This is a genomic window from Paenibacillus sp. MDV22-iso6, assembly GCF_058408365.1.
In genome coordinates, this window is sequence record NZ_JBZVDZ010000001.1 from 1,090,644 (window position 1) to 1,205,986 (window position 115,343).

Sequence of the window (115,343 nt, forward strand, 5' to 3'; positions counted from 1 at the left end):
CCTTGCGGCCCTACCGGACCTTGTGCTCCTGCTGGCCCTGGATTTCCTTGCGGTCCCACGTGGCCTTGTGGTCCTGCTGGCCCCGAAGCTCCTTGTGCTCCAACTGGTCCAGTCGCTCCGGTATCGCCTTTATCTCCCTTGGCTACATCGCCTGTAGAATTCTGCGATTCTTCGACAACCGATTGCAAAGTACTAATGATTATGGTTTTAATGGTGGGATTCCATACTACTTTTGCTCCGAATAGTTCCGCAATAAAACGTACTGGTACCATAACCCGGTTCTGAATGATCTTAGCAGGTTGATCGAGTACCACCTTCTCCTCTACATCACCGATTTTAACGCTGGCAGTCGGGTTTCTAATAATTAGAACACCCAATGCATCTCCTTTAAAAACCGTTATGGTTTGTGTAGAACTATTCCAGTTAAGAGACACACCGAGCGATTCTTCAAGGACCCTTAAAGGAATAAGTGTGGTTCCTTTATGGACAACGGGTTTAACGTCACTCTGGACTACACTATCATTAACAATAATAGAGATCTCATCTATTTGGCCAACTGGAGCCGCCTGAGCAGCAGAAACCACAAACAACGTCATTACAAGCACAAATACAATAGATAATTTCAATCTTCTTATCACTTAACTTTCCCCCATATTAATGAATTTTTATCCCTTAATCCCGGTTGCGATCATCTGCAGAATTCGAGCCCTGCGATTTCAACTAAAGCTTCAAACAACGGATAGAACGTTCCTCATTATCTTCGAGCAACAAAAGAATCCTATCATTCCCCACGTAGACATTGTAGACAAAATTATAGAAGTTGTAGTCATACGAAAGTAGTACGCTGCCCTGAAAAAACGATCGTTCGGGTATACGCCGTATATAGGGTTTGAATAAATTCAAAATTATGAGACTCACTACTCAGACTTAGATATACAACTAATAGGCAATCGGATAAAACAAGTGACTCATTCAATCGGGCTTACTGCTACTTCCTATGCAGATCCATTTACCGTTGCCCGACAGATGGCTTCTCTAGATAAAATTAGTAAAGGACGTGCATGATGGAATGCCATCACTTCGAATCCGGGAGGATTAGCAAATTATAGCCGCATCCATCTTTCAAAAGCAGATTTGTATCCTATGAAAAAAGAGTTTTTAGAGATTGTTGAAGGCCTATGGAATTTCTATGAGGATGATTGAAAGGTGGCTTTTATATCGCCACCTAACTTCCATCATAATGCTGTTTAGATAACTACCTAATCCGAAATGACACAATGTTCTTGTCCTTTTCGGCAAAGGAACCAAGAAGCCGCTATGATAGCGACTTTGAATGGAACAATGTTCTTGTCCCGCGACACTGCCTCACGTACTGGTTCAATCTCAAAAGCACGCATCAATAGTAGAGCCATGAGCTGGCGCTTGATGCTTTCATTGGGATGAAAAGAACCGTCTGGATATCCTGTAATCATCCCTTGACTTGCTAATTCCTCAAACATTTCTTTTGCCCAATGTCCTGAAATATCGTCAAAAGTTACAACGGGTAGTTCAGATTGTGGCTTAAGATGACCTCCTATCACTTGACTCCATCTAGACATTATAGTCTCATCACAGGATATTTAAGTCCTACTAAAGTAGTACACCATAAAAGTTTGGTACATAAATTAATCGGACCCATTTTTGTGCATTTCTAAGACTTCTTCCTTTCTACAATATGGAATGACCAAAGAACTCGAGTTGTCGTCTGTTTGAAAACAAACAAAGAAGCGGCCCTTTCAGGCTCGCTTCCTTGTTTGTCACTCTATTAATTTCAACTCTCTAGCACGTACGACAGCTTGTCCCCGCCGTTTTACACCCAACTTGCCGTATATTCTAGAACTATGTGTCTTGACCGTCGTCTCTGCTATACCAAAGAGATTAGCAATCTCCCTGTTCGACAAGCCTTTTGCAATCGCTTTAATAATTTCCGTTTCACGTTCAGTCAGCGGTTCAGTCAGCCCCGGTTGTATGAGACAAGGCACCACGGACAAAGCGTTACTGTCAAAAGCCTTCGGGAATGTTGTATCCGCAGTTTCGTCTTCCAGCATCTTGAGATAAATGATCCGTGTCGCAATAAGCTCCATCATCTGAACATCCCTCTTTGTAAACACACCCGACATCTGTCGATTTTCCAAGTATAGTAGATAGGAAGCTTGTTTTCCCGGAACATCGATTGACATGCACAGAATCGACCTCTGTTTTTTTGCTGCAATATAAGCATCCCTCACCCAAAAACTCTGAAGCGCGTCATGCAGAATTAGCGGTTTCGCCGTCATCGCTGTATGACGTAAGACGCTCTCCGCATACAGGTCGGCTTCTTTTTCCTTATCAGTCCAGTAAGAAGAGTTAGCTTCAATAATGAACTCATTATTTTGACGCTTCAACAACAGACCACGCTCTGCTCCGGTTTGTCTTAGAGCCGTTTTTAAGAGATTTAACCTCCAGTCTGCCTTACTCGTCTGTGCTAACCCATTAATGATTCGTTGTAAAAGCTCGAATTGCTCTTCGCTCTTCGAGCCTTCACCTATCTTGGGGCCGTTCTGCCAAGCTAACTCTGTGATGGTTTGAGTCATATGTGCTCGCTCCTGTAATACTGGACCCTCATAACGTTTGTAAACCGGGTCCAGCAATTCAGCGTGTCTGCTTCTAATTTGAGTTACTTTGGAGGTGATTCCCCATTCGGCGTATGCCGCACAAGCATCCATCATCGTAATTGCCGCTCCGGATCGGCTAAGCAGATCATCTTGATAACATACAGCAAGCCGTTCGCAAGCAATGGCTTCGAGCAATACGTATTTTTCTGTTCTCGCTCGCTTAATTGCAGCCGTATATTGATTCATGGCGCCAAACGAATTCCCTGCAATTCGTTCACTTTCTGCTTTGATTAGCAAATATGCGGAGGACTTACTGTCTAGAAATCCTCGCCAACTCTTCATCAATCGCAATTGCGCGCGTATGGTCTTCCGAATCCGCTTACGATCCTCCCTATTCGTCTCAAAATAAAATCCAGCTAATGCCAAACTCTCGTAAACACGTTGTTTACGAACTCGCATCCAATCCAAATGAAATTCGTTTACCCTTCCTCGTTGCGACCAATACAGCGCTTCCCTGTACCTGCCCGACAGCAACGCCACCTCAAGCCGACAACCGCAACTATAGTTGTCTTCGCCCCGGTGATCCAACTCACTGTCAGTCGACACCAGTGGAATAGAAACAAAACTGTCGATCAAAGAATCGTCTTGCAGCACTGCTGTGTAACTACTCGTCAGCAGCATCATTTCCAGTATCTTGTCGTCGGCAATCTGTCGCATGTTCTCCTCAAAGTATCGGAGCAATTCATTTATGACATATGCATTCCCATGATTACCCATAACACAAAAAATTAAGGCAGAATTAGCAAAGTCATGATCGCCTGCTTCCATCCCTTGACGCATCGCATTGAACAAGACAACAGAAGATTCCAAAGGACTGTCCATTTGCTTGATCATTCCGCTCAGAAAAGTAAAAACATGCTTTTTCCTCAATGTAGAGGTGTTCGCAATTTGCAGAAACACCCCCTCAGCAATCGAAGTCGCTCGAGCAAAGCTCGGAAATGTCCTTTGCACAATCAGCTCATATCCTCCGATCATTGATGCTAACGACTCATTCACCCCTTTATGCAACCCATAACGAATAAATGGGGCATACAATTCCAGTAGCGATCGTGCATCGTGTGTAAGTAATGGAAGAAACAACAGCTCCATTAAATGGCATAATTCCTCATAATCCTCGTCAAGTGGGTTGGACAGCAGAAGGTGCTTCTCCCGTTTTCGATGTAAGAGGACCGCGGTCGAGGCCATTTCCTTGGCGATAGACAACAGGGAACTCTTCTTCCCAAGCTTCCAGCCGTACGAGCCTAGCGCCTCCATTCCAAATTGAACCGCAGTCTCATTGTCCACGAATGCATGAAATTGTATCAAAGGTGCCCAGATTTTGAGTCGCTCCGATCGGCTCAGTCGATCGCTGCTTTGGTTCAAGTCCACCAACAGTTCTTTCGCCCGTGCGCTATTGCCACCCATATACTCCGTCCAAGCTAATACCAACTGCAACTCGACATCGAGTATACCTGGTACTTCCGCCTTGCATATTGCCAGCAGATGAAGCCCATTTTCTGCATAATACTTCCCTTTTGCATAGCGCGCCGCTGCCAACGCCTCTTGTCCCGCTTGAAGATTGTACTCAATCAATTGCTTCGTTTCTTGGTCTGATAATGCCGAAGCTGCCAAGTTCAGATGATCAATCGCTGTTCTTGACAGGTCATCGTGTGACTCCTGAGTGCGATCCAGTAGGAACCGTCCAATTACCCGGTGTCGGTGGATATTGCGTCCTGAATCGAAAGCATATACCATTCGGTGAATGAATTCATGGGCAAACACATAGATCAAATCCTGTTCATCTTCTTGCTCTGCTTCGTCTTCCCGATAAATAAACCCTTCAGCTTCCGCCTCTTGAAGATTAAGGAATACCATATCCACTGATATGCCGCACACTTCGGCCAAGAGTGTTAACTGAAATACCGGACCAATTGCGGCAGCCATAGCCAAGAACTCCTTACGATCTTCCTTGAGCTTGGAGAAGCCTACCTCCAGCAAACTCAGATGTTCTTTCGATCTGCCTAGTTGCCGGGTTATTTCAGAGTCCCATACCCACTGACGTCGTCTTTCGTCAAAACGTAGTCTGTTCTCCTTTATCCATCCCTCCAGCAAGAGACGAACCGAGCCAGGATTACCACCTGTCTGATCGTGGACAGACCGCGCCAGAAGTTGAATGCGACCGGATTTCTCATATAGAGCATCAGAGATCAGCTGCCTCACATCCTCATAAGCCAGCGGTGGCAGAGTCACTTGTTCCTCTGGATTGGCACGGCATCTATAGGTTAACCATGCCAGCAAATCCTCTTGATCAAAATTCGCTACATCCCCCGTGGAAGTGATCAACTCCTCCGTACGATAAGCCCCTATTAGGAATAACCCATGCGCTTTTTGTGATAATGCAAGTTCACGAATTACCTCTTGTGTACCATTGTCGACCCACTGCAGATTGTCCATAAATAAAACAAACGGTGGCTTGCATTCAGCCATACAACAGATCAAGTCTGGCAGAAGTTCTTCAAACCGTTCCCAGACCTTCGCATCGTCCGAGATATGTGCTACCTTCGCATCGTTGTCGAACAACAGCTTGGCCTCAGGCCAGCAGGATACGATTACCTGCATTTCTGGACCGAAACCGGCTTGTAGTTTGGCTTTCAGACGTGTAATGATTTCAATCGGCTCACTCCACAGTTGATAGACCCATTCCCGCATTCCCTGAAGGATCGGCCCACATCGAATATTTTTTTGGGAAAGTTCCACTTTCATAGTGATCATCCGGCCACCATGTCGAACGACGTTTTGTTCGATTCTATGGACAAGCGCCGTTTTACCCGTTCCTTCTTTGCCTATCACCCAACGAAAGGCATTCATTCCTTGAAAAGCCTGCTCCAGCCCAGCCTCCATTTGCACCACTTCGGCACTACGTCCATACCACGATTCGGATAGGGAAAGCGTACGGATTTTATCTAAACGTCCCACTTCCAATGGCTTAAACGCTCCATCGTTATCCATCATCATATTCTGATACAATTTCAGATCTTCAAGCACCCCATATATACTCTGATAACGCTCCACCTGTGATTTGGCAAGTAATTTCATCAGTATAGCTTGCAGTGTTTCGTCTAAACTCGGTCGAATATCGGATAAAGATTGAGGTACCTTGCGGGTATGTACGGTACCCCAGTCTTCATCATTGTCAGCATGAAAAGGCAAATGTCCGGTTAACAACTCATAGAGAATAACCCCTAATGCGTAAAGATCACTGCGTTCATTCGGCACCAGATTGAATCGTGCAAATTGCTCGGGAGAACGATAAGCTGCATGACTTTCCGTATGCCAGGATACTTGAGCTGTTTTCCCCTCCCACTGCACGCTGATATGGTCAGGGCTAAGGTATCCAATTATCCTATTCCGCTCGTGTTCACGATGCACCATTTCTGCAAGTATAATAGACAGTTCAATGAACACCGCCAACTCTAAAGGGGACTGCGTTATGTACTCTCTTAAAATCTTAATAATGATGCACACCTATCTGAGTTATATTTGCGTTTCGTGAAAAGGATATTTTTGAATTTAATAATAATTTCGGCTGGATGAGATCGATTTATAAACCTAAAATAATCTTAATCCATGATGCATTTAGAGTCTAGCCACCGATATATATGCTATATATTTGCGAATGGCAAATGGTGGAATAAATAACCGCAAATATAAGTCGTTTTTTTCCTCTACGCATATATGCAGAAATAGAGATGAGCTGCGGCTTAAGAATAGCTGTCTCTATAAATTAAATCATCTTGTACAGAATGAAAAAAATAAAGAGCACCTGATTAGGTGCTCTCTAGTAACCACTATTGCGTTGCAAGTAAATCCTCTACATTGACGTTGGAAGAGGCTTGAATATCGCCATACGTCCAGAACCATTCGGCAACGTCGTTCCACTTAATGGTACTTCCCTCAATTGGCTCGCGACCTAGAAGCTTATTTAGAATAACAACGGCCTCTGCTCTTGTTAAAGGTGAATTAGGATCTTAAAAATGACTGTGCCGAAACTAGCCAATAACACTCATCTAATTTAGCTATTATCTATGGTAATCTGCTTTTATCACGCGCGTTGATTTCCATCATCTAACTGTTTAAATAGTCATCTAATCCGAAATGACACACTGTTCTTGTCCTGCGACATTTTACTACTTTTCAAGATCCCCATCACAGAGCCCACTAGTAAACTTTTCAACAAAAGTTATATTTAGCATAGTTTTACTAGTGCGTCTCTGATCAAACCATCGCAGTAAAAAAGAAGGATTCTGTCGAAGTGTTAACGTTTTGCACGGTAACGCAATCCATCTACAAGAAGAGAAACAATATTTTTCGCATGCGCTATATCACCGTTGTCTACTCCCGTACAGAGACTTGCTACCGCCCACAACAATTCATCTGGTGTAATCTTGGCACGTACTTCATCTGCAGCTGTTGCTGTTTCAATCAAAGTCTTCAGAGCTGGACTTAATTCCTCTACAAAACAAAGTGGACGCACTGATCGAAGCCGAATAGCAGCAGCTGGACATTCCTTCGGTGGCCAAACGGCGGGCAATCTCTTGGGATTGCGAGTCCTCGACCCAGAAACTAAGAAGGACGTGGACCTGTTTGACTCGCGCATCAAAGCGGGCGTGCTGTTTGCCACCGCTGGACAAGGTGGCGACAGCCTGACGACGTTCGCGGCCGAGAATATGCCGCACTTGAACGTGAGCTTCACGCACATGATCACACCCACACTTGTGATCGTCGGGGACCAGGACTATACCCCGCAAAAGTATCAGTTGACCGTCCGCGGCCCGGAATGGATGTCCGACCCCTACTTCTTAAGCCCAGGGGCCGAGAGCCTGCTCACCCTATTCGGTGCAGAACACTCACTTAGCGGAATCCCGGGTTATGAAGTTACGGAAACAACAGATGAAAATCCAGAACATGTCGCCTTAATTCAGCTGGTCTCATGGGCTTATCTTTGTCATGCGCTCGATATTGAACATGACAGCTGGACGGCAGTTCAAAAGGCTTTATCAGAAGATCCAAATCCAATCGGTCGAATTGAATCCAAGTAAACTTTCATAAGATCTAGATATGCTCCTTTACCCACCTCTCACTGGTAAAGGAGCTTTTACGTATATACTCAAAGGACAATTTACAGTGAGGGAGGTATGAAATCATTTCTTTCTGAATCCCATATGTGCAGCAAAATTTGCTCCATATATGATCGAGTTGGTGTTAGCCGCCATAATCGTTATATTGCGTCCTACAAGACTTACAAAATCAAGATAATCATCTAATAGGTAATCGGAATATGTTCTTGTCCATTTCGGCAATCGGTACAAGTTCATGTCCTCGGCTCGGGACACGAACTTGTACCGATAACATAAAAAAGCCGCTAAAATAGCGACTTCAATGGGACCATGTTTTTGTCCCTCGACAACAAAGACTGAATTTTTTTAAAGTTCCCTACTTTCATGCAATTATGCCCTTTAGTCTTTATTTAACTGAGCAGAGTTAGAACTTGATCTGTTGGTCCCCTTTCTTGCAGTACAATTTTATTTATTATCCTCAAATTTATGTGGCTCTTTAACAAAACTTTTTAAAATAAATCCACACGTTATACAAATTACATGAGTAACATCTGATCCTAATGTTAGCATCTTTTTCATAGGATATACCCTAGCTTCGCCGTGCGACTTGCCCTCCCCTAATTTTGTTCCTCCACATTCAGGACAACATTCTTCGTTTCTCATCTCGAACCTCCTTCAATGAAATTAATCTTATCATTGCTTCTATATAGACCATATGTAACTTTCTATTATCAACGTAAAGCCTATTTTTTTGTAAAAGGCTATTAGATCAACGTGTGAAATCGTATCATCTGAAACTATACCATCAGTAATATGAGTCACACCTTCTTTAATACCGATTTCAATTAGACTGTCACGAAACAAAGGAACTACCTTGAAAAATGTGCTACAACCCAACGGATCGCTACTATTTCTATAGGCGTCAGTTAGTACTCCTGCAAGGTTATCCCCTTCCTTCTTCAAAATAGAAAATTAACTTATAGCAGCTTGCTAAGCGGTAATAAGGCATGATGCATATGTCCTGCCATATGGTATTGGTATTTACGAACTTCTAAACGAAGATACTTCAGTCGTATAAGAGACACCCGTTAATTCCCAGAATTCTTGCCCATCTAGTTGATAACCAATATAACATGGATCTCCAAGTTGTATCTTAGTTACATTTTCTGACGGAATTACTACGTAAGAATTATCTTTTGTTTCTTTCGAAAACGAATCCATTATATGCACACTCCTTGTTTGATTAATGAAACTATCATTTTATTCTTTTATTAATGTGGCTGAAAGGGTTCTCTTGTTTATTGTTTGGTAACTTTGTGTCATTGTACATCTGCATTATATCTATAAATGAATTAACAGGCAAAATAACGATTAGATAAACGCCTATCGCAATGAAAACATGTTCTTGTCCCGCGAAATAAACAGCTCCCTTTCTTTCACTTCTGTGTTTTATTTTGCATTCCTCGGTCCGTCCTGTTGCAAACTTTATGCCGTGTTCTTTATCTGATAAGCCACATACCACGGAAATGTCTGGGCTGGAGGATGAAAAAAGAAGCTGCAACAAAAGGTCCGAGTAACGCCAAACCTCTTGATGCAGCTTCTTTTGTATTTCAACTCGCTTTGCACAGCGAATTCATAATCACTTTAAGCCTTGCGAAGCATTTGTCTCTCGCTTAGCTGTGAAAGCATATCCTTCGTCATGGCCTTCAGGTCGTAGCGGGCATGAAATCCCCATTCTGTTTTCGCTGCCGTCGAATCAATGGAATGCGGCCAGCTATCGGCAATTGCCTGTCTCTTCGGATCAACGTCATAATCGAGGATAAAGCCGGGAAACTCATCCCGAATCGCTGCAGCAATCGCCTCCGGATCCACGCTCATTGCGGTGACATTAAATGAATTTCGGTGTATCAACCGGGAAGAATCCGCTTCCATCAATTCGATGATAGCGTTCAGGGCATCCGGCATATACATCATGTCCATGTTTGAGTCCTTAGCGATATAAGATGTATACCGTCCAGCCGTCACAGCTGCGTAATAAATTTCCACGGCGTAATCCGTCGTTCCTCCGCCGGGAGGCGTCATATAAGATATTAAACCCGGGAATCGCAGCCCCCTAGTATCCAGGCCGTATTTGTGAAAATAATAATCACAAAGCAGTTCGCCGGACACTTTGTTCACGCCGTACATCGTATTGGGCCTCTGGATCGTATCCTGCGGGGTATTGTCTTTCGGAGTCGAAGGACCAAAAGATCCAATAGAGCTTGGAGTGAAAAATTGGCAGCCGAGCTCCCTGGATATTTCAAGTGCATTCATCAATCCGCCCATATTCAAATTCCAGGCAAGCAGCGGTTTCTCCTCTGCGGTAGCCGACAGCAGAGCAGCCAAATGGATGACGGTATCAACTTCGTACCGCTTGGCGATTTCGAACATCGCCTTATCATTCGTCACGTCCAGCAGCTCGAATGGCCCGGATCGGGTAATTTCGTGGGCTGATGACCTGAGATCCGTAGCAACGACGTGATCCGCACCATAGATTTCACGTAATTTAACAACTAACTCAGAACCAATTTGGCCCAGTGCTCCGGTCACCAAAATCTTGTTCATAAGACATTCCTCCCGAAATATACTCCCGCGAATGCAGCTAAATCAGCTTCATTTCCTTGCCAACTTTCTCATAAACGGAGATCACCTGGTCGAGCATCTCCTTGGTATGGGCAGCTGTCGGCATGTTGCGTATTCTTCCGGTTCCTTTCGGGACCGTCGGAAACACGATTGCCTTGGCGTAAACGCCTTCTTCATAGAGCCGTTTGCTGAACTGTTGGGTGGTTACTTCATCGCCAATGATACAAGGTGTGATCGGCGTTTCGCTTTGGCCCACATTATATCCAAGCCGGCTCAAGCCGTTTTTCAAATCATTGCCGTTCTCCCACAGCTTCTCGATCAACTCTTTGTCATTCATCAAAATGTCGACAGAAGCGCTGCAAGAAGCGATTGCAGCCGGAGGTAGCGATGTCGAGAACAGAAACGGACGGCTTCTCAGCTTCAACCATTCAATCAGTTGTTTTTTACCCGCCACATAACCGCCGACAACGCCGATCGCTTTGGAAAGAGTACCAATTTGAAAGTCAATGCGGTCGGACAATCCAAAATGCTTCACGGTTCCCGCACCTGCTCCGAGAACGCCCGAACCGTGGGCATCATCCACATAAGTAATCAGATCGAATTCTTCTGCTATTTTCACGATTTCGGGCAGCTTTGCTATATCACCATCCATGGAGAAAACCCCGTCGGTGATGACCATAATTTTACGGTACTGACCGGATTCCTTGGCATCTTTCGCCTGCTGTCTTAAATCATTCATATCCGAATGCTTAAAGCGAATCACCTTGGCTCTCGACAGGCGGCAGCCATCAATAATCGAAGCGTGGTTCAGCTCATCTGATAAAATCGCATCATGCTGGTCCATTACCGCGGATATAGCAGCCATATTGCAGTTAAATCCCGATTGATACACGATAACGGCTTCCGTTTTTTTGAAACGGGCCAGTTTTTCTTCAAGCTCAATATGAAGATCCATCGTACCATTAATTGTTCTCACAGCCCCTGCGCCTGCCCCGTATGTCTGCGACGCCTTAACTGAAGCATCAATCACGCGGTGATCTGTTGCAAGTCCCAAATAGTTATTGGAAGACAAATTGATTAGGGACTTTCCGTCGATACGAATAACAGGACCATTTGCACCCTGCAGCGTATCGATGACGTTATATAGACCTTTAGTCTTTAGATCTTCGATGTTCGAACTTAAAAATTGGTCCAATGCTTGACTTGACATCCCATTCCCTCCTCGATATACGTATGTCCTCGTACAGGAGACATAAGAATTCTCCAAAAAAACCTGTTATAAAAGGGATTAAACTAATTTCAATGTATCATCTTTTTTATTTATTGTACACATGTGGCGGACAAAAAAATAAAAATATCCGCACAAAAACATAGCGCGTTCTAAAAGGAGCCTCCACTTCTACTTAGACATTCATCTAATCAGAAATCGGATCATGTTCTTGTCCATTACGGTAATCGGTTTAAGTTCTTGTCCCTCGACACGCAATAAACTTTTTGATTATCTTCTTTCATCGTAATTATTAGGCCGAAATGATTTTATACTATTTATACACTAGCCAGCTTTCATGTTAAACTATCCTGCCCGTTAGTTTAACTTCGCCCTCGATTTGCGCATCTACTTTAATTTCTCATTCTAAGTATGGAATGGCAAACTCCGACCTGATGTTATCCTGATGGACCTGTACTTGCCAATAATGGACGGCATTGAAGCCAGTCGCCTCATATCGGAAGCGTATCCGGATACACGAATCATCATTTTGACCAGTTTTTCCGACCGCAGTCATATCGTACCGGCCCTTCAGGCAGGAGTTATAGAGAGGGGAGTCTTAAGAGGCTTTCCAAACGTAGCATGATGATCCTTGTTTGCGACTTTAGTAATAAATAAAACGACCGTTTCCAGGTAGAATCTGAGAAACGGTCGCAGCTTAAATAATTTTGAATAAAAATTTATATATGGGCTACGTAATGTATTTAATCTCAATGACATCCATAATTTCAATTGGAATATCTCAAAATATGGCTTTTTTGCTCAACAAGAAAGATTTCACTATGTAAAGATTTCATGTGGATTTGATTTTAATAACAGCTCATACTTTTTCTGTAATCCCCACAACTTCATTTAACCAAAGGATCTTTTCCATATCGCTCATTATCTTTAATCACTCAAAAGAGATCACCACTCTCACTTAGATATTCATCAAATCGGAAAGACAAATAACCTTGGCACTGTAGTTCTTTTTAGGACTCTTGACAACTTTCTTCCAGCCCCACTCATTTACATACCCTAACTCTTTAATTTTCTGGGCAGTCTCTTTAAATGGTATAATATCCCTTGTGAGGTGATTTGATGAACAAGATTTTAGCGATCTCGATTTTGGGAATGGGTTTAACAGGTGCTGTTTTAATCATCTCAATTGCTCTGTTGTTTAACCCTCCAATAGGAAATGTGTTGAAGATGGTTACTGCTGCTTCAACATTATCTTTTATTATATTTGCTGTCTCGGCTTTGGTATTTCGTCGGCGATTAGATAATGAAAAAAGAGAGTAATATATTTATACTTCCTCGTTTTAGGACGAATGATTCCAGTAGCAATCCTAACAATGTTTCTACTCAAGAAAAAAAGAGCATCTTCTTCAGGAGATGCCTTTTTTTCTGCTTATCTTCAGAAAATAATGAAATATATCTCCTCCAACATGCATTCTCCCCTACAAGCACCCATGCCAGAAAATAGAATCTTCTGTTTTAAGATATATAGAGTTTGTTTCTATTGAGCTGTGTCCGGCTCTAACCTCAAATATCTTACTAATGTCCTTGATCATCTCATCAATCTGATCGATTCGCCTAACATTCTCCGATTCATTTTCTTCAAGCTCTCTGGAACGTTTCCCGTTAGCGTAACGATGGATCAATACTTTTCGAGTTCCTTCTCTAAATCATTTAGTAGCACTTGAATCTCAAGAACTGCAGAATTATCTCTGTTCCAAAAGATCGACAGCTTATGCTGATCCTCCACCATATTGGGTAACCAGTCACTAATGAACTCGTCTAATGAGATACAATGTGCTTTATAATTTAACCATTCTTCATAAGCACAGTACTCTGCAAACTCTTTCCTAGGCCAGAATGAAATAAGCAATCTCTCGTTATCATCTGAAGACATTGCCCAACCGTCATCATACAACCCCCAAATTTCTTCTGAATCAGTAACCTTCTTTATAAAATATTCATATCGAATATTCGCAGGGAGTTTAATAACAGCTTCAAACTCTTTCGAGGTTATCGAATTCATTTGCGACCTCCTTGTTAGAACTTTAAATTAAATATACCACGCTAATCTGCCCGTTAGCTTAATGAATTAGCAGGCAGAGATCGAATAGATATACTTCTAATCGGCAATCGGATCATGTTCTTGTCCATTACGGTAATCGGGACAAAAACTTGTCCAAGTTCCCTACTCTCCTCCTGTTTTGTTGGAAATTTATATTAATATGATGCAAAATATCTGACAGAGCATTGCCTAATCTGTACTGATTAATAGACTCATTCTTTGAAAGAATGAAGATACATGTATCTTCATCAAAATAATACTGAACATAAGTGCTTATCCCAAGGTGATCTCCCCCATGGGAGTACCGATCGAAATTCATCTCCGAAATTATAAATAAACAACCTCATTTATGTTGCTCTTTAAAAAAATCCATCATCAAATAAGAATAACTAAAAGAGTCCGCCTAATAATTAGGTGGACTCTTACTCCTATTTCCCGTATAACTTTTGGGAAGTGATTCTTTTTTGAGTAACTACTGATAAATGCAGACTGGATATTGAGTTTAAAAATGCTGAGATGAAGAGGTTCACGGTATGGCAACAGCCAAGTACCGAGGTCTATTTCGTATGCGAATACAGACATATCTCACAGCATTTGTTGTGAATGTGAAACGAATGGTAAAGCTAGTCGAGCAAAAGCAGTCTTTGGCATTTTAAATAAATCAACAAAGCTTATGACTAAGACAAAATTCCTTTTACAAACAATGAGACACTGTGCTTGTAGAAATCTTCCTCGGTGACGAGTTGGGACTGATATTGCCCGTGAATCAGCTCGCTCATCTGAAATCCGTAGCACATCGAGAGAAAAGACATGGCGGCAAGGGGCTCATCCTGTCTGGCTATAACTTTTTTCTTCTGCAGGCGTTCAAAATATTCAACCAGCAAGGAGTGCAGCTTCACCGGTGGATCGGCCAGCACTCTGTCCAATTCGGGAAACATTCCTTTGTCGCGGATGCCAATCAAAATGATGTCCGCATTTTTATGGAAAAACAATCGGTACTGCTGACTTACATTCAGCAAATCGACTTCCGGATTATCGGTCGCGTCCTCTTTTAACAGCTTCTCAAATTGCGGAATATCCGAATGTCTTTCAATGATGGCTTCCAATATGCCTTGCTTGCTTCCAAATTGCCGGAAAATCGTAGATTCATTGACTTTAGCTTCCGTTGCAATGGCTTTGGTGCTTACTCCACGATAGCCATTCTTTTTGATGAGCCTTGTCGCGGCTTCAATGATTCTGTCTGAAGTTTGCATTGTATTTCTCCTTTTGCATATGTTAAACCTATTCTACTACAAGTTTTGTATATGCAGCAGGGTAGGGGTTCATTATTTTCATAACGTTTATTTAAGGTAAATCGCATCTCTTTTCCCAGCGGCTTGGTTCCGTAATCTTGACACGATCAGGCACCAATTGCGTGAGCGTGCCTAATTTATCAAATGTAATCTGGATTCGGTCAGAGGGCAACAGCCATTCTTCGGTCTCGATTGCGCAGCAATCCGGTATCGTCCCCATTCCTATAATCGTGCCCGGGAGTGGCGTGAAAACTTTGAGAACCTCCTCCATCACATTTGCAGGGTGTGCAGAATACTCGGATGTGCTTCCCTTCCAGTGCAGTCTCGCCCCGATATGTACATCCACATCCAATGCCAGCGGGTTGTCGATTTCATCCGGCGTTACCAGAAATGGTCCTATTCCTTTGCTCCGATCGAAATCTTTGCAGCGCGTCGGTCCGGTCATCGCCTGGAAATCCGGCCACTTCACATCGCGGACAGTACTGTCGTTAAAAATAACATAACCTGCAATGCAGTTCCCCTTCCCTGTAACAAAAGCCAGCTCCGGTTCGATATCCAGGTAGGAAGAGTACGAAGGCCAATGAATTGTATCCCCATCGCCAATTAATGCATTATGGTTACACTTGTAATAACTGAAAGTTACTTTATTCAGATCTTGCTGGAATTTTTCGGAAATTTTACGTGTGAGCTCTTCTCTTTCCGGCCCTCTATATTCTCTTTGCAGCAGATTTACGCCAGCATTTCTCAGATGTCTCGGCGTTAGCCCGAAATCGATAAGCGCAGCCGGATTCGGAACCGGCGGTAGCAGGGTTACCGCTGCAATCGGGCTGATTTCATTTTCATTGAATTGATGCAACTGTTCGATAGCATATTGCATCATTTCCTTAGCGGCATCATCACTTGCCGGCAAATAATGAAGATAGCTGTCCATACTTTCAAGACTGTCAACGAATGTTCCCTGATTTTTCATGATTGCGGCAAAAGACACGACAAATTTCTCGTTTATTACAAGCCCAAACAACGGTTCCTGGGATGTATTGGTTTGAAAGGTTACTAGTTTCATGGTTAAGCGCCTCCATCCATGTAGTGTGATGTTGTTCTGTTACTATCATATTGCATAGAACGAATGCATGCAAGTGCATGCTTGCATTTCTGTTTTCCATTCTCTACAATAAGACATAGTCAGTATGCCTTACCCCAAAACAAATACGCAAAGGAGAATTTTCATGAAGTATGGACGTGTTATTCAAAAACCTCGTGTTAAATTTATTGAAGTCGCAGATGGCGTTTTTGCCGGTATTTCGCCGTATCGCGGCATCAGTTGGGCCAATGCCGGGTTTATCAACAAGGGTGAAGGGCTGGTGTATGACACGTTCTTCGATTTGTTCCATGCGCGGGAAATGAGAGAGGCTTTTATGGAAGTAAGCAACGGCGGCTCTCCCGCATATGTGGTGAACTCGCACTATAACAGCGACCATGCCTGGGGAAACAAAGTGTTTGAAGATGCTTGCATTATTATGCACAAGGAAGCCTCCAGAGAGCGCCTCACCGAAAATATCGCCTGGATGGACAGCGTCATTAGAAGAGGAAAGGATTCTACGGAATCTACTCCGGGCGAGCGGTTTTTTGCAGCGGAATTTGAAGGATTCGACCTGGAAGGCGTAGAATGGTTGCTCCCGAATATTGAGATAAAGGACGATATAAACATCCGTCTTGGCGATACGGAAGTAATGATTTACAATGTTGCTCCGGCCCACTCTGACAGTGACTTGCTGATGTGGATGCCAAAAGAAAAAGTGCTGTTCGCCGGCGATGTGGTGTTTAACGGGTGTACGGCATACAGCGAAGAGGGAACCCTCAATTGGGTTAAAGTGCTTGACCGCATTATTGATGAAATTAAACCCGAAATCGTTATTCCAGGACATGGCGCCATCTGCGGCCTGGACTTCGTGAAGGAGCAGAGAGACTACCTCCTGAACCTGATCAGCGAGTTCAACAAGCATTACAATGACGAAATTGATGCCTTGTCCCTGACCAAGCAAATTGATATTTCCCGCTTCCTTCATTGGATTCAGCCAGAACGCTTGTATGTTACAGTGGACATCCTATTGAAAAGCAAACGAGGGTTACCACCCCTTCCAATTTGGAACGAGGTGCCTGCTAAGCTGGAAGACATGAAAGTTTTTTTGGCCGGAAAATATGGTAATCAAATCAAGCCATGGGACCCTATGAGTGTTTGGCAAGAATGAATAGCAATTGATGCTAGCCTACGAAAAACAAAAAACGGCCCTGTCGCAAACGATGCGAACAGCGGCCGTTTTTTTGAATTGTTCCACGGAATTAAAATGGGTGCTTAAAAACCGATAATGAAGAAAAATGGAGTTGGACTTATGACTTACTAGTAGAACTCTTTTAAAACGATATAACCAAAATTTGATGTTAAGTATATTTCTCTTCTTTATCCGATAATCTAATAACACAAAGATCTATCCATAATTCAAAGCAGTTTTTAAAGATGTTACCATTATATGATAGAGTACCGCATCCAGCAGCTGCAATGCTATTTTACCGTTTTCAGCCGTTTGAACGACGTCGTTTTCTCTTCTCGGTACGAGCTCAATTAAATCTCTGATTGCGACTTCATCGTCAATGACAAGTATCTTCTTCAAGTGCACCCCTTCTAGCCTTGCTCCCCAGCTTGAATCATAATTTACCTTCATCTTAGCACAGACACTTTAGATTCCTTCACCAACTGGAAGTTGAGGTATATTCCATTGAGCCCAACATAACTTGTAATAAACCCGAAGAAAGGAGAACAATCCATGGATCTGCTCTGGGTACTCATTGTTGGTGGACTTATTGGCTGGTTAAGCGGCAACTTGATTGGGCGGGACGTACCAGGCGGTGTACTTGGGAACATTATTGCGGGTTTTATCGGTTCCTGGTTAGGTACGGAATTGCTGGGACCAAGGGGGCCGGTGATTGGCGGATTTCATATTATTCCCGCCATCGTTGGCTCGATTATTGCCCTGCTCATCTTCTTCGCTCTGGCACGCGGCGGAGCCTTCCGAAGACGTTAACAAAGAGAGGCGGAAACCGATACCGTCGTTCATTAGATATTTTTATAAAGATGCTGCCAGGGCATAAAGGTACAGGATAAACAAAAAAGGACCGAAAGCAATCATCGATGGAAGATGAACACTTACGGGTCCTTTTTTTTATTTTTGTACTAATTTCATCCATTCTTTCAGTGCCTGAACAACCTGCTGAAGCTGTTCCTGACCTGTAACCTTAGGCGCGCTGTCTCCCTTTTGCATCCGGTAGGAGCCAAGTTGACCATGGTTGCCACCCTTTATACTCACGAATGTCGTGTTTTTCGGAAGATTGGTTTTGGCTTTTTTCCACGCTTCCCTGTTCAGAACACCATCATTACTTGATGTCACTCCTCAGTCAGGTTGGGAACTTTATGTCTTTCTACATTTTTATTTTTCTATATATTCCCGATTACATGAGCGTTTCTATTCCAAATTCTTTATAATTTTCCCAGGAACACCTGCAGCAATCGTATTGGGTGGAACGTCCTTGGTGACCACTGCACCTGCAGCAACGATAGAATTTTCTCCGATCGTAACCCCAGGCATGATCATCGTGCCTGCACCAAGCCAAGCGTTTTTCTTGATGACTATTGGAGTAGATATCGTGGAGCGTCTTTCAGCTGGTTCCAGCGGGTGGTTAATGGTAATCAGGTTAACTTTTGGACCTATCAATACGTTATCTTCGAGGGTTATCCCACCTCTGTCCATAAAAGTACAAGCATGATTGATAAACACATTTCTTCCCACTCTGATATTCTTGCCAAAATCCGTGTAAAAAGGAGGAAGAAGTCCAAACGATTCATCCACCTCTACTCCCGTTAATTTCGAAAACAATCCTCTGACTTCTTTCGCTTCATGATATGAGTTGTTTAATTGCATTGTAATTTTCTGTGCTTCAACAATAAGATCATGAATTTTATAATACTCCGGGTCATTTAAAGAAATTAACTCGCCATTTTTATCTCGTTCAAGAATGTCTTTGGGTTTCATTTCACTTTACTCCTTTTCCATATAGATAAACTAATCAGTAGTCTTCCTTCTCTAGATAACTTCACCTCTGGAAACATTCCTGCGGTTTATTCTGCAAGCGACCAGGTGACTTGTACATGCCCTGAACCAAGCGTAGCTGCCAAATTAGACGGATCGTCAACACTTCCGAGTAGTACATACCCGCCATAAGAATTGGAGAAAGTCTGATAAAAAAGCACCAAAGTGTTTCCGGACCAGGACATAATTTCACCGGCATGAATGGTTTCAGGGCGTTCGGTAGATGCAGCAGGAAGCTCCTCGGGCAGATCATTATACTTTTCTAGCCCATTCAGTTCTTTCATTTGGATGGTCATCGGAAATTGCGCTATCAGGGCTTGTGTCGTTTCATTGTTATTTAAAGTTGCTGTAAACGTGCTGCCGCCAACAATAATATGGATGGGAATCACGCTGTTTTCCTCCGTCTGATGATCTACTGTTTCAGCCGTTACCTCCAGATTTTACGAATCCTCTCCATTCGAACCGGTTCAGGGTTGTCTCTGCCGCAATGTAGTCGTTTAGTCAAACGCGATTTTGATCGTTTACACGACATGTGTATAATATTATATTGAATCTAGGCACTTACAATCGTTAAATGATCTGTGTTTGTCGATTATTCTACAAAATCCCCTGAATTGACTATTAACTAAGAGAGCTTGGTGTAAATTCGTGCCTAAAATAGATCGAAGAATACTCAAATCACAGGAAGCAATAAAAAAGGCCGTCATTGAATTGATGTCAGAAAAGAATTTCGATTCCATTACGATCCAGGAGATTTCCAACAGGGCAAATGTTCACAGGGCAACCATCTACCTGCATTACACAGATAAATTTGATCTGCTGGATAAACTGATTGAAGAGCATATTAACAACATGAAGGACATCAACCAATATGCATGTGAAATGGAGTGGAGTGAAGCGAATCTGGTCTATTTCGAATACTTTGAGCGCAATTATTTATTCTTTTCAACGATGTTGGCGAGTAAAGGAGCTCCTTCTTTTCGTGCCCGGTTCCTTGAGTTTCTTATTGAAGAATATAAAGGTGAAGTAAATATGAACGAAGAAAGAAACCAGGGATTGGATGAATTGATTGTGGGCTCCTTTATGGGAACAGCTTTTGTAGGAATAGTGGAATGGTGGATCACGAACGGGATGCCGTATCCACCTCATGTCATGGCAAACCAGGTTGGGGTCTTGCTTGAGAGGGTTGTATAAGAGGGATATCAAACGAACGAAACAAAAAAGCTGCTAATTCAGCAGCTCCAGGCTATCGAGACATTCTCGGCAGCTTGAGCCCTGTTTAGCAGAGAGGTTTTATCCGTGCCTATTCAATATGATTATACTCCTCGAAATCGTAATTCGTTCATCATGGCAAGCAAAGTCAATTTGAAACTAGTCGTATTTACAACAAATATCCCAACGGACACCAGACTCTATACCCTTGCGCAGAACCCATGGCATAATCCACGCCCCCATTAAAATGAACCAGGCCCGCTCGAAGTCCATCCGACATTCCCACCAGATCAAGCTTGGTATCCACCTGTAGCCCTGTCGTCATGAGGTAACGTTGAGATAGCGTATTGCCAGCCCGGAAAAAGCCACTTTCCTTGATAGGTCTGAATCCCTTCAGTCGCAAATGTCCCGGCTGTTCAGCGAGAGACCAGTAATCCGCCCATAAAATACCATTGTCCATCTGGTGTATGCCTTCCCCTTTATAACAATTCACATATACTCTGAATACTCCTTCATGATATTGAATGGAAACGCCTGCAAGCGATCATATGCCGGTTTCGTTTTATCCAGCTTGCTCTGATTTCGAATATCATAATCCAGCGATCCACTGGGACGGTTCCTGAAGTCCTCGAACGCACTCGCCCATGGCTCTGCACCAATGGCAACCTTCTCCTGCATTAGCTTCAGCGCATCACCAGTGAAACCCACGGAAGGATGTACGAATCCTGACGGGCTTACCGTCTCCAAGATTGCTGGCTGGGTATGGATAACCGAATCATCGGCGGCCACCCTGCCGGGAACGTAACTTATAACCGCACAGATGCTTACGACCAACACACGAATAACCATCCATTTAACAAGGTTATAGCACTACTTCATTTCTATTGCCTCCTGATTCGCTTAAATGTAGAATTCATCATTATTGCCTCTGGATTTTCTGCTGTCTTCTCCTTTCCTTTGGGATATTTTTCTTCATGAAGCGTAAATAAAATCCGGTCTGAAGTGAACCCAAATTTCAATAAAAAAAGTAGGTGAAAACTATTTTTTTCATAAATAAATCATCGACAGGCACCATACGAATAGATTTTTGCAAATATAAAAGACCGTTTCCCGAAAGAATACGGGAAAACGGTCATAGTTAAAAAGTATCTTTTTCCCTGTCTATTAACAGGCATATGAACATACTAGAAATCAAGGGCATCAGATATTCAGAGAATCGCTCCTCCTAAGTAAGGGAATATAACTTTAGCTTTGTTTTATAATCCTCCCTCGTCACCTTGCTCCTCCTGCACAATTCGAGCAATGTGAATCATCAAATATAATAATTCCTCGTTCGATATGGAGATATCCAGCATGTTTTGTACGTAGGTTTTGATCATCTCCGCGCATTTGTATTCAAGCGGATGCTCCTTCGCCATGTGTTGAAATATAAAATCTTTCGCCGAATTGCCCAGACGCCCTTCTTGTAAACGCTGGATGAAGAATTGCAAATGTGTGACGAGTCTCACATAATGGATGGAATTTTTGTTCAATTGTATATCAAAGGTGTATTGAATCAGGTTAAAAATATCTTTTAACATCTTAACGGATTGCATCGTGCGCTCCATATTCTGCTCATGTGTTTGGGCATTCACGAAATGAAAAGCGATATTACCTGCTTCTTCTTCCGGCAGTTCAATGCCCAGTTCTAGATTCAGCATCTGAACGGATTCAACCCCCAGTTCGAACTCGACAGGATGAAACCTCTGGATCTCCCATAACATGCGATTCTGTAATGCTACCCCTTTTTTCCATCGCTCAATAGCAAACGACAAGTGATCCATAAGCGTAAAGAAGATTTGATCGTCAAGAGACAGCTTTTCTTTGGCATTGGAAATCAGTTTGTTTATGACATTCACATGTTTTTCTGGCATGTTTTCGATGGTTCGTACGTAAGCCTGGGCAGACGGATTATTTTGCAGAATGAATCGTTTCTGGATGTGCTCCTCATCGAGTCGCTCGCCGACTTTGCCTTTGAATGCCAAGCCTTTTCCCATGACAATCATTTCTTGTCCCTGTTCATCTTTGGTCAGAAGCAAGCTGTTATTCAATATTTTGATTACTCTCATGCATTCATCACGATCCTTTATTCTTTCGTGACCGCCTGATCCGAGTTTCCGATACATCTGCCATTCTGTTTAATGACCTCCTGATACCACGAGAAGCTTTTCTTCTTCAAGCGCTTCAAGTCTTTCAGATCCTGTTCACCGCGGTTTACATAGATCATGCCGTAACGTTTCCCATAACCTTGATGAGTGCTTACCACGTCAATCACGGACCAAGGGCAATAACCAATCACATCTACCCCATCCGTTAGAGCCAGTCTGACCTGTTCCAGGTGTTTCTTAATAAAATCAATCCGGTACGTATCGTTAATGGTGTGATCTGCCTCCAGTACATCCGGAGCACCTATACCATTTTCCGTAATTAGAATCGGGAGACCATATCGTTCACATACCTTACGTAATGTTAGCCTCAGGCCAACCGGGTCAATGACCCAGCCATATTTTGTTTTTTCGGTATAAGGATTCTCCGCGGCCCGGTATACTCCCTGCTCGCCAAGCATGATTTGCTGATCACCCGCACGAGCTGTAACATCCGACGCATTGCCCGTACTGGCGGCAATGGTTGCCGTCGAATAATAATTGATTGCTACCAGATCGGGGCGGCCAGACCGGATATCATCCATGTCACCCTGCTCAATAACCGGCTCAATGCCACGTTCATGTAAATAACTCCAGAATAATGGGTTATACCGTCCCCATACTGATAAGTCGAGAAAACCCCATCCGCGAATCGTCTCCCAGTTATGTGCAGCGATTGCATCTGCTGGTCTGGAGGTTGCCTGGTACATGGAAGTCATGTTCAATGCAGGACCGATCTTGCCTTGCGGGAGCATGTCATGAAATAGTCGCATCGTTCTGCCTTGAGCCACAAACATGTGATGATTTTGCTGATACAGTTCCTTACTGGAAGGCAAACGTCCGCCCTTCGGTGTGCCAATGGCTCCCGGATGAAGAATCATCGTATTTTGCTCATTAATGGTCAACCAATATTTCACTTTATGCCCGTAATGCTCAAACAAGATACGCCCGTACTCGACAAAAGCATCGATCGTTTCCCGGTTGTTCCATCCTCCCGTTTTCTCAAGCTCGTAAGGTAAGTCGAAATGGTACATGGTCACAATGGGTTCGATACCATGGAGCAGCAATTCGTCAATCAATTGGTGATAGTAATTGAGTCCTTTTTCATTAACAGCTCCTGTGCCCGAAGGCAAGATTCGAGTCCATGCAATCGAAAAACGATATGCTTTGAGGCCCAGCTCTGCAAAAAGCTTCACGTCTTCTCTGAATCGGTGATAGTGGTCGCTCGCTACTGTGAAATCGGCGGTTCCGGCCGGATGATCACACATATCGATGACGGACAGACCTTTGCCATCTTCGTTCCAGGCTCCCTCCACTTGATAAGCAGAGGTAGAGCCTCCCCACAGAAATTCATTGGGGAACGGTTTGATGTGTTGATATAACATCTCAAGCACTCCTTCATTTTAATGTTTATGACGGACCGTATTAAGCTTGTTATGAAAGGTGGATAATAGTCGCTCCAACCTCCACAGGACTCTGCTGCTCCAGCTTAATATCCGGGAAACGATCCGAATTGGCGATAATGATCGGGGTTATAACTTCATATCCTTCCGCCTTGATGGCATCGATATCGAAGCTGATCAACAAGTCACCCCGTTGTACCCGATCCCCCACTTTAATGGAAGAGTTGAAATGTCTCCCCTTCAGGTTGACGGTATCCACTCCAATATGAATGAGTACCTCTTCTCCATCATAACCATTTAATTTGACCGCATGTTTGGAGTCCATGAAAGCCGTAACTTCACCTGTGATTGGTGCATACAGTTCTCCTTTTGCAGGGATAATTGCAGCGCCTTTACCCAGCAATCCCAAAGAGAAAACATCGTCTGGTACACGGTCCAGATGGACTAATTCCCCTTGCATCGGGCTGGCGATCGTAAGTGGGCGTAATTCATTTTGGCTCGGTACATTTGCATTTGTTGTTGCAACAGACTGCGTGCCGGCCGTGTTGTCTTTAACAGGCTGCCCGGAAAGCATCTTGTCATCGTTAACATTGGAATTGCCTTCTTCTTCATCGTCTACTGGATCTTCAAAACCAATGATCCATGTCAGGGCAAAGGTAACGATAAAAGCAATCAGACAAGTCACAATAGCATGAACGATGTTCATCGGATTGCTGCCAATGAAGGCAGGTAACGCGGCAAGCCCTGGAGAAACGAAGGCATAACGTACTAATCCGGTCAGACCAGCGTATATCCCTGCTACGCCACCACCAATCATTGCGGCAATTAAGGGTTTCTTCAGTTTCAGTGTTACACCGTACAAGGAGGGTTCCGTGATGCCCAGCACAGCGGTGAAACCGGATGAAGCAGCGAGCTGTTTCAGTTTTTTGTTTTTGGTTTTTAATGCTACAGCAAGCGTAGCCCCACCTTGAGCAATATTGGACGCTAGCATTCCCGGACCGTTGATCATTTCATATCCATTTTTGGTCAGTTGGCTAGTTGCAATCGGCGTCATCGCCCATGCAGTGCCTGTCACGATCAGGAACGGTTGCAAAGTTCCCATTAACAAAGGAATCAGCCAACTGGCTCTGGCATTAATCGCTTCTGCACCCAGCGCAACCAGATCATTCAGGTACGTTCCGAAAGGCCCGATCGCCACCAATGCAAGAGGTGCTGTAATCAATAGCACAATCATCGGTTTCGTGAAAAATTTGATCATTGAGGGCGATACTCGATCCGCGAAACGTTCAATATAAGACATGAGCCAAACGACAATAATAATTGGCAGCACGGAACCTGCGTAATCGGTTAGTCGAACTGGAACACCGATGAAAAACACGTCTTTTCCTTCCGCCATCAGGGCGCTCCATCCCGGGTGTAACAAAACACCAGCAACGGTCATCGCCAGAATTGGACTTGTTTCGAACTTAATGGAAGCTCCATAAGCCAGCAGAATAGGCATGAAATAAAACGCCGCATCCGCAATGGTGTTAAGGATGTAATAGTTTTGGCTTTCTGTAGTTACGAGGCCTGTCAGCACAAGTACGGCTAATATCGCTTTGATCATACCCGCGCCAATAATTGCCGGTATTACCGGAGTAAATGTCGTCGAGATTACGCTTATGAATCTGGAAATCCAGCTCTGTTTCTGCTTTGGTCCGTTATTTTTGCCGGAATCTGATTTGGACTCCGCACTTTGGGTTGCTGAACCCATCTGCTGAGTGATAACTCGGTAGACCTGCTGCACCTCATTGCCCACGACAACCTGGTATTGTCCACCATTGTTCACAACGGTAATGACACCTGGAAGAGCTTTGAGTTTTTCTGTCTCCGCTTTGGAGATATCGTACAGTTCGAACCGAAGTCGGGTTGCGCAGTGCGTAAGCCGAGCAATATTATCCTTCTTTCCAACCAATTCCGTAATCTCTTGTCCCAACTTGCGATAATCCATACCTTTGCCTCATTTCTGAAATTGGATATAAAAAAGACCAAAACGATATGCCTCCCCCTACTCACATAAGGAAAATGCAAAATCATTTTGGTCATGCCTGCTTTACCAGTAACAGCCAAACACTGCTAATATTCAATTCATTATTGATGTAAACGTTTACTGGATCATAATATCACACAACAATTTAGTTAGCAATCACTTTATTCGACATTTTTCTTTATACCTATTAACAGGAACGAGAGCCGAATGACCCGAAGCGTGAATATGATGTTAGCTGATGGATACGCCTTCTTTGAACTACTTACTTACACTTTCCCCCTTAATCAACTTCTTAAAAGCAGTGTATTCTTTATTAGATCTTATAAAATTTAATATCTCATTGGCACACTCACTCGATCTCATTATTTCAGTATTAAATTCAAGATCATATTCATTAAAGCAATACACGTTATCGTATTGTGAATTTGCTAAACCAATCTCCCTGTCTCCTCTAAGTTGTTCTCTTCTAGCAAGTTCTTCCTTTGAACATTTAACTTCTACGAATATGACAGAGTGATCTGATAATAATTCAATACAAGTATTGAACCATTTGTCATTACCTATAACAGAATCTACAATTACGTTGTTTCCCATCGCAGAAAATAGTTTTATTGTCGAGTAGTATAATGAAATCAACGGATCTGCAAGAATTTGATTTACTACTTGTCCATCCTCTGCACCATTTGCTTCCATACTCGGATATGTGCTATTAATGAAATCTTTATAACTATGAAATAGTCCATTAATAAAATTATCAAATGATAAATGTTGAAATGGGATATCACTTTGAGTTAATAATTCATTAGATATGCTTGTCTTTCCAGAACTTGAAGTACCATTAAGAAGAACTATAATCCCTGGCTTCAATAGAATCCACCTTTCATCATTTTATTTTTGCGTATCTTTCAGCTAATACTGAACTTCATGAATTATCCATTTTAAAGTATTCGCGAAGTTATTGAACAATCCTGCCCGTTAGTTTAATGAATTGACAGGCAAACTAATGATTAGATATAACCCTAATCAGCAATAGGACCAAGTTCTTGTCCCAAGTCAAGGACAAAAACTTGTACCGATAAAACAAAAAAGCCGCTATAATAGCGACTTTAATGGGAATATATTCTTGTCCTTCGACACTTACCCTTTATGTATACAGCTCCAATTACGTGGAAAGTTGCCAGACTATTCCTCATTCCGCGCTAACGGAGAACGTTAGTCAAAACGACAACAGCGGCAGTCTAAGACTTTATTTATCAAGTCTTGGTCCGCCGCTGCTTCTTTTAATTGATCAGTCCAATTCTTTATTTCAACCGAACATTTAGTGTTATCTATATTGTGCTGCTCTAGACAGTTTTGGACCCTATCCCATACTGAAAGTACTTAGGGGTGCAATGGACATGCAATTCAATTCCCGCACTAGCAGCAATTTGCTCAATCTCTTTATCGCCAAAGAAATTCTTCACTATAGTAGCATGATCACCATTATTAAGCTTCCGAACCATCGTTTGCCCAGATGTCCCCACTACATGAGACTCACGGGTTCCTGCTACTTCTCGATCATCGATAAAGAACATTTTCCCTCCGGGCTTCAAACAGCGTGATACCATGGTGAAGAAGCTCGCCAGTCTCTCTCTGGGTAAATGAGATATCCAAAAAGTAAAAGCAACTGAATCGTATAACTGATCCGGAGACCAACTGAAAAGATCTGCAATGATCGTTCTTACATTGGGTTCAGATACTACCGGATTATGCGAAAGCATTTCTTCGGAACCGTCTACAAGGGTCAATATAAGGGCTTCTTTTAAGAACAGACTACTCCAAGTGCCAGTCCCCGCCGCAAGTTCAAGAAAGTCACCATGAAAATGTTCAGCTTTAAAAGCATTCTTAATCGTACTGATCTCATCGAACCAGATTTGGTTAGCTTCGTCTCCTTGATTAAATGTGCCTCGACGGTACCACCAGTCATCATACTCTGGAGCTCGTTCTTTATAATATTTCAACTGATCTTGAAGCTGCTGATCTGTCACACTTTCGTACGAAGCACCGTTGGTTTCCTTGCTGTTCATGCAAACATCCTTCCCTTCTCCCATCCGGAATTCAGATTCCTACATAGTAAAACCGTTCAATTGGAAGCAAGCACTTCTGGTTCGCGTTTGAGCCGTTCTCAAGTAACGGAAACGAATTATCCAGAACACTCTCTTGCTTCAATTCCCTGCATTAATACTCTGTGTAGCATTGTTAATATTATAATCATAGATACAACAATTATATGATACATCAACTTTAAAACTTGAAACTTTTTATTCTAAAATCATTATGTAATTCGCATTCAATATAGATGATCTAACGTTGTTTCTTTAGGGAAGGATTTCGTGGCTACTTGTCGAAGTAATATAGACAATGATTCAGACAGGCAGGGGAATTTAATGGACTATAAAGCATCCATTCAAGAGATCGAAACCGCACTCCTGTGCTTTTATCTCGCCAGATGATCTACATCATGATACTATTTAGATAATTAACTAAACCGAAATGACACAATGTTCTTGTCCTCACCTTGGGACAAGAACTTGATTCCTTAAAACAAAAAAACTGCTATAATAGCGACTTTGAAAGGAATAATGTTTGTGCGCCGCGACAATAACCCTTAAAGACCGTTCACCCGAGTATCGGATGAGCGGTCTTTTTATTTTACTTCTTGTACTGATTGCCGTGTAAATCCCCACTTCTCGGTTTAAGGATCATCGATTGCATTTCTTATTTAGCATTTTCATGTTGATAAGGACATTTGCATTTATTAAAGAACGGTTCTTTTTATTTAAAAGTTAATACTCAATGCTGCTGGATGAACTGCGCTCATCAAAGTTGTATTTGAATGCAACATGGAAGAAGACTGATCCTTCATCTGCTCAATTGATTTTCATTTGGTAACTGACAACTTGATCAGAGAACTGGCTAGCGATTTTCATTGGTAATATTTACTTATTAAACTGTGTTCTCTTCTTTGTTAAAGTGGATAAGCATTATCAAGACAAAGATGGGAGTTTTAATAGACATGAACGTTCTCACTAAATCCATCATTGGTCTGCTTTGCGCGACGACACTAGCGGGCACGTATTTCAGTTATACGGAGCATCAGGATAATCGACAATGGGAGCAGCAACAACAGCGCAATACGCAATACTCGTCGCATATGCAATCGATCTACTTGGGCAATTTCGACTATGCGCTTGCGGAGTCCCTTGCGGCACCTACGTTTGCAGATCGGCAAGCAGCACTTCAATCTGCGATTGAAAATGCCAATCTTATATTGCAATTAATAAGGAGTGCATCCGCTACAACGAACATTCAATCTTGGCCAGCGTATGAATCTTTTATCACGAACGGCAGTCGCTACTTGGCCTATCCCGCCAGCGAGAAGGAAATTTCGCTCAACCAGAATCAATTAGAACAAATTCAGCGTCTGAGAAAGTTCGCGAGGACCGCCCTACCGTATCTCGATCTGATGAGAGAGAAAGGTGACGGCACCTCTTTATCGGATATAGAACGGATCTCGACCGAAATGGAAGAGGCCTTGTCTCAACTCGACTCGGTGTCCACGTACGGCAATAAAGCCTTTAACGAGTTCCTGTACAATCAGAATCCTTACGCACCTCCGAAGCCAGGAACCGTTTTCGCCGGTGAAACCACTTATAAGGCTACGGAGCTTGCGGCCAAAGCGAAAATCTTTATGGGCGAAGCTTGGAATACAGGAGCAGGTAAGCAAATCGTCAACATGGTCTCAGGCGGGAGCAGCCCCCAATTAGGAGAAGTCATGGATTTCAAGTTATCAGACACCGCTGGAAAACCAACCAGCACCTATATTGCAACACTGAGTAAAAGCGGACACGTGCTCCAAGTGACACGCGACGCCTCGACCTCCGAAGAAGAAGCTGTGGAGCAATCGATGGACTTAAAGCAGGCTATCTCGGTAGCAGACACCTGGATGGCGCGTTGGTCTGACGAACGTCTGACAATAGTAGCAAAAGAAATAAAAAACACCTCAATTCATATCACTTATATTCCGGTTCGGGAGCAAGTTTCCATTCCGCAGATGCAAGTTTTATGGGAGTTTGATCGCCGTACTGGTGCGTTAAAGAGCTTTGATGCGTATAATTATTTTTACAATTACAATAAAACCTTTCCACTTCACCCGAAACTGACAGCGAAGCAAGCCTTTGAGAAGCTCGGACCAAAAGTAAACGTCTCGGGTAAGCCAAAGCTGGAGATCCACAACAGCAAGCTTGTATACGCATTTTCTGTCACTGGAATCGAAGGCGTTTCTCACGTATACATAAACGCCCTCACAGGCGCTTACGAAGACATCGATTACAGCTTATAACCACAACAAAACTAGGCAACCCCACGTACACCTCGCTGAGGGCAGCCTAGATTTTTGCGTGCCGATGTGGGGCCACCACAATTCAACTATTCTATCCGTTAGTTGAATAAAAAGCAGCAGATCACATTGGTCAGCTGCTTTCTTGGTTTTATTAAGCTAACGTTTTCCCGTTGTTTCAGGTGCTAACAAACCTAGTTTATTGAACGGTGTTGATTTTAGGTTGTGTTATGTCTTATTAATTGAAACACTTTTAACAGTTTAGTTAGTACTATCAGTTACTGAGTAAGCCGTTTTAAATGCGAGTATATTTGCACAAATACTATAGCCAACCCTGCCATCAGTAGCCCCAGCACCTCAACAAATGATAAATTACGATGTAAGAAGAGAACATCTAATACAGTGACCTCCAATAGCATCAAATTGTTGATCAGACTATTTTCATAGGCTCTTAAGTGCTTTTGACTCCAAGTCCATAAGGAGAATGCAAATGAACCATTTATGATCCCCAGCCAAAGTAGAATACCGATAAGTGGCCAAGAGAAGCTCGGTAACCCTTCAAATAATAGTCCTATTATTAACATACCAAAGGCACCAATCGACATAGGAATGAGAACAAGATCTCCCGGCTTTGCTCTGCCGTTTTTTAGTAAGTGCCTCGTAAAGGCCAAATGGATAGCATATCCAGCACAAGAAGCAAGTATTAATACAATTCCGCTAAAATGGCTTTTCCCAAAATCCCAAGGGAAATAGAAAACAACAATTCCAGCAAGTGCAGCCATTATACCTATAAATGATGAGCGACCACGTAACTCTCTAAGCCAAAAAACGTCGAGTATAAGTAAAGCTGCAGTATTACCAACGGAGAGTATCATACTCGTTTGTGTTGGTGTTATAAACATTTGGCCAGCGTACTGTAGTCCCTGTGCCATTAGATATCCGGTTACTCCAAGAATAACCAAATAATAGGGTCGTAATTTGATACGTGCATTTCCCTTTTGAGTATCCGGTTTTGGCATGATCATAGTTCGATTCACCAGAATCAACCGAATTAGCAGCAATGTAATTGCAGAAACAGTGTATCGTAATCCAGCTAATGTAAAAGGTCCAATATTATGCTGAAACGCAAACTTATTCAAGATATAAGAAGTCGACCAGAGCAAAGTGACCAATACGGCTGCACCAATGGCGAGAAAATAACGATCTTTGACTGTACCTACACGACTTGAGTCTTCCTTAGTCAATAGAGACACCTCTTGCTTCGTGAGAAATGAGCCATTCTTTGATACACTCCGTTGCCTTTGCTAAAGCCTGCCGATGATGATCATTAATTTCAATAGTGGGTGATCCTTTTTCAGCAATGGTTAAACCGCTAGGCAACTCAAAAATGCGAGAATAACCACTCGCTAGCTCACCACGTGGACTGAACGCAATTCTTCCTTCTAACTTTCCATATGTAACTGAACTACTACCATCCGGGAAACGGATTACGATTACACTCATAAATCGTGCGTCACGAAGTGGAGGGTTATGTACATGTTTTAATTTTTCAAGCAATTTTAAACTTCGATCATCATCTGTACCTGGAGCCCACCGGGCAGTACGAACACCAGGCTCTCCATCCAAAACACTTACACATAACCCTGAGTCTTCCGCAACTACTATCCTATTCGATGCTAGCTGTACTGCACTGGCCTTCAAAAGCGCGTTTTCTTCAAAAGTTACTCCGGTCTCGTCAACTTCGTTCACTTCACCTGAAAATAACGCCCTGGTTTGGATCGGTAATTCCATTAGTCCTTCCTTAAGCCATTTTATTTTCCTCGTGTTCCAAGTGGCTAAGACAATTTCCATAACGTTCTCCTCCTATTTAGCTACACTTATAGTTCGTATGTTATGATTGTAGTTAAAAAAAGGGAAATAAAAAGAGTATACTTTTTAATTGGAAACTTCCCCTTTTTATTGTGGAGGTGAATCTTTTGCAGTTATCGGAACATTTCTTCAATCTCAAGAACTTATTTGGTAAGCTCGAAGCGCAAATTTCACAGAAGACGACATTACAGGAGCTCGGCACAGTATGGAACTGTACACCACGAAATGTAAAGTGGATCATCCGTCGTTTGTGTGCGGCTGGGTGGATCGCATGGTCCCCAGGTCGCGGACGAGGTAATCGCTCAACGTTGACTATATTAACTTCGGAAGCCGAGGTAGCACTTGCACTTGCCCAGGAAGCAACGAATAAAGGAAGATTTCATGATGGAATAAGATTTCTTGAAGAGCATGACGTAGACGATGCAATACGTGGTCGTTTTGTACAATGGCTGGAAGGACAGTATGGTTACCGAGTAGATAAGAATGAGAATTATCAACTTGATACGCTGCGTCTACCCTTTTACCGTAGTATGACTAATTTAGATCCGATTTTCACACTTCGGCGCACGGAGTGGCATATGGCTCGCCAACTCTTTGATACGCTTCTTACCGAGGATGACAACAGCGGAGTCCTCCCTCATTTGGCTTATTACTGGGAGACTGACGAAACTGGATGTATATGGACTTTTTACATACGTAAAGGGGTACTTTTTCACGATAATACTGAACTGCATGCGAAGGATATTGTCTATACAATTAAACGTTTAACGTCTACAGATTTTGGACGAACGGAATGGACTGAGCTTCCATTGGATAATATCCAAGCGCAGGGCCCTTACTGTGTTGAATTTAGACTTAAACGACCTTATCATCTTTTATTACAACTGCTCGCTTCTCCGCGGGCTTCGATCCTCCCCCTTTCTTCCGCAGAACGTATGCTTGGGGATTTTGCACGTCTTCCAATTGGAAGTGGACCGTTCCGAGTGATTGAGAATGATAACTCCCAAATTGTTCTCGAGGCCTTTCCTTCTTATTTCTCGGGACGAGCTCAACTCGACCGGATTGAACTGTGGATCATAGCAGAGACACGTTATCGTCCATTGCCGCTAAAGGAAATAGCAGGAGAAACCCTCCCTTATATTCACCCTTTTCAACTTCACACACGGAACAATCATCCGCCTGATATTAAACAAGTAGAAACGGGATGCACATATATGACATTTCAACTGAACAAGCCGGGACCTTTGGAATCTAACGATTTTCGACATTGGCTTTGTCGTGCGGCCAACCCACACCGCATGAATGTTGGTCTCAATAATCATACCTATTCCCCTGCGTACAGTTTTTTTCCCAATTGGAGCATAATAACCGAACAAATGTTAAAGCGTGAATATATGAATGATGGCCCCAGCTATTTTAATACTGAACCAGATCCTCTTAATGCACCTCCCTTTCATCCAGAGCAACCACTATCAATTCTGACTTATCATATACTGGGTGATTCCTTGGAGCGAAATGCTCGCTGGTTTAGCGAACAATGCGCTGAATATGGAATAAAGATTAACGTGGAGGTTCGAGATTATGAAGATTTTATTCGTCCGGAGATTATCGATGCCGCGGATCTTGTATTAGCTAACGCTGTTGTTAATGATAATTCGGTAATTTCTTTCTTACGTCTTATGTTTGACGATCGTCACGTCATACGTAGGCATCTATCCCCTGAGATTTATGAACATCTAATCATAAGATTACGCAAGATCGAAAATGAGCTTGAAGCAAACAAACGGATCCGAATGACTCAGGAAACAGAACAATGGCTTAAAGATAAATTGGCTATATCCTTTTTGTACCATCTAGATCAGTTTACTTACTATGACAATCGTTTAATAGGAATGCAAACAAACGCTTATGGTTGGGCAGATTTTTATAGACTTGCGTTACGACCGTCCAAGCACTAATGATTTTTCCATATCCAGGAGTAGTAAACTTGGGAGGTTTTGATTTAGGTACCTTCAATCGTTAATCTGAATAAGTTCCCATCCTCGTTTCGAGACAGGAACTTATTCAGATAAATAAAATGGTGACTTTATATCAAATATCAAACACAGTCTCCTTTCTATACGGATAAGCATATCAACAACCTTCGAGTTATCATCTGATTTAATGGTGAAAGACTTAAGCAATTGATTTTCTATCGCAAAGTAAATTTTCTACTAAACTAAAATATCACAAAAAATTTAAGCAAGATCAAGAACACCCTAGAAACTTCCTTTTATTCAACTAACCTACCCGTTAGCTTCATGAAACAGATGAAGAATCTTATTAACATTAATACCATGTTCTTAACCTTTTCAACAATGAACTAGTTCTTTGGCTTTGGTCGAAAAAACCTAGTTCCTGAAATGAAAAAATCGTTATTCAAGCGAAGTCTGATAATCGTATGCTTTTATCTAGTCACATGATCTCCATCGAGTTCTATTTAGATAATAACCTAATCCGAAATGACACATTGTTCTTGTCCTCAGCTTGGGACAAGAACTTGATTTCTTAAAACAAAAAAGCCGCTATAATAGCGACTTTGTATGGAACAATGTTTTTGTCCCGCAACATCTCTGTTTGCCATTTCATTTCTATGGCTTTCATCTTTAATTCCACCGGATAACTCACTCTGAGGTTTTCATTAAAAAACACCTCCAAGATGATCTCCCTATCTTACGACAAGGTTTCATTCTCTTGAAGGTGTTTTATTTGTCTCACGTTATGTGATCAGTCCATCCGCTTCGTTGGTCTGTCACTGCTTTTCTATATAACATACATATTCCTAATGAATATAATTGCAATTAAGTAAGTACGGTCATCGCCTCTCTTGTAAATGGAAGCAGATCATCGGTACGTCCTTCTTGAATTTTCTTAGCCCATTCAGGGTCGACTAGAAGAGCACGCCCTACAGCAACCAAATCAAACTCATTATTCTGAAGTCGTTGTACCAATCCATCGATACCGACGTTACTTGCACCTTTACCTTCTGTGAACAGACTTGTAAAGTCACCATCAAGACCAATCGAACCAACGGTGATTGTCGGTTTTCCAGTCAGTTTTTTGGTCCATCCAGCAAAATTCAGATCAGAACCTTCGAATTCCGGCTCCCAGAAACGTCGTGTGGAACAGTGGAAGATATCGACTCCAGCTTGAACCAAAGGTGCGAGAAGCTGCTCCAGTAATGCCGGTGTTTCAGCCAATTTAGCCTGATAATCATCTGTCTTCCACTGAGATAAACGCAGTACAATCGGGAAGTCCGGTCCCACTACTTCACGGCAAGCCTCAATCACTTCAACTGCAAAACGTGTGCGAGCCATCATATCTCCACCGTAACGATCCGTACGAGAGTTGGTTTTCTCATATAGGAATTGGTCGATAAGGTAGCCGTGTGCTCCATGGATTTCAACACCATCGAACCCAACGCGTTTCGCTTCTGAGGCAGCTTTTCCGAATTCCTGAACAATTGTAGCAATCTCAGCTTCCGAATAATCATTAACATGACCTTTGGCTCCCATATGCCAGATCTGTGGAATAATTCGACCGCCAGCTTCATGTACTTCAGATACAACATGTGCCCAACCATTCATTGCAGCTTCGCCATAAAAGTGCGGCACATTGGCTTGATTGGATGCATCCGGGTGATTAATTATCGTCCCTTCCGTCACAATAAGCCCCACTGCATTCTCTGCTCTGCGGCGATAATAGCCCGCAACATTTGAACCCGGGATACCGTCCGGAGAAAATTGACGCGTCATTGGCGCCATCACGATCCGATTGGATAGCTTCAAGTGACCTAACTCTACGGGTTGGAACAATGCTTCTACGGATTGAGAATAATTCATAATAACCTCCACATATTTTGTTTTATATAAGTTGACCTAGGAGATGCTAAACAGCAACCAGCCTGGTTAACAGCTAGACGTTACTTCCAAATGAATCAATACACGATTTTTATCGAACAGCCCCACCTCCTTCAAGGATTCATGGTGTATTAATCCACCTTCAATTATTTTTGACTTCGCAGTCAAGAATTACACAAAAAAAGATCAAGACATGATCATGCCAAATGAAGTACGCAGAACCGTCTCGATCTGTTCACGGGATGAACCTGATTTCTCCATAACTCTCACACCAAGAATGGTGTTATTTAGATAAGATGCAAGCTCTATACTCGTATACCGGTTGGAAATTAACTGTTGTTTCTGGCCACTACTTATGATCTTCTCTAATACCAGTTGAACCTCTTCTACCATGAGCTCAGCTTCGCGTGTAACCTGCTCGTCATCTGTTCCGAATTCGAGTGATGCATTCACAATTAGACACCCTTGGCAGCCAGTTTCATCGTCTAAAAGGGAATATCGTAAGGCATCCAGTTTATCACCGGGAGACGAATCCAGGGCTTCAATCTCCTTCAGTTTCGCTATAACCTGTTCACGGTAAAGTTCCAGCGCCTTCAGGAACAACGATCGCTTGTCTTTAAAAACACAGTACAAACTTTGCTTTTTGACTCCTGTAGTACGCGTAAGGTCCTCATAAGAAGTTGCTTTGAAGCCTTGATTCCAGAACACTTCCATAGACTGGTGTAATACACGATCGACATCAAATTCTCTTGGTCTGCTCATGGGATTAATATATCAGTTATTGACCATGCAGTCAATAACTGATCATTTTACTTCCTAATCTCTAAGGAAATTTCCTCCAGGTCTCTTGAATGCGGTCTAACTCTTCCGGTAAGCAACCTTGTGAAAAGCATTGATGTATCGAAACAGTGCCTCACCATCATCAGGCACATGCGTGCTTCTATCCAGCGGAAACATCATTGCCTGATACGGCTCTGGCACCATTCTATATTGATGGACATAGGAGGTCAGGATGAACCCGTTACGTTGCCAGAACTGAATGCGTTCCTGATGAGCCTCCGTTGTCCCGGACTCCGCCTCGATAATCATACCTTTGATCCCGTGTTCCCTTAACGCCCAGGCTCTGAGCTGCTCTAGCATCCAGGTCCCTATGCCCAATCCGCGCAGCTTCTGTTCAACCGCGAGGTAATCGATGATCAGGATGCGGTCCGCAGCCTGCCCCTCCAGTCCAGTAACAGCCATCGCAACCACTTCTCCATGATGCACGCCCGTGTGTAAATAACCAATCCCCCGGTCAAGCATACTGCGCAGAATCGCTTTTGTCTTAGCACCGCTTTGAAAAGCCTCGTGATAGATTCGCTCCATCCGCGCCCACAATGCTTCATCCCACTCCTCTATAGTAGTAAACTCTAATTCCAGCATCTCATTCGCCTCCAGATTTCTATCATAACAATTTCCGCCTCTGCTAATAACACTGTTAAACGTTTGTAGAAGGTACTCTACTGTCTAGTTCTTTTATAAATGAATCAAAGAAAAAGCAGAGTACACCACTTGTACGCTGCTTTTTACTCGCTTTATCATCTTACACCGAATTCAAGACATGTAAGAGATATTCCTTCCGATTTAATGGATTATGATCGTATCTTGTACATGATGGCACTTCACCATCGAAGGACTGATAGCCATAAAATTCGGATAGCAATACACCTTCACCTTGGGTCCAACCCGGAAGTTGGTTCTTGAATGACTGAATATTCTTAATCGGGATCATGCCATATATCATAAATACCTGGTCATTCTGAATCGGATCCTGATAGGTTGAAGAGGCTTGAGTTAGTTTAAATAAAATCCTACTTAGATAATTAGCCGGAACCTCTAATTCGAACCGATGAATGGGTTCATAAATTTGAGTAGTTGCTTCAGCTAGTGCTCTCATTAGCACAAGAGGCGTTAATTTTCGAAAATCACTAGCTGTACTAACTGCACTTGCATAGGCGGTATCCGTAAGTGTCACGATTAGATCGCGAACTTCCCAACCATATAGTCCTTGCTTAAGCGTCTCATAGACGGTTTCTTCAATTGCCTTATGAAACGATAAAGGTAGGGAGCCAAGCTCTACTTCTAGATGATATTCAATACCGGTTGAACGAGGATTCGGATCAATACGAAAGCCTATAGTACTATAAAATGGGTTTCCCTTGTCTCCCATTCTCTCAACTGCCTCCCCTGTAAAGATAGGCTTTTCAATATAAATAGGCTGTGTCACAAGAAATTCGATATCGATTTGAGCGTCTTTTTTCAGTTGATCCCGAATCACTTCTTTTTGAATTTCACCATAAAGATGAATAGATAGCTCCCTTTGAAGAGAATTCTGTTTGATATGAATAAATGGATCCTGTTCGGCTAATTTTTTCAATGCTCTGAATAAATGAATGGTCTCGTTTTCGTCAGAGGCTTTGATCGTTGTTACTAAACTAGGCGGCGAGAACAGAGTTTCAGTCGTTTCATTGGAAGGAACACCGATATCATCGCCAACCTGGCAGTCTGTTAACCCCATAATCTTTACGATATCTCCACTTGCAGCAATTGTTCCATCTGTTGTTTTTCCAGAAAAGAAGTGTTTCAACCCCGTGACCTTGTTGGTAAATTTAATAATTTCTCCTGTTTGATTCATCCGATAATAGGAAAGACTCTCACGTATCTTGATTTCACCAGAGAAAACTCGTACGTAAGCAATCTTTTCGTCGTTTTTCCCACGTTCAATTTTAAAAATTCTCCCTCTTGTAAAAGAAGTATTTTCATGATGAACGGAAGAATGGCAATTCTGTATGGCTGTAATCAAATGGGGAATGCCCTCACCAGTAATTGCCGAACCAAATAGCACCGGATAAAGCTGTGCTTGCTTGAACTGTTCTAGAAACTCCAATTCAAAGTCAACGGGGGCTAGGTCTTTAGCGCTGTAAAGATATCGTTCGAGAAAGCGTTCATTATTATCAGCTAAACGATTTGCTAGGCCCTCCATAAATTTCTGATTGTTTTCCGTGAACAATTCCATATGCACGGCTGATGTACCGATATTATTAACAAAGCCCAATGCTAAAGCATGGGGTGTCAATTTATCATGGATCTCAGTTAGTAACGATTCGTACCTTGCACCCATACGATCTATTTTATTGATAAAAAAGATTGTAGGGATTTTCAATTTAGCAAGTGTCTTCATCAAAACTCGTGTCTGAGTTTGAATACCTTCGACAGATGAAATGACAAGGATGACTCCATCTAATACTCGCAAAGCCCTCTCAACTTCAGAGATGAATTCTGGGTGACCTGGTGTATCAATCAAATTCACTTTCACATTATTAACCGTAAAGGAAACGACAGCAGATTGAATGGTAATTCCTCGTTGTCGTTCCATTTCCATAGAATCTGTTTGCGTATTTCCTTTATCAACACTGCCGATTTCAGATATGATACCCGTTTCAAAAAGTAATCTTTCAGTTAAACTCGTCTTTCCTGCGTCTACATGCGCAAGAATCCCTATATTTATATTTTTCAAACGTTATCATCCTTTTTATTTTCATATTATTCTCCTTTTGTATAGTCATAGTATTTTTTCGCATACTATTCACGCTCCTTATATGTAATACTCTTATTATACTTTTTATGAATTTTATTACAAACCTTCAACATCAGATTCGTTATCCATCTAGATAAACTCAAAATGAAAAAGACCGTAAAGAAACTAATTCTTCACGGCCCTTTATAAGGTAGGTCAATGATTTAAATAATAGTTATATAGTTGCTCGAAGGTTGTAAAGCGTTTGACTTCTCTGCCCACCTTATCATACTCGTCTAGATATTCATCCATCACTTCAAGGAACTTCTCTTTCATTACTGGTAAATCACTTGCATCAAAGTACTGCATAAGATCAAATTTCTTGATCCCCTTCTCCACAGCCATTTCATCAAGATACCCTTGTGCTCCAAAGGCCGAAAGAAAGACGTAGGAAGCATCATTCGTTGTAACACTGTTCAAGATTTTATTGTAGTAGTTGCACCACAATTCTTCGTATGTTCCCCTCAGATTATCAAAGTGAGGAGCAGGTTTAACAATGAAGTTATCGCACATCGTACTATGTAACCTTGTAACGCTATTCAACATATGAAATGATGCTATTCGGATATCTTCAATGGTATGAGCTTCGATGACTGACATGTATAAGGATTCGAGATCATCAGGAACATAGCGAAACGAGCATATCTCTTCCAAATATCGCTTGATTCCTCGTTTGATACACGTGTTATTCATACTGACCAAGGCATTGACTAGATTGTAAAGAACGTCGGCAGATGCATGTCGCACTGAACCGATATCTTCACTCAGCATCGTATCGCTGTATGCTTGCTTAGCCAGATCAATCCATTTTTTTGCTCGATTAAGACACGCTTCTCCTATCGGGCTTGCAAGTGCATCAAGAGCTTTTTGCCTGAAGTCATTCAATTTCTCCAAATCCTCAGGCTTTGCATAGTAGAGTATTATGAGCTCGGTTAGGCTTGATACGTTGGGACTCTCTAGTGTGGATTGCTCTTGTATTCTTGAATCCCATGGCGTGCAATAGATGTCATATCCAACGTCATCCAAGATGAAACAATCGGATATTTCCCATCCCCTTTCTGTATTGTTGATAATAATCAAATCAAGATCGCTCTTCTCGTGAAAGTCCCCGGTGCTAAATGAACCCGTAATCCCAATAATGGCGATATCGTCTAGAAAATCTTTTTTTGCGCGTTCGATAACCATGTTAATTAGCAGTTCATTTTTGTCCAGCAGCTTCTTCTTCATGATTTCGTTCATTCGTTACACCCCTTCGTATAAGCAGGCCATTCTTCATCCCAACAACCTTAACTTGAGTCTATCGATGTAGAGGTGCGGTTTCTATGTATAAGTTGATTTAATCCAACTTTGCACAAAACCCGCTAAACCGTCGATACGACCATTTAGCGGGTTTCATTAGTTCTTACTATAAACAATTTTCTTTATGCTTTCGTAGGACAAGAAATACTGAGCCGCCAAATCCTCTATGCTGACTCCATTGCGAAACAAGGATTTGATCTCAGCGTTTCGAGCAGAGACCCTACTTTTGCTTTGTGTTTTCTCGCCCCATTTTAGGTGTGCCTCTTTGGGTTTGGGGATATAAATCAATTCGCCTTGAACGTATTCTTGAATGATACGTAGCAGTTCTTCGGGAAAAACAAACTCGGCATTTGAATATTTCATGAGCCTCACTCCTTATTTAATAAATCAATAAGGTGCAAAGCCAGTTAGTAGAATATTACGATTTGTCGTTGGCAATGTGATTGTCCCTAAGCTCTATGCAAAGCATTGCCATATCCTTTACTGGCTTTGCATAGAGCCATGCATATAAGAACCCTACCCCGATTGTTTTCAATAGCCTCACCTCCATAGAAAATAGTTAGATTAACCAAGAAATCGCTAATGCGAATATTAAGTATCTCCGTCTCTATCCAATTCCCCAGGTACCGATAAGTTTTGATTTAAACTTTTGAATCTTATAAACAACTTATTGGTTGTCGAATAAGACCTCTGCGGTTAGTTGGATGTGTGCTCTAAAGATCTGTGTAGCACGTTCACCATCGCGGCTAAGAACTGCATCTGCTAATGCCTTATGTTCAGCGAGCCCATCGCGGACTTGCTGTTGCGGGGGGGAACAATGTCGATAAAATTCGCTCAAATCCCAAAGGTTACTGCAGATATCCAAGAGAACTGGATTCGGACATGCGGCAATAAGCTCGTAATGAAATTGACGATGAATCTCGGACCATTCTTCGCGGACAACAAGCTTTTCATTCACTTCCTTGTACTCAGCCGTTTGCGATAGCTTGTGATGCACGGCAATTACATTGGATTCCCATGTGAGATCACCATGGGAGATGGATAGGCGTAAAGCTTCGGATTCATTGATTAACCTCGCTTGTATGATGTTGTTCAGTTCTTCTTCCGACGCCGTCTTTACTGAAAATCCGTGGTTAGGATTTTGCTGTACCAGACCCTGAGTCGCCAATCGCGTCAACGCTTCGCGAACAACAGCAACTGAGACTTCGAAACCTTTAGCTAATTCCGCAACTTTTAATGGAGAACCCGGTTCATATTGTCCAGTCAAAATATCGGATTGTAGTTTCTTCCTGACATTCTCGCTTAAGGTGGACGAACCATTCCTTTTGGCCATGAAGCAGCACCTTCCTTCATACACATTATAATTCTACGTAATTGTATGTAGATAGTTTACACCGTTATCAATAAAAAACAAACATGAAATTCGATAGTGAATTATAAAAACGATTATTATTTACAGAATCGATTATTTAATGTATTATCGAAAATGAAAATAAAAGGAGGTAATTTACAATGAACAACAATCCATTTTCCAAATTGCCAGAAGTAGCAATCTTTCAATTGGAGAGTAATGACATTATGGAGGGACATCCTCTACCGACCCAGCATTATTCGGAGATGTCAACACTTGAGGGAAGTAAAGATCTCTCGCCCCATTTGAAGTGGTCGGGTGCACCCGACGGGACAAAGAGTTTTGTCGTAACTGCATATGATCCGGACGCCCCAACTGGATCGGGGTTGTGGCACTGGGCCGTTATCAACATCCCTGCCAGCGTAACCGAGCTACCTACAGGCGCAGGTGACGAGTATTCCAGCGGTTTGCCGCAAGGCTCCTTGCAACTACCGAATGATTTGAGACTTGAACGCTTTATCGGTGCAGCGCCTCCAGCGGGACACGGTCCGCATCGATATTATTTTGTCGTTCATGCGCTGGACGTCGAAAATATTAGTGTCGCCCCTAATTCCACGCCAGCTCTCCTTGGATTCACCATGCTGAGTCATACGCTGGGGAGAGCAGTTCTCATGGCAACAGGGGAAATCACGTAAACCAAGATGTTGAAGCATAGGAAAGAATGATATGAAAAATTCCGAGTATCTTATGCGTGTTTACGATTTTTTTTTGCACACAACAGGGTTTGAAAAATAAGTACTCCATGCAATGCGGAGTCAAGTACGGAGGAAGTGGTGAAGCTGAACGATCACCCACATCATCATGTATGCCCCAATTGCCAGCAGCCAATTATAATTTTGAAGCATACCGTCATTTGCGGCTGTGGGAGCAAGATTAAAAACAAAGTGAAATTTAGAATATATCCAGAAAAACTGAAAAGTCCTCATCATTGAGGACTTTTCAGTAAATTAGCGTTGACCATCTCTGCCAGCGAAGTATTTAAAACATTACATTGTCGGTTTATTCAGATGAAACTTTTATCATCAAAGGAATACAGGTTCGTTATTTCATCAATACAGTTTTATCCTATAGAAATGAGGCATTCCAATGCAAACCAATCATAGCGTTCAAAAAAATAAAGGAGAGTTATTACTTGGTTTAATTGTCTTTACACTCATCATATCCGTCATGAATGCAACCATGTTTAATATTGTACTCCCTAATATCAGTAAACAATTTCAAATTTCTTCATCGCAAGCGAGTTGGATCATCACAGGCTATATGATTGTGTACGCAATTGGCTCGGTAACTTACGGTAAATTGACAGACAGATACAGCTTGAAGAATTTATTGACGTTTGGCCTACTACTTTTTGCAATTGGGTCTGTCATCGGCTTAGTGGCTAGTGAATATTGGATGGTCATTGTGGGGCGAATTGTACAGGCAGCTGGTGCATCAGTCATTCCGGCGATTTCTATGATTGTACCCGTTCGTTACTTTACATCTGAAAGGCGCGGTCGTGCATTAGGTACCGTTGCAATCGGATTTTCATTGGGTTTGGCCATTGGTCCGATCATTGCCGGCGTGGTAAGCAGTACATGGAACTGGCGGGTACTATTTGTAATCTCGCTTTTATCATTACTTACTTTGCCGATGTATCGGAAATATTTAGATGATGAAAAAGGAGTTTCCAGAAAAATGGATTATATTGGCGGAATACTTCTGGCCGGTACTGTAGCCATTTTGTTACTGGCTTTAACAAACGGAAGTGTTTGGCTTGCCTTAGGCGGGATTTTTATTTTCATTTTTTTCGTACTACGTATACGCTATACTCCAAACCCATTCATAAACCCGGCCATATTTCGAAACAAACCGTTTTCATTCGGTCTAATTATTACTTTCGTCATGATCGGGATTGGCTTTGCCTTTCCATTCATTACACCTCAGCTACTTTCTTCTGTAAACCACTTGTCACCGGTTTTCATCGGAATAGTTATGCTGCCGTCGTCTTTAATGGCAGCGCTTTTGGGTCGACAAGGCGGTAAATTAGCAGATGATAAGGGAAATCGTTTCCTTGTGTTTACTGCAGCTGCACTTCTTATTATCGGTTTTCTCTCTTTGTCTTCAGTCGTTGGTATGTCGCCAGTATTTATAGCGATCTTTCTTATTTTTGGTGTTCTTGGTCAATCGTTCATGCAAATTGCAATGTCAAACACGGTTTCACGTACACTCTCACAAGAGAATATCGGCGTAGGGATGGGCTTATTCTCGATGGTCACTTTTATTGCTACGGCCACATCAACAGCTGTTATCGGCAAGACACTAGACCTGGGCACATCGACCATTCGCTTAAATCCGATACCACAAAACAGTGCAACTTTTGTATATAGCAATATTTTCCTGACACTTGCCATTCTTATCGTTGCCGTAGCTGCATTATATCATCTCCAATTCAGGCGAACAGGTAAAATGGCTAAGGACGAAAAAATGAATAGTGAACCAGTTACTTAGTAACAGTAATATATAATTGCTAGGTCAGATTGGGTTAGCTAACATCAAAAAATTAAATCTAGCCTGCTTAATCAAAAAATCTGCATACCAGTTCATTTAAAGTTAATAAGAGACATTCTTCTTGCTGAGAATCTATAACTCTTAGGTTCTATGCTGTTAATTAGAATCACACTTATTACGGTTTCTCCGTGCTGTCTGTAACGGCAAGTTTAAAGGCCATCCTTTATGGGATGGCCCTTCCTTTTCTGGCTTTGTTAAAGTATCGTACCCGTTAACACAAAAAGTCCATATCAATATAGGGAGTGTTATTTAACAAATTTTCATAGTAGAAGCGTCGGGCTTGCTCATCCCATTCGCTCCAATCAGGAGCGTTAAAATCTCTGCTTCTATAGAACGCGGCTAATACTCTAGCTTGCCTTAAATTAATAAATAATGGGATTTTGTTTAACCAACTTTGACTCACAGTATTTTCCTTACAATAGCCGTTTAAAAAGTTGCAATAGTAACGCTTTGCAATCTCCCTCCTTACATCTCCAGACACAACCCACGGAATAGGAATTTCATAAAGTAATGGTGTAGCAATATCAGAAACAAACCAGCTATATTCCGCATCGTCATAGTCAATAATAATAGCTTTGTCCCCATCATTAAGATAATTTCCAGGGCTGATATCCCCATGAATAAGACCGTACGTATCTTTTTCCTTGGGTAGAGCGCTAACTTCAGTAATTAAACGATCAAAGTTATCGTGTAATTCTAACGGACGTACTTCTTGAATGAGGCTAATAGGGCATTATCATTCCATTCAAAGCGTGAATGTTGGGACGAATAATGAAGTGAAAACTTATGTATTTTCCCGACCATTTGACCGATATTCTCATAAAACGTATTGCTCTCCTCGGCTATTACTGCATTTCTGCCGGGTGCTTTCTCAAAAGCTGTCACAACAAAGGACTCGTCAATGATATGAATAAAATCCCCGGATAAAGACTGAATGGGCCTCGCTACTTTCATTCCTCGATCAGCCAGGAACATGATATAATCTAGTTCCGCTCTTGTTAATAATTCATTTCGATGTGTGACATGGGCAATTCTTAAAATAACTTCTCGATCTCCAATAACCCCGGAATAAACGAAATTTTGAAACCCATTTAATTCGAAAATGGAGTCTTCACGTATTCCAAAACATTGCGCGGACTGTCTCAATATATCTTGTGTGTATAGTCGTTTAATCTTTTTATCCATATTTAACCTCACCCCTTTACTTTTATGGTAACAAAAGGTGCTGATAGAAAATATACTGAATTTGATTCAGAATCAAACTCTACACAAAAAGCCACATCGGAAAGCTCGATGTGACTTACAAGTGAATCTATTTTTTAGAGTAAATGATTTTCTTGATGCTTTCGTAGGAAAGACCGATTTTTGTGCAATTTTCCAGGGGTCGGGACATACCATACAAACAACCGCCGTTGTTTATAGAAAAGACTTTGCATGGAGCAGATTGTGGATTTTCTCACCAGTTGAAACCCTCGATCCCTCACACACATAGCGTCATTTAATCAAGTACGTTTTTCCGTGAGATACGTTCTGACAGGAGGAGCAGTATACATTGAAAATTGATTAAGTATCCCTTCCGGAGTTTGATCTATTAAGACCATATCCCGAACGTTCGGTTGCATGAAACGTTCTCGGTCCATAACATTAAACATGGATACAATGGGATCGAAGTACTGATTAACATTCAATAAACCACAAGGCTTTTGATGCAGGCCAAGCTGGCCCCAAGTAAATATCTCAAAATATTCTTCCAACGTCCCTGGCCCCCCCGGGAGTGAAATAAATCCATCTGCTAATTCAGCCATTTTGGCTTTACGTTCATGCATAGAATCGACCATAATAAGTTCAGTCAAACCTTTATGCGCAATCTCACGAGTCTGTAAAAAATGAGGAAGCACTCCAATTACACGGCCCCCTTTTTCCAACACTGCATCAGCAACTTCTCCCATGAGCCCAGTAATAGCTCCTCCGTAAATCAGAATGATTTCTCGTCTGGCTAGTTCATGACCCAGTTCTATTGCAGCTTCTTTGTAAATTGCAGACTTTCCTTCTTTGGAACCACAGAATACAGCGATTGATTTCATAGATACATTTTCTCCATTTCTTTTGTTAACTGCTTCATACTTTCTATATATTACAGGTGAAACTATGACATCTTTATGTCATAATTAGATTAAAAATTTTGGGGGATCTCCATGAAAATTGAAAGGATTCTATCGATAGTGTTACTTTTGTTAGAACGTAAAAAAATGAGTTCCTCTGAATTAGCGAAAATGTTTGAGGTCACTCCTCGTACTATCTTTCGAGATATCGAAACTATTACCAAAGCCGGAATTCCAATCACCTCTTCCCCTGGTGTGAATGGGGGCTTCAGTATTATGGAACGTTACAAATTTGAGAAGAAGATCTTTACTCAAGCGGAGATACTAGTTTTAATACTTGGATTAAACAGTATCCATTCGACTGTTTCTAGCGACGAAGTATTGAATGCCATTGCTAAAGTGAAATCTTTGATCTCGGAAGATGAAAATCGACTGGTAGATAAACTAATAGCAATAGATCCTTCACCTTGGTTCGGAAGTACTCATGTCAAACCACCTGAATTGGGGCAAATTCGAACCGCAATTGAAGAGGACCGCTTAATTACATTTGAATATCTAGATCCTTTTGAAGGTATGACTCCTTTGGAACTCACCATTGAGCCTTGCCGATTAGTATTGAAGAATTCAGTGTGGTATATGCAAGGATTTTGTACAGATAAAGGGGGATTCCGAATGTTTAAGGTTTCCCGTATTTCTTCTCTTGTTACTCACCATGATACATTTAGGAAAAGACAAATCGAAGACGAGGTTTTAGATATTACGGAGAAAGAAATCATTCATTTAACTCTGCTTTTTGACCAATCACTTATTCCTTATATGAGCGAGTACTGTGGAGAGAACAACATTCGCTTATATGAAGGTGCTAAGTGGATAGCAAAGTTCCCCTTCATTCCAAATGACCATGGATATACTCATTTACTTAGCTTTGGGGACAAATGCGAATGTATCGAGCCTGAACATGTAAGAAGCGAGTTAACCAAACGAATTGAGGGTATTCACAAAATCTATTCCACTTAAAAAAACGCATCGATTTCTTCCATCGGCACCTTTATTACGCCTTTCAATATCCCCTGCTCGTGTTAAATCGCTCTGTAAAAAAAGAAAGGCTCGCACAGGCAGGGTATTATTACTTCCCTGCCCAATACGAGCGTCTACGTCAAATTGCACTCAAACGGTTGATCCGGGTGTGTACTTTTAGCAATCGTTTCATTTCATGTAGCGATATTCTAGTAGATCCTTCAAATTTGAGATTCTCTGCAGAAGCTTCTCCCCGACATTGGTTTCCCTCACCAGCTTCCGCTCCAGTTCTTTGTCCACTAATCTTTTTACAGATAACACGTCTATTCCGTTACATAACACATCTTCTTTTGAATTAAATTTCTTATGGGCGACGAGCTGCATGCCAAAGGAATTGTACAACAAGGTGTATCCGGCAATGCCCGTTGTGGATTGATAGGCTTTGGAAAAACCGCCGTCAATCACGATCATTTTTCCGTTTGCTTTAACAGGGTTCTCTCCACGAATTTCTTTGACTGGCGTGTGGCCGTTAATGACATGTCCATGGTCCGGATTCAAATCAAACTCCAGCAAGATTTTTCGACAGGTCTCTTCATTTTCACGTAAATGGTAGTAAGGATTCTTTCTCTCCTTATGTGCTTCTTTATCTTGGATAAAATACCGTTCAAAAGTGGTCATTTCTCTCTTTCCAAAGAGCGAGGAACATTCCCCTGTCCAGATGTACCATACCATATCCGTCGCCAGATCTTCTGTCTCTTCCGGATGCGCATAGGCGTAACGCAAATAATCTTCAAAAACATCAAGCAATTGACGGCCTGCATATGTCTTGTCTTCAATCTGCATTTCTTCCATATTTCCTTCTTCATCCAAAGGAATACAGCCATGGATTAACAAATTCCCGTTGTATTTTAAATAAAGGCTTCCCTTTTTCATGAGAAAATTCATATGTCTGGCCAGCTTTTCGGAATGCTGAACGGAGAACAGAAGCTTTTCCATCACCTGGCGTTCTTCCTCCAGCAATTGTTCAGGATTCTGCGGATTTACTGTTGCGAAACAGGTGTTTTTCAGCAGGTGCGTTTTACCACAGATATTAATTTCATTTTTGTCGTAATCAATCTGCTCCAGCAAAAGTCTTTCAGACATATTAAAGTATGGACGTCTTTTGATAATCGGGATTTCAAGTTTAAACTGGATCATGGCAATGGCTTGGTGAATTTTGGTGATCTGCAGAATTTCCTGCTCCGATACGGTATGGCCTGCCTGTAGCTTCGGTCTGAAGGGCGAATTGTCTTCATAGTATTTCTCCGCCAAGTTTAGCAGTGGGCGTAGATTGATTCCGTATACATCTTCAATAATGTCCAGATTGTCGTATCTGGCGCAGATCCGGATAATATTCGCAAGGCAGACCAGAGAACCCGCGTAGGCACCGATCCAGAGGACATCATGGTTCCCCCACTGAATGTCTACAGAATGGTAGTTGATTAACGTATCCATAATTTTATCGGGGTCCGGCCCCCGGTCATAGATATCTCCAACCACATGAAGATGGTCAACCACCAGGTGCTGGGTTGTATAAGCAAGGCCGATAATGAGCTTGTCCGCCTGGCCCAAGGATATAATTTGCCGATATATTTCCTCATAATAAGGATCCTTATTGTTGGTCGAATCCGTCTTGTATAGAAGCTCTTCTACAATATATACATACTGCTCCGGCAGAGCTTTACGCAATTTCGAGCGCGTATACTTGGAAGAGGCATAAGAAATAAGCTTAAGCATTTGTTCAATCGTTTGTCTATACCACTGGTTCAAAGCCTGTTTATTGCACAGTTCCCCTATAACCAGCTGTATTTTTTCTTCCGGATAATAAACCAACGCCGCAAAATCATTGATTTCTTGATCCGTCCAAACCTCCCGGAATATTTCTTTGATTTTCTCTTTGACGGTACCCGAACCGTTTCTTAGTACATGCTGAAAAGCCTGGAACTCCCCATGCAAATCACTGACAAAATGCTCGGTTCCCTTCGGGAGATTGGAGATCGCTTCAAGATTGATGATCTCTGTTATAATTTTTTCTTCCGTATCATATTTCTGGGCCAATAAATCTAGAAACTGCTCATCCAAAACAGATGTCCCCCTTCAAGGAAGTTATGTGGCATTAATTTTACAGGAAATTTCAAAGGACAACCCTTTTGAACCATAGCTAAAAAGAAAAACATTGGGTTTTTGCTAACTCGTTACCTGTATGGTTAACAATAAATATAAAATTATTTATATGGTGATTATCAGAATTGCCTTCCCACATCATACTCCAGTTTCTCATATATGAACAAATTTCATTAAAGGGATGTATTTTGGAGTTGCTCATTTAAGTCCACTGACTCACGTGTTATCCCGTTGCTTAAAACTTTTGAAAACAGGATTAGGAAGGAAGCGAGAATATGAACAACCATTCGTTAAAGGGATTAGCTCCTTGGCTTGGGACACGAACTTGCACCGATAACATAAAAAAAGCCGCTAAAATAGCGACTTCAATGGGACTATGTTCTTGTCCCCCGACAGCAGTGCCGTCTCCCTGCCCCCCCATCGCGTTGCAGATTCCTTAATAATTTATTTTGCTTTCTCTAGATTTATTGAAACCATCCCATCATTATCTTCATCAATTAAAGCAACTTCAGAATCAGATATCCATTTAAGCTCACCTAGATGTCTAGCATATGCAAATTCATCTGGAAATTCTGAAATTACTTTTTCTAACAGTATTTGTGTCCCGTCTCGGTGCATAATAGAAAGATATATATCCATGCTTTCTACATTGTGTTGACAAATAACCTTAGCACTGTAGTTCTTTTTAGGACTCTTGATCACTTTCTTCCAGACCCACTCATTTACATACCCTAACTCTTCAATTTTCAGGGCAATCTCTTTAAATGGTGTAACATCCCAATTTTTATCCAAAACCAGTTTTTCTATTCCATTCATAAGCAGTTGGAGCGTCGTTCTTTTTTTCTCCGTCTCACTTTTTACGCTGAAGTCATCCAAATTAAATTTGATTTGTACTACACAGACTCCTGAATCATTAATAATCCTCTCATCCGAAATATTTTCAACGCAATCCACAAGAATTTTCCAACAATCTTTCGTTTTTTGTTTTCCGAATAAACGTTCAAACATAGCAGTTATACAGCGCGTCTCCAAACTAAATGAACGCCGTTTCCATTTCCAATTTAACTCGTAATCCTTTTTTGTCGCATCGTCATATTCACAATTTTCTTCTTTCATTATTGATTCAACATTTTCACCATCAATTACATAAGGTAAATCTAGATCAAATGCTTTTAGATACAATACGCTCATCTCCCTCTATTTTTCCCATGGAGTTCTTGTTGATGTCTACTCATTGTATTGCCTTTTTTCCATAGTCTCATAGCATTCACTTTCTCCCAATCGAGGGCTTCTCAGCCTGGTTGGTTTTTACTACTTTTGCTTCGTATTTTATGCTTCCTTTATTTTTATTCCATTTAAAAATCGGTCATACAAAAAAACCGTCGATCTCATTTTTAGATTATCGACAGTTTTTTGGAGCATTTTATGTAATGTTTTTGTCACCCTACAATTTATTTTTCTATTCTTACTCCATCTAGATCTTCATTTTTTTCAATGCATAATGGGAATGAAAAAACCTCAGCTGAGTTAACCAAGCTGAGGTAAATGAATTAACTATTTAATAACTTCAACCTTTTTATCCCCAGCTGACTTCGCTACATCAAACGTTGTTTGACCTTGAAGAGCGACTATTACGCCAGTAGCCAGCATAGAAACGATTAAAGCTGCGCTGAGGGCTTTGGAAATTTTCTTCTTGACCATAACTACACCTCCTCCGATATCTATTATGTAATAAGGACTTCAATAAATAATTACAATATTTCACTTTTTATGTTGGGTAATCCACCTGGTGATTGTATTATAACGTACTGACAATGATTGTAAAAGGATTTTTTCCTTGTGTTCAAATAAAATAAATTATTAGACTCGGGCTATTCAACAGCATCCTCCGAGCATAGAGAGGAGATCTGAGCTGATTCGCTGTAAGCCTTAATTTTATACATAAAAGGAATTAATTCTGTTAGTTCACGGCCACTCACCCTAATTAGAGCGTCTCAACTAATTTCTGAATCTTTGAGTGGGAAATTAAATAAACAGGACCCATTATTTCTATTTTGCCGCCCTTTACACGTATAGCGCTCTCCTGCTCTGCCGCGTAAACATCAATCTCTTCAGACAAGGGGAACAGGTAGCCTTGAACAAACGTGGCGTAGTCGCGTTGAGAATGAGATTCATAGGCAAAATGATCAAAGCCAATACCATCATAAATAGTACTTGTTTCAACTTCATCAGTGTTATTCAAGCTTAACCATTTTGCAGCCATGTTTAACGCACCGGCGCTGGCACCCATTATAACGGCATTGCTGTTCTTAATAACATTCGATAACTCATATTCGGCCAAAAAATCGTTCTGCAAAGCAGGATATCCACCGCACAAAAAAATGACAGAAGCATTTTGAATGAATCGCCGGGCATCTTCCTTCTGCATGCGGTAATCAATGAAATGATATTCATCAAAAATAATATTAGCCTGCTTCAACCATGTCCATTCAGAAACATCATCAAAGTTAATTTGCTCACCTGTATAACCAGACGGATCAGCGCTAATCATAACAAGCGATTTTCTGTCTGTTATATCCTCATGCAACAATTTGACCAGCTTCTCTGGAAAGAAATCATTAAACCAACTGAGATAGTAGTGAGATTTCAAACTTAATTACCTCCATATGTACTATTTACATCCTTCCGATAAAACATATTATACACGCTAGAAAGACGAACGGTTCTTCAGCCATTTCGTTTACACACCATTGTACACTTTCGCTAAATCTAACACTATATTACCATAACATGGAATTTAAGTATGAGAAATATGCTTCCACGTTAACCTGCTGATAGCTTAATGAGACATCATCACTCTAATATAATATTCCCGTTCTCTGATCATTTTGATGCCTTCTTCTTAGTTTTATTGAGCTAACGTTCCCCGTTAGTTCACTCATATCAACTCTGAGATAAACATTGGTGTAGCTCCATCCTCTGTATTAAAACCCAATTTATTATAGAAATCCACTGCATAAGGATAAGAAATTAATACTTTTGTTTTACACCCTTTATATCTATCAAGCATTATATTCATCATTTCCTTACCTATACCTATACTCTGATAACTCGGATTAATAAGCATATAATGAAAATATACCGTTAAAACACCATCTGACAAAGCATTTATTAAACCAACAAGCTTTCCTCCCTCCCAAGCGGTAACAATTGAATGAGACCCTCCGATTGCTTGTAAAAGCTCGTTTGGATACTTGCCAGACTCCCATCCTACCGAAAGAAATAACTCCTGGAGTGCATCCTTAGTGATATCCTCTTTGCTTGAATCGTAATAAATACTCCTCACCCTTATAACTTCCTTTCATAAAACTAACTACGGCACAACATCTGTTTTAAACTCCCATATTTCGATGGTTTTACAACCCGTACGAAGCCATAAAATATTACCGACAAAGCAGTTTCGGATTTATTAAAGTGAATGATCACTTTATTTACCTCAATATACTATTAAAAATATATAGAGAAAATGGATTAACTGAAGTGGAGTTTGGATTTGTTTACATTAGAGAATTCATGAGAATACTTCTTGATGCCTCTTTTATACATAGGCTATATGGTTTTATTCTCATTCTGTAAACGAAAAACATCCCTTGCTGCTTCAATGAAAGATAACATGATTGGTGAAAGCCACTTGTCTTTATGCCACAACATCTGTGTATACACCTGCAAATCAGGAATTTCCCATGGAAGGACAACAAGTTCTCCGCGTTCAATTTCAGCTTCCACGACGATTTCAGGAAGAAAGGCAATACCGATTCCAGAAATCGCACATTTTTTAATGGCTTCAGCACTTTGAAACTCTAAATACGTAATGCTATCAACGCCTTCTTTCTCGAATGACCGGTCAAACATAGTTCGATATGGACAACCCTTCTCATTGGTCAGGAACACTTCTTCATGAAAATCTTCCAATTGCAGCACAGTTCGTTTGGCGAGCGGGTGATCTGGAGCAGCTAACAATCTGAAATGTTCTTCCAGCAGCGGTTCCACGGAAAGTCCACTCGAGCGAATGGGTTCATCCAACATATAAACAATATCCGTGGTTCCCTCAAAAAGCGTTTGCTTGAGCTCTTGATTTGGAACTGAGCGAAAGATCAGACGAACTCCGGGATGTTGCGAACGAAACCGTTGAAAGACAGGCGGAAGCCGATAGGAGCAAATAACCTCATTGGCACTTATCGTTAGGGTGCCACTTAGATTTTCATTGTCATGAACAGCACTACGAGCTTCCTCCATTTTTTCAAGAACGCCTTGGGCGTGTGTTAAAAAGCGTTTACCCGCAGTTGTGAGCGCGATTTGCTTGCCCAACCGATCAAAGAGGCGAACACCTAGCTCATCTTCCAATGCTTTAATTTGCATCGTGACGTTGGAAGGAACGTAGCTCAGCACTTCAGCTGCCCGCGTGAAATTTAATGTTGTTGCAACCGTACAAAACGTATTCAGTTGACGCAATTCCATCCGATGCTCCCCCTTCATCTTTCAATTATATTGAATACTATCTTGAATTCTATTCACTTTTATTGATGGTATCATGGCTCTATACTGAGCACAAGAGATCACAGTGACATGTGGTTTTTCATTTTGAAGGGAGCGACCATACGATGGACTATGAAATTTTTAATTTGGGTGATGTACTCTTACAATCAGCAGTGACGTTACCTAACGCTTTTCTTGCTTATAAAACTTACGGAAAATTAAATGGACAGAAAGATAATGTTATCGTCTATCCAACTGCTTTTGGGGATCAGCATATTCAAAATGAATGGCTAATTGGCAGCGGGATGGCATTGGATCCAGAGAAATATTTTATTATCGTTCCAAATTTGCTGGGCAATGGACTATCTTCATCTCCCAGTAACACACCTCATCCATTCGATGGGGCTAATTTTCCACAGGTAACCATCTATGACAACGTTAGATTTCAGCAGCAACTGCTGACCGAGAAATTCGGCATTCAAAAGATTGCTCTCGTCGTAGGGTGGTCCATGGGCGGCATTCAGGCATTTCAATGGGGTGCAAGTTATCCAGAGATGGTCGAACGAATTGCACCTTTCGGGGGAATCGCCAAACCTTGGCCTCACACATATGTAGTTCTGGAAGGTGTAAAAGCTTCCCTGCTATCTGCAGTCCGCTTCGACTCAAGTAAACTAAACCAATTGACTTCTACTGACATGCGCGCCGTTGGCCGGGTCTATGCAGGATGGGGACTATCGCATGCGTTTTATAGAGAAGAGCTTTATCGTGAGATGGGATTTGACACATTGGAGGATTTTGTAGCTGGTGTCTGGGAAGAGAGCTTTATGAATATGGATCCGCACAATGTTCTGTCCATGTTATGGACAGGCCAACATGCAGATATTAGTGCCAACCCTTCCTATAAGGGAGACTTTGATAAAGCACTTCAGAGCATAAAAGCTCTTGCCTGTATCATGCCGGGGAGCACGGATCTCTTCTGCACAGCGGACGACAATGAATACGAAGCTGAGCGCATACCCAACGCTACCTTTAACCCAATACAATCGAAATGGGGCCATTTTGCCGGTCGTGGAATCAACAGTGCCGATAATCAATTTATTGATGACAATCTGAAGCAATTGTTGTCACATAGCGCAAAAGAATAGATCGTTACCTGTATTGGATGTCTGTCAGGCATAACAAGATCCCTATTCTTTAGCCGGTATATTTCTCTCATGAATTAACAACCTAATCTAACGTATTTGAGGTCACCAGATCCTACTGGTTCGACCTCTTCTTTTTTTTCTGTGTTTTTACTAGCTTTAACGAATTAAATGAAGTCTGAAGTTCTAGTTTTTATCCACATTGAATGATGTTACGTTTTGTAAACAAAGAGACTGTAACATGTCTTAAATCTTGTAAGTCAACCTTACTTTTTTTATCGTTCGCATACTTGAAGTATGTGACAAAATTCAATTAACCTTCCTATGAATAGGAACAAGCTCTTGTCCTCGGACAATTTTTTCTTCAGTTGTCATTTTAGTGGCCACGTTGTTCATTGCATAGTATTGCCATTCCTCCCTAATAGTTGAGGTTCCATCCGTTGCAATAACCACTTGATATCCATAATCCGCACCATCTCTGGGTTCAAATCAATAATTAATAATGCTGTTTTTTTAGGATTGAAATTCATTTTTATTCTTCCTTTCTTTTAGGCACATCCTATTCATTAGTGATTACAATTTTGCCATTTGCTGAGTTACTCTCCATTAACAGATGAGCCTCTGCTATTGCTTCTAGTTTGAACACTTTAGCAATGGGCGGAATAAGTGCATGGTCCTTTATATGATTAATTAGATCGACCAGCACCGTTTCTTTAATAACTTCACTTGTAAAAGCCGTAAAGAAAACACCTGTTGGTATATCAATCAATGGTTCGAAGGAATCGAGGGTCCATTCATTGCCTAATATGCCTGACATACATAAGATTCCTCGTTCTGAGACCAATTTCAAAGATTCCTTCAAGGTCACCGTCCCGATCAATTCCAACACTTTGTTCACTCCATTTGGAGCAATATCAACTACTTTATTCGTAAAATGTTCATCATCAAGTAATGCGATGTCCGCACCCGCCTGCTGAAGATATGTCAGCTTTCCGCTGTCACGAGTGGTCGATATAACGGTGGCTCCTACACTTTTGGCAAGCTGGAGGGCAGCCAGACCAACGGAACTGGTCCCGCCTCGAATGAGAAGCACTTCTCCTTTAGTTAATTGAAGACTTTCAAATAAAGATGCATATGCCGTGTAATACATTTCTGGAATGGCAGCGAGCATAGTCCACTCCATTCCACCAGGAATGAGATACACCTGCTCTGAAGGAATCAAAACATACTCGGCATAGCTTCCATCAAATTCTCGCCCCAACCCTCCCATCAGAGAAGCGACATGCTGTCCTTTTTGGAAAGTGCTGTCCGATGCGTCCTCGATCTCCCCCACACACTCAATACCAATGATCCGTGGAAATTGAACGGATGGTGAATGCCCCTGCCTTGTATACATTTCCGAGCGGTTAATGCCAAATGCTCTGATCTTGATTAATACCCAGCCTGGTTTAACTTCGGGAATGGGAACCTCCTGTACTTTTAGTTCTTCAGGTGCACAGGCACCTTCCAGCACAACTGCTTTCATCAAAATTTATCTCACCGCTCCGATGTAGATTCGTTTTTCCAACTGAATGAATAATGTATTTGTCGCCAAGGCAAGTCCTGCGGACAGGATGCTTCCCCACAGAATTTTATCGATATTCATGGTGCGTAAACCATCATATAAGATCGTTCCTAACCCGCCTGCATTGATGAATGCAGCAATGGTCGCCATGCCAATCGTAGATACGGAGGCAAGTCGCAGTCCTGTAAAAAGGGTTTGAATCGCCAAGGGTACCCGAATCTGAATCAATATTTGCATACGACTCATGCCCAGCCCGGTAGCTGCCTCAATAATAGGTTGTTCCACATGATTCAAACCTGCGATAAAGTGGCGCAGAAGAATGTATTGATTATATAGAATCAGCACGATGATTGCCGTCGTTGTACCCAGTCCCGTCACAGGAATCATGATGGTGAACAAAGCCAGGCTGGGGATAGAATACAAAATGGAAAAAACATAAATGAAAATGCGTGACACCCAGTCGGAAGTCAGGATTACGATGGTTAGAAGCACGGCGACAATAATTGAGATCACCATGGTTATGACAAGTATCTCCACATGCTCGAACAGTGCGCTTCCCCACTTATCTGGATGTTTGATGGCATAATCGATCATTCTAAGGCCTCCCAGAAACGTTCTTGCTCCCTTGAAGATTGAATAAGCGACGCTACGAATTCATCTGCAGGATGATTAACGATTTCTTTAGGCGTGTCAAACTGGCACACTTTACCTTGATTCATAATTATGACCCGGGTGCCCAACTTGAACGCTTCATTAATGTCATGTGTGACGAACAGGAAGGTTTTATTCGACCCTCCATGAATTTTCAATAATTCATCCTGTAAATGTAGACGGGTAATCGCGTCCAAAGCACCAAAAGGCTCGTCCAGAAGCATGATCGCAGGATTGGTCGCTAAAGCTCGGGCGAGTCCAATTCGCTGTTGTTGCCCTCCCGATAATTGTGAAGGATAGCGATGTTCATACGTCCGAGGGTCCAGTCCCACCAGATGCAGTAGTTCGGAGACCCTCTCCTCGATTTTCTCTTTATCCCATTTCAACAGACGAGGTACGGTAGCGATATTTTTCGCGATGGTCATATGTGGGAACAACCCAATCTGCTGAATGACGTAACCGATTCTTCTTCTTAGCATCACGGGATCTATGGATACAATGTCTTCTCCAAACAGCTTAATGTTCCCCTGAGAAGGTTCGTACAAACGGTTTACCATTTTCAAAAGCGTCGTTTTTCCAGATCCAGAGGAGCCCAGTATGGTAATAAACTCCCCTTCTTCAATAGACAAATTGACATGATTCACTGCGTATTCATTGGATTTTGAATATGTTTTGCACACATTATGAAATTTGATGGCTGGTGGCCCCATGTTACCACTACGTTTATTGGATGGATTCATAGAAGGCTTTTGCGACGTCTTCATATTCTTCTTGATCGACATCAACTTTGGCATTAAGTGCCGTGATCGTGTCTGTGTCCAGTGCCGAACTGATCTTATTGATGACTTCAGCAATATCTGGATGTGCAGACAGTACTTCATCACGGATGACAGGAGCCAAGTTATAAGGGGGCCATACTTGTTTGTCATCTTCCAATAGGATGTACTGATCTTTATTTACGAGTTGTCCTTCCGTCGTATATGCAGGTGCAACATCTGCCTCATTATTTTTAAGCACTTCATATTTCAGACTATTATCGTAGACTTTGGAGGACTTCCAGTTTAGCTTGCCATATACTTTTTCCAATGCTGGAATACCGTCGGCACGCTGATCCACTTCTCCTTGAGAGGCAAATCGAAGCTCGGTTGCATGCTTTTGCAAATCAGAAATCGTATTAATTCCCCATTGTTCCGAGGCTTCTGCACGTATGACGAGCCCTGCTCCATCATTGGCTTTGGAATAGTCGAGCCAGGTTAAGTTGAATTGCTTTTTGTATTCTTCCTTCACTTTGGCATATACTTCATCCGGATCAGTCAACAACTCCAGCTTCAGGATGGCTAACAAACCGGTGCCTGTGTATTCCGGATACATATCAATATCTTGATTCACAATGGAAGAATGGATCACAGATCCCGCAATGTTAGGTACACGCTCTACTTGGTAGCCGGCATCCTCCAAGGCCAAGGCGTAAAGTTCTCCCACAATCAGATTTTCAGTGAAATCTTTGGTGCCGATTCGAATCGATGTCTCTTTATTTTCCGAAGGCTGATTTTTTTGCTCACCACAGGCGCTCAACAGGAGCGATAATACGATGATAAGTGAAGTTATGATATAGATTTTTTTCTTTTTGTTTTTCATGTCGTTTTCCTACCTTTGCAAAAATTGATATCGAAATAAAATTCGTTCGGATATATCAAGCAAGACTCCGATTAAGATGGCCAATATCGCCACAGATCCCCCGCCAATTAGAAGCAAATCGATTCGATTGAGTCCTAGACCGGTGAAAATGATCTCACCGAATCCACCAGCTCCGATCTTGGCTGCCAAGGTGGCACTGGCGATAATTTCAATGGCAGCTGTTTTGATTCCTGTCAGAATGAGTGGTGCAGCAAGAGGGAACTTGATCTTCCACATCATTTGACGATCAGACATCCCCGCCCCTTTAGCAGATTCAAGAACAGATAGAGGAATATGATTCAAACCGGAAATGGTATTCATCAATATGGGAGGTACCCCCAATAAGATTAAAGCAACCAATGCTGGCTTCATGCCAGTGCCCATCAACGGAATTAATAGGAGTAAAACAGCCAGGCTAGGTACAATCCGCAGAATCTGAATCAGGGATACAATCCACTTTTCCGAGCGTTTATATGTGATGGTCAGATATCCCAGTGTAATTCCGATCCATGCAGAACAAAGCAATGCCAGTAAACTGACCTCTATATGCTCTCGCCCCAGAGCGAAGAAAGCACTCCAATTGTCTGAGAAATAGGTTGCCAATTGCATTCCCAAGCTTTCTTGCAACATGTTCCCTCCTTTCATTCAAGTTGCTTTTCCCTCGACAGCTTTATAATATAAGCATTATAATCGTTTTGAAAGTAGGCACCTTTTTATTAGATAGGAACCAAAAAGTAACTATTGGAGGATTAGCTTAAATGTTTACCAAAAAAGAGTTGCCTGAATGCCCTGTAGCAACAACTGTCGGTTTGATAGGTAACAAATGGAAATTACTTATCATGAGAGATCTTCTGAAAGGAACCCAACGGTTCGGTGAGCTTCGCAAAAGTATTCCGGAAATTAGCCAAAAGGTATTGACCGAAAATTTGCGTTCCATGGAAGGAGACGGTATCGTCATTCGCACCGTCTATGCGGAGGTACCGCCCAGAGTCGAATACAGCTTGAGCGATTTAGGTAATACGCTGAGACCCATCATTAGTGTGATGGAAACATGGGGAATGGATTATAAAAAGCTCAATGAGGATACTTCGACCGATACAGACGAATAGGATTACGGATAGTAGAAAAATGAGCGAATCCATGTTCAGGATGCGCTCGTTTTTTGGTGAGTCCTTTTGTGAAATTGTAAAAGTGTTCATGCTTCCTAACTAAAGGTATAGAAAGCAGGTTTTATAAGCACCTCCGCTGAGGAAAAAAAGATTAGATAGATATCTAATCGGTAATGGGAACATGTTCTTACCCATTCCGGCAATCGTTATAATTCATTTCTCCAATTATCCGGGTTAGTTTTTAGCCTTTACTTGGTTCTATGTAAAAATCCGCCAAGGAAATGTAGCGGAAATTTTTTAAAGCTTACTATATTAAACTAAGAATGCTTTAGAAATGATGACTAACAGGATGAAGAGTACCAATATTGCACCTGTGCTACTATAACCTCCACCAAACCCTCCGATACTTCCATTGCCATACTCATATCCAACTTCACTCATATTTCTTCCCCCTCATTTTCGATATATATTAAGCTATTCAGAAATGTTTAATTTGACACGGCAAAATGAAAGGTTTCTACAAGAGAGTTTAGTTCAATCTCGTCTTGTTATCGTATTCACGAGTTATGTTAGAACAAGAGTATCACCCTTTTTCAATTCGACAAACAACCCCCCCGCCAAAGCGTGGTTTTGGAATACCAATGAAGAAAAAAAGGTGTTACTTTAAGATATGCTAATAAAAATAAGATGTGAATAATAATTATCAAGATTTCCCCTCAATTACATCTTCTTATCTTACAAACTCAAGAAAAGTTCCATCAGAGTTTCTATAACCTTTCCAATCCTCTTTCGGCACAAATTATTCCTCGAAATCTTTATACTGACGGCTCCCGACAATGGGAACGAACGTAATTGCGCAGCTCTGTCAGAACGGCCATTTCGTAATAATGCCGGTTGATCGTTCCTCCATCATCGTAGACGTGCTTTTACCAACGGTTTGAAATGAAATTTAGCGGTCATTTAATAAACACAGGCTGTTTTCGGCGTTCTCTACAATGAATGATTTTGTACTGAATTATTTTTTTAAACCAGCTGCATAGAATGGACCATTAACTGATATGGTCGTTAGGATACGAGCCATTTCTTGAGGAGTTTCTTTCGTACCACTTTCCAACCATTGCTGAATTACCCCTATTATTGCAGTCCCCATATAAGCAGCTAAATATTGTCCTGGAACAAGAAGATTTTCTTCTTTTACAAATGAGTTTGGATTATTTCCATAGAGTGTTTCCCACATAAATTGTTTCAATCTGGTTTGAAATGTTAAATCCCCGTTTGGACCTAACACAGCTTTCATAAATCCACCATTCAAATTTAAATACTCAAATATTGAAACGGTTAAGGAAAATGGAATTAATTTTTCAGAGTCACTTCCAAGTGCGGCAATAACACTTGGATAGTTTTGTTTTGTAATTCTGGACATATCAAGCATAATTTCTTCCTCACATTTAGTCATTAAATCAAATTTGTCTTGATAGTGAGCATAAAACGTACCTCTATTAATGTTCGCCTTCGTTGTTATGTCTTTAACCGTAATTGCTTTAAAACCTTTTTCATTTATTAGTTCAACTAGTGCTTGTCGAATGGATTCTTTTGTCCGAATGACACGTAAATCAGGGTTAATATTGCGCAAGTAAATTCCTCCTTAATTTTATCCAACACAATCATTAAAGGTGTTCCGTAACCAACACATTTGACATTTTTAATTATTGAACATAGACTTCTCCAATTTTATAATTCGAAGTGTAATAAACAACAGGTTGTTCGTTTATTATAACTTATCATCTGGGAGGGGATACAGGCAAAATTAAAACAAATATAAAAGCTAAGCAAAATTCGATATAAATAATCGGAGTTTTCATGCAAAGTTGAAACCAACACATCCCCATGACACTGTATAAGGTTTGAGCAAAATAGTCGTGACTACTTCACTTATGAAAATCAAGAGATAATCATCGAAAAGGATGTTCCCCTCAAAATTCGAGATGATATTCTAATATATGTAAATTTATTACATCTGGACGAGCCTGGTAAATTTCTTCCGTACCCCAAACGAGGTTTTCTAAAATGCGAATAACGTTTTGATGCACGGGGACGATATCAACTAACGAGAGAAGATTTTTAAATCAAAGAATGCAATTCGATTTTAAGGAGGAAGCAACTATGGATAAAGTAAAAGAAATGATGTTATTCAACCCATCATTCGAATATATCGATGATGGAGTAGAGCACGGTATACTGAGCCAATTTAACCCGGGTACAACGGTGCTAAAGAAAGGCTATCAAGTAGATCAACGTTTTATGCCACTGCCGTGTGATGTGATTTTTGAAAAAGATGTACCGGTAAAACTTAGAGATGGTGTTACCATCTACACTGATGTTTTCCGCCCCTCTGGAGCAGAAAAGGTTCCTGTTATTATTTCTTGGAGTCCTTATGGAAAGGCAGCCGGCACAGCCCCAAGATACACAAATCTTTTTGGTATGATTGGTATACCTGATTCAGAACTTTCGGGTCTTCATAAGTTCGAAGGCAGTGACCCCGCTTACTGGTGCAATCATGGTTATGCAGTTTGCAATCCTGATCCGAGAGGAGTTGCTCATTCTGAAGGCGATATATATATGATTGGTACACAAGAGGCTCGTGATTGCTATGATCTTATTGAATGGCTTGCAGAACAGGAATGGTGTAACGGAAAGGTCGCTACAAGCGGTACTTCGTATCTTGCATTTTCACAGTGGTTTATTGCTGCTGAGCAGCCGCCCCACCTTGCAGCAATAAATCCGGAGGAAGGCTTGGGAGATGCTTATCGTGACCTCATTCGTCGCGGTGGTATACTTGATGTAAACTTTGCATCTCGTCTGCAGGTTAACCATGTTCATGCCGGTGAAGCTGTTAGGAGAGAAGATGTACATGATGAAGGACTTAAATATCCATTTGCCAACTGTGACTTATGGGAGGATAAAATTGCTAGATTCGAGAATATAACTTGCCCTGCTTATGTTGTAGCAAGTTACAGCAATACATTGCACACACCAGGCACATTTCGTTCTTGGAGAAATATGCCAAAGGAAAACAAATGGCTTCGTATCCATGACAATCAGGAATGGCCGGATTTCTACAAGGAAGAACAGCAGGAAGATCGCCTTAAATTCTTCGACCATTTCCTTAAGGGAATAGATAATGGCTGGGAGAAAACACCTGTGGTGCGGTATGCGCTTCATGATTTTGAAGGCGGTCATTACGAAGGTATAGAAGCTGAAACGTTCCCACCAGAAGGAACGGTATACAAGAAGATGTATCTTAACGGAGTTACTCGTACTCTTTCAGAAACACTTGCCCAAATAGATATACCTGCAATTTATGATAGTGAGGCATCTCTTGCACAGGCATCATTCCTTTATAAAGCAGAGGAAAAGACAGAATTTGTCGGTTATCCTAAAGCAAAACTTTATGTTGAAGTTGATGGAAGCGATGATATGGATATACTTGTATATCTCTATAAGCTTGATAAATTCGGAAATCACCTTCAGCAGTTTGTAATTCCAAATATGACTGCAAGGATGCATGATCTAACAGACCGCGGCGGAAGTGTTTTAAGATATAAAGGAAGCAATGGTCGTCTTCGTGTATCAATGAGACACCTTGATGAAGAAAAGAGTACAAATGAAGTACCTGCGTATACTTTTGATCGTGAAGAAAAACTCCACAAGGGTGAGATTGTAGAGATTGAAATTGAGATGTTCCCAATTGGAATGCTCCTTTATCCGGGAGAGCAACTTCGCTTTATTGTAAGCGCCAAGGATGAAGTCGGTGGCATAATGCCGGGTACACCTGCCGCACCACCGGTAAATCATGGTAAGCATATTATTCACTGCGGCGGACAGTATGATTCGTATTTGCAGCTCCCTTTTAGAAAATAATTTCTAGTCGTCCGTCCTTGAGAAACGCAGTCTGCATGTCCCATTGGGGGTACCTCCAACAAAACGCGAAAAACGTACGATAAATCAAACAAGCTGGAAATTCTGTACGCTAAGGAATTCCGGCTTGTTTTGTGTAAGTGCTGTGGAAGATCAACTTTTAACCTCGTAATGCTTCTTGCTTCCTTTCCCTTCATCAGTTGAAAGCTGTTTAAGTGGAGTCCTTTTAGAGCCGCAATTTGCCTTTTCGTGATCTAACCAACAAGCGAACCAGCCTCGCGAAGCTCGCATTGAAGTACCCCCGGGCTTTAACCTGAACCGCTTCGCCGAGGCCGTTTTTTTCCATTTCAGAAACCCGAACTTCGTTCGCCTAAAAACCAAACGGGTCAGTGTACAGTCCTGCAGGACCGGACCGCCGCCCACAATCGTTAGAATTTATAATTCAGTCATCGTCGTCCTGTCCTTCTCCTGTTTAGTCTTGTTTGTATTGGTTACGTTCAAGAGGCTTGTGTCGCATACAATCGTGCATAAATACCTCCGCTATGCAGCAATTCCTCATGCGTACCCATCTCGGCAATCTCTGTACGCTCCAGTACGACGATCTGATCGGCATGACGGACCGTCGATAGCCGATGGGCAATCACCAGTGTTGTGCGATCCTTCGATATTTCATCCAGTGCCTGTTGGATCTCTTGCTCGGTCTTGGTATCAAGCGCCGATGTCGCTTCATCCAGAATGAGGATCGGTGCATTGCGCAGAATCGCCCGTGCTATCGAAAGGCGCTGTTTCTGCCCTCCAGACAAACGCACACCGCGTTCACCAATTACCGTATCGTAGCCTTGCTCCATCTGAGATATAAATTCATGCGCTTTAGCTGCTTTAGCTGCGGCAATCACATCTTTCCGGGTCGCGTCCTTCCATCCATAAGCAATATTGTCATACACCGAGCCATCAAACAGGAACGTATCCTGGAGCACCATTGAAATATTGTTACGCAGGCTGGAAAGCGTCACATCACGAATATCGATGCCATCCACTCGAATCGATCCCGCCTGCGGGTCGTAGAATCGGTTAACGAGACTGGCCAATGTCGACTTACCCACTCCTGTGGTGCCTACAAGAGCTACTGTTTTTCCATGATCAATGGTCAGGTTCAGCCCCTCTAGTACAGGCGAACCATCTTGATAAAGAAATGTGACATCTTGAAAGGAGACCTGTCCTTGTACACGCGGCAAATGGACTGCGTTTCGCTTCTCCTTTATGTCTTCCTCTTCTTCCAGCACATCATATACCCGTTTAAGGCCAGCAGAGGCTCGCCCTGCCATTTCCACCAAGCCGGAAAAAGACTTTATCGGTTGATAAAACATACCCAGGTAGGCAATGAATCCGATGATATCAGCAATGCTTACCTCGCCTGTTGCCATCAATCTGCCTCCCAGTATCACGACAAATACAGTCCCCAGTGTGGTCACAAATGCCAACAACGGCAAAGAGGTTTCATAGAACAAACTGGCGCGTAAATAGGTCTTCGAATATTTCATAGCCAGACGAGAAACGTTGACCCGCTCCTCCTCCTGTCGATTGAAAATTTGGATTTCTTTCATGCCCGACAAATTTTCCTGCACCTTTCCAGCGATATCTCCCCGAGCTTGGGAACTCTCTCCCCACAGCGGCGACAAGTGCTTGCTTTGCCATACCGTGATTACAAGCAGCAACGGAATCGTGATCAGACTGATCAGTGCCAGCTTCACATTGATCGTCAAGAGCAGGATGCCTACTCCGATAAAGGTCAGTCCGTTAACGATAAAGTCAGGTATAGCATGGGCAATGAAAATTTCCGCTTCCATCGCATCATTCACAACGCGCCCGGTCAAGTCACCCGTCCGGCTTCGATGGAAATAGCGCAAACTCATCTGCTGATATTTGCTATACAATCTTGTTCGTAAATCCGCCACGTAATGAAGTGCGGCATAATGGTTCATATAGCCTGCCAGTGATGTTCCGATGGCTTGCAAACAGGTAGCTCCAAGTAGCAATAAACCAATCTTCAATGCTTCTGCGGCAAACTGACTGCTACCTTCGGTCGCCAATTGTGTCAACGAACGGAGCGCCCAGGGCAAATAAAACCCGGCAATTGTGGCCAGCACGACACCGACTAATCCAATGCCTAACTGCAACCAGTATTTTCGTGCGCCCAGCAAGACACGCCATGCGATTTTCATGTGGCAATCTTCTCCTTCTGCTCCTTATCATTTAAGAATCCTTGATCTGCCCCTTGGCCTCTACGCTTATCACGCAATATCTCGTACGTCACATACACTGGTCGCCCCGTTCGTGGTTCCAGCATAATTTCGGCATCGATGGCAAACACCTCACGTAGCGTCCGTGCCGTCATTACGTGCTCTGGCGAGCCATGCTCCACCACCTGACCATCACGAATCGCCACCATATAGTCGGAGAAGCGTGCTGCCAGATTCAGGTCATGCAGCACCATCACAATCGTAACCTGCTGACTGCGATTCAGTTCATAGAGCAGCTCCAGCACTTCAAGCTGATGTGCCAGGTCCAGATAGGTGGTGGGTTCATCCAGCAGGATCAGATCGGTCTGCTGGGCGAGTGCCATCGCAATCCATACGCGCTGACGTTGACCGCCAGAGAGCGTATCGACCTCGCGATGCTCAAACGCTGTAAGCTGTGTAACTGATAGGGCCCAGGCAACTACTTGCTTATCCTCTTTGGAGAGCTTGCCGAAGCCCCGTTGATGAGGAAAACGCCCATAGGCCACTAATTGACCGACCGTCAAACCGCTCGGTGCAGTAGGCGTCTGCGGCAGAATTGCCATCTGCTTGGCCACTTCTTTGGTGGACAGTGTGCAAATATCAGCACCATTCAGATAAACCGTGCCATTTTTCGTCTTGAGCAGCCGACCGACTGCCTTTAGTACGGTTGATTTTCCGCAACCATTGGGGCCAATAATCGAGGTAATCTGTCCACGCGGAATCTGCAAATCCAGTTCTTTTACGATAAGCGTGTCATTATAGGCAATATCGATTTGTTGCGCTGTAATACTCTCCATGACGTCCTCCTAATTGGCCTTCGATAGTAAATAAAGAAAGTACGGAACACTGATGACCGTAATGACGATTCCCGTCGGCACATCTCCCCCCAGGCTAACCGTGCGCGTAATTGTGTCAGCCAGCACCACGACTAATCCACCGGTCAGGCTGGCAGCCGGAACGAGCAATTTGTGATCGGGCCCGACTAGTTTTCTTGCCATGTGCGGAGCGATCAAACCAACGAAGAAGAAGCTTCCGCCCACGGCCACACTGCCAGAGGATAAAGCAACAGCAGCGATCGACAACCCCAAAAACTGCCGCTTCACGGCAAGACCTAGTCCTTCTGCCGTCTGATTGCCCAGATGGAGGGTGTTGAGCATGCGAGACTTGTAGAAAATATAGCCGAGTAAAATGAAGACCCATGGTGCCAGTACGGAAATATAGCGCCAATCAGCGCCCCACAAGCTTCCCGCCAGCCAGTGCAGCATGAAATCCATCTGCGAATCATTCAGCTTGAGTGTCAGGAAGGTGGTCAGCGCTTCATACCCGCTTCCGAGCGCGACCCCGGTTAAGATCAAGCCGATTGACGAGATATCTCGCCCACGGCGATACGATAATAAGAAGATCAATCCCGCCGCCAACAATCCACCAACAAAGGCCAGTAGTGGCAGGGCAATAAAGGAGCCCTTTCCTGTCGATGCGATGAATACGACGAAGAACAATACAAACAAACCTGATCCCGAACTAATCCCCAGTGTCCCCGGACTAGCCATGTCATTGCGCAGCAAACTCTGCATCACGACCCCAGCCGCTCCCATTCCCAGACCTACCAAGATCGACAGTGCGATTCGTGGCAACCGAAAATCAAACACGATCAGATTTTGCTTGTCGGTGCCGTTTCCCACGAGAACATTCAACACTTCTAGCGGTGAAAGATTCATCTTGCCAGAATTCATGCTAATGATAGCAAACATAAGGATGAGCACCATAAGCACTACATTGATGATGATGCCCCGTTGCATCGTATAACGCTGCTTGATCATTCAGATTCCCTCCTTTGTCTGCGAGCCAGGAAGAGAAAGTACGGGACACCAATGATAGAAAATATAATGCCAATCGGCGTTTCGAACGGCTTATTGATCAAGCGTCCAGCCAGATCGGCTGACACGGTCAGCAACGCACCATATAACGCAGCCGCCGGAATAATGTAACGATAATCGACACCGACCATGTATCGCACAATATGTGGGGTAATCAGACCAACAAAACCGATCGGGCCAACCACGACAACAGCCAATCCAGTCAGGACGAGCACGATAATCGTCGATAATCCCTTGACCAGTCCGCTACGAATACCGAGTCCACTTGCCACATCATCCCCCAAACTGAGCAGTGTAACAGAAGGAGATAGCGCCAGCGCCAGCAGTACACCACCAACAAATAGCGGTGAGATAATCAGCAATTCACCCCACTTGACCCCCGCTGTACTGCCTGCCGTCCAGAATGTCAATGCTCGACCCAAGTTATAATTGATCGCTAAATACTGACTGAGTGCACCAAATAGCATGGAGATGGACAGTCCTGCCAGTACCAGCCGCTGAGGCGTCATCCCGCGCTTGCCCATTGATGCGATGAAGTAAGTGATCCCGGTCGCGAGCGCTGCTCCCAGACAAGCAAACAGCATCATCTGTCCATACGAATAACCCGGCAGAAAAGCCAGGCAAAGAGCAATCGCGAATGCTGCCCCAGAGCTGATCCCCATCAGCCCGGAGTCGGCCAGCGGATTGCGCGTCGTTCCCTGCATAATAGCCCCGCATACCGCAAGGCTGCACCCGACGATCAGATCGGCTACGGTACGCGGAAGACGTAGGGTTTGAATAATGTGATGCTCAGTGAGCGTTGGATCAAATCGGAAAATAGCCTCCCATGCAGTCGCTAACCTCATGTCGGCGGCGCCGAAGCTAATCGACGCCGCCGACATGAGAACCGTTAATCCAAGCCCTACCACCATGTACATGGTGAAGTTCACCGCCCCACGGCGTTTTTGTTCAGGCTTGTTTTTCATCACGTTTTCCTTTCCTTACCTACTGACAGTCATATTTGTAAATTGGAGTACTTCTTTATACCTCGTCAAAACTCTTATTTAGCCATTGTCAGCAATTGATTTACAATATGATCAATTAATGCACTGGAAGTCATTATATCCGTGGACCAAGATAGCGATGTACCCACTGTTACGATCCGATTATGTTGCACAGCAGGTAGCGATTTCCAGACCGTATTATCAGTAGGAACTTTCGTATCTCCTATAGCGATTAGATAATCCCCTATGTAAGCAGCCAAGACCTCCATAGAGATATCTCCCCAATATTTATCTGAGTCAATAATATCAGTTTGAACTTTCGACGGTGCCTTCATTTTAAGTTCATTATAAACAAGGTCGCCAACCGCATGCTTGGCTCCAGCGATGTAGTTACTTTTATCACTGAATTCTCCCATAGTAATCGTCACGTCTGAAAGACCTGCATTCTGAAGGGCTAGCTTGGCTTCTTCGATTTTTCCGGCATAAGCACTCAAAACAGCCTTAGCCTCTTCCTGCTTGTTCAAAACATCGCCTATAAAATGTATCCGTTCTTCTGTAGTCATATCACCATAAGGGACATAAATTGTCGGGGCAATTTTGGATAAATCTTCATAATTTTCATCGCCCCATGCTAAAATGATCAGATCAGGCTCAAGAGTCATGACATCTTCCGGCTCCATAGCTACTTTAATGGAGTCTGTAATCTGGTTAGCAAAAACAGCCTCTTTCCCGTCCCTTGCCGCTCTCGCCACACCTAGTGGAGTTACACCTAGAGCCACTACATCGCCAACCAAATAATCGACTACAACACGCTGAGGGTTGTTAGGCACCTTGACGTCACCCTTTACTGTGGATATCGTTCTCGTCTGCGAAACTGCTTCTGAAGCTTTCGTATCCGATACTTCCGATTGTGTTGTCTGTTGTGTCTGCGCAGGGATTGGATTCACCGTTCCCCCGTTATTCGATGGCGTTCCCGACGCACATGCCGACAATAAAAACATCAAGCTCATCGCCGCCGCCAAGATCATTTCTTTACTTCTTACTTTTCCAAACATAGTTGATTCCCCTTCTCTATAAGACTGGACTAGACCCGCTAGTTCCCTCTCATAGTAAGTAAAATGAGAATCATTATCAATACCATCAACCTGCATGGATAGTGCGTTTATTTTCCGATAATCACTTGGTGTCATCTTGTAATACTTCTTAAACATCCGAAACAGATTTTTCTCATCTGTAAAACCAGATCCTGTTGCGATCTCTTTAATGGTTGCTTCTGTATGCTTCAATTCCTGACAGGCAGCCTCAATCCTTTTCTGAATGAGGTACTCCTGTAAGCTCATCCCTTCCTTCTTTTTGAACAGCCGTGTCAATTGCCCACCACTGATCCCAAACATATCGGCAATTTCTTGAAACATAATCGGCTGCATGTAATGTTTATCGAGATATATCTTGGTAGAACAGGCTGGATCTGGCTGGAGATACCGAATCTCACCGCTCTCAAAATCTCTGTATACCCCATGAACCAATTGATATAGAAAACTTTTGGCCTGCAGCTGATCCATCGCCTTGCCGCGTTTCCAACCATTCATCAACTGTTGAAACCAATCGAGTAGCAAGATAGGATTACTTGGTGTATAACCAAACTGTTGAACGAATGGATTCACTTCCTCCAGTAATTGCTGCAGGTGCCTCTTGAAAAAAAGAGGTGATTCTGCTTTATAAAACACCATAAAGGTCTTCACAATCTCCCCTTTTGGCGAAATACTGAGCAGGCTCCCTTTCCCGCCGTGAACTAAACCGAAGCGTTCCATTCCAAATGTGGTTTCATTCAGTTGAATTTGCGCTTCTCCTCCATATGCATAGATAAACATGCTACTAGGCATTTTATACTGCTCCAAAGGGGTTTGGGACGCTACATTCTGAAAGCGTACATCTATTAATGTAATGATCGAACGTGTCCAAATACGGGCCATCGTATCGATCATCTCCGGTGTAAATACCTGGCTTGCTTCTGCTTCTTCTTGCATCTATCCGCGCTCCCTCATCACACTTTTTCTATATATCAACCATTGATTGATATTGATTATCAATATCATTATTCATGAGGTAAGTATATCATCATTAAGTGATATTGTGGGAGCAGGCAACGGACGTTATGCTTTTACAACCGAAAACGGTCACAACGGAAACTAAAAAAACTGACGTCGGTAGAGTACCGATGCCAGTTTGCCGCCTAGGTTCTTTTTCAATGTAAACAAAATGGGAAAAGAACTTGATTCCTTATAATAAAAAAGCCACTAAAATAGCGGCTTTACAGGGCATTGCTCATGTCTCTCGACATATTGAGTTTATCAACATCCCCCTAAGTGCTTAGGTAATGGAGCTGGTACCATGCGTAATTTTTATTTTACTACATACCGAATCTCTCGATATCCCCTTCAGAGAGCACGGTAACGCAACCCATCTACAAGCAGAGAAACAATATTTTTTGCATGCTCTATATCATCGTTGTCTACTGCCGTACTTAGGCTTGCTACCGCCCACAACAATTCATCTGGTGTAATCTTGGCACGTACTTCATCTGCAGCTGTTGCTGTTTCAATCAAAGTCTTTAGAGCTGGACTTAATTCCTCTACAAAGCAAATAGGTAAGGTTTCGTATGCCGGATCGCTAGAATGTAGAGCTGCAGCGAGTCCTCGTTTAGTTGCTATGAACTCCAAGTAACGCAACAGCCATCGCTCCAGTGCCTCAACAGGTTTATATTTATCAGCTAAGTCTACTGCAGCATCTGCACAAGCATCGATCTCCTGACGAAAAACAGCTTCAATTAAGTCTGAACGTTGTGGAAAATGACGGTAAACAGTTCCAACCCCTACGCCAGCCTTATCCGCAATCTCACGAACTGGAGCGTCTACCCCCGAGGTTGCGAACACTGTCATTGCTGACTGGAGCAAAGCATTAATGTTGCGTTGTGCATCGGCACGCACGCTTCGAACTGTCTGCTGACGAGGCTCCAATCCTTCACTGCGATCTTCCGTTTTGTCGTTCATATAAGTTATATCCCCCATAAGTTAATTCTACATTACGTCAATGGAATTTAGCTACTGTCCTATTCTTCATATTAACAATACATAATCATAGCTTCAAACAAAAGAGTATTCCATATTCAAATTGGACATTGAAACAGGGCCTGTAGAATCCACTCATTACATCATCCAATGTAATCTAAAATACTGTGGATGTTATAAGTTTAATAAATATCTTGCAAGTGGAACTTCGTTCCGCATATAATAGGAACGAAGTTCCACTTACATTCTGCTATAGCAGAACATAGGCGAACTCATAAATATTAATTGTTTAAAGAGAAAGGAAGGGATATTTAATATGAAAATCAATATGAGCGCTCCCTCTACCATCGTCTCTGTGAAGTCGATAGCACTAAAAGCCCCAGGTCGTGGTGAGGATTTGTTAGTGAAAATATCCGCCCCAACAACTGGAGGCAATTTGCCAATTATTCTTTTCGCACACGGTAACGGATCTTCGCTTGACGGCTATAGCCCTTTGACCGACTTCTGGGCTGCTCACGGTTTCGTGGTCATTCAACCTACGTTCCTCGATTCGAGAACTGTTGGCCTTACTCATGACGATCCCCGTAAACCACGGATTTGGCGTTACCGAGTCGAGGACATGAAGCGAATCCTCGATAATTTAGACCTTATTGAATCTGCCGTACCAGGCCTCAGTGGACGCACTGACCGAAGCCGAATAGCAGCAGCCGGACATTCCTTCGGCGGCCAAACGGCAGGCAATCTTTTGGGATTGCGAGTCCTCGACCCAGAAACTAAGAAGGACGTGGACCTGTCCGACTCACGCATCAAAGCGGGCGTGCTGTTCGCCACCGCTGGACAAGGTGGCGACAACCTGACACCGTTCGCGACCGAGAATATGCCGCACTTGAACGTGAGCTTCACGCACATGACCACGCCCACGCTTGTGATCGTCGGGGACCAGGACTATACCCCGCAAAAGTATCAGTTGACCGTCCGCGGCCCGGAATGGATGTCCGACCCCTACTTCTTAAGCCCAGGGGCCGAGAGCCTGCTCACCCTATTCGGTGCAGAACACTCACTTAGCGGAATCCCGGGTTATGAAGTTACGGAAACAACAGATGAAAATCCAGAACATGTCGCCTTAATTCAGCTGGTCTCATGGGCTTATCTTTGTCATGCGCTGGATATTGAACATGACAGCTGGTCGGCAGTTCAAAAGACTTTGTCAGAAGATCCAAATCCAATCGGTCGAATTGAATCCAAGTAAACTTTCACAAGAGCTAGATACGCTCCTTTACCCACCTCTCACTGGGAATGGAGAGCTAGTTCCAGTGTCAATATTTCGCTTTTTAAATACCTAGCCATCCGTATTTATCTCTTATCGTGTTTGTTGTTCCACAACAATATGAACATTTTCATATGTTATGGTACTTAATGAAGGTTCTAACTGTATATCCTTCATTATTTATCGATCTAATCAGGAATCGGACCTGGTTCTTATCCGATGAATGGTCCACTAAATTATCAAATCTAAATTTAAACGACGGATTCCCAGGTAGAAATACTGGGAATCCGTCGTAAGCCTATTTTAGAATTAGCTTATTTAAAGGGATCCTTATGCCATGTATTATCCCCCATTATCCTATCAATAATATGTTGTGATTCCCAAACAGCTGCGATCTCTAATCCTTCGCATTCTTTTATGTCAGCAGGTTTAATCTCACCCTTGTAATAAATTGAATACTCACCTGTAAGTTGATCAATGACACATGCAGGAGGTGGCCAAGCCTCTTCTTCATTAACAAATGGTCGGTTTTCTACTACAGGCCAATCACCTCATTTTAGAACATCATCATAAACCCCAACAATAAATTGATAATTCTCTTGCTGCGCTTATCCTCAAAGGTGTTTCCCATATAGTTATAGATGGCTATACTTGCATCTTTAAATCTTCTTCCAAATGCAAATTTACCATTTGGCAGAGGTATGGCATATAGATCTCCCAATTCAATGTGCTTGCGTTTTGTATTTTTCAGGGTTTTCCAAACTCCTTCGTAGCAGCTTTAGAATATGCGTACTTTCCAACAGTTGTTCATCTATTTGTTTGATAAGCATTTGGAGCTCTCTGCCAATCTATAAACCCGTCAGGTTCAAACCATCATACGTATAGCTTTCTTTCCACCCAGAATTTGCACTTTCGTAACATCTAAGTCCTGATCCTAAGATTAATGAAAACATGTATGAGACTATTTCAAGGTATTCACTTGCTCACGGATCTTCTTTATAAAGTCATTTAAATCGTACTCATGTTTATGTTTCAATTTATAGCCCAAAAATATTTCATTCTTTACAATCATATCTCCGAAAACAACCTTAACCATGGAATTAGGCTGTTGTTGATTCAAAATATAAGTTGGAATAAGACTGATGCCCGCCCCCTCTCCAATAACTCTTAATATCATATGAACATTTGGAATGATATGAACAGGTTTAATTAAGGGACGATTCCTGAAGTGTTCTCGCCAATATCTGCGTATAATAGGTAACTCCAATCCGTAACTGATCCATTGCTGTTTCAAAAGCCATTCTTCTCGAATTATTAACTCATTACTTACAGGTACATCCAAAGAATTCGGGGCAACTAAAACAAATTGTTCTTCTAAAAGCCTGGTGTATTCAATTCCTGGAGCCAGGAATTTCTTCGAGGTGATAATCACATCTACCCGGTCTTCTTTCAGAAGCTCTAAACATTGCTCTGCATCCCCAAAATAGGCTACAGTACTTACTTCATACTCGGATAGATTACGAAGAATGATTTCGCTATACATTTCTGGGGCAGACCCTATTTTCACAACGTTCATCGTCGGCAGTGAGGTTGATTTAAGTCCCATGGTTGCTTGTTCTAAGGCCTCTATAAGTGGGGCAACTTGTGAATACAATTCTTTTCCTCGTTCGGTTGGAATCATTTTCCGTGCAGTCCGCTTAAACAATGGTTCTCCAGTTTCAGCTTCCAGTGCAGCTAAATGTTGACTCATGGCTGGTTGAGTCATAATCCGTGCCTTCGCCGCTTCGGAGACAGAGCTATGTTTGTATATGGCAATAAAACTTCTGTACCACTCAAAATCGAGCATTAAAACATTCCTCCGATGTACTTAAGAGTCAATAATATGTTACCAACATACATCCTACAAACATATTATTATAAAATTATTTATAATAATAATGAAATTTCATAATTTGATTTATGGAATTTGGTGACCTATGATAGCTTCATAACCATTAAGGAGGATTGAGAATGACTAAATACAAGGCTCTTGTCGTAGGTGCAACTGGTATTATTGGAAGCTATATTCTTAATCATTTAAGTATATTGGACGAATGGGATGCAATCGGTGTTGCAAGAAATATCCCCAAAAAGAACCCTGAACGTTATGTAAGTCTGGATTTATTAAATCCTGAATTGCTTAGGAATAAACTGGAACAAATCCGAGGCATCACTCATATCTTTTATGCTGCATATCAAGATTTCCCTGCACAATCTCAAGAACAGCTTGATGTGAATACAAGTATGCTGGCTAATGTCGTGAAAGCTGTTGAGGAGACCTCGAATTCATTGGACCGAGTTATTTTGATGCAGGGTGCAAAAGTATATGGGGTCCATCTCGGGAAATTTAAGACGCCTGCGAAAGAAAATGATCCAAGGCATCTTCCTCCAAACTTTTATTATAACCAGGAGGATTTTTTACGAACTCACCAAAAAGGAAAGAGTTGGACTTGGACGATTCTACGCCCTGATGTCGTTGCTGGTGTATCCATTGGTAATCCAATGAGTATTGCCATGGTTCTTGGTGTATATGCATCAATTTCCAAAGAGTTAGCCCTTCCACTTCGCTTCCCAGGTAAAGAAAATGCTTATAAAGCACTAGTCCAATTTACAGATGCTTCTCTTCTTGCGCGAGCTTCTGAATGGGCAGCCCTTCAAAAACATACTGCACTTGAAGTTTTCAATATCACAAACGGAGACCTTTTCCGCTGGGAAGACCTTTGGCCAAAATTAGCTCAGTACTTTAAAATAGACGCTGGCCCGATACAGACGATTTCTTTGACAGAGCTAATGCCTTTACAAAAAGAAACTTGGGCCAGTATGGTTAACAAATATGATTTGCTGCAAACTCCATATGAAAAAGTTGCTGCTTGGCCATTTGGTGATTTTGTATTTGGATGCGACTATGATGTTATTTCAGATACTACAAAAATTAAGCAATTCGGTTTTCATGAAGTGATGGATACAGAAAAAGAATTATTTGCTGTTATGGATGAACTAAAAAAACAAAAACTCATTCCCTAAACTTAGTATTTCATATTACAATACAAATTCGAGTGTTTTGAGGGCGACCAATTGCTGATTCCGGAAATTGTAGATGCCGATACCGATTTTCAAATGATTTCATCGATTGATATTGCGGCATTTGCCGTCATTGCCTTTAACCAGCCGGAGAAATTCACACGAGAAGTGGTTGGAATTGCCGGAGATGAAATTTCCCTCCCATCCTTTGAAGGCCTTCTAAGAAATGTTTATACATTGGTTTACTGTCTTTAGCTCTGAATAATCTCCATTCAACACTCCTCCAGTCAAGTGCACTACTTTGATGGATATATTCCCTCACTCGATCCCGTCAACACGGGCTACGGCGTCCGCGCTTAGGCCGCAAAAAAAGAATCCAGGTGCACCCGGATTCTTTTTTTGCGAACAGATATATTCTTTGGGGAAAGCATCCAAGCATTACTCTATGGTAGGCATTGGGTTATTTGGTTGGCCCAAGTTGATCAGGGTGACATCAGACAATGTAATTGTCGTATCACTGTCTTCCGTCCCGGAAATGTTGCCCATGTCAAAAACAATTCGAGTATTCGCATAGCTTGGTTCGGTAGCTTCGAACTTGTAGGAATACTCTTGTTCCTCAGTGGACAGGTCCACTCGCTCTCCAAAAAAACCGTGCCAAGCATAGTTGGCGGGAACGTCGACCCAGCCGATGCCCAAGCCCATTTTTCGCGCCTTATCCGCTTTGGCTTTGAAGGTAAGTTTGTAGATATAACCTTGCTGAACGCCAAACCCTTCATTAATGACCTGTCGATCCCATGGATTGCTCCCTACTTGGCCGATTCGAGCTAGCAACTGTTGATTCGCAACACTAATTGCTAGATTTGCAGGATTGCCGTCTACGTACGTGAACCAGCCTTCGCTTCCTTTCGCAAAGTCGCCGTTCGGAATCAGATTGACAGACACCGGCTGTCCGCCCTGATCAGCGCCTGGATTCACTTCAAATAATGCCACGTTTTGGATCAACACGTTATGCGGTTTAGACAACGGATATCCCAATCCAAAGGCCAGCACGGCCTCTGAATCGGAAGTGCCTCCCATCGTAAATGTATACGCATACTGCTGCTTCTCCTCAGTCAGTTCCACCGTTTCTTCCATATACTTGGCGAATTCTCCGCCGCTCTGCGAGATCACGGCCTGCATTGATTTTGGATCGGATACGGAAGCCTCGAAGCTCAGCCGGTATGTCTTTCCGGCATCCAGCGCAAGTTGGCCTTGCTGCAATAACGCATCCCACCAATTTCCGATTGTCACTGGCAAGGCAATGCGGATGCCAGTTTGACCTTCATACGAAGCCGTGAGGTCGGCAGGAGTCAGTTCCCAATGGGTACGATCTGCTGCCAGCTCGCCATTCTTTAACTTATTCTGTGAAATGTCAAGCCAGTGTGTATTGTACTCATTGCCTTCAAAATTTACGTAATACTGGCTTCCCGCTTTCAGCGAAACCGGTGGTAAATACACAGTTTTGTAAGTTTGCCAGCCCCCCGTGTCTCCAAGAAGAAGATCGGCGCTTGCAATCGTCGTCCCTTGTTCATTCTTGACGCTGAAGCGAACTTTTGAATCACTCTTAGCACTGGCTAACCGCGTGGAGAAAGCGTAAACTCCCTCGTTCGTCACATCGATCTTGTATTGCAGCAAGTCTCCTTCATCCATGTAACTGACATGTTTGCCACCTTCATCGGAGTTTTCTATTTGTAACCCTTGCATCATCCAGGCATCTACTGCAGGAATGTGCGTATACCCATGAATCGTTACAGGTTTACCACGTTTCGTAAGGCGAACATTGTCTACATAGACCTTGCCCGTGGAACTGCCGAATAATAGACGAAGTTCGGACATTGCTGTAGCTGTACCCTCTCCGATCACAATCTCACCGGTGTAGTTCTTCATCTCTTGCCCAAGCCGGATCTGCTGTCCTTGATGAACCTGTACGACATGACCATCGCTGCTGGTCATGTCGATGTCCATTGTGCGAGGCGCATCGGACTTGGCGTCGAACGAGAAACCATAGGTCGTGCCTGCTTCCAGTTTCATATCCGGCTGAACCACAACTACTTGATCCGGCCGGCCATTGGTTTGCGCAACATCAACCACGAGTTGTCTTTCCATGATCGGGAATTTCAAGAAGTTGTTTACGGAGACCTGGGCTTCCGCACCCGAATGGGTCTGAGTGGACCAGAATCCCAAACGGTTTTTGCCTTGATCAAACGTGCCGTTGAAGACGTAATTGCCATCCGGTAGCGCTTTTCGTTCTATCGGCAGTGGATCTGCTTCGCCAATTTCGATCAGTCTGACATTGGACACAGTCACGGAAGCGTCACTCAGTCCCAAATTGAATTCGAATCTGGCATTGTTATCCGTTCCATCCCGCATATTGAAGGTGTATTCGTACGGGTTCCAATCCGTAGTTAAGGAGAAAGATTTTTCACCGGAATAGTTCGTCCAGCTTTTTTCAAACTGAGTCACTTTGGATCGTATCACCCGGTTTGCAGATGCCTTGGCATCAAACTGCACCTTATATTTTTTATTTTTCTTCACGTAGATCGGCATTTGCGTTAGTTGCACGGAATAATTTTCGGTTCCTGCCTGCGTGATCGTAACTTTCGCAGCTTTACCTTTCTGTTCATCCTCAACGACCTCTACCTTACCAGCCCCGCTGGCATTCGTGATGAATTTCCATTGGCTCGGCACACCATCAGCACCCAAACCTTCGGCAAAGCGTTCATTATAGATCTGGTTGCCATCCGCTTGAGGTTCGCGTTGTCGTTCAGGCTCGATCGGATTCGATGTTACGTCCGGCCATTTGTTCAGGTTTTTGTACGAATACACCCGGACGAAATCCACATTCATCTTTTCTGAGACAAACTCGCTTTCTGGTGATCCCGGCCAGTCTCCGCCTACCGCCAAGTTCAGGATCAGATAGAACGGACGATCGAACGGTGCTGGGAAGGTGTAACTCTCCGGCTGGCCCGCAGCTGTCGTCTGCCAGTTATTCACCTGATGATGCAGTTTCCCGTCAACGTAGAAGCGAATCAAACCTGGTAGCCACTCTACCTGAAAATCATGATATTCGTCTGCAAAGGACTTGCCTTCGGGCAATGTAAACTTCCCTTGATCATGACCGTGTGAACCGTCAGCCTTCACGGCATCATAGTGGAGTGTGCTGTATACTTCGTGTTCGGCCTCTTTGCCGCCGATCAACTCCATGATGTCGATCTCTCCGGATGACGGCCATCCTCCGTAATGGGCTTCATCCGTAGGCATCATCCAGATTGCGGGCCACATGCCTTTCTGTACAGGAAGTTTGGCGCGCACAACCACTTTGCCATATGTCCAGTCGCCTTTCCCCATCGTCATCAATTTGCCCGAGGTATACTCTTTGCCGCTCTTCGACTCCCGTTTTGCCTCGATTTGCAACACGTTTCGTTCGCCATCCTTGACGACGCGTGTATTGTTCGGGCTGTAATACTGCAATTCGTTGTTGTAGACGAGCCCGGTATCCTCAACGATCCATTTGGAAGCATCCACGGAAGACCCGCTGAATTCGTCGTTCCAAACCAGTTCCCATTGTTCATTCGGAATTGTCGTTGCAGGAATCGGCTTTTCACCTGCTGGATTTCCGGGAACGGATGGCGTCTGTCCGCTCGGTATCGACGATATCGGATCATTCGACCCATTGACGGGCGTTGATGGTTTGGATGGCACAGTCTGCTCAATTTCAGGCGTCATCATCGTGTGCTGCCCTGGAGTGATTTTTTTTCCGTTAACGAGTACGTCCGTTGCATCCACCTTCAGCAGCTTGATCTTGCCTTTTGTATTAATGCGGGTGTGCCGAGCTTTGTCCAAAATCGTAAGCGCATCGACGATGGTGTCGGAAGAAAGTTCAACCGTTGCTTTACGCAAGACAAGCATCTCTTCAACTTGACTGCCTCCTGCAATCTCCAGGTGTACTGGAACGGAAGCATTGTCGACCACGACGCGCTTCAGTTTGGAGTTGCGGATATGGATAGAGTGGCTTCCGCCGCCTTTCACGATTACGCTTCCGGTGACGGTCACACCATCCAGCGCCACGGTACCATCACCAATGCCTTCAGTTAGTAACAAGTTACCGTTTACGGTTGTGTTCTTTAACGTCGCGTCGGCAGACCGAACGATTAAATTACCCTCGACCTTGGATTCATACGTGCCCGGAGCGCTTATAACATCCCCAATCATAGAGGACAATAACATTGCTGCTTCTGCTCGCGTAATGTTCGACTGCGGAGTAAGTTTACCACTGTATCCGTTTACAATTTTCTCACTGATAAAATAACTGAGTGCTTTTCTGGCATACCCCGCTACATCTGTCTCATCTTTAAAACTTGACACTACTCGTTCATCTTCCTTGCCTGTCGATAGCTGAAACGCACGATCCGCCATGACAGCAGCGTCTTGCCGGGTGATCGCTCGTTGCGGTGACAGGTGCGCTGCATCCGTTCCCTGGATGATTCCCGAACCATTTGCCCGCATTAATGCATCATAGTACCAGTCCTCTTCATAAACGTCCGAAAAAGATGCTGATCGTGGACCACCTGCAAATCCGAATACTCGGTCCAGCATGACCACAAACTCGGCCCGGCTGATGATTTCATTAGGCTTAAATGTGCCGTCCGCATAACCATTGGTCAAAGCAAGATCTTGCATGCGCGCCACGGCAGTTTCTGCCCAGTGTCCCGTCAGATCCTTATAAGCGGCGGAGTGCAGGCTGTTCGCCTGCACATGTTTCGCCTCCGCTTGCTGCTGTGCGCTTTCTGCCCCGACAATTGCCGGATAAATCAGTGAAACCATCATGCTTCCTGCTACGAGACATGCCAATCCCTTTTTCAATCGTATTCCCCCTTCATCGTATTTTCATTGCCAGTCAGTGCTATTCTTTCACTGCCCCAATGACGATTCCTTTCACGAAAAAGCGTTGCAAAAATGGATAGACCAGCAAAATAGGCAATGCGCCGATAAAGATCTGTGCCGCGCGAACCGTACGCTGGGAGACGTTCTCCAGCATGGACGGGTCCACATTGATTTTACTGAGGTCTTGTTGCACGATAATCGTCTGAAGCAGCGAAGCTAGTGGATAATTTTTAACATCCGACATATAGATCATGCCGTCGAACCAGGAGTTCCATTGATACACCATGGTGAACAAGGACAGTGTGGCGATTGCCGGAAGGGACAGCGGGATGTAGACCAACACCAGGGTTTTGATATGACCCGCGCCATCCAGATAAGCCGCCTCCTCCAGTTCCTTAGGCAACCCCCGAAAGAAGTTCATCATGAGTATGACATTCCACACGGACAATGCTCCCGGCAGAATAAGCGCCCAGATCGTATCCATCAAACCGAGTTTCTGGATCAGAATATAACTCGGTATAAGACCGCCGCTGAATAAAATCGTGAAAACAAAGAACCACGTGTACATCGAGCGACCCTTAAAACTAATATCTTCCTTTGATAACGGAAAGGCCGTAATCAGCATAATGACCATCCCGATAATGGTAGCAATTACAGTACGTTTGACCGAGACCATCAAGGAGTTGATAAAGTTCGAATTGCCAAACGTCTTCACATAGGCATCAGTCGTAAACCCGATGGGCCAGAAGCTGACCAGATTCGAAGAGGCCGGTGCCATGCTGCTGAACGAAACAGCCAAAATATGAATGATAGGTAATATGCAGAGCAGCGATAACACTCCGAGAAAAATATAATTGGCAACACTGAATATTCGATACCCTTTTGTTTTGTAATACAAGCCCTTTTCTCCTCTCTAGAACACTCGGTAGTTAGCCAGTTTATAAGCGAGTCGGTATGAGATAACAATCAAAATGGTTGCAACCACTGATTTGAACAACCCTACCGCTGTGGCAAAACTCATCTTGCCGTTCAGGATACCGAGTCGATATACGAAGGTATCGACAATGTCTCCTTTGTCATAAACAAGTGGATTGTACAGGTTGAACACCTGATCGAATCCCGCATTCAGAATGTTTCCGATGGAGAGTGTCATAAGTACTATGGTGATTGGCATCAGCGCAGGAATGGTAATATGCAGAGTCTGCTTGAAGCGGTTGGCTCCATCCACTTCTGCTGCTTCATACAGTGAGGGATTGATTCCTGCAAGAGAGGCCAAAAACACGATTGTTCCAAAGCCGAATTCTTTCCAAATATCACTAATTATAAGTGTTATGCGAAACCACGTCCCATCCCCCAGGAAAAATATCGGGTCCCCTCCCAAGGCAACAATAAGCCTGTTCACCATGCCTCCTTGCGGAGAAAGGATATCAAGCAAAATCCCGCCCAAGATAACCCAAGAGAGGAAGTGAGGCAGATAAACGAGTGTTTGGCTTACTCTTTTAAAAGCGACCAAACGGACTTCGTTTAACAAGATTGCGAAAAGAAATGGTGCGACCAATCCTGCGACAATTTTGAAAAATGCAATGATTAAGGTGTTCCAGATTACTTGGCCGACATCGGGATATAAAAACAAATATTTAAAATTGTCCCAACCCACCCATTTTGATTCTGAAAATCCAAGATAGGGTTTGAAATCCTGGAAAGCGATAACAATCCCGCCCATTGGTATGTACTGAAATACTACGGCCAGCAAAACCGCCGGAACGAGCATCATATGCAAGGACCAGTTTCGTTGTATATTCCAGCGCTGTTTTACCTTGATGGCCCGCCGCTTGCTCGGCGTTTCTATCGTATGTTCCTTCACCCCAACATCCCCCATGTTCTAAAAATTTATATTTTACAAGTTCGCAGGAACTTGTATATTAAAATTATAGCAACGGTCATTAGCGATCTATATCCTAATATTGCAACAACGATAACAATATTTTAATAAGTTGAGGAGGTTGAACGTTGCTCACCCGTTTGAATGTCTTCACCAAAATTACGCTGCTGTTTGTGATACTGCTTATTCTGGTGCTGTTTCTCTACACATACTCCAACAGAGAAAGCGTGCGTGTTATCAAACACGAGATTCAGAACAACACCATGAATCACTTGTCAACCTTTGCCGATTCTGTAGAATCCAATATATACCAACTATCCCTCTACGGAATGTCTATCGGACAGGATTCCAGCATTCAGGAGTACCAGCGCCCGGATTACAAGGATGTCCCCTATGAACGTGTCAAAGTCGGAAGTGCCATTTTGGAAAAAATGAATCTCTACAACGCGGCCAGCAAATGGCATTCGACTATCACGTTGTATTTTCCGCGTCTGCATAAAGTGATTTCAACGGACTATTATGCATTCATCCCGTACAGGGAAGATGAATTTACAGAACCGCTCTCGAAGTCATGGACGTATACCCATAATCAGTTTGAGTGGTATACTACGGAGCCAACTACAGCGATTGGCAAGCCGGGCAAGGCCAGATTAATTACCAAAATCAGCTTCCCTGTGCGTCACTTGACTGCCATGCTGGATCAGAACAAATTAAACAACAAAGGTGATCCCTTCATGTTTCATCCTGAGTTCGGCTTAATTACCAACAGCGGCGGAAAGGACACCCTGAATGCTGTCCAATTCAAGATGCAAGAGGCGAATTTACAGGCAAAAGGAGGATTCACCACCAAGATGAATCAAACGGAATACTATGTCTCTTATATTCAATCCGACAGTCTGGGATGGTACTATGTAGACTATGTTCCTATGCAGCAGATCCTAAGACCGATTACGAGCAGCCGTAACCTTTTTTACGCATCAATTGCTGTTCTGATCGCCATGAGCGTTGTTGTGTTGTATGTGCTGTATCGGAGTGTGCAACTCCCGCTTCTTCAGTTGGTGAAAGGGACGAATCGATTGTCGACCGGAGACTTTTCCGTTCGCCTGCATCATTCCTCACGCAATGAATTCAGCCTGTTATTTGCACGATTCAACATCATGGCACAACGAATCCAGGAGTTGATTGAGAATGTGTACGAAGAAAAACTGAGGAGTCGCGAAGCCACGCTGAAACAGCTTCAATCTCAGATTAACCCGCATTTTCTCTACAATTGCCTCTTCTACATCAAGAACATGGCCAGGATGAAAAATGAAAAAGCAGTCGTAGCCATGGCTCTGAATCTGGGAGAGTATTATCGATACATAACAAGGTCTGAGAATGATCAGGCAACGATCAAGGAAGAACTGACGATGGTCAAAAACTATCTGGAGATCCAGTCGCTAAGGTTGGAACGAATGCATTTTACAATCGACGTGCCCCATGATATTTTAGATAGGACCGTGCCCAGGTTGACGCTCCAGCCCATTATTGAGAACGCTATCATTCACGGGATTGAGCCCCGAATAGAAGACGGCGAGATCAGCATTCATGCAATTTACAAGAACGATATGTATACGATAACGGTCGAAGACAGTGGTCTTGGTATGACCGATGACCAACTCGATCAATTGAGGAGCAACCTTCACAAACCGCTCGACGGAAACATGGGTTGTGGTACCTGGAATGTCCATCAACGTTTGTATTTTCTGTATGGTGAAGGAGCAGGTCTGACTTATGAGCATTCGACCATGGGCGGAGTGAAAGTCAGCATCACATGGCACGACAATACCAACGAGTAGGTGACACTTATGTTACAGATTTTATTAGTCGACGATGAACGTTCGGTCGTGGAGACATTAGCCGAAACCATTCCATGGGAAAGCTGCGGAATCAGTGTAGTCCACGAAGCGTTATCTGGTGATGTAGCGCTGGAGATTATGGAGAATCACGACATAGATATCGTAATTACGGACATACGTATGCCTGAGATGTCTGGTATCGCCCTTATTACGGCAATCCACGAACGGTGGCCGCATGTGCAGACCATCCTTTTGTCAGGATACGCCGATTTTGAATATGCGAAGCAGGCTATTGCAAAAGAAAGCTTTGATTATTTGCTGAAACCTGTGAGCGATGAAGACTTGATCGAAACCATGCAGCGTCTCGTGGACCGGATCAAGAAAAAGTGGGAAACCGCGGCGTCGTACCAACGGGCATTAAACGCTTTTCAGGATAACCTGCCTTTATTACAATCCACCATGCTTCATGAATTGCTGACGGGTAAAACCTATTCCTCGGCAGTGCTGGCAGACAAGCTCGAGCTGCTGGAACTACCCTACTCGATTGATGAAGATCTAGGTATGCTGGTCATACGTATGGAGGAACACTTGTCCGAAATGGCACACAGCGACCTCTCATTAATGGAATATGCCATATGCAATATCATTAGCGAAGTGACGCATAATCATTTTCATATCTGGCACACACGAGATGTTCATGATTATCTTGTCGTCCTGGTCAGCGTCAAACATTCCGGCGCCAAGAATTTTAACAAGGATGAGAAGCCGCAAACGCTGCTGGAGCATTATGCGGCCCAAATTCAAACGAACGTGCAGTTGTACTTGAAAGGCGCCATCTCCATCTCGGTTTCCCGTTGGGGCAAGTTTCCTTACGAAATTGGAGAAATATATGAGGGTGCCGTAAGGTCCATGCGAAAGCGGATGGGTCAAACACAAGGTTTGTTCGTGACGGCTTCGGATGAAACGGATGTCCATCCACTGCCAGCAATCCGTTCTCTCTACAAGCCGCCAACACTCATTAGTCTGTTGGAAGCCGGACGTTTCGACGATGTGGAACAGAAAATCGAGGTGATTTTTGAAGAGCTGCTGCATTCGGGAGAGCATCATGATATCGTGGAGACGACGATTGAAGTGTACCATGCCTTAGCCGGGGCCTTTGCTTATATAATCCACAAAAACGGGAAGCAGATCTCTACCCTCCTGCCCGCTGAAACATATCGGTATTTTCAAGCACCAAGTTATGGTACCGCACAGCAGTTGAAAGACTGGTCCATCCGGACACTCCATTACATAAGCGAAGATGCTGAACAAGAGCTGAAGGACAATCACAGCACCATCGTCCGCAGTGTCAAAAGCTTTGTGGACCTGCACCTGGCTTCAGACGTATCCTTGCCAGCGATTGCAGATCATGTTCACCTGCATCCTGTTTACTTATCCAAAGTCTATAAGGCAGAGACTGGAGAAGCTCTTACAGCATATGTATATCGATTACGAATGGAAAAAGCGGCCTATTATTTGCGGACGTCAGGCGCGAAGGTATTCGAAGTAGCCGATCTTGTCGGATATAACAATACTGCATATTTCATACGTGTTTTCAAAAAGTTCTATGACCTTACTCCGCAAGAATACAGGGAGAATCTACCCGTCTGAACCTAACATCGTCCCGTCCATTTGCTATCTTAGCCGCTTTTCATGACGTATCTCCAAAAAAGGCATTGCCGGAGATCTTCTCCAGCAATGCCTCTTCAAGTTGTTTAGCGCGTTTACAAAAATGCGGTGTTTTATTCGTTCTTATTTTCCGCTGGTTACAGACTGATACCACTCGTTCACTTCCTGCGTGATCTGATCCCCGCCAGAAGATTTCCACTTCTCAACAAAGGAGTCAAATGCGTCAATCGAAGTTTTGCCATAGATAATTTGAGCAAACATGTCCTTCTCCATCTTGGCTAATATATCATTGTTCATCTGCATGGTCATCGTAGGAGCGCCAGTGAACATCTGGCTGTAAACAATGTCCTTTTGATCCAAAACAATCTTGGCTGCCTCCAGCATCGGTGCCGGTACTCCAGAATTGATTTTTTTCTCGAAAGGCGTCGTGGCCTCTTCGCCGCCGGCAAGCTTCGCGAGCGTTGTCATGCTCAAATTCGGAATTCGTGCTCCGTCAAAGGTCAACGTGTATTTCTCAGGAGCATAACCGTCTGTAAGGCTTGCATCCGTAGAAGGTTTACCATCTACCATTACCCAATCATATCCTTCGGCGAAGCCATGTTCGAATTCATCGCCCTCCGGCGGATTGGCATAATGATCAAACAGATAATTTTGGTACGTGAAAAATGTTTCCGGGTTCTTCATATCCTTGTTAATCAGGATCACGCCGTTACCATTAGATGTACCATGTCTGCCTGCTTTGCCCTCAGGTCCGGCCGGAATCGGATACGCCTTGTATTCAGCTTCAGGATTATTTTTCTTCACGTCCTCCAGCGGCCATGACGGCATCCAGTGAGGCCCCACGACGATACCTGCTTTGCCTGCAGTAAATTCTTCAGCAGCCTTGGTCTCATCATATACGCCCGCTTCTTCAGGAATATACCCCTTGCTCATCCAATCTTGCAATGTAGCAAGAGCCTCTTTGGCGCCTGGCGTCACCGAGCCGTATTCAAGCTTTCCGTCTGCGGTCAGGTTCCACTGATTCGGCATCGTGCCATAAGCTCCAAAAATCCAGCCTGCATCAGACATCCAGGTATTTATCCAGTTCTTGAATCCGATCGTCAGTCCGAACGTATCCTTTTTTCCGTTTCCATCCGGGTCTTTATTTGTAAACGTTTCCATAATAACCTCAAGATCACTTAATGTTTCGGGTGCCTTCAGATTAAATTTCTTCATCCAGTCTTCCCGAACCCACATGACTGGGTCTCCGTTGTAAGCATAATCCAGAATGGGAATACCGATTCGTTTACCGTCCTGCATGTAAGGATACCACACGGAAGGATCTTCATTCACAGCTGATTTCCATGCATCGCTCGCATATTTATCGAATAATTCGCCGGCATCGACAAACTTGCCGGTTTCGATCAACTCACGCACCAGATTGAACTCGCCGCGATACGAAATAATGTCTGGCATTTCTGCATTGGAAGCAAGCGACAGACGCAGCTTCGTTTCAAAAGCGTTATTGGTGGACGGAGATACCCACTGATTTTTCAGTTCAATCCCCAGCTTGTCTTTTGCCCATCGGGTATGAACGTTGTTGTCCTGATCCTCTCCCGACTTGAACTTCACATCTGGTCCCCACGGCCGCAAATATGTGATGCTCACTGGCGGATCATATTTTCCATCCTTCAATTCCAATGCAGTACTTGGTGCACTTGGCTCAGCATCTTTGCTCGGCCCGCTGCTACTGCATCCACTCAGGACGGCTGACAACGCGAACATCCCTGCTAGCGCCAAACTACCTATTCGTTTCTTTTTGCTAGTGTCCAACCTTTATTTCCCCCTGTCTATGTAATGTTGTTTACAGAGTACATCATAATGAATAATCGATGTGTAAGCCCATACTAATATTGCAACATTTATTGCATTAATTTAGGATATTGGAAAATGGATATGAATCTTGTATAAATGCAATCCTCTTGAGATACAAAAAAAAGCAGCCTGACGAACGGCTGCTTCTGCATGTGATTCTAGTTACTCGTATATTTCACCCAATCGTATTCAGCGTAGAGCGGATTAGCCCCGTTATATGGCCCAAGCCAGTCGTCAACGCCAGTTCCGTTCCAGAGGTTCATCATGATTTTGCCGGGTGTAATGGGAATGTTGGACGTTGCAGTATGTTTCAGCACACCGTCCACATACCATTTGATATAACCTGGTTGCCAATCGAAAGCATACGTATGGAAGCCTTGGGACGCATCAAAGCCAAGGTTAATAACCTTCTCATGACCGCCGACTCCGTTCGTATAATAATTGAATTGGACTTTCGTAGTATCTTTTCCCAGGAATTCAATATCAATTTCATCCCACTGCGTGCCATTTGCAGGCCCTGTATAGGTGAAGAAGGAAGAAACGATTCCCGTATTCTTCGCAGGCTTCATGCTCACCTCGTACAAGCCATATCCATAATTGTTGGTTGATCGATATTCCCCGCAATCGAATTTGTTGTATGCAGAACTTGTTAAGCCGAGCCTGAGTTTACCGTCACTCGTAAAATTAACATTGTTAGCCCGCCAAGTACAATTGAACATTGAACCATTGGAGTAACCGTCTGCTTTTTGCCACGTACTCGGGTTGAAGTAACTTAATGGCTCCCAGAACACATACCCGGCGAAAGCGCTTACGGAAAAGAATAAAGAAACGATTCCTGACATAATTAATGTGTACCATGCCTTTCTTTTCATCATACACCTCCATCACTGATTCCAACCTGCAAGCAATCGTTATAAGTCAATTGGCATAAGTCATTCGTGAAAATCAACTACATTAATAGCCTTTCAACTTATAAAACGCTTTCATGGTTGGTGCTTCTATTTTATATGGATCAGGATAGGCGAACTATAACAAACTTTAAAGAATGAATATTCAATTTTCAAGATAATCATTTCTACATAGATTCTTTTCAAGAACTTCTGCCCAAAATAAATATGGGTTCATTAATCAGGGCTTTCACTACTCTTTCGAAGGAATCACCGGTACCAAAAGGAATGAATCATACTTGCCACCGACATGAATGGAATGAGTTCCTTTGTTCACTGTATCGGTGTGCCCATAACCCCTTGAACCTGTTGGGTTGTCATCGATAATGATATCGCTGCCTTTTATAACCAGCACCAGACTTTCCCCAATTTTGAGGAAGACGCTTGAAGGCAATATTTCAATTTCTACCGGCACGATCTCACCTTTAGTAAGCTTCAATAATCTCTTGTGCTTCAGTACAGGCTGATATGGCGTAGATTTCACAGGATCCAGCTCTCTATGGGAAACTCTTAACCATCCACTAGCCACCTGACCGTTTTCAAGATGGTTGAAGTCAGGCAAGAATACTTCATTACCCCGTCTGTCGAATTTCTTAATGCCGACAAAAAGATCCATATCATCCGTGTCATCGGTGGAGACCCAGGCTTGAGCTTCATATTTCCGGTGATCTCCATGTCCTCGTTGGCGGTAAATCTAAACCGTAAATCACTGTTTGCAGTCTGACCAAGCTCGGCATTAAAGGTCAGTGTGGATTCGTTCTGAACCTCAGCTGACGTATATTGTGACCTTATGCTCACTATCAAGACAAATTTGATTTAATGACAAAATGCGAAGAGGAAATTATGCTTGATTTGTCCAGACTTACGAAAGAAAGCTACCCAAGTGTTATTTGCGCACTTGAAACTGATTCAGAAACGTTAATGCCATTTACCTTTACTATTTCATTTTTTGAGTATTTAAATATAAATAGCGGATTTATGAAAGCCGTGTTAGGTCCAAATGGGGATTTAACATTTCAAACCAGATTGAAAGAATTCATGTGGGAAACACTCTATGGAAATAATCCAAATGCTTTTTTAAAGGAAGAAGATTTCCTTGTTCCAGGACAATATTTAGCTGCTTATATGGGAACTGCGATAATAGGGGTATTTCAACAATGGTTGGAAAGTGGCATAAAAGAATCTCCTCTTGAAATGGCTCGTATCCTAACAACCATTTCGGTTAATGGTCCCTTCTTCGCAGCTGGTTTAAAAAAATAATTCACCCAGAGAATCTGATTTTGACATTAATCATGGGTCGTAAGGAATGTGAATACTAACCGATAGCGCGGGGAATCAGAACTATTGTCGAATTCTTGCGAAACTAAATAACCAGCCGCCGGTAGGATTACGGTGACTGGTTACTTAAAAGAACAGTATTATATGAAACTCTACACTTATATGCCAATGATCGGCACATAGTTGACGCTGTGTAGGGAAACTTTGAAGACAGCCAGCTTGCCTTAAACCAGGGACGGATGATTGCTCATCAACCCCTTTTAACATATCCTTCTCAGTGCTCTACTCTCAAATTCACTTTGACAGCTTTTCACCGCTTCTTACATTAAACAAATAATTCTTCTAAAGTGTGAGCAAATTCCTGCGGCTTTTGAGCATAGCCTAAATGAGCGCCTGCGATGGAGTGAATCGGTAAACCAAGTTTCTCGGATAAGTCTTTGACTACATCTTGAGGAAAGGAGCCAACGGAATCTGTTCCATTAAATAAGACAATTTTAGCTTTTTGATCGGTCAGCTTGTTGATATCGATTTTACGGCTAGTATATTGGCGAATTTCATATTTGAACCAATCAACCATTCCTTTAACCACGGGATTATCAACATTTTCAATCGAAACTGCTGGCTTAGCCATCATCTGGGTATCCATCGGAACGGTATGCATAGCTTCAGCGAATAGTTTCATGGCTGCTGCCATTCCCTCTGTTTGAAAAGTTTCAACTATTTTATCATTCATTGCTGCCCATTCTGCGGAATCAGCCAAAAATGTGTTAATAGGCGGTTCATGGAATGCAATTTTTTTAACAATATCAGGATGGTCTTGCAAGGTTTCCATTGCGACAATTGCTCCTGAACTGCTGCCTAAAATATATATAGGTTCATCACTTAGATGTTTTGCCAAAGCAGCTACATCATTAGCGTCGGTTTCAAGACGGTACGTGCTATGTGGATTGTGAGCATCTTCTGGCAACGGTGATGTTAATTCACTCTGTCCGTAGCCGCGGCGGTCATATGTTACCACAGTATATCGGCTTTGTAGAAATTTTGCGGTGCCCGTATAAATATCCCCAGTGCCATTAGCTCCCGGAATAAAGAGGAGAACAGGACCTTGGCCCACTGTTTCATAATGTAAATTGGCACCATTAACTTGTAATCTGCTCATTGGAAATCGCTCCTTTAAAAGTATTTGAAAACTATTGCTAACTCATGACATGAACTATATACTCATGGTATGAGTTGGTCAAGTCAGCAAACAAAAAAGGATGGAATTATGACAAAGAGAATTAGTTTATCAAGAGAACTTGTCCTTGAACAAGGCTTAAAAATCAGCAGTGAACTGGGCTTTGATAAGCTGACCTACAACGGGTTGGCCCGTTCATTATCCATTCAGCCACAGTCGTTATATCGGTATGTAAGTAATTTGGAGGATTTAAAAAGTGGAGTTGTAGCTATCTACATAAAGGGCTTGGTCGACTTAATCTACCATGAATTATTAGCGTACTCTGGAAAAGACGCATTACGTAAATTTGCATTATGCGTAATTTCATATTCACAATCTAAACTCACATTCCCAGAAATGGTTGGAGGACTGGCTGAATTCAGCTATACCGAAGCCGTTTCGCAACAAATGGAACATTTGCATAACATTTTAGTTGAACTTATTAAAGCCATTACAAAAGATCAATCAAAGATTGAACAAAATGAACAATTATTTCTGAGTTATGTACTTGGACATCTGCAACTCATGAATAATGGGATTGCTCCGAAAAAAGTAAATATTCAACAAAACTTTGAAGAGAACATTGAACGATTATTCTCGTTATTTTAATGGAGGCGACTTTTATTATCCTTATCTGAATTACAATTATTCCTTAAAGTTGCTCATGCGGATCAGAAAGTTGGACTCCATCCTCATAGCAACAAACTATTAATGAGAAAAGTCAATGGTCCTTTATAGGAAGGAAGAATCATTATCTACTGTTCTAAAATAAAAGCACCCCAAGTGAACCACTGACTACGACAAGAGCTATCAAGAAATCAATGCAATAAAAAAGACACTGATATTTTATTCATCAGTGTCTTTTTTATGGATACTTTTCAACCAACATCATGTTTCATCGTTGAACTCAAGACTAATTCACTTTAAAGCAACTTAATTAGCTCTTCTAGCTCATCGACCAAACCTTTTGCAAGTTCAAAATTCGTATCTTTTAAAGCCAATTCTATTTTCATTTCAACAGACTTTTTCTTTTGTTCAATTTCTAGATAGTCTTCATTAAAATGACTCGCATAAATCATCTGTCTAAATTCTAGTATACTCATTTTACTAATCGTCTTGTCCTCAATAATTAAAACATAATCCATACCATTAACAACAGAATAGAAATCATGAGAAATCATGAGAATCGCACCTTTGTAGTCCTCAATAGCTTTCTCCAATGCGATTTGTGTATAGATATCTAAATGGCTTGTCGGTTCATCAAGAAGCAGTAAGTTTGCTTGACTGGCAGAAACTTTAGCCAACTGAAGCATATTTTTTTCTCCGCCAGATAACGATTCGATCTTTTGATCCAGGATTTCTCCTTCAAAGCCATAGTTTGAAAGATACGATCTAATCTCATCATAAGTTTGAAACCCGGCATCTATGAATTCATTTAGTATAGTATTCGAATCTTTTAGCATTTCGCCTTGAACCTGAGATAAATAAGCCACATTAACCTCAGCATTTATTTCAATGGAATCCTGATTATTTTTAAAGATTTCTCGGAGTAAAGTCGTTTTCCCGGTACCGTTCGGACCGATCAGGGCTACTTTATCTGTCGATTTGATCTCGAAGTTCACTTTTTCCAAAAGCAACTCGTCAAAGGAAACGCTATAATTATTAACGTTAACCACAACGGTGTCTTCCATTTCCTTATCGATACCAAAACTGATATTCGGCTGCTTGATATCGACAAATGGCTCTTTGATTCGACGTGCTTCCAATCTCTCTTGAAACTTGACTCTGGCTTTTAACGCTCTGCCTCTGGAGGCTTCCGAATTATACGTGGCAATCTCTCTAAGATTGTCGATGATGTGATCGTATCTCTCAATTTCTTCAGCTTCAGCAACCGCAATTTCTTGCAGCTCGATCTTAGTCTGAAGCAGCGAGAAGTTATAATCGATATACCGCCCATCAAACTCTTGGATCTCCGTGTTTTCAAGGTGTATAATTTTGTTGAAACAATGATTCAATAGATATCGGTTGTGTGTCACAACTAGCAGCATTCCCTTGTGGGAATTAATAAGTTTTTTAAGCGCATTTAGGTTTTCAAAGTCTAAAAATACATCGGGTTCGTCCATAATCATTAAGTCTGGACGACTGAGCATTTCCTTCATCACTTGAATAAGTTTGAATTCCCCACCACTCACATCGGATATACTAAGATCTTTGAGCTTCATGAGGTTGGCCAGGTTTAGCTGCTTATTAATGGTGTTTTCGAAATTATCCCCATCCATTGCCTCGAAGGCATCCAAAGCCAATTGAACCTTTTCCAGCAGCGAATCCATATCCGACGTGGTAGCCATCTCCGCATAAATGGCTGTGATTTCATCTTGCATCTTGATGAATTCTTCTGCGATATATTCAAAAACGGTCATTTCTTTCGTTTTGTCTACTTGTAAAAACTGACTCACATACCCGATTCTGCAATCGGGGTCTATCTCTAACTTGCCCTCGAACAAATATCGTTCCGGATCCATCAGGATATCGATCAGTGTACTTTTCCCACTGCCACTTGTTCCGATAAAAGCACAATGTTGTGCCTCTTCAAACGTAAATGAAATGTTTTTATATAGTTCCTTTTGTGGAAATGAGAAGGATAAGTTATCAACTTTTATCATAGTGTTACCTTTCTTTACAACTAAAATGGTGACTATTATTAAATATATTGTCGAACACAGACTTTTAGAGTAACACTGTTTACCCCCAAGTTCAATCTATTTGTAGCCCCTTACCCTCACTTCGAAATTCTAGTACTTTCTTTAGAATGGTGACTTGTTGGACGATTCTCAGAATTAATCATTGAACTTGTACCTTAAAAACAAAAAAAGCCGCTAATTGCGACTTTCAAAGGGATCTACCTTTCCCCCGACACATGTACGTACCGGTTCCGGTCATTTATAACACCCCTTCACTCTTTCTTTTTTTTGAAGAAATCGAACTTGATTACATAATCAAAGAGAAAGGTGATTGCAACAGCTCCAAGTGGAATCATTGCATAGGCCCAAGGCGGATTATTCGGAGCTTCACCAGGGGGTGCGTCAATTAAAATCTCAAAAAGAACAACACAGTAAATTACGGCCAAAACAATACCTGTTACGTTCCTATCTTTTTTACGCATAGCTACTTTCACCTCCCTTACTTACGTTATTCTTCCCGTTAATCGACACCATGTTCTTATCGATTCCAGCATTCGGTACAAACTCTTATCCCTTGCCATTATTTTTCAGGAAAAAAAGCCCCAATTTGGGGCTTGTTATTGAGTCACACTATTAACATATACCCCTACATATCATTTTTATAATACAGAGGATGTACCACCATCTATGTTCACGGCAGTTCCTGTTACATAGGAGGCTGCACCCGACACAAGAAAAGCAATCACTTTTGCCGCCTCTTCTGTTTGACCTATTCTCTTGAGTGGGATACCGTGAATGGGGTTAGAAGCGAACTCCTCCCAACTCTGCTCTGGTGCTGAAGCCTTCCACATCCGCTCAATCTGATCGCTACGAATCAGACCGATGCACACGGCGTTAACACGAATATTGTCCTTGGCGAGGTCTTTGCTCATGGCCTTCGTTAGTGCAAGTCCTGCCGCCCGACTGACTGATGTTGGCAAAGATGATGCAGATGGTGTCTTCCCTACAGTCGCCGTCACATTAAGGATGGAACCGCCACCTCTTTGACGCATATGAGATACTGCTGCCTTAGAACTGTGGACTGCTCCTAACAATTTCAAATCCAGATCTGAATACCAGCTTTCGCTGCTAACCTCTTCAAACGGATTAGCCGCAGCCGTTCCAGCATTGTTGATCAAAATATCCAATCCACCGAAATGCTGCACAGTCTGCTCTACCACACCTCGTACCTCTGCTTCTACTGAAATATCTGCAGAGATGACCAGTGCATCTGTCCCTGTCGTTTGCTTAATACGTTTCGCCGCAGCTTGAAGCGCCTCTTCGTTGCGGGCAACGATTGCCACCTTTGCGCCTTCCGATGCTAGAACAACTGCTGTCTCTAGTCCAATTCCTTTGCTACCGCCTGTTATTAGTGCAATTTTATCCTTTAATCCTAAATCCATTTGTATTTCCTCCCTTATTGCCTCCACTAATTGAACTAGACTGGTTATATTCAACTATCATTCCCGTTAGCGTAATCATCTTAAGTGACAAGGTCATCTTACCGTCTGGTAAACGAGGCCTATCGCTCCAGAATCAAAGGTCTTGTTTTCGATTAGCTTAAGATTGATCTTCTCCTTGAGACCTTGGAATAACGGCAATCCTTTACCGATCAGGACAGGAGAAACCGTAATTTTATACTCATCAATTAAATCAAGCTGCATAAGATGGTGTGCGAACCTAGGACTACCGAGGATGACCATATCCTTGCCTGGCTGCTGTTTGAGACTATTGATCTCTTCCTCGACATTTTCTTTCACGAGTCTGGAATTATTCCATTCAACTTTCTCCAGCGTCGTGGAAAAAACGATTTTGGCTGTGTTTTCGATCCACTCGGCATGATTCCGTTCATGCTGCGAAGCTGATGGGTTTGAGGGTACAGATGGCCAGTAACTGTGCATCATCTGATAAGTCCCACGCCCCCAAATGACAGTGTCGGCAGTACTCAGAATTTCTTTCGCGTGTTTCTCCAAATCAGCATCGTAGGAAACCCAGCCAATGTCCATTTCACCATTCGGCCCTTCTACAAAACCGTCAAGCGATGCGTGCAGAAATAGAACGAGTTTTCTCATTTTCAGTTCTCCTTTGTTCAAGAGGGATATTTACATTTTACATTTTACATTTTACATTTTACATTTACTACATTTTACCATAATTTAAGTTGGGTTGTTTCTTATGGATTGCTAATCTCTAACCTGTCCGTTAACAAAAAAAGCAGCCGAATTTGGTATTACCCCCTTTTAGTCGATAAGGGATCAAAGACATCTTTAAGATGGACTTATCTTGCCTAACGAAGGGGATAACACCAATATTGCCACTTTCAAAGTTGATCAGTTTCATATCCATAGATATTTATTCCCGACCGTAAAGTAAATTACACCATCACTCTATTAATAACTACAACGCCTTTAGCTAGTGCAGTTCATTTATTGTGCTTGTTGTTCATCTGCATAATACCTTTCATATTCTTTAGTCAACGTGTATCGCTGTACACCTTTGCACGCATTCATCGCTTCCTTAGTGTGTTGGATAGCCAGTTCGCGCCGACCCAATTTGCGTTCTATTTCAGCAAGAATCGCAGATCGCATCCATTGTCTTCTAATCGATTTCAGATGCTCCCTTGCTTGCTCACTCTTCTCTTCCTCCGAAAACAAAAACGTCTCGTAATATGTACGATAATCTGATCTGCGCATCTGGAGTACCGCTTGCCGAACGGCAGTGATGTCCTTGCGATAAGCACCGTAAGCTGCCTGATATATTGCTTGCCTCGATTTTATCGTCGTCTGTTTTCTTAGTTTTTCCATCGTGATCTCGACTTCATCATCCAGTCTGTTGGCAGTCACATAAAAAATATAAATATAAGGCGTATGATGATTTTTACGTAAAAAAGCTTCCACACGGTCCATCCGGGTTTCCCATGCCATTGGGTACAAAACGTGAATCGTAAACGCAATAAGTGTGGCCACCAGCACCGTTCCTACGATAAGAAAAACAGATTGTTCCTTCCACAACATCACCAGCACAAATACAAATACAACGGAATAAAACGTAACATTCCACCTACTCATTCTCATCTATCATTCCCTTCAGCATCTAAATCATGAAGTTTCTATTATATCAAAATTAAAACTATATATTGTATAAATTCAGGAGACAAAGATTGATATCACCAGCAAAATAGAATTTCAACAGATATGGTGAAAACAAGTCTTCAACGTGCTTCCTGTACGCTGTGAGAACCATACGTATAGCTCGCTGTATGTAATGACAACAAAACAGGGCATCTTCAGTAGATGCCCTGTTTTGTTTCAAAAAATGGTCTTCCGTTCATCACACTTGTTAAACACCCAAATTTGTTTTGTATTCAGCATTTTGCAAATGTCCGAACTGCTGAAATATTCATCCCCGTCCCAGTTTCTAAATGAGCCACTGAAACAATACAGATTCCGCTTAAGGTCCGTATTAGGTTTAGGTTCTGGGTTGAGATTAGAGTTGAGATTGGAATTGAGATTAGAGCCTGATCGAATCTCGATTCTTATTCTCCTTCATCGACATATTTCATTATCAGCTCACTGCAAATGGAGTTGGCCCAGGCGAACCAAGGTCTGGTGAATTTCCCGGGATCATTGACATCAAAACCTTCATGCATAAACCCGGTATCGGCATCTGTTGTCTCCAGCAGAACCAGCAACTGTTCCAGCTCTTCAGGGTCCTCGGTAGTCAGCCCTTGCATCGCCAAGGCAATATGCCAGATGTAATTATGCGGGGTATGCGGACTGCCAATCCCCTTTGCTTTTTCACCAGCAAAATAATAGGGATTATCCTTACTCAGAATAAACCGTCGGGTGTTCAAGTACACCGGATCATCGGCCTTGCAATATCCAAGATAAGGAAGGGACAACAGGCTGGGCACATTCGCGTCGTCCATCAGATTGTAGTTGCCCATTCCGTCCGTCTCATAAGCATAGATTCGTCCATATACGGGATGCTCCGTGATCGCATACGTCTGAATGCCTTCTTCGATCTCATCCAGCAGCAGCTGGGACCGGCGGCCGATATCCTGATGTCGTAGTACATCTTTATTAATCTCCACAATATAGCGCAGAGCCACGGCAGCGAACATATTCGCCGGAACCAGATACCCGTAAGTGCAAGCATCATCGCTTGGACGGAAGCCGCTCCAGGTCATCCCGGTATAAGCTACAGGCGTGCCGCGCCCACCATAACTCAGCGTATCCGTCTCCGGGCAGTTCAATCGCTCAAACGTGTACGGAGATTGCTCGTGGCGCTGTTCTTTTGTCCACAGATCGAGGATATTCAAAACTGCTTCCTGAAAAACATCGTCGAAAATCTCAATATCGCCGGTTGCCTTCCAAAACAGATACGCCAGCTGTATCGGGTAACATAGGGAGTCGATCTCGTATTTGCGTTCCCACACCCAAGGATTATGTTCGGTAATATCGTCCTTGTGGCCGTGATTATTGCCTTCACGGTTGAACGCATTGGCATACGGGTCCAGATTAATGTAAAACATTTGCTTGCGGATTACCCCTTTGATCATATCAGCTAGCTCGGAGTCCTTCACGGCATCGCCAATATAGTGCCGCACCTGGGCAGAGGAATCTCTCAGCCACATTGCCGGTATATCTCCCGTAATTACAAAAGCCGTTCCGTCTTCAAGTTGCTGAAAGGTGGTCTCCAGCGTGTTGGGATAACAGTTCTGGAACAGCTGCGCCAGTTTGGGGCGGTGGGAAAGCTTGCTTGTTACACGTTCAATCGTCTCCTTGATAGCGGTGATGTCAGATTTCATTTCCATAATCCTCCGTTGTTAATTATTATTCTATCTATATTTGGGCTGAGCCAAAATCAGCGGTTCACGTTGTGAATAAAGACGCTACATATTCAAAAGGTTCTTATGCTCTATTCGCACTTTATATCAAACTCTGATTCTTAAATTCAGCCTCTATATCAGTTCCAGCTAAAATAGCCCGAGCAGGCTTCGATACTCCCCTTATCCATCCAGTCATAATCTGAAATTACCCCACCCGATTTCCAGCGGGAAGGTGCCATATTGGAGAGCCAGTCCAATGGCTCAGAGACTGCTGTAGCTATAGCTGCCCGTTCAAAGGCTTCGGTGACCGCCTTGCGCTGTTCACTGCCCATGGCTTTGGGATCGGCCGACACGAAGAGCGGGGTGCCGCTGCGCGACAGAACATCCAGCCACTGTCTGTTCATTTTCCAATCCACATTGTTTGTCAATCCCACACAATCAGCGTCAACGGCATAGAGCGTGTCATGCTGAGGCATTCGGAAGGCCAAGGTGTTGATCCCCATCCGGCGAGTGCGTTCCCATTGAAGACCACTGGTATCGTCGCCGGTACGCTGAATTTCAAAGATGCCTGCCGACAAGTGGGACAGTGTGTTGCAGCCGATAATGAGCGTATCTCCAGCATTACGTTTGATCGCCTTGTACAACGCAAGAATAATCTCTGCAGATGTTCTGGAACGGTCGGCGAAATGCCAGCCGTCATCGGTAATACCCATGCCAAAGCGGCTGCCCCAACGACCAAACAGATCATAGGTTGTAAAATCATGCTTCAGCAACTTGTAGCCCCAGCCTGTATAACGGGCTACATAGTCTGCGATGGACTCCAGCACCTCCGGAATGCTGGGATCCAGAATGTAGCCTTCCGGCTGTTCCGCTTTTGCTAATGGATTGTTTAGCAGCCAATCCTTGGGCGAATCCATCGTTGTCAACAGCGGGCGGAACCACATGCCAGGACGCACGCCCGTCTCTGTCATTTGCCTGGCCAGCTGTTCCATATCCGGGAACAGCTGCTCGTCCGGCAGCCATGGCTGATGGCGGCTCGCGGCAAATTTGCCCCAGTTTTTCTGCCAACCGTCGTCAATGACCATGTATGGACGATTGACAGAAGAAGTGGCCAGCGAGGACATCAGCTTGCTGTCTTCAAGAATCTGTCCATGGGAGCTGTGCCCATAGGCATAATACCAGTTGTTTCCCCCGTAGACGGGGAATTTCGGCAGCACCGGTTGCTCGCACATTACACGGCAGAACGCCTGCGTTGCCTCAAATGGTGTCTCTCCAAGCTCTCCCTTACGGCTGACCACTTCAGCCGCCTCGAGCTGGCGACCACTCAGTAGCACGCCCGTACCCCCGCATCGCACATCAAGGACCAGCGTCACCCAGTGGGCGTCGACGAACCAACAGCATAGCGAGGCAGGCCCGGTCTTCACGCCGTAACCATGCGTGATGCCGTCTTGGAGGGCCATGAAATACCAGGGCATCTCCCGGTCTGGCATAATAGCCGCCCATTGCAGATCACCATAAGATCTCTCCCAGTGGTCGCCGAGCAATCTAACATGCTCGCCGATCTCCCGGTTCCATCTCAGCGCAATCCGGCTAACCGGAGTCTGATCGGCAGATAGACTCACGCCTAGGCTTCCGGTCTGCTTACGTACCTCTACCCGGATATCCTTATCCGTATATACGCCGCTTTGTGACTCCATGCGGCTCCAGCTTTTGTCCTCCTGGACCAATACGATTTCGGGAAGTTCAATAAGATCAAGATAAGCCATACCATTCCTCACCCTTTCACAGCACCCGATGAGATGCCTTTAATAAATTGTTTCTGGAAAATCAGAAATAACACAATCATAGGTGCCGCCGACATTAAACAACCCGCCGCCACCCAGTTCATCTGCGATTGGTACTGCCCAACGAATCTGGACAAAGCCACCGTAAGATTCTGCACATCCTTGTTCTGCAAAATATAGAGCGACATGCCGTACTCGTTCCAGATACCCACCCCTTGTAGAATTACCACTGACGCCGTAATCGGCTTCAGCAGCGGCAGAATCAGCTTGAAGAAAATACCGATTCGGCTCGCACCGTCAATATAACCGGCTTCATCCAGTTCTTTAGGGATCGAACTGATAAAGCCCGTATAAAGAAAGATGGACATCGGCAGTGAGAAGGCCGTCTGAACCAGAATCGCTCCCCACAGCGTGTTCAGCGCATGCATTTTGATCAAAATCATATACAGTGGCACAATCAGCGTCAACGAAGGAATGATCATACAAGCGATAAAGGTGGTATAGATCGCTTTATTCAGTTTAGACTTGTTTCTTGACAGCGGGTATGAGGCCATAGAAGAGACCAAAATAACAAGTAGTAACGTAAAGACCGTAATAATAATATTGTTCATGAAAGCTGTGCCGAGACCCGCGCTTTTCCAAGCATCCACAAAGTTCGCAAATACAAACTCTTTCGGAATGCTGATCGTTGACTTGTAGTCGGTTACATCCTTCAGTGAGATGTTGATCATCATATAGAAAGGGATCAGCGGAATCAGGCATATAATTAGACTGACAACGGCAATGAAGATTTTCTTGACGGTATTATTCCGCTTCATCAATATTCGACCTCCCGTTTCCGCAGATTACCCAGCACAAGCAGACCGACGACACCGATAATGACGAACATAAAGTTTCCGACCGTTGTGGCATAGCCTGCATCCTGCTGCCCCGAGTAGACGGAGTACATGAACGTGGACAGGGACGAGGTTGTATATCCAGGTCCGCCATTCGTCAAAGCCATGATAATATCGAACAACTTGAGACCGCCGATAAGATTGTACACGACATTAATGGTGATGGCTGGCATAAGCAGCGGCAAGGTAATCGATCTGAACTTGGCAAAAGCAGAGGCACCATCCAGATCGGCCGCTTCATAGTAATCGGAAGATATCGACTGGAGTCCAGTCAGATAGATAATCATCGCCGGTCCAATGAACTGGAACGTATTCACAATAATGATGCTGGTTACAGAGCTGCTCCATTGATTAAGCCAGTTCTTCGGCTCTATGCCGAACCAGGAAATCACTTCATTCATCGTTCCGCCGTTATATTGGAAGAAATAGTACAAGATGTACCCCATAATGAGCGGTGAGACAATAACGGGCAAATACACGATCGTGCGGACAACGCCCCGCAGACGGAATTTCATATCCACAAACAGTGCATACAGCAGCCCGAATAAGTTCTGGAAGACGGTACTCAGAATTCCATATAAAAAGGTATTGAAAATGACAAGCCCCATATCTTTATCCGCAAACAGGCGGGCGTAATTTTTCCACCCAATAAAATTCCGTGCTTCAGAGTAACCGTTCCAGTCAGTAAATGAGATCATAATGCCCTGAATGAACGGGTAGGCAATAAAAACAAAGAAAAAGATCAGTGCAGGAATGTACATTACGTTGATGCTTGACTGGGAATGTCTTATCTTTTTGAAGGTGTTCATTCGGCTTAACTCCTCCTATCTGTATTGCTTATCTTTGACCTGAAATGAAGATACCTTCATCAGTCCCAAAAGGGAACTTATGAAGGTACGTTATCCATCAAACCTTATTTATTGAGCAGCCGCGTATAGCTATCGTTCATGTCCTTGGCAAATTGATCCACGGAGTACGACCCGGTGAACAGCATTTGACCGTATTTGGAGATTGCATCCCACATTCCACTTGGCAGAAAGGCCCGGTCAAAGTAAGGCACAATTCTCGCATCCTTGGAAGCTTCGTAATAAGGCGTCATCTCACCTAAGTCCACATTGACATCGGTAAAGGCCGAGCGGATATTCGCTTCTTCACAGAGCTGCTTGTTGATCTCTGGCTTGGCAAAATACGCGATGTATTTCTTGGCTGCTTCCATGTGCTTCGTGTTCTTCGAGATCCCCCAGGCATCAGTCTCTCCACCAACCAATACAGGTTCATCCTTATCGGAGAAGGTCGGGATCGGGAAGAAGCCGATTTTCACATTTGGATTGTATTTCACTGCGGAATCTTTAATTCCAAATCCGGTGATGGCAATAAGCGCCTCATTGTTGGCAATGGCTTTGGCGGTATCGTCATTCTTGGCCGTTAGAATGTCCACGTTGACATAGCCCTTGTCTTTCATAGTCTGGAACAGCTCGCCAAGCGGCTTATAGTGATTCCAATCGAACGTGCCGTTCTTCAATTCTTCGCCGTAGTTATTGTTGCTGTCTGTCGTAAGCAGTGTGCTGGAGAAAAAATCTACAGCCTGGCCGATCGGCCAGCCGTCGCCACCGCCAATATGGATCGGAACTACTTTACCACCACTCTCGGTTTTAACCTTCTCACACAATGCCAGCAGCTCATCTACCGTCTTCGGCACTTGAAGATTGTATTTCTCAAACAGATCCACATTGTAAGCGATTGCAGAAGTGTCAGAATCAATCGTCATAGACAGCACCCGGCCATCCGCATCCGTTACCTGCTCTTTCAGGGAAGGAATTAAGCGGGGTACCCATTCCTCATTCGAGAGATCGGCCAGTTGGTCGCTGTACTTGCCAATGGCCCAGCCATGTGTGGACCAGATATCCGGCATCTCATCCGATGACATCTTGATCTTCAGGATGTTCTCATATTCCTTACCCGGGGCATTGAAATCAATTTTGATGCCCGGATTCTCGGCTTCGAATTGTCTCGATACTTTCTCCAGAGCGGCTGCACCTTCACCACTACGCTGGGTCCATACGGATAAAGTAATGGTATCTTCCTTACTGGAGCCTCCAGATTCCTTGCTGGAGTTGGAGCTGGAACAGCCGGTAAACAGTGCGGCAGCCATCGTCAGCATCATTGAAACCGCTAACATTCTTTTCAATCTTTTTCCTTTTGCCATCTGTCTGATTTCCCCTTCTGCATTTGTATTTGTAAGGCTTAATTCAATTCTAGGGCAGCCGCAACTGAATGTGCAGATAGCCAATCTACACTCCAGGTGCAAATTTCTATAATATCGGAGGGCTCACTTCGCTCGAAGCTCCGCCCTAAACTCCGAAGGGTAACTTCCACTATGCTCTTTGAACAGCTTGGCAAAATGTTTGGGACTGTTAAAGCCCACTGCTGCCGCTACCTCCTGCACCTGAAGGTCATGTCCAGCCAGCAGTTCTTTGGCCTTAGCAATACGCAGGTGGGTCACATATTTGACGAAGGTGCTGCCTGTTTTTTTATGAAAAAGTGAGCTGAGATAATTGGGCGTGATACTGAAAATCTCTGCTACCCCCGCCACGCCTATATCTTCGGCATAATTCCGCTCAATGTATTCGACGACACGATCAATCATATCCGTACTGCCTTCGGTATCACGGAGCAGTTCCTTCTCTCCACGTTCGAGCAGTTGTCTCCAAGATGCAGCATCAGGTAGCGACTTTTCACGGGGGTCTGTGCCTGTAGACAACGCATTGTTGAGAAAAGATCCGGCGTGATTTCTGGCCTGAATCGGTAGGCTGTCGTACCCTTTATCCAAGAAGCTCCCGATCCCTCGGCTAAGCATGACATACCGGTAGTAATCCTTTTTCCGGTAAGTGTCAGCAAGCTCTACCAAAGCTCTGGACCATTCCCTCGCTTCCTTGGATAGCGTGCCCACCAGCCCGGATAGCTCCTTCCAGCGGATTAGATCATTGCGGGCCAGCAAAGCCTTTATCTGCAAAGCAGCTTCAATAATAGCAATATGGGCCTCCAGTTCATGCAATCCGGCGCAAGGTTCGCCTGCCAAGGCATAGAATCCCAGACTACCACCACTCAAGCGTCCTAGCACCTTATTGATTTTGCCATAAGCGCTCTGCATCACCCACTGCTCCGTATGTTCATCTTCCCGGTCCCAGCCAAGCATGATTCCCACCGTACCTCCGGGTACAACGACCAGCGCAGCGCGCAGGCTCCGATTATTCAATTGCTGGACTGCGTTCTCCATCTCCGTATACCAGCCGGTAAGTTCCTCGGAATGTTGCCCCTTCTCCAGATACCTGTCCAGTGCAAAAAGGATAGGCACATAGCTCAGTTGCTTCAGCTCATGTCCCTCCGGCAGCGTTCTGAAGCTCAGCGTGCGGTTAAATACAGCCGTCAAATTCTGCTTGAACGTGCTGCAGCGAACCTCGGTCTGTGCCAGCATTCGCTTCCTAATATCAGCCGTAATCAGCTCCAGTTGCTCCGGGGAGACGGGCTTGAGCAAATAATCTACCGCGCCAAGCTGTAGCGCTTTTCTGGCATATTCAAAATCAGCATAACCGCTGATCACAATCCATTGCGTCTCCGGAGACAGACCATAGGCCTGTTGAAATGCTTCAAGACCGCTCATCCGCGGCATCTTGATATCCAGGAACACCACATTCGGCTGAATCTCCCGAATCTTGTCCAGTACCTGGTGACCATTCTCCACCTCAATAATGGAGTACTCCTCCGTCAAAATTTCTTCCAGCATTTTTACCAGCCCGATCCGAACGTAGTACTCATCATCAGCTATGACGATCTTCATCGTTATCATCCTCCAGTGGAATGGTTATTGTAATTCGGGTGCCCACGTTCACCCTGCTCTGAATATTTAAATCGGCTTTCTTATAGGCATATTGAAGTCTGTTCTTCACATTGGTCAATCCCACACCCATCCATTTTGAACCTTCGGTCTGCTCCAGACCGGTGCCAGAATCCTCGATGACAATGACCACACAGCGCTGGAAATGCACAGTTTCTATACTCCCCAAGACCGTCAGTTGACCCGTTTCGCCAAGCGGCTCAATACCGTGCACAATCGCATTCTCCACCAATGGCTGAATCAGCAGTTTCGGGATTTTCATTGGTTCCGCTTCTGGGTCCAGTTGGATGGTGTATTCCAGCCGATTCTGGAATCTGAGCTTCTGTAGATAGCAGTATTGATTCAGCATCTGGAATTCTTCGTTCAGGGTTGTCCAATCGGCCTGCTCTGTCATATAACGCATCATACCAGTCAGTGACAGGATTGCTTGCTCCAGCACCTTGCTGTCGCCCAGACGGTTGATGCCAATCATTGTATTGAGCGTGTTGTATAGAAAATGAGGTTCAATCTGGGATTGCAGCGCCTTATACTCTGCGGATTGCTTGCTCAGAACTGCCCTATATTCACGATTCAACAGGTTGTTCACTTCGCTGAGCATCAAGTTGAAGGAGCTGCCAAGGATGGCGATCTCATCTCTTCCCCTCACTGGGACACGTACATTGAAATTGCCGGTCTCTACCTTGGCCATCACATTCACCATTTTTCGCAGGGGCTTCATCATACGTTGTGACAGAAGCGCCACCAGAAGTACAGAGAAAATCGAGACTAGAACATACACCCCTGTAACTGTGGCCTGCATAACATTAATTCTGTTGATATATTCCGTCTCAGAGACCATAGCCACCATGTTCCAATCCGTCTTCTCAATATGCTGGGTTGTTACACTGTACACCTCGCCGTGATCATCAATTTTGGAGGAATTGCTTTTGTTGCGGAGTTCTTTTAGCATCGTGTCCGATAACGGCTTGTTGGAATAGATCACATTGCCTTGCTCGTCGATAACGGACATAATCGAAGACACATTCAGTTTGATTTTATCCAGTATGACAGACAGCACCCGAGTATCCGCATCCGCCTTAACAACGGCGATTGGCTGTCTTGTATCCAGATCCTTGACCAACTTCACTATAGAAAAAACTTTATCTGCGGCCGGATCTGTCAGATAGTCCTGCTTATGCGAGCTGATGAATACCGTCTTGCCTTCGGCTGCTAACGCTTGTTTGTACCAGGTCTGTTCCGTAAAGGGATAGTCGCTGACCAGCCCACTATTGTTGGTGTACACGGCGAACACGGTCTTTGGAATGAAGCACACTAGCGTCCCTGTTATATCCTTACGCAAATTCTGTGTGTAATTGGGCAGGGTCGTGTTCATCGTTCTTGTGGCTTGCAGCTGCTCTAAGAGAGATACCGTCTTTCCGCTGTCAATCTTCCGAAAAGTGTTAAAAGCATCCATAATGGAATCATTCAGATAAGGCACCACGACGAGTCGCTCCAGATCCTCGATGTACGTGTTCAGGTTAATGAGCGCAGATGAAATCGTAGCCTGCGTGGCGAAATTTATATCATGGGTCATATTCTTGTTATAATAAGAGGGTACGAATAACACGAAGGCTAATGCTGGTATAAGTAGTCCAATTAGCGAGATACCGATCATTTTGAAGCGGACACCGAGGCGGGGTTTCAGGGTTGGTCTCATCGTTGCACCCTCTCCGGCTGGTGATTACTCAGTTGCAGATTTATCCAATTAGTCCTCATCTTGTTTTTCCTCCTTCATCCAGCTTGCCCACCAGGGACAGGGCTCTATTCCAGCATTATAGCAAAATAGTCATGATACTTAGGTCAGAATCTACTTCAGAAGAAACTAAACAACCGTCCCCCGGTAGACTCCGGGAGACGGCCAAAGCGTAGTAATGACATTCTAGTCCTATCCTACTCGAAGGAGTTATTGCGTCGGTCCGTATACCTCAAATTCCCAAATTGAATACCCATAGATCGTAGCTCGGACAGTCCCGTACATACGAACATAACGTGCTTCCACTTCGTTAAAAGTAATCCTCTCTAAACCACCTTTGCCGTTAGTGGTGCTATAAACGTCGCTCCAATTTGCCTCCTGGTTTGGAGCATCGGCTACCTGTATGCGATAACTTTTACCGTACGCGGCTTCCCAGTACAACCTGACTTCATTGATCTTTTTAGTTTCTCCGAGATCCACATAAATCCAGCCTGGGTCCACCCCGCGCTTTGAACCAAAGCGGGTTGTTAAGTTTCCATCGGTCACATACGGTGCGGTGTTCTCAATTCCATCATTGGATGAAGCTACCGCTGGGCGATGGAGCGCCAAATTAATTAAGGGAAGCGGCTCAGTATTCTGAACCGGCTTAATCGTAACTCCGCTGTAATGCTCTTTATTTAGGAAATTCATCTCTTGTAGCGTACGAGCAGGAGTGTTGCTACCAGGCATGTAGACGTTCTCAAACGTCAGATCAGTAATCATGGCTCCTTCCAATCCTTTAATCTTGGCAAAGCTTTCCCCTGCGTCACGGACCTTAATATCTTTTACTGTGACTCCTCGAATGGGTCCCACTCCATGGTTGCCACCATTAACCGTGAACAGGGTCATCCAGGCACTATTGTCTTCGTTACTTCCACTGATGTCCTCGACATCCATTGATTCAAACCTCACATCACTAACGATTCCGGTCCCATATTTATGATGAATAGCGAAGCCCACTGCGGCTTTGTAAACGACTCCGTTTCTGAATACAATATTAGATTGATCTTGCATAACTCCTTGACCAATCTTATAACCATAACATAACGTCCACGCTATCGTATCCTTGAATAACACGTTTTGAACCGGTTCTGGATTCCCCGGCCAAGGTACTTTACCTGAAGCGATGTCTGTGTCCGCTTTCCAGGCTTTCGTAGAAAATGGATCATCCAAGGAAATACCGATCGCATTTTGTACAACTACATCCTGGGATTCGCAAATATCAATGCCGTCATTCTCGCCCATTCCCAGACTATTGAACAATTTCAAATTTGTGAAGGTCAGATCGTTAGAGCGCACCGTAACAACGGCCCAGCCAGATGATTCCCGTATAAGGATACCATCCATGACAAAATTGGAAGTGGCAATGGGAACAACCAGATTATTGATCATTCCTTTACCATTGCTAGTCTTATCATCGTGCAAGGCTTGCCCGTTGCCATCAATCGTACCCCGTCCATATATCCGAATATTTTCGGATTGAAATGCAGTTGAGATCCACCAGGTAGCCGGCCTTCCCATGGAATCCTTAAACCAGTGCTCCGTATAATCAACTGTCTTTCCTGTACCGATGAACGTTGCTCCAGGCTCCATATAGACAGCAGTATTACTTTTTAATACCAGATTACCAATATAATAAGTTCCGGCCGGTACATAGACAATGCCCTGTTTACCGCCTCCTTGAAGGGTTCCGTATTGGCTGGCATCATTAATTGCTTGCTGAATGGAAGCCGTTCTCGTGCTTACTCCGGTTGCTGGTGTGCCTGAGGACACCACATGATATGGAGCGGATGTAACATTAAAAATGCCTTCTCCGTTTGAGGCGGGAACATCCTTCTCCATCGGATCTGCAGTGATAACCATGCGTGTTTGGCGATTATTCATTGTCACGATCAGGTATTCGTCAGATTGTGTTGTGAAGGTTATCGTCCTTCCCTCTATCTTTTCAGCTTGTATACCGAGCTTCTTTGGACTTATAGAATATTCATGTACTTTATCGGTATTTAAAATCGTTAACTCATACGTAACAGGCCCTTCCGACATGGAAAAATGAGCATAGTCGTAATCACTAAATCCTTTGACAACCGGCACAACGACCCCGTTTGCTTTTAGCATATAATTAGCCGAGTTAGTATAGCGCACTGATGGTTGATAAGTGTGAATCGTTGCTGGTGCCAAGTGAGTTTCTTCCGCATTTTCTACTCCAGATTGGGCGTTCGAGGTAAGTGTAAAAATGGTAGCAACTAGCATCACCCCCAGAGTAGAGCATAAAAATTTTCTAAACATTGTCATCACATTTGCCTCCTTTAATTTTTTGAAAGCCCTTTCAAATTAAGTTGGACTGAAATTGCAGTCCCGCCGGCATGCAATTTCTCCCAGCACAACCATTATAAACTGCATCTATAAATCGAATAATGAGGGTAACTCCACAAAAAGGGCAGATTTCACACATTAATTATGTGAGCATCTGCCCTGAAAGGGAATCATTGATTAACACCATATGTCCTTTTATAAAGATCAAACTGACCACGTATCTTCTTGCTCTTTCAAGTCATCATAACTATCCGTGGTAATGTACTTAGTCCAAAGCGAACAAAAGCATAATGAGATTGATACAAATTGATATCTGGGTCTAGGTCTCTATCCGTCCAACCGACTCTATTTTTAAAACTGTCTGGGCCAACCTTCATTGGTTCACCTTTCACATGATGATGAGGTCCAAGCAAGTTTCTACAACTGCTGGTCAGCTCCAGCTCAATCAGATTCTCTCCTTGTTGGAGATATTCTGAAATATCTGCTTCATAGGGTTCCCATAAAAAGGTACGAACTTCTTGTCCGTTAATTGATAATCTTGTGACAATCGCATTCGGATGTGAGCCGAATTGCCATACCCGTGAAACACTGTCTTCAAAATGTATTGCAACCTTCTGCAAGAGTTGAATACTGCCTGCAAAGAACGGTAATCCCTGACAACCTAGATCAGTTATCAAGGAATATTGATGAGGGAGTTCTTCAAGTATAAATGGACCATCTGTATATATAACACCATGCTCGCCATTTTTATAAGGAGATTCCGATTTCACTGCAAAATGTCCAACTAGATACACGCTTTCAAGTTCCGTATCGAATTTCAGCTTATTTCCCTCAGACTCAAAACTTTGAGCACGTTCAATAGCTGCATACGTTTCAGCAGAATTCCAAAAATCCAATGTTAACCTGATGGTATTTCGACCATGCTGAAGGAACCCACTTAGATCAATTTTCTTGAAGGATACATCTCTCCACCAATCACAGCTATGAGATGCTATCTTACTGTCATTAATAAGAATTTGCGCTTTCTCTGGATTTTCCATCACCAGATGCATTTCCCGCACGAGCGCAGGATCAAAGGCGATCTGAAATTCGAATTCCAATTCGACTTGAACAGGATATCCTATCTGAAGCAGTTCTTCTTGAATAAAAATAATAGGCTTAGGTTCCGACCAATCACCATTCTCCAGCCTGTACCTGCAAGTGTCCATCGTCAAGCTATTGTGATCGATATGGTCAATTTCCCATAACTCACTTAGTTCCTGAATGAACCTAGCTGAATTGTCTGTTTGGAGTAGAGTTACCTCATCCGTTTCCAGTTGACCTTTCGTCGGAACTAGTTTGATAACATAGGATTGGGTAGGATACAGAGTCATGTTCAATTTGACGCCGTTACCTACCCTGGTATAGTTAAGTGGCCTGATATCACCACTCTCCAAATCAATTAGGGACACTATACCCCTTCGAGGGAGAGTCACCTCTACATCTGGATAACACTTTTCTCCGGAATTCACCAGGTAATAGAGATAGGAATTTTCTAACTTAAGCGTCTGGATATTGACCATGTCCGATACGATAGGTAGTCCTTCCCTGTCAACGATAGCGATCGATGGAGAAACGGTTCTGGAAACAGATTCTACCAAGGCGTTGCGATTCCAATCGGGTTTTACTGCACCATTCACTAAACGACGGATTTCTTCACCCGGTTGTCCATTGATGAGGAACGGAACGGGTTCCAATACAACTAAGCTTCCTCCATGAAATACAAACTGATGGAGCAATTTCACCGTCATCTCGCTTAAGGTCACACTCGGTGGAACGACAACAACTCGGTAACCTATCTCTCCTACAACAAAAAGATTCCCCTCTACTCTGCCATGACGTTCAATAATTCCCTCGCTTCCATAATCATGCTCGATAAACGATTGGCACAACCAGCGAGAAAGCTGTGCAAATGATTCATGATATTGCTCAACCTGTGATGAGTTAGAACCCTCCAATTCCACCCAAGCTGTTCGAATGGGATGAAGCAGTAATACCTCAGCTTGCCGTACTCCTTCAACAAGGAGCATGGACAAACGGGCAAAGTAATCATTAAAGTGATAATAGTACCTCCACCAAGGCTGCTGATAAAACAAAGATGGTGGATAATCCCGTTTACGAAGTCCCCTCAGCGTATAAGCTTGCAAGTGTTGACACATTAGATTCATTCCATGAACAAATTGCCATTCCCCGATCCGCTTTAAATCCTGAAAGCTGACATTCCAACCGGAACAGCCGTAACTCTCCGTGATGGCTTGCTTTTTGCCCAACTGGCGAACAACGGAGCTAACTTGCTTAGGAACAACCGGCTCTTCACTCACAGAACGTCCAAGCCAGTCACAACCGGGGATTTGCAAATATTCATAGAAGAGCAGTGGATCGCCCACTGAAGTCGCTTGACTCATAAGGGTTTGCTCGTCTACAACATGACCCGTAGCTAACCATCCCCTTTGCGCGCACCACTCTCCAATTTGCTTGGCGTAGGACTCAGTAAACAAGGTGGTGACACATGACCAATAATCATACCTGACCCTGCGGCAGTCCTTCGTTTCCAAGAACAGAGCTGGAAGTACCTTACGTAGCGAATACCCGTGCTGGTTCTGAAAGGCATCTTCGAGTTCTAACGACCACGGAAGATCTCCGCGTCCAAACTGCGGTTCATCCGTGAATATTCCTTTCAACACAGAGCCGAATTGTTCACCGAACTCCGCCCAGTAAGCATTATAGGTGGAATCAATGAACGCAGCTACAGCCTTTTTGCTTAACGTGTCGATATAATAAGGATTCAACTCGTAATATACTCGAAAGTCAGGTTTGCGTGTGTCGCCAGTAGTAAGCAGATGCAATTCTTCCTCAGACTGGACATAGGAGGCAATTGTCACTCTATTCCCCCGATTAAAAGGAGCCCATTCATAAGCTAACCGCTTCTGTTGATAAGCCACTCCAAGTGCAGGCACCTTTCCGTCAGCAAAACCACTAGGCCAGCCATTTTCATCATAGAGCCATGTTTCCATCCCAAGTTCCTGACTTTTCTTGATGCAGATCTGTATAGCCTCCATCCACTCTTTGCCCATGTAAGGAACAGTAAGGCCTCCCCTGGCATGTATAAAAAAACCACCGATTCCCGCACTATGCATTTCTTCGATCTGCCGTACGAGTTCATTGTGATCTAGATCGTCATTCCAGGACCAAAATGGCACCGTACGATAATCAGCAGGAGGATGTTGTAGGAGATCCCATATGGTCATTGTCTTATTCCCTCCTGTTAACCCTTCAGACATAACTGGATCAAATCATCAATATGGGCTGTTGCGAGACATTCAATCGTGTCTGCTGCACCATAATAAATCTTAACCTCACCATCATCTTCGAGTACCATTCCGCCTGGGAAGATGACATTGTTACGGAATCCTCCTTCAATCTCATAGCTAGCTTCTGGAGTCAGCAGCGGATTCTGATACATGCCGATTATTTTTTTGGGATTCTCCAAATCAAGCAACATTAAGCCTGCTGTATACCGTTTCTGCCACGACGTTTCCCATCCGTTCTTGCCTCTTGTAGGGTCAATATCAACGGCATGAAATGTAGTAAGCCATCCCTGCTCTGTCTTGATGGGGGGAGCTGCAGGACCGATCTTATCATTGGCAAACGGTACATCTTCAACAGCAAGCAGCAAGTCAGAATTTCCCCAGTACCTCAAGTCTGGAGATTCAGAAATCCACATGTCGAATCGGTCGATTCCCCCGCGACTGTAGACTGTAAAAGGCCGTTCAAGCCGCATAAATTTCCCGCCAATTTTCTCCGGAAATAGTACCATATTTCGCAAATCCGGTGTCGACAAGCTCAAAATCTCAAACTCTTCAAAATCGTCGGTAACGGCCACACCACCGCGGATGCCATGCTGTGTGTCTACGGCAAAACACATATAGCAGCGTCCGTCAATTACGGTAAGCCTTGGGTCATAGGCACGGATAATTTCTTGGTCATGTAGCTTAAAACACGGCTTCGGTTGCACCTCCCAATGAATTCCGTCATCGCTGAAGGCAACACCA

At 43.3% G+C, this 115,343-nt stretch carries 94 protein-coding genes and 3 pseudogenes (1 of these 97 only partly in view); 22 read left to right on the top strand and 75 right to left on the bottom strand.

The genetic code is table 11. The annotated features are described in order from the left end of the window. The 4 genes from AC4PM4_RS04635 to AC4PM4_RS04650 all read right to left on the bottom strand — a co-directional run. On the bottom strand, positions 1-638 hold a 638-nt coding region (locus tag AC4PM4_RS04635; RefSeq protein ID WP_491612867.1), incomplete at its 3' end, for a stalk domain-containing protein. Between the two features lie 621 nt (positions 639-1,259). Next, the gene (locus AC4PM4_RS04640; protein ID WP_063563779.1) at positions 1,260-1,598 is read right to left on the bottom strand and encodes an S-layer homology domain-containing protein; all 339 of its coding nucleotides are present in this window, start codon (positions 1,596-1,598) and stop codon (positions 1,260-1,262) included. 198 nt (positions 1,599-1,796) lie between these two features. Beyond that, positions 1,797-6,041, bottom strand: a complete 4,245-nt coding sequence (locus AC4PM4_RS04645; protein WP_491612868.1) for a BREX system ATP-binding domain-containing protein — start codon at positions 6,039-6,041, stop codon at positions 1,797-1,799. A gap of 946 nt (positions 6,042-6,987) precedes the next feature. Continuing rightward, positions 6,988-7,206 (bottom strand): hypothetical protein, encoded by a 219-nt coding sequence (locus AC4PM4_RS04650; protein WP_179132057.1) that lies wholly within the window; start codon positions 7,204-7,206, stop codon positions 6,988-6,990. A 61-nt stretch (positions 7,207-7,267) separates the two neighbouring features. On the opposite strand from AC4PM4_RS04650, the gene AC4PM4_RS04655 reads away from it, so the two are divergent. After that, positions 7,268-7,771: an alpha/beta hydrolase gene (locus tag AC4PM4_RS04655; protein WP_197521399.1), complete on the top strand. Its 504-nt coding sequence runs from the start codon at positions 7,268-7,270 to the stop codon at positions 7,769-7,771. Positions 7,772-8,254: 483 nt separating this feature from the next. Here the strand turns inward: AC4PM4_RS04655 and AC4PM4_RS04660 are convergent, their stop codons facing one another. The 3 genes from AC4PM4_RS04660 to AC4PM4_RS04670 form a co-directional block, all read right to left on the bottom strand. Beyond that, the gene (locus AC4PM4_RS04660) at positions 8,255-8,452 is read right to left on the bottom strand and encodes a hypothetical protein (protein WP_063567440.1); all 198 of its coding nucleotides are present in this window, start codon (positions 8,450-8,452) and stop codon (positions 8,255-8,257) included. Positions 8,453-9,433: 981 nt separating this feature from the next. Then, positions 9,434-10,393, bottom strand: coding sequence for an L-threonine 3-dehydrogenase (locus tag AC4PM4_RS04665; protein ID WP_079693617.1), 960 nt, complete (start codon positions 10,391-10,393; stop codon positions 9,434-9,436). 37 nt (positions 10,394-10,430) lie between these two features. After that, complete coding sequence (locus AC4PM4_RS04670; RefSeq protein WP_079693618.1) at positions 10,431-11,621, bottom strand: glycine C-acetyltransferase; 1,191 nt, start codon at positions 11,619-11,621, stop codon at positions 10,431-10,433. A gap of 451 nt (positions 11,622-12,072) precedes the next feature. Here AC4PM4_RS04670 and AC4PM4_RS04675 point away from each other — a divergent pair. Next, positions 12,073-12,264: pseudogene (locus AC4PM4_RS04675) on the top strand (response regulator); the annotation flags it as partial. A 494-nt stretch (positions 12,265-12,758) separates the two neighbouring features. Beyond that, complete coding sequence (locus AC4PM4_RS04680) at positions 12,759-12,959, top strand: hypothetical protein (RefSeq protein ID WP_024630061.1); 201 nt, start codon at positions 12,759-12,761, stop codon at positions 12,957-12,959. Between the two features lie 358 nt (positions 12,960-13,317). Here the strand turns inward: AC4PM4_RS04680 and AC4PM4_RS04685 are convergent, their stop codons facing one another. Continuing rightward, on the bottom strand, positions 13,318-13,701 hold the full coding sequence (locus AC4PM4_RS04685; RefSeq protein WP_079693620.1) for a DUF2750 domain-containing protein: 384 nt from the start codon (positions 13,699-13,701) through the stop codon (positions 13,318-13,320). Between the two features lie 534 nt (positions 13,702-14,235). Between AC4PM4_RS04685 and AC4PM4_RS04690 the strand changes: the two are divergent. Beyond that, positions 14,236-14,396, top strand: a pseudogene (locus AC4PM4_RS04690) (transposase); the annotation flags it as partial. Positions 14,397-14,417: 21 nt separating this feature from the next. On the opposite strand, the gene AC4PM4_RS04695 reads toward AC4PM4_RS04690, so the two are convergent. Together AC4PM4_RS04695 and AC4PM4_RS04700 are read right to left on the bottom strand one after the other, a co-directional pair. Continuing rightward, entirely contained in the window at positions 14,418-14,993 is a 576-nt protein-coding gene (locus tag AC4PM4_RS04695; RefSeq protein ID WP_079693622.1) for a TetR/AcrR family transcriptional regulator, read from the bottom strand. Positions 14,994-15,084: 91 nt separating this feature from the next. Beyond that, positions 15,085-16,095 (bottom strand): fumarylacetoacetate hydrolase family protein, encoded by a 1,011-nt coding sequence (locus tag AC4PM4_RS04700; protein ID WP_079693623.1) that lies wholly within the window; start codon positions 16,093-16,095, stop codon positions 15,085-15,087. A 163-nt stretch (positions 16,096-16,258) separates the two neighbouring features. Between AC4PM4_RS04700 and AC4PM4_RS04705 the strand changes: the two genes are divergently transcribed. Then, positions 16,259-17,281 carry an MBL fold metallo-hydrolase gene (locus tag AC4PM4_RS04705; protein ID WP_079693624.1) on the top strand — a complete coding sequence of 341 codons (1,023 nt, stop codon included), beginning with the start codon at positions 16,259-16,261 and terminating at the stop codon, positions 17,279-17,281. A gap of 237 nt (positions 17,282-17,518) precedes the next feature. Here AC4PM4_RS04705 and AC4PM4_RS04710 read toward each other — a convergent pair whose 3' ends face one another. Next, entirely contained in the window at positions 17,519-17,752 is a 234-nt protein-coding gene (locus AC4PM4_RS04710) for a response regulator transcription factor (protein ID WP_256337875.1), read from the bottom strand. A 102-nt stretch (positions 17,753-17,854) separates the two neighbouring features. Here AC4PM4_RS04710 and AC4PM4_RS04715 point away from each other — a divergent pair, with 102 nt between their 5' ends. Next, positions 17,855-18,112: a GlsB/YeaQ/YmgE family stress response membrane protein gene (locus AC4PM4_RS04715; protein ID WP_024630063.1), complete on the top strand. Its 258-nt coding sequence runs from the start codon at positions 17,855-17,857 to the stop codon at positions 18,110-18,112. A gap of 138 nt (positions 18,113-18,250) precedes the next feature. Here the strand turns inward: AC4PM4_RS04715 and AC4PM4_RS04720 are convergent, their stop codons facing one another. The 3 genes from AC4PM4_RS04720 to AC4PM4_RS04730 form a co-directional block, all read right to left on the bottom strand. Then, the gene (locus AC4PM4_RS04720; protein ID WP_079693625.1) at positions 18,251-18,475 is read right to left on the bottom strand and encodes an alpha/beta hydrolase; all 225 of its coding nucleotides are present in this window, start codon (positions 18,473-18,475) and stop codon (positions 18,251-18,253) included. A 75-nt stretch (positions 18,476-18,550) separates the two neighbouring features. Beyond that, on the bottom strand, positions 18,551-19,117 hold the full coding sequence (locus tag AC4PM4_RS04725; protein ID WP_079693626.1) for a sugar O-acetyltransferase: 567 nt from the start codon (positions 19,115-19,117) through the stop codon (positions 18,551-18,553). An 86-nt stretch (positions 19,118-19,203) separates the two neighbouring features. Next, positions 19,204-19,563: a cyclophilin-like fold protein gene (locus tag AC4PM4_RS04730; RefSeq protein WP_079693627.1), complete on the bottom strand. Its 360-nt coding sequence runs from the start codon at positions 19,561-19,563 to the stop codon at positions 19,204-19,206. Positions 19,564-19,822: 259 nt separating this feature from the next. Between AC4PM4_RS04730 and AC4PM4_RS04735 the strand changes: the two genes are divergently transcribed. Beyond that, positions 19,823-20,368: a TetR/AcrR family transcriptional regulator gene (locus AC4PM4_RS04735; RefSeq protein WP_063567455.1), complete on the top strand. Its 546-nt coding sequence runs from the start codon at positions 19,823-19,825 to the stop codon at positions 20,366-20,368. 187 nt (positions 20,369-20,555) lie between these two features. On the opposite strand, the gene AC4PM4_RS04740 is transcribed toward AC4PM4_RS04735, so the two are convergent. The 7 genes from AC4PM4_RS04740 to AC4PM4_RS04770 form a co-directional block, all read right to left on the bottom strand. Next, positions 20,556-20,846 (bottom strand): beta-xylosidase family glycoside hydrolase, encoded by a 291-nt coding sequence (locus AC4PM4_RS04740; RefSeq protein WP_143806487.1) that lies wholly within the window; start codon positions 20,844-20,846, stop codon positions 20,556-20,558. 29 nt (positions 20,847-20,875) lie between these two features. After that, on the bottom strand, positions 20,876-21,235 hold the full coding sequence (locus tag AC4PM4_RS04745; protein ID WP_143806488.1) for a hypothetical protein: 360 nt from the start codon (positions 21,233-21,235) through the stop codon (positions 20,876-20,878). 407 nt (positions 21,236-21,642) lie between these two features. Further along, on the bottom strand, positions 21,643-22,494 hold the full coding sequence (licT, locus tag AC4PM4_RS04750; protein WP_064640837.1) for a BglG family transcription antiterminator LicT: 852 nt from the start codon (positions 22,492-22,494) through the stop codon (positions 21,643-21,645). Between the two features lie 17 nt (positions 22,495-22,511). Then, a complete protein-coding gene (locus tag AC4PM4_RS04755; protein ID WP_079693629.1) occupies positions 22,512-23,954 on the bottom strand; it encodes a glycoside hydrolase family 1 protein in 1,443 nt (480 codons plus the stop codon). A 49-nt stretch (positions 23,955-24,003) separates the two neighbouring features. Then, complete coding sequence (locus tag AC4PM4_RS04760; protein ID WP_079693630.1) at positions 24,004-25,962, bottom strand: beta-glucoside-specific PTS transporter subunit IIABC; 1,959 nt, start codon at positions 25,960-25,962, stop codon at positions 24,004-24,006. A gap of 297 nt (positions 25,963-26,259) precedes the next feature. Further along, positions 26,260-26,868 (bottom strand): chloramphenicol phosphotransferase CPT family protein, encoded by a 609-nt coding sequence (locus tag AC4PM4_RS04765; protein WP_079693631.1) that lies wholly within the window; start codon positions 26,866-26,868, stop codon positions 26,260-26,262. Between the two features lie 476 nt (positions 26,869-27,344). Then, positions 27,345-28,067: a class I SAM-dependent methyltransferase gene (locus AC4PM4_RS04770; protein ID WP_161490639.1), complete on the bottom strand. Its 723-nt coding sequence runs from the start codon at positions 28,065-28,067 to the stop codon at positions 27,345-27,347. A gap of 989 nt (positions 28,068-29,056) precedes the next feature. Between AC4PM4_RS04770 and AC4PM4_RS04775 the strand changes: the two genes are divergently transcribed. After that, entirely contained in the window at positions 29,057-30,382 is a 1,326-nt protein-coding gene (locus AC4PM4_RS04775; RefSeq protein WP_491612869.1) for a hypothetical protein, read from the top strand. 275 nt (positions 30,383-30,657) lie between these two features. Here AC4PM4_RS04775 and AC4PM4_RS04780 read toward each other — a convergent pair whose 3' ends face one another. Together AC4PM4_RS04780 and AC4PM4_RS04785 are read right to left on the bottom strand one after the other, a co-directional pair. Further along, positions 30,658-31,623 carry a DMT family transporter gene (locus AC4PM4_RS04780; RefSeq protein ID WP_244552084.1) on the bottom strand — a complete coding sequence of 322 codons (966 nt, stop codon included), beginning with the start codon at positions 31,621-31,623 and terminating at the stop codon, positions 30,658-30,660. Continuing rightward, a complete protein-coding gene (locus AC4PM4_RS04785) occupies positions 31,616-32,230 on the bottom strand; it encodes a non-canonical purine NTP pyrophosphatase (RefSeq protein ID WP_079693634.1) in 615 nt (204 codons plus the stop codon). The genes AC4PM4_RS04780 and AC4PM4_RS04785 overlap by 8 nt, the downstream gene beginning before the upstream one ends. A gap of 125 nt (positions 32,231-32,355) precedes the next feature. On the opposite strand from AC4PM4_RS04785, the gene AC4PM4_RS04790 reads away from it, so the two are divergent. Further along, a complete protein-coding gene (locus tag AC4PM4_RS04790) occupies positions 32,356-34,206 on the top strand; it encodes an ABC transporter substrate-binding protein (protein WP_143806489.1) in 1,851 nt (616 codons plus the stop codon). A gap of 882 nt (positions 34,207-35,088) precedes the next feature. On the opposite strand, the gene AC4PM4_RS04795 is transcribed toward AC4PM4_RS04790, so the two are convergent. The 7 genes from AC4PM4_RS04795 to AC4PM4_RS04825 form a co-directional block, all read right to left on the bottom strand. Further along, the gene (locus AC4PM4_RS04795) at positions 35,089-36,129 is read right to left on the bottom strand and encodes an NADH:flavin oxidoreductase (RefSeq protein WP_491612870.1); all 1,041 of its coding nucleotides are present in this window, start codon (positions 36,127-36,129) and stop codon (positions 35,089-35,091) included. 204 nt (positions 36,130-36,333) lie between these two features. Then, on the bottom strand, positions 36,334-36,909 hold the full coding sequence (locus AC4PM4_RS04800; RefSeq protein WP_491612871.1) for a TetR/AcrR family transcriptional regulator: 576 nt from the start codon (positions 36,907-36,909) through the stop codon (positions 36,334-36,336). Between the two features lie 96 nt (positions 36,910-37,005). Next, positions 37,006-37,569 (bottom strand): GNAT family N-acetyltransferase, encoded by a 564-nt coding sequence (locus tag AC4PM4_RS04805; RefSeq protein WP_465116711.1) that lies wholly within the window; start codon positions 37,567-37,569, stop codon positions 37,006-37,008. Between the two features lie 160 nt (positions 37,570-37,729). Beyond that, positions 37,730-39,703, bottom strand: coding sequence for a GTP-binding protein (locus AC4PM4_RS04810; RefSeq protein ID WP_491612872.1), 1,974 nt, complete (start codon positions 39,701-39,703; stop codon positions 37,730-37,732). Positions 39,704-39,919: 216 nt separating this feature from the next. Continuing rightward, positions 39,920-40,990: a nucleotidyltransferase domain-containing protein gene (locus tag AC4PM4_RS04815; RefSeq protein ID WP_491612873.1), complete on the bottom strand. Its 1,071-nt coding sequence runs from the start codon at positions 40,988-40,990 to the stop codon at positions 39,920-39,922. Between the two features lie 168 nt (positions 40,991-41,158). Continuing rightward, on the bottom strand, positions 41,159-41,425 hold the full coding sequence (locus AC4PM4_RS04820) for a CD3324 family protein (protein WP_064637866.1): 267 nt from the start codon (positions 41,423-41,425) through the stop codon (positions 41,159-41,161). Between the two features lie 304 nt (positions 41,426-41,729). After that, complete coding sequence (locus AC4PM4_RS04825; protein ID WP_491612874.1) at positions 41,730-42,395, bottom strand: GntR family transcriptional regulator; 666 nt, start codon at positions 42,393-42,395, stop codon at positions 41,730-41,732. Positions 42,396-42,574: 179 nt separating this feature from the next. On the opposite strand from AC4PM4_RS04825, the gene AC4PM4_RS04830 reads away from it, so the two are divergent. After that, a complete protein-coding gene (locus AC4PM4_RS04830) occupies positions 42,575-43,108 on the top strand; it encodes a YbhB/YbcL family Raf kinase inhibitor-like protein (RefSeq protein WP_491612875.1) in 534 nt (177 codons plus the stop codon). A 451-nt stretch (positions 43,109-43,559) separates the two neighbouring features. Then, positions 43,560-44,963: an MFS transporter gene (locus AC4PM4_RS04835; RefSeq protein WP_491612876.1), complete on the top strand. Its 1,404-nt coding sequence runs from the start codon at positions 43,560-43,562 to the stop codon at positions 44,961-44,963. 271 nt (positions 44,964-45,234) lie between these two features. Here AC4PM4_RS04835 and AC4PM4_RS04840 read toward each other — a convergent pair whose 3' ends face one another. The 3 genes from AC4PM4_RS04840 to AC4PM4_RS04850 form a co-directional block, all read right to left on the bottom strand. Then, positions 45,235-45,750: a phosphotransferase enzyme family protein gene (locus AC4PM4_RS04840; RefSeq protein ID WP_491613080.1), complete on the bottom strand. Its 516-nt coding sequence runs from the start codon at positions 45,748-45,750 to the stop codon at positions 45,235-45,237. Then, the gene (locus AC4PM4_RS04845) at positions 45,720-46,208 is read right to left on the bottom strand and encodes a phosphotransferase enzyme family protein (protein ID WP_491612877.1); all 489 of its coding nucleotides are present in this window, start codon (positions 46,206-46,208) and stop codon (positions 45,720-45,722) included. Before AC4PM4_RS04845 ends, AC4PM4_RS04840 begins: the two co-directional genes overlap by 31 nt. A 317-nt stretch (positions 46,209-46,525) precedes the next feature. After that, positions 46,526-47,107, bottom strand: coding sequence for an LOG family protein (locus AC4PM4_RS04850; RefSeq protein WP_072733013.1), 582 nt, complete (start codon positions 47,105-47,107; stop codon positions 46,526-46,528). Positions 47,108-47,218: 111 nt separating this feature from the next. Here AC4PM4_RS04850 and AC4PM4_RS04855 point away from each other — a divergent pair, with 111 nt between their 5' ends. Beyond that, positions 47,219-48,142, top strand: coding sequence for a helix-turn-helix transcriptional regulator (locus tag AC4PM4_RS04855; protein WP_491612878.1), 924 nt, complete (start codon positions 47,219-47,221; stop codon positions 48,140-48,142). Between the two features lie 189 nt (positions 48,143-48,331). Here the strand turns inward: AC4PM4_RS04855 and AC4PM4_RS04860 are convergent, their stop codons facing one another. The 6 genes from AC4PM4_RS04860 to AC4PM4_RS04885 all read right to left on the bottom strand — a co-directional run bounded on the left by AC4PM4_RS04860 (position 48,332) and on the right by AC4PM4_RS04885 (position 54,823). After that, a complete protein-coding gene (locus AC4PM4_RS04860; RefSeq protein WP_491612879.1) occupies positions 48,332-50,263 on the bottom strand; it encodes a fructose-1,6-bisphosphatase in 1,932 nt (643 codons plus the stop codon). 486 nt (positions 50,264-50,749) lie between these two features. Beyond that, entirely contained in the window at positions 50,750-51,487 is a 738-nt protein-coding gene (locus AC4PM4_RS04865) for a hypothetical protein (protein WP_491612880.1), read from the bottom strand. 372 nt (positions 51,488-51,859) lie between these two features. Continuing rightward, positions 51,860-52,006 carry a hypothetical protein gene (locus tag AC4PM4_RS04870; RefSeq protein WP_162842462.1) on the bottom strand — a complete coding sequence of 49 codons (147 nt, stop codon included), beginning with the start codon at positions 52,004-52,006 and terminating at the stop codon, positions 51,860-51,862. 283 nt (positions 52,007-52,289) lie between these two features. Beyond that, entirely contained in the window at positions 52,290-52,955 is a 666-nt protein-coding gene (locus tag AC4PM4_RS04875; protein ID WP_491612881.1) for a Type 1 glutamine amidotransferase-like domain-containing protein, read from the bottom strand. A 288-nt stretch (positions 52,956-53,243) separates the two neighbouring features. After that, positions 53,244-53,651, bottom strand: a complete 408-nt coding sequence (locus AC4PM4_RS04880) for a GNAT family N-acetyltransferase (protein WP_063567480.1) — start codon at positions 53,649-53,651, stop codon at positions 53,244-53,246. Positions 53,652-53,914: 263 nt separating this feature from the next. After that, entirely contained in the window at positions 53,915-54,823 is a 909-nt protein-coding gene (locus AC4PM4_RS04885) for a LysR family transcriptional regulator (protein ID WP_491612882.1), read from the bottom strand. 143 nt (positions 54,824-54,966) lie between these two features. Here AC4PM4_RS04885 and AC4PM4_RS04890 point away from each other — a divergent pair, with 143 nt between their 5' ends. Then, positions 54,967-55,986: an alpha/beta fold hydrolase gene (locus AC4PM4_RS04890; protein WP_090950421.1), complete on the top strand. Its 1,020-nt coding sequence runs from the start codon at positions 54,967-54,969 to the stop codon at positions 55,984-55,986. A gap of 556 nt (positions 55,987-56,542) precedes the next feature. On the opposite strand, the gene AC4PM4_RS04895 is transcribed toward AC4PM4_RS04890, so the two are convergent. From AC4PM4_RS04895 to AC4PM4_RS04915, 5 genes are read right to left on the bottom strand one after another with little or no spacing between them, the layout of a single operon-like run. Then, positions 56,543-57,508 carry a zinc-binding alcohol dehydrogenase family protein gene (locus tag AC4PM4_RS04895; protein ID WP_491612883.1) on the bottom strand — a complete coding sequence of 322 codons (966 nt, stop codon included), beginning with the start codon at positions 57,506-57,508 and terminating at the stop codon, positions 56,543-56,545. A 6-nt stretch (positions 57,509-57,514) separates the two neighbouring features. Then, positions 57,515-58,141 (bottom strand): ABC transporter permease, encoded by a 627-nt coding sequence (locus AC4PM4_RS04900; protein WP_491612884.1) that lies wholly within the window; start codon positions 58,139-58,141, stop codon positions 57,515-57,517. After that, positions 58,138-58,938, bottom strand: a complete 801-nt coding sequence (locus tag AC4PM4_RS04905; protein ID WP_465116726.1) for an ABC transporter ATP-binding protein — start codon at positions 58,936-58,938, stop codon at positions 58,138-58,140. Before AC4PM4_RS04905 ends, AC4PM4_RS04900 begins: the two co-directional genes overlap by 4 nt. Further along, positions 58,922-59,836 carry a glycine betaine ABC transporter substrate-binding protein gene (locus AC4PM4_RS04910; protein WP_491612885.1) on the bottom strand — a complete coding sequence of 305 codons (915 nt, stop codon included), beginning with the start codon at positions 59,834-59,836 and terminating at the stop codon, positions 58,922-58,924. Before AC4PM4_RS04910 ends, AC4PM4_RS04905 begins: the two co-directional genes overlap by 17 nt. Before the next feature lie 9 nt (positions 59,837-59,845). Continuing rightward, positions 59,846-60,505, bottom strand: a complete 660-nt coding sequence (locus AC4PM4_RS04915; protein ID WP_063567487.1) for an ABC transporter permease — start codon at positions 60,503-60,505, stop codon at positions 59,846-59,848. Between the two features lie 128 nt (positions 60,506-60,633). Between AC4PM4_RS04915 and AC4PM4_RS04920 the strand changes: the two genes are divergently transcribed. Further along, positions 60,634-60,984: a winged helix-turn-helix transcriptional regulator gene (locus tag AC4PM4_RS04920; protein WP_063567488.1), complete on the top strand. Its 351-nt coding sequence runs from the start codon at positions 60,634-60,636 to the stop codon at positions 60,982-60,984. Between the two features lie 312 nt (positions 60,985-61,296). Here AC4PM4_RS04920 and AC4PM4_RS04925 read toward each other — a convergent pair whose 3' ends face one another. Both AC4PM4_RS04925 and AC4PM4_RS04930 read right to left on the bottom strand, forming a co-directional pair. After that, a complete protein-coding gene (locus AC4PM4_RS04925; RefSeq protein WP_082935059.1) occupies positions 61,297-61,425 on the bottom strand; it encodes a sporulation protein YjcZ in 129 nt (42 codons plus the stop codon). Between the two features lie 574 nt (positions 61,426-61,999). Then, the gene (locus AC4PM4_RS04930) at positions 62,000-62,617 is read right to left on the bottom strand and encodes a TetR/AcrR family transcriptional regulator (RefSeq protein WP_491612886.1); all 618 of its coding nucleotides are present in this window, start codon (positions 62,615-62,617) and stop codon (positions 62,000-62,002) included. Positions 62,618-63,147: 530 nt separating this feature from the next. Here AC4PM4_RS04930 and AC4PM4_RS04935 point away from each other — a divergent pair. Then, positions 63,148-64,905: a CocE/NonD family hydrolase gene (locus AC4PM4_RS04935; RefSeq protein ID WP_090950437.1), complete on the top strand. Its 1,758-nt coding sequence runs from the start codon at positions 63,148-63,150 to the stop codon at positions 64,903-64,905. Between the two features lie 494 nt (positions 64,906-65,399). On the opposite strand, the gene AC4PM4_RS04940 is transcribed toward AC4PM4_RS04935, so the two are convergent. The 6 genes from AC4PM4_RS04940 to AC4PM4_RS04965 all read right to left on the bottom strand — a co-directional run bounded on the left by AC4PM4_RS04940 (position 65,400) and on the right by AC4PM4_RS04965 (position 73,091). After that, positions 65,400-67,124 carry an ABC transporter ATP-binding protein gene (locus AC4PM4_RS04940; RefSeq protein WP_491612887.1) on the bottom strand — a complete coding sequence of 575 codons (1,725 nt, stop codon included), beginning with the start codon at positions 67,122-67,124 and terminating at the stop codon, positions 65,400-65,402. Next, positions 67,121-67,978, bottom strand: coding sequence for an ABC transporter ATP-binding protein (locus AC4PM4_RS04945; protein ID WP_465116748.1), 858 nt, complete (start codon positions 67,976-67,978; stop codon positions 67,121-67,123). Before AC4PM4_RS04945 ends, AC4PM4_RS04940 begins: the two co-directional genes overlap by 4 nt. A gap of 9 nt (positions 67,979-67,987) precedes the next feature. Continuing rightward, entirely contained in the window at positions 67,988-69,001 is a 1,014-nt protein-coding gene (locus tag AC4PM4_RS04950) for a FecCD family ABC transporter permease (RefSeq protein ID WP_072733045.1), read from the bottom strand. After that, positions 68,998-70,023 (bottom strand): FecCD family ABC transporter permease, encoded by a 1,026-nt coding sequence (locus tag AC4PM4_RS04955; protein WP_063568420.1) that lies wholly within the window; start codon positions 70,021-70,023, stop codon positions 68,998-69,000. The genes AC4PM4_RS04950 and AC4PM4_RS04955 overlap by 4 nt, the downstream gene beginning before the upstream one ends. A 74-nt stretch (positions 70,024-70,097) precedes the next feature. Then, positions 70,098-72,068 (bottom strand): helix-turn-helix domain-containing protein, encoded by a 1,971-nt coding sequence (locus AC4PM4_RS04960; RefSeq protein WP_491612888.1) that lies wholly within the window; start codon positions 72,066-72,068, stop codon positions 70,098-70,100. 411 nt (positions 72,069-72,479) lie between these two features. After that, entirely contained in the window at positions 72,480-73,091 is a 612-nt protein-coding gene (locus tag AC4PM4_RS04965; protein WP_090806689.1) for a TetR/AcrR family transcriptional regulator, read from the bottom strand. 334 nt (positions 73,092-73,425) lie between these two features. On the opposite strand from AC4PM4_RS04965, the gene AC4PM4_RS04970 reads away from it, so the two are divergent. Beyond that, positions 73,426-74,358 carry an alpha/beta hydrolase family protein gene (locus AC4PM4_RS04970; protein WP_491612889.1) on the top strand — a complete coding sequence of 311 codons (933 nt, stop codon included), beginning with the start codon at positions 73,426-73,428 and terminating at the stop codon, positions 74,356-74,358. 979 nt (positions 74,359-75,337) lie between these two features. On the opposite strand, the gene AC4PM4_RS04975 is transcribed toward AC4PM4_RS04970, so the two are convergent. Next, positions 75,338-76,222, bottom strand: coding sequence for a LysR family transcriptional regulator (locus AC4PM4_RS04975; protein WP_491612890.1), 885 nt, complete (start codon positions 76,220-76,222; stop codon positions 75,338-75,340). A gap of 164 nt (positions 76,223-76,386) precedes the next feature. Between AC4PM4_RS04975 and AC4PM4_RS04980 the strand changes: the two genes are divergently transcribed. Together AC4PM4_RS04980 and AC4PM4_RS04985 are read left to right on the top strand one after the other, a co-directional pair. Then, positions 76,387-77,439: an SDR family oxidoreductase gene (locus AC4PM4_RS04980; RefSeq protein ID WP_491612891.1), complete on the top strand. Its 1,053-nt coding sequence runs from the start codon at positions 76,387-76,389 to the stop codon at positions 77,437-77,439. Between the two features lie 51 nt (positions 77,440-77,490). Beyond that, positions 77,491-77,691, top strand: a complete 201-nt coding sequence (locus AC4PM4_RS04985; protein ID WP_269056229.1) for a Rossmann-fold NAD(P)-binding domain-containing protein — start codon at positions 77,491-77,493, stop codon at positions 77,689-77,691. Between the two features lie 183 nt (positions 77,692-77,874). Here AC4PM4_RS04985 and AC4PM4_RS04990 read toward each other — a convergent pair whose 3' ends face one another. Genes AC4PM4_RS04990 through AC4PM4_RS05000 form a run of 3 tightly spaced genes read right to left on the bottom strand, consistent with a single transcriptional unit; the run spans position 77,875 to position 84,223 of the window. Then, positions 77,875-82,338: a carbohydrate binding domain-containing protein gene (locus AC4PM4_RS04990; RefSeq protein ID WP_491612892.1), complete on the bottom strand. Its 4,464-nt coding sequence runs from the start codon at positions 82,336-82,338 to the stop codon at positions 77,875-77,877. Between the two features lie 40 nt (positions 82,339-82,378). Continuing rightward, a complete protein-coding gene (locus tag AC4PM4_RS04995) occupies positions 82,379-83,257 on the bottom strand; it encodes a carbohydrate ABC transporter permease (RefSeq protein WP_063563774.1) in 879 nt (292 codons plus the stop codon). A 15-nt stretch (positions 83,258-83,272) separates the two neighbouring features. Then, entirely contained in the window at positions 83,273-84,223 is a 951-nt protein-coding gene (locus AC4PM4_RS05000) for an ABC transporter permease (RefSeq protein ID WP_491612893.1), read from the bottom strand. A 146-nt stretch (positions 84,224-84,369) separates the two neighbouring features. On the opposite strand from AC4PM4_RS05000, the gene AC4PM4_RS05005 reads away from it, so the two are divergent. Together AC4PM4_RS05005 and AC4PM4_RS05010 are read left to right on the top strand one after the other, a co-directional pair. Further along, a complete protein-coding gene (locus AC4PM4_RS05005; protein ID WP_491612894.1) occupies positions 84,370-86,079 on the top strand; it encodes a sensor histidine kinase in 1,710 nt (569 codons plus the stop codon). A gap of 9 nt (positions 86,080-86,088) precedes the next feature. Continuing rightward, a complete protein-coding gene (locus tag AC4PM4_RS05010) occupies positions 86,089-87,729 on the top strand; it encodes a response regulator (protein WP_072733053.1) in 1,641 nt (546 codons plus the stop codon). Positions 87,730-87,870: 141 nt separating this feature from the next. On the opposite strand, the gene AC4PM4_RS05015 is transcribed toward AC4PM4_RS05010, so the two are convergent. The 3 genes and pseudogenes from AC4PM4_RS05015 to AC4PM4_RS05025 all read right to left on the bottom strand — a co-directional run. Continuing rightward, entirely contained in the window at positions 87,871-89,559 is a 1,689-nt protein-coding gene (locus AC4PM4_RS05015; protein ID WP_491612895.1) for an extracellular solute-binding protein, read from the bottom strand. A 200-nt stretch (positions 89,560-89,759) separates the two neighbouring features. Further along, positions 89,760-90,473 carry a beta-glucanase gene (gene bglS / locus AC4PM4_RS05020; protein WP_488731021.1) on the bottom strand — a complete coding sequence of 238 codons (714 nt, stop codon included), beginning with the start codon at positions 90,471-90,473 and terminating at the stop codon, positions 89,760-89,762. A gap of 268 nt (positions 90,474-90,741) precedes the next feature. Beyond that, positions 90,742-91,256 (bottom strand): annotated as a pseudogene (locus tag AC4PM4_RS05025) (CocE/NonD family hydrolase C-terminal non-catalytic domain-containing protein); the annotation flags it as partial. A gap of 135 nt (positions 91,257-91,391) precedes the next feature. Between AC4PM4_RS05025 and AC4PM4_RS05030 the strand changes: the two are divergent. Further along, positions 91,392-91,808: a TetR-like C-terminal domain-containing protein gene (locus AC4PM4_RS05030; protein ID WP_491612896.1), complete on the top strand. Its 417-nt coding sequence runs from the start codon at positions 91,392-91,394 to the stop codon at positions 91,806-91,808. Between the two features lie 343 nt (positions 91,809-92,151). Here the strand turns inward: AC4PM4_RS05030 and AC4PM4_RS05035 are convergent, their stop codons facing one another. Beyond that, entirely contained in the window at positions 92,152-92,985 is an 834-nt protein-coding gene (locus tag AC4PM4_RS05035; protein WP_491612897.1) for an alpha/beta fold hydrolase, read from the bottom strand. Positions 92,986-93,093: 108 nt separating this feature from the next. On the opposite strand from AC4PM4_RS05035, the gene AC4PM4_RS05040 reads away from it, so the two are divergent. Continuing rightward, the gene (locus AC4PM4_RS05040) at positions 93,094-93,651 is read left to right on the top strand and encodes a TetR/AcrR family transcriptional regulator (RefSeq protein WP_072733056.1); all 558 of its coding nucleotides are present in this window, start codon (positions 93,094-93,096) and stop codon (positions 93,649-93,651) included. A gap of 314 nt (positions 93,652-93,965) precedes the next feature. On the opposite strand, the gene AC4PM4_RS05045 is transcribed toward AC4PM4_RS05040, so the two are convergent. The 15 genes from AC4PM4_RS05045 to AC4PM4_RS05115 form a co-directional block, all read right to left on the bottom strand. Further along, positions 93,966-95,705 carry an ABC-F family ATP-binding cassette domain-containing protein gene (locus AC4PM4_RS05045; RefSeq protein WP_491612898.1) on the bottom strand — a complete coding sequence of 580 codons (1,740 nt, stop codon included), beginning with the start codon at positions 95,703-95,705 and terminating at the stop codon, positions 93,966-93,968. A gap of 290 nt (positions 95,706-95,995) precedes the next feature. After that, positions 95,996-96,205: a hypothetical protein gene (locus AC4PM4_RS05050; protein ID WP_063563765.1), complete on the bottom strand. Its 210-nt coding sequence runs from the start codon at positions 96,203-96,205 to the stop codon at positions 95,996-95,998. Positions 96,206-96,382: 177 nt separating this feature from the next. After that, complete coding sequence (locus AC4PM4_RS05055) at positions 96,383-97,165, bottom strand: SDR family NAD(P)-dependent oxidoreductase (protein ID WP_090950511.1); 783 nt, start codon at positions 97,163-97,165, stop codon at positions 96,383-96,385. A gap of 93 nt (positions 97,166-97,258) precedes the next feature. Beyond that, complete coding sequence (locus AC4PM4_RS05060) at positions 97,259-97,834, bottom strand: dihydrofolate reductase family protein (protein ID WP_064637762.1); 576 nt, start codon at positions 97,832-97,834, stop codon at positions 97,259-97,261. A 354-nt stretch (positions 97,835-98,188) separates the two neighbouring features. Next, the gene (locus AC4PM4_RS05065) at positions 98,189-98,830 is read right to left on the bottom strand and encodes a hypothetical protein (RefSeq protein WP_170867798.1); all 642 of its coding nucleotides are present in this window, start codon (positions 98,828-98,830) and stop codon (positions 98,189-98,191) included. Positions 98,831-99,297: 467 nt separating this feature from the next. Continuing rightward, a complete protein-coding gene (locus tag AC4PM4_RS05070; protein ID WP_072733062.1) occupies positions 99,298-100,572 on the bottom strand; it encodes a glycoside hydrolase family 125 protein in 1,275 nt (424 codons plus the stop codon). A gap of 158 nt (positions 100,573-100,730) precedes the next feature. Further along, positions 100,731-102,359 carry an alpha-amylase family protein gene (locus AC4PM4_RS05075; RefSeq protein WP_491612899.1) on the bottom strand — a complete coding sequence of 543 codons (1,629 nt, stop codon included), beginning with the start codon at positions 102,357-102,359 and terminating at the stop codon, positions 100,731-100,733. 8 nt (positions 102,360-102,367) lie between these two features. Then, positions 102,368-103,195, bottom strand: a complete 828-nt coding sequence (locus AC4PM4_RS05080) for a carbohydrate ABC transporter permease (protein ID WP_063563760.1) — start codon at positions 103,193-103,195, stop codon at positions 102,368-102,370. Further along, positions 103,195-104,082, bottom strand: a complete 888-nt coding sequence (locus AC4PM4_RS05085) for a carbohydrate ABC transporter permease (protein ID WP_063563759.1) — start codon at positions 104,080-104,082, stop codon at positions 103,195-103,197. The genes AC4PM4_RS05080 and AC4PM4_RS05085 overlap by 1 nt, the downstream gene beginning before the upstream one ends. 104 nt (positions 104,083-104,186) lie before the next feature. Beyond that, positions 104,187-105,479, bottom strand: coding sequence for an ABC transporter substrate-binding protein (locus AC4PM4_RS05090; RefSeq protein WP_491612900.1), 1,293 nt, complete (start codon positions 105,477-105,479; stop codon positions 104,187-104,189). A gap of 123 nt (positions 105,480-105,602) precedes the next feature. After that, positions 105,603-107,111, bottom strand: coding sequence for a response regulator transcription factor (locus AC4PM4_RS05095; protein ID WP_491612901.1), 1,509 nt, complete (start codon positions 107,109-107,111; stop codon positions 105,603-105,605). After that, positions 107,092-108,864 carry a cache domain-containing sensor histidine kinase gene (locus AC4PM4_RS05100; RefSeq protein ID WP_072733064.1) on the bottom strand — a complete coding sequence of 591 codons (1,773 nt, stop codon included), beginning with the start codon at positions 108,862-108,864 and terminating at the stop codon, positions 107,092-107,094. Before AC4PM4_RS05100 ends, AC4PM4_RS05095 begins: the two co-directional genes overlap by 20 nt. 246 nt (positions 108,865-109,110) lie before the next feature. Further along, a complete protein-coding gene (locus AC4PM4_RS05105; protein ID WP_491612902.1) occupies positions 109,111-111,231 on the bottom strand; it encodes a galactose-binding domain-containing protein in 2,121 nt (706 codons plus the stop codon). A gap of 254 nt (positions 111,232-111,485) precedes the next feature. Then, positions 111,486-114,539, bottom strand: coding sequence for a glycosyl hydrolase (locus AC4PM4_RS05110; RefSeq protein ID WP_491612903.1), 3,054 nt, complete (start codon positions 114,537-114,539; stop codon positions 111,486-111,488). Between the two features lie 17 nt (positions 114,540-114,556). Then, on the bottom strand, positions 114,557-115,343 hold the 3' portion of the coding sequence (locus AC4PM4_RS05115) for a glycoside hydrolase family 130 protein (protein ID WP_491612904.1). 215 nt of this gene lie beyond the right edge of the window; 787 of the gene's 1,002 nt are visible here — the last part of the coding sequence; its start codon lies off the right edge, out of view; it ends in the stop codon at positions 114,557-114,559.

What these genes read in the sequence shown, in the direction of transcription:
- AC4PM4_RS05095 (WP_491612901.1), bottom strand. Translation starts at nt 107,111, where the DNA reads ATGAAGATCGTCATAGCTGATGATGAGTACTACGTTCGGATCGGGCTG.
- AC4PM4_RS04745 (WP_143806488.1), bottom strand. Translation starts at nt 21,235, where the DNA reads ATGGTTATTCGTGTGTTGGTCGTAAGCATCTGTGCGGTTATAAGTTAC.
- AC4PM4_RS04660 (WP_063567440.1), bottom strand. Translation starts at nt 8,452, where the DNA reads ATGAGAAACGAAGAATGTTGTCCTGAATGTGGAGGAACAAAATTAGGG.
- AC4PM4_RS04835 (WP_491612876.1), top strand. Translation starts at nt 43,560, where the DNA reads ATGCAAACCAATCATAGCGTTCAAAAAAATAAAGGAGAGTTATTACTT.
- AC4PM4_RS04925 (WP_082935059.1), bottom strand. Translation starts at nt 61,425, where the DNA reads ATGAGTGAAGTTGGATATGAGTATGGCAATGGAAGTATCGGAGGGTTT.
- AC4PM4_RS04770 (WP_161490639.1), bottom strand. Translation starts at nt 28,067, where the DNA reads ATGAACAGCAAGGAAACCAACGGTGCTTCGTACGAAAGTGTGACAGAT.
- AC4PM4_RS04670 (WP_079693618.1), bottom strand. Translation starts at nt 11,621, where the DNA reads ATGTCAAGTCAAGCATTGGACCAATTTTTAAGTTCGAACATCGAAGAT.
- AC4PM4_RS04890 (WP_090950421.1), top strand. Translation starts at nt 54,967, where the DNA reads ATGGACTATGAAATTTTTAATTTGGGTGATGTACTCTTACAATCAGCA.
- AC4PM4_RS04975 (WP_491612890.1), bottom strand. Translation starts at nt 76,222, where the DNA reads ATGCTCGATTTTGAGTGGTACAGAAGTTTTATTGCCATATACAAACAT.
- AC4PM4_RS05040 (WP_072733056.1), top strand. Translation starts at nt 93,094, where the DNA reads ATGACAAAGAGAATTAGTTTATCAAGAGAACTTGTCCTTGAACAAGGC.
- AC4PM4_RS05010 (WP_072733053.1), top strand. Translation starts at nt 86,089, where the DNA reads ATGTTACAGATTTTATTAGTCGACGATGAACGTTCGGTCGTGGAGACA.
- AC4PM4_RS04910 (WP_491612885.1), bottom strand. Translation starts at nt 59,836, where the DNA reads ATGAAAAACAAAAAGAAAAAAATCTATATCATAACTTCACTTATCATC.
- AC4PM4_RS05060 (WP_064637762.1), bottom strand. Translation starts at nt 97,834, where the DNA reads ATGAGAAAACTCGTTCTATTTCTGCACGCATCGCTTGACGGTTTTGTA.
- AC4PM4_RS05080 (WP_063563760.1), bottom strand. Translation starts at nt 103,195, where the DNA reads ATGAAGCGGAATAATACCGTCAAGAAAATCTTCATTGCCGTTGTCAGT.
- AC4PM4_RS04775 (WP_491612869.1), top strand. Translation starts at nt 29,057, where the DNA reads ATGAACGTTCTCACTAAATCCATCATTGGTCTGCTTTGCGCGACGACA.
- AC4PM4_RS04640 (WP_063563779.1), bottom strand. Translation starts at nt 1,598, where the DNA reads ATGTCTAGATGGAGTCAAGTGATAGGAGGTCATCTTAAGCCACAATCT.
- AC4PM4_RS04825 (WP_491612874.1), bottom strand. Translation starts at nt 42,395, where the DNA reads ATGGCCAAAAGGAATGGTTCGTCCACCTTAAGCGAGAATGTCAGGAAG.
- AC4PM4_RS05110 (WP_491612903.1), bottom strand. Translation starts at nt 114,539, where the DNA reads ATGACCATATGGGATCTCCTACAACATCCTCCTGCTGATTATCGTACG.
- AC4PM4_RS04870 (WP_162842462.1), bottom strand. Translation starts at nt 52,006, where the DNA reads ATGGTCAAGAAGAAAATTTCCAAAGCCCTCAGCGCAGCTTTAATCGTT.
- AC4PM4_RS05070 (WP_072733062.1), bottom strand. Translation starts at nt 100,572, where the DNA reads ATGAAATCTGACATCACCGCTATCAAGGAGACGATTGAACGTGTAACA.
- AC4PM4_RS04935 (WP_090950437.1), top strand. Translation starts at nt 63,148, where the DNA reads ATGGATAAAGTAAAAGAAATGATGTTATTCAACCCATCATTCGAATAT.
- AC4PM4_RS05085 (WP_063563759.1), bottom strand. Translation starts at nt 104,082, where the DNA reads ATGAACACCTTCAAAAAGATAAGACATTCCCAGTCAAGCATCAACGTA.
- AC4PM4_RS04885 (WP_491612882.1), bottom strand. Translation starts at nt 54,823, where the DNA reads ATGGAATTGCGTCAACTGAATACGTTTTGTACGGTTGCAACAACATTA.
- AC4PM4_RS04945 (WP_465116748.1), bottom strand. Translation starts at nt 67,978, where the DNA reads ATGGAGAGTATTACAGCGCAACAAATCGATATTGCCTATAATGACACG.
- AC4PM4_RS04795 (WP_491612870.1), bottom strand. Translation starts at nt 36,129, where the DNA reads ATGAATTATTCTCAATCCGTAGAAGCATTGTTCCAACCCGTAGAGTTA.
- AC4PM4_RS04740 (WP_143806487.1), bottom strand. Translation starts at nt 20,846, where the DNA reads ATGGACAATGGTATTTTATGGGCGGATTACTGGTCTCTCGCTGAACAG.
- AC4PM4_RS04820 (WP_064637866.1), bottom strand. Translation starts at nt 41,425, where the DNA reads ATGAAATATTCAAATGCCGAGTTTGTTTTTCCCGAAGAACTGCTACGT.
- AC4PM4_RS04700 (WP_079693623.1), bottom strand. Translation starts at nt 16,095, where the DNA reads ATGAAACTAGTAACCTTTCAAACCAATACATCCCAGGAACCGTTGTTT.
- AC4PM4_RS04815 (WP_491612873.1), bottom strand. Translation starts at nt 40,990, where the DNA reads ATGAAGAAGAAGCTGCTGGACAAAAATGAACTGCTAATTAACATGGTT.
- AC4PM4_RS05105 (WP_491612902.1), bottom strand. Translation starts at nt 111,231, where the DNA reads ATGACAATGTTTAGAAAATTTTTATGCTCTACTCTGGGGGTGATGCTA.
- bglS (WP_488731021.1), bottom strand. Translation starts at nt 90,473, where the DNA reads ATGAAAAGAAAGGCATGGTACACATTAATTATGTCAGGAATCGTTTCT.
- AC4PM4_RS04845 (WP_491612877.1), bottom strand. Translation starts at nt 46,208, where the DNA reads ATGGATAAAAAGATTAAACGACTATACACACAAGATATATTGAGACAG.
- AC4PM4_RS05075 (WP_491612899.1), bottom strand. Translation starts at nt 102,359, where the DNA reads ATGGCTTATCTTGATCTTATTGAACTTCCCGAAATCGTATTGGTCCAG.
- AC4PM4_RS04715 (WP_024630063.1), top strand. Translation starts at nt 17,855, where the DNA reads ATGGATCTGCTCTGGGTACTCATTGTTGGTGGACTTATTGGCTGGTTA.
- AC4PM4_RS05065 (WP_170867798.1), bottom strand. Translation starts at nt 98,830, where the DNA reads ATGAGTAGGTGGAATGTTACGTTTTATTCCGTTGTATTTGTATTTGTG.
- AC4PM4_RS05055 (WP_090950511.1), bottom strand. Translation starts at nt 97,165, where the DNA reads ATGGATTTAGGATTAAAGGATAAAATTGCACTAATAACAGGCGGTAGC.
- AC4PM4_RS04980 (WP_491612891.1), top strand. Translation starts at nt 76,387, where the DNA reads ATGACTAAATACAAGGCTCTTGTCGTAGGTGCAACTGGTATTATTGGA.
- AC4PM4_RS04755 (WP_079693629.1), bottom strand. Translation starts at nt 23,954, where the DNA reads ATGTTATATCAACACATCAAACCGTTCCCCAATGAATTTCTGTGGGGA.
- AC4PM4_RS04970 (WP_491612889.1), top strand. Translation starts at nt 73,426, where the DNA reads ATGAAAATCAATATGAGCGCTCCCTCTACCATCGTCTCTGTGAAGTCG.
- AC4PM4_RS05035 (WP_491612897.1), bottom strand. Translation starts at nt 92,985, where the DNA reads ATGAGCAGATTACAAGTTAATGGTGCCAATTTACATTATGAAACAGTG.
- AC4PM4_RS04855 (WP_491612878.1), top strand. Translation starts at nt 47,219, where the DNA reads ATGAAAATTGAAAGGATTCTATCGATAGTGTTACTTTTGTTAGAACGT.
- AC4PM4_RS04920 (WP_063567488.1), top strand. Translation starts at nt 60,634, where the DNA reads ATGTTTACCAAAAAAGAGTTGCCTGAATGCCCTGTAGCAACAACTGTC.
- AC4PM4_RS04710 (WP_256337875.1), bottom strand. Translation starts at nt 17,752, where the DNA reads ATGAAGGTAAATTATGATTCAAGCTGGGGAGCAAGGCTAGAAGGGGTG.
- AC4PM4_RS04830 (WP_491612875.1), top strand. Translation starts at nt 42,575, where the DNA reads ATGAACAACAATCCATTTTCCAAATTGCCAGAAGTAGCAATCTTTCAA.
- AC4PM4_RS04850 (WP_072733013.1), bottom strand. Translation starts at nt 47,107, where the DNA reads ATGAAATCAATCGCTGTATTCTGTGGTTCCAAAGAAGGAAAGTCTGCA.
- AC4PM4_RS04805 (WP_465116711.1), bottom strand. Translation starts at nt 37,569, where the DNA reads ATGCTGGAATTAGAGTTTACTACTATAGAGGAGTGGGATGAAGCATTG.
- AC4PM4_RS05045 (WP_491612898.1), bottom strand. Translation starts at nt 95,705, where the DNA reads ATGATAAAAGTTGATAACTTATCCTTCTCATTTCCACAAAAGGAACTA.
- AC4PM4_RS04905 (WP_465116726.1), bottom strand. Translation starts at nt 58,938, where the DNA reads ATGAATCCATCCAATAAACGTAGTGGTAACATGGGGCCACCAGCCATC.
- AC4PM4_RS04695 (WP_079693622.1), bottom strand. Translation starts at nt 14,993, where the DNA reads ATGCAAACTTCAGACAGAATCATTGAAGCCGCGACAAGGCTCATCAAA.
- AC4PM4_RS04800 (WP_491612871.1), bottom strand. Translation starts at nt 36,909, where the DNA reads ATGAGCAGACCAAGAGAATTTGATGTCGATCGTGTATTACACCAGTCT.
- AC4PM4_RS04955 (WP_063568420.1), bottom strand. Translation starts at nt 70,023, where the DNA reads ATGAAAAACAAGCCTGAACAAAAACGCCGTGGGGCGGTGAACTTCACC.
- AC4PM4_RS04940 (WP_491612887.1), bottom strand. Translation starts at nt 67,124, where the DNA reads ATGAAAATCGCATGGCGTGTCTTGCTGGGCGCACGAAAATACTGGTTG.
- AC4PM4_RS04665 (WP_079693617.1), bottom strand. Translation starts at nt 10,393, where the DNA reads ATGAACAAGATTTTGGTGACCGGAGCACTGGGCCAAATTGGTTCTGAG.
- AC4PM4_RS04915 (WP_063567487.1), bottom strand. Translation starts at nt 60,505, where the DNA reads ATGTTGCAAGAAAGCTTGGGAATGCAATTGGCAACCTATTTCTCAGAC.
- AC4PM4_RS04900 (WP_491612884.1), bottom strand. Translation starts at nt 58,141, where the DNA reads ATGATCGATTATGCCATCAAACATCCAGATAAGTGGGGAAGCGCACTG.
- AC4PM4_RS04965 (WP_090806689.1), bottom strand. Translation starts at nt 73,091, where the DNA reads ATGAACGACAAAACGGAAGATCGCAGTGAAGGATTGGAGCCTCGTCAG.
- AC4PM4_RS05050 (WP_063563765.1), bottom strand. Translation starts at nt 96,205, where the DNA reads ATGCGTAAAAAAGATAGGAACGTAACAGGTATTGTTTTGGCCGTAATT.
- AC4PM4_RS04895 (WP_491612883.1), bottom strand. Translation starts at nt 57,508, where the DNA reads ATGAAAGCAGTTGTGCTGGAAGGTGCCTGTGCACCTGAAGAACTAAAA.
- AC4PM4_RS04705 (WP_079693624.1), top strand. Translation starts at nt 16,259, where the DNA reads ATGAAGTATGGACGTGTTATTCAAAAACCTCGTGTTAAATTTATTGAA.
- AC4PM4_RS04960 (WP_491612888.1), bottom strand. Translation starts at nt 72,068, where the DNA reads ATGCAAGAAGAAGCAGAAGCAAGCCAGGTATTTACACCGGAGATGATC.
- licT (WP_064640837.1), bottom strand. Translation starts at nt 22,494, where the DNA reads ATGAGAGTAATCAAAATATTGAATAACAGCTTGCTTCTGACCAAAGAT.
- AC4PM4_RS04680 (WP_024630061.1), top strand. Translation starts at nt 12,759, where the DNA reads ATGAACAAGATTTTAGCGATCTCGATTTTGGGAATGGGTTTAACAGGT.
- AC4PM4_RS04685 (WP_079693620.1), bottom strand. Translation starts at nt 13,701, where the DNA reads ATGAATTCGATAACCTCGAAAGAGTTTGAAGCTGTTATTAAACTCCCT.
- AC4PM4_RS04760 (WP_079693630.1), bottom strand. Translation starts at nt 25,962, where the DNA reads ATGGATTATCGCAAGTTGGGACAAGAGATTACGGAATTGGTTGGAAAG.
- AC4PM4_RS04725 (WP_079693626.1), bottom strand. Translation starts at nt 19,117, where the DNA reads ATGAAACCCAAAGACATTCTTGAACGAGATAAAAATGGCGAGTTAATT.
- AC4PM4_RS05100 (WP_072733064.1), bottom strand. Translation starts at nt 108,864, where the DNA reads ATGAGACCAACCCTGAAACCCCGCCTCGGTGTCCGCTTCAAAATGATC.
- AC4PM4_RS05030 (WP_491612896.1), top strand. Translation starts at nt 91,392, where the DNA reads ATGCTTGATTTGTCCAGACTTACGAAAGAAAGCTACCCAAGTGTTATT.
- AC4PM4_RS04950 (WP_072733045.1), bottom strand. Translation starts at nt 69,001, where the DNA reads ATGATCAAGCAGCGTTATACGATGCAACGGGGCATCATCATCAATGTA.
- AC4PM4_RS05090 (WP_491612900.1), bottom strand. Translation starts at nt 105,479, where the DNA reads ATGGCAAAAGGAAAAAGATTGAAAAGAATGTTAGCGGTTTCAATGATG.
- AC4PM4_RS04785 (WP_079693634.1), bottom strand. Translation starts at nt 32,230, where the DNA reads ATGGAAATTGTCTTAGCCACTTGGAACACGAGGAAAATAAAATGGCTT.